Below are 111,038 nucleotides of genomic sequence, written 5' to 3' on the forward strand. Positions count from 1 at the left end.
GAGTCGCGGGTACGGAAGCGCTCGTTCCAGGTGCGCAGGCGCTGCATCTTCTGGCGCTGACGGCTCGACAGCGACTTGCCGTAGGCGTCCTTGTTCTGCCAGCCGATGTTGGTCGACAGGCCCTGGTCGTGCATCATGTTCGTCGTCGGGGCACCGACGCGGGACTTCTGGTCACGTTCGGAGCTGTCGAACGCGCGCCACTCCGGGCCGCGATCGATCTCATCTTCTTCGACGACCAGTCCGCAGTCGGCACAGACGGTCTCGGCGTGCTCTTCGTCGGAGACGAGTTGCCCGCCGCACTCGGGACAGCGTTCTTGCTCCTCGCCCCGCTCGGTCTCTTCCTCCCGCGTCGTTTCGTCCGTGTAGGTTCTGATTCGTGTTTCTGTCATCGTAGATCGGGTGCGTTACTCGGTGCTCCCGGGTGGGAAATCCAGAAGAAACCCGGTCACCCCAGCTAACATATGGTAAGGGTGAAAAGCACTTAAAGGTTTCGCCCATTATATAAGTATCTCGCCGATTCGGTTAAGTAGCTTTCGTATATACGACGATCGATCGTGATGGTCTCGACGGCGTGCTCACTCAGACCGTAAAGAGGTGTCCCTCGGTCGGAACGTCGAAGAGGCCGATCCGCGCGCCGGCATCGAGCCAGGCGTGCCCGTAGGAAAACGCCGCCAGTGCGTTGACCAGATCGTCGTCGTCTCGGAAGTGGCGGCCGTCTTCGAGGTAGGAGTCGGCCATCTCCCGGCACTCGGCCGCGGCAGCTTCCATCGGTGTCCCCGGCGGTGGTGCGATCGTCGCGGCGTCCAGCGCCTCCGCGAGTAGCCCCTCGTAGCGATCGGTCTTCTCCGTGAGGTCAGCGGCCATACGAGAGTACTCGACAGTCTGGGCCGTAAGCCCGTCGGCTCAATCCAGTGGCCCGGTTCTCGGCCGATACTGCCACCGAACGCAAGGCGTTTAGGATCCGTCCCCCTATACGCGGTCATGAGCGAGACCGCCCGAGTCGAGATTTACACGAAGGAGGCGTGTCCCTACTGCGTGAAGGCGATGGATCTCTTCGACGAGAAGGGAGTCGAGTACGAGACGTACAACGTGACCGGCGACGACGAACTGTTCGAGGAGATGGTCAAACGGGCCGACGGCCGACAGACTGCACCCGAAGTGTTCGTCGACGACGAGCTCGTCGGCGGCTGGGACGAGACGAGCGCGCTCGAAGAGACGGGCGAACTCGACGAGAAACTCGGGCTGGTGACCGACGGCGGGAGCGACGACGGCGAGGTGCTCGAACATCGGCCACTCATCATCACCGGGACGGGTATCGCCGGACTCACCGCGGCGATCTACGCCGCCCGATCGAACAACGAGCCACTGGTCATCGAGGGTGACGAACCCGGCGGCCAGCTCACTCTGACGACAGACGTCGCGAACTACCCGGGCTTCCCGGACGGTATCAACGGAACCGAACTGGTGAACAACATGAAAGAACAGGCTCGCCAGTTCGGCGCCGAAACGCGAAACGGGATCGTCGAATCGGTCGACGCGAGCGATCGGCCGTTCCGCGTCGAACTCACGAACGGTGACGTCTACACGGCGGACGCGATCATCGCCGCGTCGGGAGCCAGCGCGCGCACCCTGGGGATTCCCGGCGAGGACGAACTCATGGGTTACGGCCTCTCGACGTGTGCGACCTGCGACGGCGCGTTCTTCCGCGGCGAGGACATGCTCGTCGTCGGCGGCGGCGACGCGGCCATGGAGGAAGCGACCTTCCTCACGAAGTTCGCCGACACGGTCTATCTCGTCCACCGTCGCGAGGGCTTTCGCGCGGAAGACTACTGGATCGATCGTGTTCAGGAGCAGGTCGATGCCGGCGACATCGAGATCATGACGAACACGGAACTGACCGAGATCCACGGCTCGCAGGAAGACGGCGTCGACCACGCCACACTGGTCGAACATCCCGAGGGCCACCCGACAGAAAAACTGGACGACCCGGACACCGAGGAGTTCGACTTCGACGTCGGTGCCGTCTTCTTCGCCATCGGCCACACGCCAAACACCGACTACCTCGCTGACACTGGCGTCGAGACCGACGACGAGGGCTACCTCATCACCGAAGGTGGTGACGGCGCCGGGCAAACCAGAACCGGGGTGCCCGGAATTTTCGGCGCCGGCGACGTCGTCGACTACCATTACCAACAGGCCGTAACGGCTGCCGGAATGGGATCGAAGGCCGCCCTCGACGCCGACGAGTATCTAGAGGAACTGGAGCGCGAGTCCACACCCGAAGCCGAAGCCGCCGCGGCGGACGACTAAGCCGGCCCGACGCTTTCAGTTGTCCACTCGAAACGGATCCCCCAGTTTCTCGGCACCTATCGATATTGAAATCTGCGGCGAAGGGGAACAATTTTTACCTGACGGGTTAGAACTGTTACGTGACGACAATGGTCTTCCGACGAACACTGTTAGTCTGTACAGTCGCTGCCCTCCTGCTCTTTGCGGGTTGTCTGGGGCCGTTCGCCCCGGACGAGGGAAGCGAGACCGAACCAGAATCCGAATCCCTCGATGCGGCCGAACTGGTCGAGCGATCGCAGTCGCGCAACGCGTCGTCCGGCCCACTTCACGCCACCATGACGACGTCGATGAGCGACGGCACGGAGACACAGTCTGTCACCTACGAGGTCTGGCAGCGCTCCGCCGGCGAGATGCGCATGGAAGTCGTCGATGCCGACGAGGGACTGGGCGCGCCGGACGTGATGGTCCTCGACGGGTCGACCACCTGGATGTACGACGAGGACGGGAACCGAGCCGTCCGGATGGATATGGGATTCGATCCCGAGGAGATGATGGAGTTCGGTGAGCAGCTGAACGACGTGGCGTTCGACGGGATGGAGGCCGAACGCGTCGGGACCGACACCGTCGCGGATCGGCCGGTCACGAAGGTCGAACTCACCGGCAACGAGTCCGGCCTGATGCCCAGTGAGATGACCCTGTGGATCGACGACGAGACCTACTACCCGCTGAAACAGGAGATGGAGATGCCGGGCCAATCGGGGGTCACGATGACGATGACCTACGATGAGTTCGACCCGGATGCGGAGCTCTCCGACGATCGGTTCACATTCGATCCGCCCGAAGACGCCGAGGTCCTCGACTTCGACGATCTGCCGACGGAGACCCACGACGACGTGGAGTCGGCCGACGAAGTCGTTCCGTTCGATCTGCCGGAGCCGACCGTGCCCGAGGCGTACACGCTCAACAGTTCGATGACGATGCAGAACCTCCAGGGCTGGTCGGCCTCGCTCCAGTACACGGACGGAGCTGACGACCATCTCTCGGTCTCCGTCGCCCAAGCGTCGGGCAACGCCATGCTTGGGTTCGGCGGCGAGACTATCGAGATCGGAGACGTCGAGGCGACGAAAACGAGCACCGAACTGTTGAACATCTCGTCGACATCGATCAGGTGGACGAACGACGATCTGATCTACACCGTCAGCGGCACCGCCGACGAGGAGACGCTCCGCAGCATCGCCGAATCGATCGTCGAGTAACGCCGCAGATCGTGGTGTCGGCTACCTTTTCTTCGACCCGGAACGCGCAGCCGAACCGTACCGCGAGTCAGAACGGGAACAGCGAGTCGGCCGCCGGATCGCGTTCGAGCAGTTCGATCTCGTGGCCGTCCTGGTCGCGGGTGAACGCGTACAGGTGGTCACAGTCGGCTGGCTCGCGGTAGTCGTCGGCCTCCCGCGTCTGCAACTGGTCCCAGTCGTCCTGGAGGTCGTCGACCCGTACGCAGAGGTGGCCCCAGCCGTCGCCCTGTGTGTAGGATCGGCCGTCGTAGTTGTAAGTGAGTTCGACGGCCATCGCCTCGTCGGCGGCGTTGCGGGGTTCGACGAAGTAGTTCGCGAAGGAGTCGGCCTCCCAGCGGCCGACCTCGTCGTACTCGAACTTGCGGGTCCAGAAGCCGAGCGCGTCGTCGGCGTCCTCGACGCGGATCATGGTGTGGTCGATCGACCACAGCGCCCCCTCGTCGGGAGAGCGCTGGACGATCTCGATCTCGTGGCCGTCGGGATCTTTGACGAAGGCGTAGTGGCCGCCGCAGGACTCGGGGTCGCGGTAGTCCGCGACGCCCTCGTCCATCAGCTGGGCGTAGTAGTCTTCGAGTTCCCCTTCGGGAACCCGCACCGCAATGTGCCCCCACGCGTCACCGATCTCGACCTCGTCCGTCCCGTGGTTGTGCGTGAGTTCGAGCAACGCGCCGTCCTCGTGCATGTCCTCGGGGCCGAGGTAGACGAGGGTAAAGTCCTCACCCTCGTGGCGGTCTTTCTCTTCGTAGTCCAGATGTGTCTGGTACCACTCGAGCGATTCTTCGAGGTCCGAAACGCGAATCATGGTGTGGTCGACGATGCCGTCCATGGGCGTGCGTACGCGGTCGTGGCGAAAAAACGTGTGGAAGGCGGCAGGGAGGCCGAGTCGCGCACGATCATTGAACCGTTTGGTCGAACCGACGTCTACTCGGTCTGGGAGCCGCCGTCGACAGACACGTCAGACTCCGACCCGGGCGTCACCGGATCCCCGGCGTATTCCGATCCGTTAGCGGCGATCGGTTCGACACCTTTTCGACGCGCGTCGAATTCCGAGAGGCCGTAGACCAGGCCGGTCAGGAGCACGACGCCGATCGGGAGCAGGACGAACGGCGTGATGCGGGTGAATCCCCAGACGGTCATCAACAGCGCCGAGACCAGCCCGACCGTCAGCGCGTACGGTATCTGGGTTCGGACGTGGTCGATCAGATCTGCCCCGGTGAACGTCGCCGAGAGCACGGACGTGTCCGAGATCGGCGAACTGTGGTCGCCGAAGATCGCGCCGGAGAAGATCATGCCGACCACGGCCGAGACCATCGTGTGATCGCCCGTCATCGACCAGGCGACGGGGATCGCGATCGGGGTAAGGATGCCCATCGTCCCCCAGGCGGTCCCAGTCGAGAAGGCGATGAAGGCAGCGGCGCCGAGAACGACGACTGGGAGTACTTCGGCGGGGAGCGAATCGCCGATAACGTTGGCGACGAATCCGCCGGTATCGAGTGCGGTGACGGCCGTTCCGATTCCCCAGGCGAGGACGAGGATCGACACGGCCGTGAGCATGAGCCCGAACCCGTCGATCGTCGCGTCCGTCGACTCGCCCGCGTCCATGATACCGTAGACCTTTCCGAGGACGAACCCGGAGGCGACCATGGCGAACGAGCCGTAGACGAGCGCCGAGGCGTAGTTCGCTTTGATGAACGCGGTGTACACCGTGTCCCCCGGCCTGTCGAGGAACGAGGTCAGCGGCTCGGCGGGGAAGCCGGTCCAGAGGGCCGTTCCCAGGGTCACGACGGCAAGGACGACGACGGGAGTGAAGAAACTCGCCAATCGCGGATTCTCCGCGTGCGGATCGCCGAGATCGCCCTCGACATCCTGCATCGGCTGGGCGTCGTCCCGGGTCACCTTCCCGGTCGAGCGCGATCGGTGTTCAGCAGTGAGCATTTCGCCGTAATCACGACCGGTTACGACGATGATGAGCACCATCACGATCGCCAGGATGGCGTACATGTTGTAGGGAATCGACTGGAGGAAGATCTCCATCTCTTCGGGCTCCTCTGCGAGGCCGAGTTCGTCGTATGCATCTCTGATTTCGCCGAGCTGGAAGGCGATCCAGGAGGAGATCGCGAGCGTCGCGACGGGCGCGGCGGTCGAGTCGACGACGTAGGAGAGTTTCTCCCGCGAAACGTGCAACTCGTCGGAGACGTCCTTGATCGTCGAGCCGACGATTGCCGTGTTGGCGTAGTCGTCGAAGAACATCACGAGCCCGAGTAGCCACGCCGCGAACGTCGCACCGCGCTGAGTCTCGATGCGCTCTAATGCCCAGTCGCGGACGGCGTAAGAACCGCCGAGATTCCAGATCATCGAGACGCCGGCACCGAGCAGGAGCGTGAAGATCAAGATCTGGACGTAGAAGCCGTCGTCAGCCATGATTCCGTCGACGATCCAGTCGAACGTCGTAAAGATCCCGAAGCCGTCGGCGGCGACGCCCCGGCCCCATCCGACAGGGTCGTCGAGCGGGCTCGGTCCGCCGGCGTAGAGGACCGCCCCCGACCAGATGCCCAGGAACAGCGATAGCACCGCCTTTCGCGTGATGATCGCCAATCCGATCGCTAGCAATGGTGGAACTAGCGACAGGATGCCAAATTCTGACATGCTCGACAGTAGCAAGATAGGGGATAATAAGTGTATGTGTTGCTGGCAGGGTAGTAAGTCTCGTCGGCTGCGTGAACCGTCGATTACCGCCGCAGAATCAGCTTCAGAACGTCTTCGTCTTCGAGGACGTGGTCGGTGCCGACCTGCTGTTCGTCGTGGGTGGCGCTCGGCCCGGAGACGCGGGCGAAGCGAAAGCGCTCCTCCATCTCGCCGCCGAGTTTCTCGATGGCTTCGCCGATGGTGGTCCCCCGTTCGACGACGAGGGGCTCTTCCCAGTCGACGCCGCGGCCGGGTTTGTCCATGTAGACCCGAATGAGGTCGAGTTTCTCCCAGATCCGGTCTTTGAGGACGTCGAGTCCCTTCTCCGCCTCCGCGCTGATGAACGTGACTTCCTCCGGGTCGAGGTCGCGCTCCCTGAGTTGCTCGTCGACGGTCTCCTTGTAGGTGGGATCGATCAGATCGACCTTGTTCACGCAGGTGATCGAGGGGATGTACTCGCGGTTTTCCATCAGGCCGTCGATGAGCCGGTCGATGGTGAGGGTCTCCTGGAGGTTGAGCACGGCGTTGACGTAGCCCTGATCGCGAAGGACGTCTTTGATCGTCTCCTCGTCGAGTTCCTGATCGGCGCTCGACGTGATCTTGATGCCGTCTTTGATCTTCGGACGGACCGTCACCCGCGGCGGCTCCTCGTCGACGCGGATGTTGATGTCGTACAGCTCCTCCTGGAGGCGGTCGTACTGGTCGATCTCGAACACCGAGAGGACGAAGACGATCAGGTCGGCGTTCCGGACGACGGCGAGCACCTGCTTGCCGTCGCCCTTGCCGGTTGCCGCGCCCTCGATCAGTCCGGGGACGTCGAGCAACTGGATGTTAGCCCCGCGGTGGTTCAACATCCCCGGGTTGACGTCCAGCGTGGTGAACTCGTAGGAGCCGGTCTCGCTCTCGGCGTTGGTCAGCGAGTTCAAGAGTGAGGACTTACCGACGCTTGGGAAGCCGACCAGCGCGACGGTCGCATCGCCATGTTTCTCGACCGAGTAGCCACCGCCGCCACCGGAGCCGGACTGCTGTTTCTCGAACTTCTCCTTTTTCTCCGCGAGCTTCGACTTCAGCCGGCCGATGTGGGCCTCCGTCGACTTGTTGTAGGGCGTGTTGGCGATTTCGTCTTCGATCTCGCGGATCTCCTCCTCGAGCCCCATATACCACAACGGAACCGGTCGGCTCGAAAAACCCTTTCCATGCTGATCGGCTGGCGGCCTTCGGTTCGTATCGGGTCGTCCCGTTCGCGCCGATTGTCGGTCGTTCGTCGTTCGCGTTCGTCGACTGATCGACGGACCGTCATCCCCTTCAACAACTGACCGATCGATCGTCGTCCTTCATCGACGACTGGCCGACCCGTCGACACCGCATTCACGAGCACGCCTGCGCACCGAGAGCCAGATCAGTACACGGACGGCCGCCTGGGGTAGCTTCCACTGGAAACTGCTTTCGGTACGTATAAACGGTCTCTTCGAAAACCCTCACACATGCCCAGCGCGTCGATGCTGCGCGACAGCACGCAAATCGTCATTCGGAGGGCCACCCTCGACGATCTGGACGTGCAGCTCGACGATCGGTTCACGGTCACCGTCGTCGCCGAATCCGACGAGTACTACCGGATCATCGGGAGCCCGGTCGAGATCAAGGACGTGACCGAGTTTCTCTCGACCCGCGGTGTCAACCTTCGGTAGGGCCGCGTCGTCGGGTCGTCGATTGCCACCGCAACTCGACCGTTCCGGGACCTTTTTGCGGCCGCTCGCGAATATCACTGTGTGAACGACGCCGCGATCTCGACGGGGTGTGCGCCGGTCGACGACCTGCTGGGCGGTGGGTTCGAACGCGGAGCCGTCACGCAACTGTACGGTCCACCGGCGGCTGGAAAGACGAACCTCGCCCTCTCCGGCGCCGTCGAGGCCGCTGCCAACGGTGGGACGGCGGTGTACATCGACACTGAGGGGCTCTCGGTCGAGCGGTTCGAACAGTTGCTCACCGCCCGTGTCGACGGCGATGCCGACGATATCGCGAACGCGGAGTCGATCGCCTCACAGATCGTCATCGAGGACGCGCTCGACTTCGCCGAACAGGCAGAAGCCGTCCGCGACGTCGAGGAGTTCGCCGAACGGGCTGACCTGATCGTCCTCGACAGCGCGACCGGCTTCTATCGCCTCGAACGTGCCGGCGATGCCGAAGCCGGTGACGCGCTCCGGCAGGTGACCAGCCAGGTGACACACCTGCTCTCGCTCGCTCGTAAACACGACATCGCCGTCGTGATCACCAACCAGGTCTTCACCGACCCCGACTCGGATCGAACCCGCCCGCTCGGCGGTAACACCTTAGAACACTGGACCGGCGCCATCCTCCGGATCGATCGTTTCCGCGGCGGAAACCGGCGCGCGACGCTCGAGAAACACCGGGCGAAGCCGGCCGGTGAGTCCGTCCAGTTCGCGATTACGGACGAGGGCCTCACAGGGAACGACCAGCAGGTGTGAGGCCGCTCGGCGAGCCGGGGCGATTTTCGCCGTCGATAGCGCTGACCGGCTACCCTGACCGGCCGGTTCGGACCGGCTCCACCCACCGTCGATCCGAACCAGTTCTCCCCCGCAGCCGGTTCGGTTAGGCCGGAACGGTTATTCGAGACCGCTCGAATGGCCTGTGGTATGGACAATGTTACCCGACGGACGCTGATGAGTGCCGTCGCAGCGGGAACCACCGCCGCGGTGGCGGGTTGTACCGGCGATTTGCTCGACGACGATGCGGATTCGAGTGACGAGACGGATGCCGCCTACGAGGAGTGGCTCGCCGCAGATCTTCTCGTCGATATGGATGCTGGAACCGTCATCTACGCTGATCTCGCTCGGATAACCGATACCTGGCCGGACGAGGCGCGTTCGGAACTGAATCTCGACTCGTTGACCGACAGCCTCGGCGTGTCCGCCGACGACGTAGACGGCATGCTCGTCTTCCAGACGAGCGGAACGGGGGTCGTTCTGACCGGCTCGTTCGATCGCGACGCGGTCGTCACGGAACTCGCCGGCGAGGCGGAGACCGAAACTGTCGGCGACTACGAAGTGGTCAACGGGGCGATCGCGATCGGCTCGGACGCGGTCGTTATGAGTTCGGACTACGAGACCCTGATCGACGCTCGGAACGGGGACGTCGATCGCATCTCGGACGTCGACGAGGAGTGGAATGCGGCGCTCTCCGGTGTTGCTGGCGCCGCGATGTCGGGTGTCATGTTCGACGACGCCGAGTCGTTCGAGTTGATGGGGATCACGATGGACGCCGATGGTACCGATATCTCGATGGAAGCGCGAGCCCACTACGCCGACGCGGAGACGGCCGAGGCCGAAAAGGCAGACGCCGAAGCGCAGGCGCAAGCGGAGTTCGTCGAGAACGGGGAGATACAGTCGATTCGCGTGGACGGGAACGTGGTCGTGATCGAGGCGGTACTCTCCGACTTCCAGTTCTGAAATCGCAGGTTGTCAGCTTGCGATCGGTCACTTCGTCGGCTCAGATCTCGTTTAACTTCCGGAGGAGCTGACCGCGGTACTCCTCGTCGCTCGTGATCCCTTTCAGCTCGAGGACGTTCCGTTCGAGTTTGTCCAGAGCGACGCGGAAGGCGCTGTCGGCGCCGTAGCCCTCGCCGGAACCCGCGAGCTGGCCCTTGTTCGTTCGGAGTCGGATCTGACAGCGAATCAGGGGCTGGCCGCGGAGTTTCTCCTTGTGCTCGTGGAAGCGGACGTGGGCGTGCTGGACCTGCATCTTGGCGTACTTGTCGACGACCGACTCGATGCTTTCGACGACGTCGGTCCGACTCATCGAGCCCAGCTGGGAGATGTTCGTGATCTGGACGTCCATCTGTTCTTCTTCGGTGTAGGTGAGCGCGCGGAGGACGTCCGTCTTGGTGATCACGCCGTCGATCTGTCGCTCGTCGTCGGCCGGCGTCACCACGAGCCCCGCGTAGTCGAACTCGAGCATGGTCTCGACGGCCGTCTGCACGGTCGCGGCGGACTCGATCGTCTCGACGGGGCTGTTCATGATGTCGTAGACCGGGACGTCGAGCATGCGCTCGTTGTCGCCGACCCGGTCGCCCTGGGTCATCCGTTCGTTCTCCCGGATGACGAAGTCGGCGATGTCGTGAGTCGTGACCATTCCCGTCAGGTAGCCGTTTTCGTTCCGAACGGGAAGTCTGGAGATGCCGTTCTCGCGAAGCTGGTTGATTACCTTCCCGACGCCGTCGTCCTCGGTCACCGTGATCGGCTCAGCGGTGTAGACGTCCGCGACGGTGATCGCCGACAGGTTCTCGAGGACGGCCTCGAGGACGGCATCGTCGGTGATGACGCCCCAGAGATCGCCGTTTTCGAACACGGGGGCGATCTTCGCGTTGCCCTCGATGAGGATCCGGGCGGTCTCACGAACGTCCTCGTCGCGATCGACCGTCGGGGCCGGCGCCGATCGACTCGGCTTGAGCAACGCAGCGACCTTCGCGTCGTCCTCGACGTGGCTCTGGAGCACCTGGCGTTCGCTGATGACGCCCTCGTACTCCCCGTCGTCGGTGACGATGATCCCTTTGGGGTTGCCGTTCTCGAACTCCGCTCTGACTTTCCCCATGCGCGTCCCGACGTCGATCTCGAGGTGGTCACGGGTCGCAATATCAGCAATATTCATCGGTCCGTTCTGTCCTTTCGGCCCGACGGTAATCAACATATTGACTGTGTGGGTCGATAGCACCTGGCTTCCAGACACGTCCGCTATCGTGGACCGAGAACTGCTCCTCCTGCCATATCGGTCGCCTATTCCGTCCTGGTGTCGCCTGGGACGGCGTCCCTCGCAGGAGCGGGGTGCTACCTGCGAGGGGGTAGCACCCCACTCTCGGAGGCCCGGGCTTTTTCGCCGGCCTCGTCGGGGACACTGTATGGTGTCACCCGTTACCGGCGTCACTCGGTTCGTCAGGGCGGCCGTCGGCGACGAGAGCGAGCGTGTCCGTCCGGATATCGGTGTCTTTGGTCGCTTCACGTACCTCGTCACCGAACTGTTCTGGGGGACGATCGCGTTCGTCGCACTTCGGCGGACCGGCTCCCTGAGACGAGCAGCACGGACCATCGTCGCCCTCTATCCGATCGCGTACGTCTGGGATCGATACACTCTCTCCGTCGGCGTCTTCAGCATCGAGTTACGAACGGGCGTGGACGTCGCCGGCATTCCCGTCGAAGAACACCTGTTCATGGTCGTCGTCCCCGGGCTCGTGTTGGCCATCGACGGGCTCGTTCACGAACGGCGATCGGAATCCGGGTGATCGGACCTGCCACGGCGGCAACTGCGCTCACTGGCCGCGGGCGCTGGGATCGTGTGCGGCCCAGACAGTGAAAACGGCGCGTCGCGTGAGGCCACCGGCTGCGGGCACGATATATCGTGAACTGTCCGGCTCCCTGACCGGAACCACTGCCGTCGGAGTCGGACACTGCCACGTACACATGAACGTGCGTTCTCGACCGTTCACGTAACGCTCGCGTACGCGCTGTAGGGTCGGGCGAAAACCCACAGGTCAATATGGCCGCCGACCCAACGGTCGAGGCGATGGACACGCGGTCTGATCCCGATCGAAACGCCGCCACAGGACCGCAAGGGGACCGGGCACTGCTCGGTCTCGTCCGGTTCGTGTTGACGGTGATCGTCCTCGTTGGCCTCGTCTTCGCAACCGTCACCGTGGCGCCACAGTTCGTCGACGAGGTCATATACCAACAGAGCGCGATCGAAACCGACGCGCCGCCCGCAGCGGGTGATCACAACCCGTCGATCCAGCACGCCGACAACCCGGGGAACACGACCTACGAGGGGGTTGCGACGGTCCGGAGCGAGCACGTCGAGGACTACGTCCACTACCGGATCAACGACATTCGGGCCGAACGCGGCCTCGACCCGCTCGTCTGGGACGGGACGATCGCGTCGGTCGCGCGTGCACACAGCGAAGACATGGCCGACCGTGAGTACTTCGCCCACGATAACCCGGACGGACAGAGCCCGCTGGACCGCTTCGAGACGACTGCGGACTACTGCTACGAGTACGGCGAGAACATCGCCCAGAACTGGGTCGCCAGGTCGGTCGAAACGAGCGACGGCGGCACCGACCGCTACCGGACGGCCGAGGAACTGGCCGACGGCCTCGCAGAACAGTGGATGAACTCACCACCCCATCGGAAGGCGATCCTCACCGAGGGTTGGGATCGCGGCGGGGTCGGCGTCTACATCACGGACGAGGGGAAGGTCTTTGCCACGCACAACTTCTGCACCGGGTGGTGACTGTGTCGGGGCGCCGCCGATGAGTGGTGGCTCAGCCGCGAACCAACACTCTCGGGATGACACCGATCCGAGGGGTAAGCCGTGAACGCGGCCGCGCTCTCCCGGGCGGCACGCGACGTCTATCGCGTCGCGACCGACCGCGAGGTCACGGTACTCGCGGCGGCGTTCGCCTACTACGCGTTCGTCTCGATCGTGCCGACGGTCGTCCTCGCACTCGTCGTGAGTTCGATCGTCGGCGGCGAGGCCATCGCCGCCGCACTCGTCGAAGGGGCTGGCGACGCAATGCCGGCCGTCGGTGTGGCACTCATCGAGGAGGCACTGACCGCGGAGTCGGGGCGGGCACAGGCCACGATAATCGCGCTCGTCGTAGCTGTCTGGGGAGCGCTCAAGGTTTTCCGGGGACTCTCGATGTCGTTCGACCGAATCTACGGAACCGACGCCGAGAAGTCCTTCACCGGCCACTTCGTGGACGGGATCGTCGCGCTGGTCGCCGTGGCCGGCGGGTTCGCGGCGATGATCGGTGTCGGCCTCTTCCTCGGCTTCGCTGCGGCGTACGTCCCCTTCGGGAATCTTCTCGGCCTGGTCGGCCTGCTCGCCAGCCTGACGCTGGTCTTTCTGCCGATCTACTACGTCATGCCGCCGGTCGACGTCTCGATCCGGGAGGTGCTCCCGGGCGTCCTCTTCGCCGCCGTCGGGTGGACTGCCCTCCAGATCGGCTTCCAGTTCTACGCGTCGAGAGCCGGCCAGTACGAGGGGTACGGGGCCGTCGGCGGGATCCTCCTGCTTCTCACGTGGCTCTACCTGGCGGGCATCGTCATCCTGCTCGGTGCCGTCGTCAACGTCGTCTGGGCCGAAGCCGTCGCCGTGACCGAGGAGGGGGCCGTCGAACGGGTGGCCTGAGTGTTACTCTCCACTGAGCGGTGAGCGACGATATCGTCGAAGCGGTCCAGGCCGTCGGAACGAATCCGGCCACCTGTCCCGGTTAGTCGTCTGCGAGGGCGAGTCCACGCTGGATCGCGACGCTCACGCCGACGAGTCCGAGCCCGACCACGAGCAATCCGGCCGATTGCCAGGTGAGCATGCCGAACAACCCCTCGAAGAGCAATCTGACGAATTGGAGCGCCGCCTCCGGCCCGTCGGCGTCGTCGATGGCCGAGCCGACCGCGCCCTCGGTCACCCGGGCGCCAACGAGACTGACGAGACCCACGACGGCAGCCCCGAGCCCGATCGAACGCGCCGCGACCGCGGGTGGGAACCGCAAGGCGACGATCGCCGCTGCGCCGAGCGCGACGAGCGGCAGGACCATCGTGAGCGTTCCGGCCAGTCCCGTCGCCCGCTGGGCCGTCTCCATGGAACTGCGTTCCTGGGAGCCAAAGTCCTCCGTGAGATCGATCGTCGAGGGGACCTCCTCGCGGAGTCGCGTCTCGGCCTCGTCGAGGGCGGCCGCACGCAGGTCGTCCATTCCTGTCTCGACGGCGGTGACGTACGAATCGTAGCCGATCTCGCCGGTCAGCGCGTCGATCCGTGCGGTCATGATCGTCCGGACGGGTGCCTCGAACGACGCCGGAAGCGTGCCGTCTTCGACGGCCGCCGCGAGCTGCTCGTCCTGCGTGGCGATCAGGTCCGCCCTGATATCCTCGCGGCGATTCTCGTACTCGCGGTCGAGCTGTTCGTCGGTCATCGGGAACGGTGTCTCCTCCTGGATGCGCTCTTTGACTCGTTCTTCGAACGCCTGTCTGTGCGCCAGAAACTGGGACTCACTCTCGGTCATCTCCTCGATCGCGGTCCCGTGATCGGCCGCCATCTCGTCGGAGCCGACGTTCGCGAGCGTCTCGTCGAAGTCACTGGGGCGCAGCGTCTCGAGTTCGGGTTCGAGTTCGTCCAGTACGTTCTGGACGACGGGCTCGGTCTCGATCTCGAGCGTGAGCGTCTCTCGGTCGCCGTCGAGATAGGCGTAGAACCGATCCATGTTGGCCTCGACCTGCGTGCGAACGTAGTCGCTGGTGATCGAGTCGGCGAGGATGTCGTCGACGGACCGGTCGATGGGAAGTGCCGCCGTATCGACCGAGTCGTTCGCCTGTATCTGACGCTCGATCTCGCCTTCGAGCGACCCGTGGAGCTTCGCTTCGTCGGCGGTGTCGGCCGCGTAGTCTGCATCCATCACCGTCTGGTCGGCGGCGATGAGGACGTTGGCCGACAGCAGCGCACTGGAGAAGACCATCCCCAGGACGCCGAGCAGGACGATCCGTTGAAGATTCACGACAGAGTGATGCTCCTACTGGATGATAAGCGCTGTTGCCGTTTCGTGGACCCCTGGATACTTCACCTGTCCCACTCGATCGCGTCCGGGAGCTCGGCGAAGTCACCGCCGTCGTAGCGATACGTCCCCCAGCCGGCCGTCTTCGCTCCCTCGATATCGGTCGCGGCGTCGCCACGCGCGTCAACTTATTAGGTTTCCTCAGTGATAGGCCACGTATGACCAGTTCGATGGGTTCGACGCCGGTATCCGACACTGGACTGTCGCCGGCGCGTTTCGAGCGGCTCGCCGAGTGCGTCGGGGGATCGACGGGACGCGCAGACGGGTCGACGGAGCACCAGTCGATCGCTGTCCGGACGCCGATCTCGGACGAGGCGATCGGGACGATTCCGGCGTACGAGTCGGCCGACGTTGCGGCGGCGGTCGAGCGCGCTCGCCGTGCCCAGTCGTCGTGGGCGGCGATGCCGGTCGAGGACCGGGCGGCCGTGATCGAACGCTTCGGGGACCTCGTCGCCGCCAACCGCGACGAGTTGCTCGATATCGTCCAGCTCGAGACGGGCAAAGCACGCCACCACGCGTTAGAGGAGGTCGTCGACGTCCCGCTGACGTGCTCGTACTACGCCTCGGCGGGTCCTGGCGCCATCGCCGACGACCGGCGATCGGCGCCGATCCCGCTCGCGTCCTCGGCGACCGTCACTCGTGACCCCGTCGGCGTCGTCGGCGTTATCTCCCCGTGGAACTACCCGCTGACGCTCTCGATGACCGACGCGATTCCGGCGCTGCTCGCAGGCAACGCCGTCGTCTGCAAACCCGACGCGAAGACGCCATACATCGCCCTCGCCCTCTCGGAACTCCTCGAGGAGGCCGGCTTGCCGGCCGACGTCTTCCAGATCGTCACCGGCGAGGGGGCCACTGTGGGGCCGGCGCTGATCGACGCGGTCGACTACGTGGCGTTCACCGGCAGCACGGAGACTGGACGCATCGTCGCGGAGCAGGCGGGTCGCAACCTGATCGATTGTTCGCTCGAACTCGGCGGGAAGAACCCGATGATCGTGCTGGGCGACGCGGACGTCGGGACGGCGGCCCGTGGCGCCGTGAAGGGCGCGTTCACGAACGCGGGGCAGCTCTGTCTAGCACCCGAGCGGATCTACGTCGACGAGCGCCGATACGAGGCCTTTCTCGACGCATTCGTGGGTGCGACCCGCCGGCTCTCGATGGGGCTCGCGTTCGACTACGGGCCGGACGTCGGCTCGCTCATCGACGAGACTCACCTCGAATCCGTCAGAGGCCACGTCGAGGATGCGGTCGAGGACGGGGCGTCCGTCGTCTCGGGCGGGCGGTCACGGCCGGACGTCGGTCCGTTCTGCTACGAACCGACGATCCTCACGGACGTCGACCCTGACGACCGCGTCGCGTGCGAAGAGACCTTCGGGCCTGTCGTCTCGGTCACGCCCGTCACCGGTGCCGACGAGGCGATCGAGCTGGCCAACGACACGGAGTACGGATTGAACGCGAGCGTGTGGACGGGCGACCGCGCCCGTGGGAGGGACGTCGCCCGAAAGATCGACTGCGGCACCGTCTGTGTGAACGACCCCTACACGATCGGGTGGGGTTCCGTCGACGCGCCGATGGGTGGCTTCGGCGACTCCGGACTCGGCCGGCGACACGGTCCCGAGGGCATCACCCGCTTTACGGAGGCGCGCACGATCGCCACCTCGCGAGTCGGGCCGCTCGACGCCCCGCCGGGCGTCCCGACCTGGCTGTTCGCCCGCGCGTTCACCGGGCTCTCCGCTGTCCAGCGCCGCCTCACGCGGTGGTTGTCGTGAGCGACCTGGCAGTCTTTGTCACCGGCTTCCCGGGCTTTCTGGGCTCGGCGCTGGTCGAACGCCTGCTCGCCCGCGGCGACGGCCCGATCGCCTGTCTGGTCCAGCCCCACCACGCCGAGGCCGCTCGTGATCGTGCGGACGAGATCGTGGCCCAGATCGACGGTGTGGGCGACAACGAGGACACCGCTGGAGATGACGGTGGGGACGGCGACCAGATCCGCCTCTACGAGGGCGACATCACCGACGCCGATCTGGGACTGGGAGACGACCGGGACGAACTGGCCGGCGTCTCCGAGGTCTACCACCTGGCGGCGGTCTACGATCTCGGGGTCGAGGCCGCTCTGGCGGAGGCCGTGAACGTCCGTGGGACCGAGCACGTCCTCTCGTTCGCCGAATCGGTCGACGTCGAGCGCTTTCACTACGTCAGCACCTGTTACGTCAGCGGGCGGTACGACGGCGTGTTCACCGAAGACCACCTCCGGGAGGGCCAGTCGTTCAACAACCACTACGAGGAGACGAAGTATCGCGCCGAGGTCGCCGTCCAGGAGCGCATGGCCGCGGGCCTCCCGGTGACGATCTACCGCCCCGCCATCGTCGTCGGCGACAGCCGGACCGGCGAGACCGAGAAGTTCGACGGCCCCTACAACCTCGTTCGGCTGCTCCTCGCCCAACCGCGCTGGTTCTCGGCGACCTTCTCCCTGCCGAACTCCGGCGACGCCGAACTGAACGTCGTCCCGCGCGACTTCGTCGTCGACGCCATCGCGCATCTCAGCGCCCGCGAGGACGCCGTCGGCGAGGTCTACCAGCTCTGTGACCCCGCGCCCCTGTCCGTCCCGCGATTCGTCGATACCCTGGCGGCGGCGACGGATCACCGGACGGTCCGCCTTCCGACGCCGAAATCGGTCGCGGTGGGCGCGATGGAGGCCGCCGGCCGCCTCGGAATCGACACGGACCCGTACACCCTCGACTACCTCGATCACCCGACGCGCTACGCCTGCCCGAACACCACGTGGGCACTCGCGGACAGCGACATTTCGGTCCCGCCGTTCGAGTCCTACGCGGATCGACTCGTCTCCTTCGTCCGCGAACACCCGGATATCCGGGACGAACCGATGATCTAGCAGCTTCCCACCGTCTCGCCACCACTCTGCGGAGGTAGCCGACATGAGGTACCTGGGGTAGGAAGGAAAGGGGCTTTTGGCCGTAATTGAGTCGTCGCAGTTGTCCTCTCCATCTCCGGCCAATCACTGCACAACTAAGATAGTTTCCAACTAATCGACGATAATTATATTGTGGTTCGAATTGACGTGTTGAACGGAAGCCACGCTCCATTCAGTCGCGGGGGCATGCGCGTAGAAATGTCCCGGGTGTTCAAGGCACCCGAGACGTGGCTTCCGAATTCCCCTGACAGGGTATCCTTCCACCATGAGACGGAATTCACCACCGAGACAAAAAGCTCTCGCACACCAGTGGTACAGTCAGCCGAAGCATTACCTCGAATTCGTCTGGGATTCGAAAGCCGGAGTCGACGATCTGGTTCTGCGACTCGGGAATCTGAAGGTGAACTGAGATGGGGCGCTACGACTTCGACGAGCCGCGGCCGGACGACCCGTGCCCACGCTGTGGGGCAGATCTAGAACAAACCTACTGGGCGATCCTCAGGGCGGTCCACGACGGACCGTTATCCGAGCGGTATCGGGATTCGGAGAAACGGATGTGCGTGGATTGCCTTGCAGCACTCGGGAGGCTGGAGTTCGATACGGGGCGGGTGGCTGGAGGGGGTGGACAGCGGTCAGCGTGAGGGATCAGATAGTGAGTTTGGGTACAAGTTAGAAAAAGCCGCCTCCGAGGAAGCCTTCATCATCCCCGCCGAATTCTTCGGGCTCTTTTCCAAAGTTCTCTTTCCGTTTGTGGACGAATACGACCGTTCGTGTACGTACTCTTCTTCGGGGATCCACGCGTCAACGAGGGTTACATCCTCATCGAATAACTGCCAATCTCCGCTTATCATGGACTGACCCATATAATGGCGATTGGTTGAAGCTTTTTCGCGCACCAACTTCGACATTTCCCACCGCGTGGAAAGGGTCAAAAGTGGTTCCGCTACCCGGGACAATAGTGATGTATGACACTCGTTGTTCCCTTCGATGGCTCGGCGCTCGCTGAGGCGGCACTCGTCCGTGCCACGGAGTTCGGGAACGTCTTCGACGAGGACGTCTTGGCGGTCAGTGTCATCCCGAAGGGGAACGCGGACTACGCGAGAGAACACGGCTGGATCGAACCCGACGAGGCGTTCGACATGACAGCTGTCGTTTCGACGATCCACAGGCAAGTGATCGAGGTGTGTCCAAGTGCCAACTTCCGGCACAAGGTCGTGAGTCGATACGCGCCCGCCGGCACGATCGCCCTTCGACTGCGGAACGTTGCGCGCGAGGAAGACGCGTCCATGGTCTTCATCGGCAGCGAAAACGCCGGCCGTCTCGTTGCTGCAGTGAGTAGCGTCGGGCGAACTGTTGCCACCGACGAATCCTACGACGTCGTCATCGTTCGACACCGACGCCCGGCCAAAATTGCCAAACTCAGGGAGGTCTCGCCGCACAAGAGCCCAAAATCTGACTTTTATCTTCCTGGCTAGCTCACGACTGTGCCGGAGCGGTATTTTCACGAGGTGGAACCGGCTGCTCGTGACCCTCTCAGTTTGGGCTCGATCGGCACGATCGCGTTCGAGTGCGACATCTCCGTGACAGCGTCGAGCGACGCACTCGTCGCGTCGCTCACGGCTTCGCCGTTCGCTTTTTCGTGGCACAAAGCGCCGTGCGACGCTCCTCGCACGTTGTCGCTCGAAAAGTGGGTTGGGGCAGCGTTGAACAACGCCAAGACGTTCCGGCTCGCTCACTACGTTTGTTCACGGCTCCCGTCGGTCGCCGTTCGCTATCCGAGGCGGTCACTTCGTTCCCGCCTCGCGTTCACTCCCGGGCTGCGACTTGTCTCGTTCAACTCTTTTCACCCACGTTTCCGACGCGCAGACTCGTCACTCCATTCCTCGTTGGTGCGTCGGAAAAGTGGGTTGGGGCAGAGTTGAACTGCCGATCTCCTCCATGTCAAGGAGGTGTCATAACCAGACTAGACTACCAACCCATCTGGCCTGCGTTTCCCTGCACTCGATCGTAGCCCGCCCCCGTAATTGAAGGTTTCGAATCGATCGACGGGCGTGGGTCGTTCGCACGGGGAGTTTGATCCCTGCCACTGCCGCTTCGGTGTCTCGATCGAGTCCACGCTCCGGTACGCTTAAGTTGGTGTACTCTTTTGTACATTGTAAGACAAAGACGTTCACCAGTGATTCCCTATGCAGGCCCACGTCGAACGCGTCACGGACGGCATCGATCTCGATCAACGACAGGCGAGAGCGGCTGCGACGTCGCTCTTCGACGAAGCGACCGACGCCCAGATCGGCGCACTGCTGGCCGGATTGCGCGCGAAAGGCGAAACCGAGGCGGAGATCGCCGGATTTGCAGAAGGGATGCGTGAGGCCGCGCGCACGGTCAACCCGGACTGTGAAACACTCGTCGACACCTGCGGGACCGGTGGCGACGACTACGACACGATCAACGTCTCCACGACGAGTGCGATCGTGGCCGCTGGCGCCGGGGTTCCGGTCGCTAAACACGGTAACGCCGCAGTCTCGTCGTCCTCCGGGAGCTCCGATGTCCTCCAGGAACTCGGCGTCGAGCTCCTGTCCGAGCCGGCCGCCGTGGAGGCGGCGATCGAACGCGACGGGATCGGCTACCTCCACGCGCCGGCGTTTCACCCGGCGATGAAGGCTGTCGCTGGCCCGCGGACGGAACTGTCCATGCGAACGATCTTCAACGTCCTCGGCCCGCTGACCAACCCTGCGGGGGCCACCGCCCAGGTGATCGGCGTCTACGACCCGGACCTCGTCCCGGTCCTCGCGAACGCGCTCGCGCGGATGTCCGTCGAGCGTGCCCTCGTCGTCCACGGTGCGGGGACCGACGAGATCGCCATCCACGGCCCGACGCAGGTAGCGGAGGTGACCGGCGAGACCGTCTCGGAGTACTCACTCACGCCAGCCGATCTGGGTCTCGACCGCCACGCGATCACCGACATCGAAGGCGGTTCGCCGGCGGAAAACGCCGCCGCCCTCGAAGGGATCGTCACCGGGGAGGTCACCGACGCGCGTCGCGACGTCGTCCTCGCGAACGCCGGCGGGGCGATCTACGTCGCCGACGAGGCGTCGACACTCGGGGATGGCGTCGACCTGGCCCGCGAAGCGATCGAAACCGGTGGGGCCGCCGCGACACTCGACCGACTTCGCGGCGTACCCGCACGATGACACCTGTCCACGGTGACGACGGCCCTGCGAAATCCACCGACGTCGTTCGGCGACCGCGCGTCAAAATCTGTGGCCTGACTCGCCCGACTGACGTCGACGCGGCGGTCGCGGCGGGCGCCGATGCGGTCGGCTTCGTCTGTGACGTTCCGATCGAGACGCCGCGTGCGATCGACGCGGAGCGTGCAGCCGCGCTGGTCGACCGGACGCCACCGTTCGTCACGACCGTCCTCGTCACGATGGCGACCGATCTCGATCGGCTCGAACAGTTCGCCGCCCACGTCGACCCGGACGCGATGCAGCTCCACGGCGAGCGGACTGACGAAGAACTCGCCTCGCTGGCGTCGTCCGTCCCCGTCGATCTCCTCCTCGCCGTCGACGCGGCAGCTGGCGACGTTCCCGCCCACTACGACGACCGGGCGGACGCCCTCGTGGTCGACTCTGCCACCGACTCCGGGGCGGGTGGCACCGGCGAGACCCACGACTGGCACGTGACCGCCGAGCGAGTGGCGACGCTCTCTTCACCCGTCGTCCTCGCCGGCGGGCTGACACCCGAAAACGTCGCCGATGCGGTTCGGATCGCAAACCCGTTCGCCGTCGACGTCTCGACGGGGGTCGAGGCGACCGGCGGCGTGAAGGACCATGACGCGATCGACGATTTCATCGAGCAGGCCAAGATGGCCGCCGGCCGAACGGGGTGCCCATGACGGAGCCGCAACTCTCGCTCGACCGGGCATCGTTCGTCGACCTCGCCGAAGCCGCTGGGGAACGCCCGGTTATCGTTCGAACCGAGGCCGAACTCGACGTGGAGACGACGCCGATGGCGGCCTACGCAGCACTCTCGGGGCGGAGCGCGACTCCGATGGCGGCGAACGCGTCGGTCAGCGAGCGTGAAGATCGCTACGCCTTCCTGCTCGAGAGCGCGGAGAAGACGGCGTCGAGCGACCCGGACGGGGCGTTTCGGCCGACCGATGCGACGGGGGCGCGCCACGCCCGTTTTTCCTACGTCGGCTACGATCCGGACGCCGTCGTCACCGTCACGCCCGACGGCACGTCGGTCGAGGCGCTCTCGCCGGACGCTCCGGTCGAGCTGGTCGAAACCGACGCGTCGGGTGACGTCGTCGACGCGCTCAGAGCTGCCGTGCCGGACGTCACCCTCGCCAACCCGCCCGCTCGCGACCGCCAGCACCTGGACGGCGGCCTCGTCGGCTTCCTCGCCTACGACGCGGTCTACGACCTTTGGCTGGACGACGTGGGCGTCGACCGACCGGAGTCGCCGGTGCCTGACGCCCAGTTTCTGTTGACGACGAAGACACTCGCTTTCGACGAACGAGATGGAACGCTCTCGCTCGTGTTCACGCCGATCGTCGAGGCCGACGACGACCCGGGTGCGATCTACGACAACCTGCGGCGTGAAGCGACGCGCGTCGCGGACACGCTCGCCGACGCCGAGGGGCCGAAGACGGGTGGGTTCGTCAGCACGGGCGAGCGCGCGGGCGATCGAGCAGACTACGAAGCGGTCGTCCAGCGGGTGAAAGCGCACGTCCTCGACGGCGACATTTACCAGGGCGTCGTCTCGCGTACTCGAGAGCTCGCCGGCGAGATCGATCCGCTCGCGCTGTACGAGTCGTTGCGCGAGTGCAACCCATCGCCGTATATGTACCTGCTCGACCACGGCGACCGCACCGTCGTCGGCGCGAGCCCGGAGACGCTGGTGTCGGTCCACGACGAACGGGTCGAGGCGAACCCGATCGCGGGGACTTGCGACCGCGGGGCGACCCCGGTCGAGGATCGCCGCCTCGCGGGGGAACTACTCGCCGACGACAAGGAACGCGCCGAGCACACGATGCTGGTCGATCTGGCCCGCAACGACGTGCGCCGTGTCTCGGAGCCGGGGTCGGTTCGCGTCGAGGAGTTCATGACCGTCCGCAAGTACAGCCACGTCCAGCACATCGAGTCGACCGTGACGGGCGAACTCGCTTCAGGGGCCGACGCGTTCGACGCGACGCGGGCGACGTTTCCCGCCGGAACCCTCGCCGGGGCACCGAAAATCCGCGCGATGGAACTCATCCACGACCTCGAGGAGCGCCCGCGCGGCCTCTACGGCGGCGGCGTCGGCTACTACTCGTGGACCGGCGACGCCGATTTCGCGATCGCCATCCGGACGGCGACGATCGATCACGATGCGACGGTCCCCTCCGAACTCGATTCGGACCCGGAGCGTCGCCACGTGGACGACGGCGGTTGCGATCGAGTCACCGTTCGAGCCGGTGCCGGCCTCGTCGCCGACAGCGACCCGGCCTCGGAGTTCGAAGAGACCGAACAGAAGATGGGCGGCGTGCTGGAGGCGATCGAGCGGATCACGGCCGACCCGCCCGGCGACGAGTCGATCGCCACCGACTCCCCGGGCCGTTCGCTGGAGGCGAACCGATGAGCGCGGCTGAGTCGTCAGAATCGACCGCGGATTCGTCAGACCCGACGGGGGACTCGTCGAAATCGGTCGACGATCCGTCCATTCTCGTCGTCGACAATTACGATTCGTTCACGTACAACCTCGTCGAGTATCTGAGCGCTCACGCGGAGGTGACGGTCGTCACGAACACGGCCTCGCTCGAAACCATCCGCGATGCCGACCCGGACGGGATCGTCTGCAGTCCGGGGCCCGGCCACCCGGCGAACGACCGGGATGTGGGCGTCACCCGCGCCGTCCTCTCCGAATTGAGTCCGTCCACCCCGACCCTCGGCGTCTGTCTGGGGCTCGAGGCCGCCGTCTACGAGTACGGCGGGTCGGTCGGGCGGGCGCCCGAACCTGTCCACGGAAAGGCCTCGCCCGTCCACCACGACGGCGAGGGCGTGTTCGCCAGCCTCGAGCAGGCGTTTCCGGCGGGACGGTATCACTCGCTGGTCGCGACCACGGTGCCGTCGTGTTTCGCGGTGACGGCGACGACCGACCACGACGGCGAGTCGCTCGTAATGGGCGTTCGCCACCGATCGTATCCACTCGAATGCGTCCAGTTTCACCCCGAGAGCGTCCTCACCGGTGTCGGTCACGCCCTCGTCGAGAACTTTGTGCGTTCCGTATAGCCTGAGCGACGCGTCACGGGCTCCCTCGGCTGCGTATACCGTGGCTGCACCGGGCGGTTGGACGCCTCAACCCAGGTAGCCGATGGCCATGAACGCGCCGAGGAGGATCGCGGCGATCACCGCGAGTCGAATCGCGAGGCTGACGGCGAACTTGACCACGGAGACCGTCGCGACGACGGCGACGATCGCGAGAACCCCGAAGAGTACCGGTGACTCCGTCGCGAGCGTCTGCGCGGGTTCGACGATCGGTGAGACGACCATACCCTACTACTGACCGATATCGTCGTAATCGTTTCGGTCTGCGTGACGATTTCACCTCGGGGGTGCGGTGATTTCTGAGCTGGGGTTATCTGTATGGTCAACGAACGAGATTGGACTGTGTGACGTCGGTCGAAACCGGATTGATTTACGTGGTTCGCGCCGAAGCGGGTGGTATGACCCTGCCGACGGCACTCGAGAACGCGGACGGACCGCGGGCGATCGACACGCACGCCCACCAGCCGACGAGCGAGTTCCTGCACGACGCTGGCGGGCAGATGATGCAAGACGCCGCCGATCGGTTCGGCGCCGATCTGGAGACGGACACCTACGAGAACATGATCGCCGAGTACCGCGAGGCGGGCGTCGGTCGCACAGTTCTGCTCGGCTGGGACGCCGAGACGAACACGGGAAATCCGCCGGTACCCAACGACTACGTCGCCGAAGTGCGCGACGAGCACGACGACTTCTTCATCGGTTTCGGCTCCGTCGATCCGCTGAAGGACGATTGCGTCGAGGAAGCCATCCGGTGCGTGGAAGATCTGGACCTCTCCGGGTTCAAGTTCCAGCAGATCGCGCAGGGCTTCGATCCGTCCGACCCGGAACACGACGAACTCTTCGCCACCATCGAGGACCTCGGCGTACCCGTCGTCTTCCACGGTGGAAACTCGACGTTGGGCGCGTGTTCGGCCGGTGGTCGCGGTCTCAAGATCAAGTACGGAAACCCGATGCTGATTGACGACGTGGCCGCGGAACACCCTGACCTGCAGATCCTTATCGCACACCCGGCGTTCCCGTGGGAGAAAGAACAACTCGCCATCTGCCAGCAGAAGGGCAACGTCTACATGGATCTCTCGGGGTGGATGCCCCGCTACATCGACGAACAGGTCGTCCACTACGCGAAGAGCCTCCTCAAAGACAAGGTCATGTTCGGCACGGACTACCCGATGATCGAACCAGAGCCATGGCTCTCGCAGTTCGCCGAGCTCGATTTCTCCGAGGAGATCCAACGGAAACTCCTCTGGGAGAACGCCGAGGAGTTCTTCGGGTTGTAACGATCACCGGCCAGCCCGTCGCTTGGTCGATCGGCATTGCCGTTAGTCGAAAGAGAAATCCACTTGATGGAACCGAGATAGCCAGTCCGTGGTTCACTTTCACTTCGCTTTGAACACCGTTAAGAGTGATACCGTCCTACTTGAGGTCGAGGCGGAACGTCGATGGGATGCGTTCGTACCCCGAACTGCACAGCGACAGCCTTACCAAACAAATTCACTTTCAGTACCTAAATCCTACTTGTGGAGTGGGTTTTGGACGTTTGTCTCGGTTTGATGCCGACCGCGCCCCCTTTGTGCTTGGAGTGCCTATCACTAGGCGACATGCTACGTGGTTTCGCGGAATATTCTGTGTTACGTGACATTCTTGAAATCGGTACATTAATAGAGTAGCTCATACACCAATTGGGCGTCTTCAACCATGCAAGTGAGTACCCGGTCCGACTGTCGAAATGGCCCCCGGAGCCCCGAACGAGGTGTGCGCGCGTGAGTGAGTCAGACCGCGCAGTGGACGAGATCACACTACCCGTCAAGCGCAACGAGGGAGAGACCCTCGCAGACCGCATGACGGACAACGCCTACGAGAACATTCTCCCTGCCCGGTACCTGCGCAAGGACGCCGACGGCGAACTGATCGAGACGCAGGAGGACCTCTTCGATCGCGTCGGCAAGAACATCGCCCTGGCCGAAGCGGTCTACGAGGCGAACAACCAGGATGTCGAGATCACGGTCTCCCCCGACCAGTTGAAGCCCGACCACCCCCGTCGGGACGAGCTGGCTGCCGAGGTCTTCGGTGCAGGCACCACCGTCGAGGATGATGTCGAAACCACCCTCACCGAACACAACGTCAACAAGTTCGCCTACGACACGATCGTTCCCGAGCTTCCGGCGTCCGTCCGCGAGCACGTCGAGGACGTGACCGAGACGTTCGTCGAGGGCATGTCGAGCCTCTCGTTCATGCCGAACTCCCCCACGCTGATGAACGCCGGTGACGAACTCCAGCAGCTCTCGGCGTGTTTCGTCATGAGTCCCCAGGACGACCTCTCGAACATCCACGAGACGGCCAAAAAGGCCGCAGAGGTCTTCCAGTCCGGCGGCGGCGTCGGCTACGGGTTCTGGCAGCTGCGACCCTACGGCGACTCGGTCGGCTCAACCGGCGGCATCGCGTCGGGCCCGATCACGTTCATGCGGACGTACGACCAACTCTGTGAGACGATCGCCCAGGGTGGCACCCGTCGTGGCGCCCAGATGGGCATCATGCGGGTCTCACACCCTGACGTCATCGAGTTTATCCACGCGAAGAACAAGGACGTCTCGCTGGCCCACTGTCTGCGACTCAACGACCCCGACGACTACACCTACACGACCTTCTCGGAAGCACTGGAGGAAGCCCGCGGCCTCATCGACGAGGACGGTCGCGTCCCCAAGCACCTCCGCAACGCCGTCGAGGGCCACCTCTCGAACTTCAATATCTCCGTCGGTGTCACCGACGACTTCATGGATGCCGTCCAGAACGGTGGGGAGTACACGTTCACCAATCCCCGAACCGAGGAGCCACACATCGCCACGGCAGAGACCAAGGAGATGTACAGTCGGTACGACCTCGGCGAGCACGTCGAGGTCGGCGAACCGCTCTCGATTCCTGCCGAACTCGTCTGGGAACGGATCGTCGAGGGCGCCCACGAGAACGGCGAACCCGGCGTGATCTACTTAGAACGGGTGAACAAGGAACACTCCTTCGACGTCGAGAAACATCCCGACCACCGCATCAAGGCGACGAACCCCTGCGGTGAACAGCCGTTAGAAGAGTTCGAGGCCTGTAACCTCGGCCACATCAACCTGAGCACCCTCGCCAACCTCGACGCGCCCGACTGGCGCGTCTGGGCCGACGAGCACGCAGACGAGTACCCGAGCCAGGACGCTGCCATCGAGGCGTTCCTCGAAGAGGCGATCGACTTCGAGGAGTTCGACGACCGCATCGAGTACGGCACCCGCTTCCTCGAGAACGTCGTCACGATGTCCGATTTCCCGGTCGACGAGATCGAGCAGACGGTCCGCGACATGCGCAAGATCGGGCTCGGTATCATGGGGCTGGCCCAGCTGTACGTCCAGCTCGGTGTGCGCTACGGCAGCGACGCGGGCAACGAGATCGCCCGCCAGCTGATGACGCACATCAACCACGAGGCCAAGTGGACCAGTCACGAACTCGCGCTCGAACGCGACTCGTTCAACGACTGGGACGACTCGAAGTACGCCGATCCCCAGGAGTACCGTGAGTGGTTCGAACAGCAGACGGGCCTCGATGCCGAGAAGTACCCCGACGGCTTCCCGATCCGCAACCACAACGTCACGACGATCGCACCGACGGGCACGACCTCGATGGTCGGCAACACGACCGGCGGCTGCGAGCCCATCTACAACGTCGCCTACTACAAGAACGTCACCGACGACGTCCAGGGCGACGAGATGCTGGTCGAGTTCGACGACTACTTCCTGCGTACCCTGGAGGACAACGACATCGACGTCGATGCCGTCAAAGCCGAAGCCCAGGAACAGATGGCCAACAACGAGTTCGACGGCGTCGAAGGACTGGAGACGGTTCCGGACGCGATCGGCGAACTGTTCGTCATCACGGCAGATATCTCGGCCAAGCAACACGCCGCCGTCCAGTGTGCCTGTCAGGCCGGCGTCGACTCGGCCATCTCGAAGACGGTCAACGCCCCCAACGATTCCTCGATCGAGGACGCCAAGGAGGTCTTCGAGTGGGTCTACGAGAACGGTGGCAAGGGCGTCACCTATTACCGCGACGGCACGCGCTCGAAACAGGTCCTCACCACGCGCGCGGACAACGCCGAGTTCGCCGACGAGGACGAGGCCGCCGAGGTCATCGTCGAGCAGATTCGAGACGTCTTCGGCAGCCTCGAGGCCTTCTTCGAGAGCGAGGACGTCCAGTCGGTCGCCGAGGACGAACTCACTGCGCTGCTGTCCGCCGATGTCGACTACACCGAAAAGCGTGAGCGCCCCGATTCGCTGCAGGGTGTCAGCCAGCGTATCGACACCGGCTACGGCAAGGTCTACGTGACGATCAACGAGGACCCCGAGACCGGCCAGCCGTTCGAGCTCTTCGCCAACATCGGCCACTCCGGTGGCTTCACCAACTCCTTCACGGAGGCGCTCGCGAAGGTCATCTCGACCGCACTCCGGTCGGGCGTCGACCCCGAAGAGATCGTCGACGAACTCTGTGGCACGCGCAGCCCGAAGGTCGCCTGGGACAAGGGCGAACAGATCCAGTCGATTCCGGACGCGATCGGCACCGCGATGCGACGGTACCTCGCCAACGAGATCGACAAACCGTACCCCAAACAGCAGACGCTCGGTGAATCCGCCGACGACGTCACGACTGACGCCGATGCCAGTGCGACGTCGGTCGCACCGGACGAACCCGAACCCGACGGCGGCGCCGCCACCCATCAGTCGGCCGACGCCACGCAGGACCTGATCGACGCCGGCGAGTCGCCAGAGTGTCCCGACTGTGGCTCGCTCTCGCTGTACTTCTCCGAAGGCTGCAAGACCTGCGAGTCTTGCGGCTGGAGCGAGTGCTGAGCGGCCACTGACACTTTTATTGTCCTTCGTCCGACGCTGTTCGGCCCGTCCTGACGGACCCGATAGCTTCATGGGCGACGACGCGAACCCGTGCGTACCGATCGTGGATGGGAGACACGTCAGATACCGACCCACCGTCGAAGCAAGGTCCACCCTGTCCGTTCTGTGAAGCGGGGATGTACAAACGCCATTGTAAGTACGTCTGTCCCAACCACGGTGTCGTCTACGATTGTTCCGACCCGTTCCGGTAGCGCACGTCTGCACACTACACCCCTTCGACGTTCGAATCGAACGCTGAGTCCGACGATAGGGATAGGTGGTCGTCGGTCCGTCGTGCAATCGAACGACTGCATGGAATCTCAACCGACGATTCTCGTCGTCGACGACGAGCGCGAACTCACCGATCTCTACGCCACTTGGGTCGACGGCGAGTACGCCGTCCGGACGGCCTACAATGGAACACAGGCACTCGAGCAGGCCGACGAGGCCGTCGATATCGTGTTGCTCGACCGGCAGATGCCCGACTTCACGGGCGACGAAGTGCTCGAACGAATCCGACAGCGTGGACTGGAGTGCTGGGTCATCATGATCACGGCTGTCGATCCTGGGCTGGATATCGTCGAACTCGATATCGACGACTACATCACGAAACCGGTGAGTCGCTCGACGTTGATCCGTCTCGTCGAGAACCTTCGCGTCCAGTCGCGCTATACCGACACGAATCGTCGCGAGCTGACGTCGATCTCGAACAAGATGGAGACGCTGGAAGATGCGGATTCGGTCGACGACGTCCGCGATTCCGAGGCCTACCGCGAACTCGAGACCGATCTGAAGAAATTGAGCGACTCGCTGGTCGAGGAGTTCGACGGGAACGAGTAAGCGACCGGGTTTCCAGAGCGGTCTGTCGGGGACTCCGTCTCGATTTTCTCGAGGCCTACGCGCCCGGCCCCGATCGATCGCGATCCGCCAGCGTACGATACAGAGGCCTGGCGATGACGAGGCCCGCTGCGAGGAGACAGCCAGCGAAGAGGAGCGGGTCGAACTGCTGACCATCGACGCCGGTCAGCGATGCCGCCGATGCACCGATGGTGACGGCGGCGACCGTCCACGGCAGTTCGCCGATGGCGGTCCCGACGAGCAGTTGCGGGATGGAGACGCCGCGAACCGCCGCACAGGCGGTCGCGACGTCCGACGGGATCGGTGCGAGTCGAGAGACGACGACGCCGCGCGTCGCGCCGACCGCGTCGTAGTATCGGTCGACGTACCGACGTGCTCGATCGAGCGTCGTCTCGAACGCGCCGGTCGCGTTTCGCTCTCTCTCGTCCGGTCGACTCGTCACTCGTCGAATCACGACGAACGGCGGGAGGATCGTCACGAGGATGCCAGCGGTGGCGATCGGGATCCCGGCACTGACGCCGAAGCCGTAGCCGACGACGGCGGCAAGCGGTGTCGTCGGCCAGGCGAGTGCCGGTCGGACGAGATAGAGCACCGCGACGAGGAGTCCGAACGAAAGCGGATCGTTCGCGAGGGACTCGAATCGGGCGAGCGCAACCGATGGGGAGACGAGGAGGCCGGCACCGACGATCCCCAGGACGGCGACCGCGCCGAGAACGACACGCTGGGGTGGCGAGATACCCATCGACTACGATTTGGGGGACGGGATTGAAGGTTTTGTGTCTTCGTCGCGCCGCCGGGGCAGAACCCTTATTCGAGTCGTGTCCGGATGCGTAGCCGATGGACGATCGGGTCGAACGTGGTATCGCGCTGCTCGCCCGACTCGAACACGAGTCACTCTCGCTCGCCGAGACGATCGACCGGCTCGAAGCCGTCACCACCGACCCGACGGCGATCCGGACGATCCTCGACGAGGCAACCGTCCGCGGCATCATCGAGCGCGCGGACGGGACGGTTCGACCCCAGAGCAGCCAGTACCTTCGGTTCGGTCGCGACGTGATCTCGAAGGACGGCGAGTTCTCGTGCAAGCGCTGTGGCTCGTCACTCTCGACGGGCTACTTCATGGATCTGGAGGCCGGTGAGATCGGCCCCTTCGGGTCGACGTGTATCCGAAAGGTCACCGGACGCGAGTGAGGGTGGTGGCGGCTGTCGGAACGCACCGCTCTCGCGTTTGTAGGACGATGTGACGACGAACGGTCGGTTCTACCGGTGTCCGCGCTCAGGTGGGGCGCTCACCGACCGCGTCGGAGTTCTTCGATCAGCTGTTCGATGGTCTCCTGTTGGCGTTCGAGCATGGCGGTCTGTCGCTCGACGGTTTCTTCGAGGGCGTCGAGTCGTTCGAGGACGGCCGCGTCGTCGCCCGCCGTCGCGGGCTCGAATCCGCTCGCCTCGAACGACGCGACCGACTCGTTCCCGCCATCCGTCGGCGAGCCACTGCCGACGGCCGTCTCGGTCTGGGCTGGTGTTGGTTGGTTCGTGTCGACTTCGAACTCCTCAGTTGCCGACGTGTCCGCGGCCGACGCGCTCGACTCGGTGTCAGTCGACTCGTGAGCCGATTGCGACCCACTGGCGTCGATCTCCGCCATCGCCGCGGTGGTGTCGATCTCCGGGTCGGGCTCGGCGTCTTCGTCGCTCGAATCGGTGCTCAGCGGGTCGACGCCTTCACCGAAGTCGACGGTCGAGGTGTCGGCCTCGGCGTCGTCTTCCAGCCCGACTTTCTCGTGGAGTTCGTCGAGCGAGTCGACGTCGTGAACGGCGAAGATGGCCTGCTGGAGGCGCTGGCGCAGCTCCGTCGCTTGTTCGTTCGGTGCCTTGATCCGCTGCTGGCGGCCGTCGACTTCGAGGACGACCTGCGTCGCGACGCTTCCGGACTCGAACGTGAGGCCGGTGACGTCCTCGTAGCGGTACTCTTCGAAGTCTTCGTCCCAGACGGCGCTGCCGATGTGTTTGACGAGGCGCTGGCTGGTGACGATGACCGTGAGCTCGCTGAAGCGGAACGTCTGGATGACGCGCTCGCCGGGGTCGGTGATGCCGTTACCGGCGAGGACGCCGGCCAGAACCGGGTGGACGACGGCGTCGGTCACCGAGCCCGGAATCTTGAACTCCCGCGTCCCTTCGATGGCGTATTCGAGGGTGAGTTTGGTCTTCCGTCGCCCTTCGGAGACGGAGAGGCGCGTCGCTTCGTGGGGGTATTCGTCGACCGATTCGTCGCTCAGGAGTCCGTCGGATCGGTAGATGATGGTACTCTCGGAGGTGACGAAGAGTTCGTCCTCGCCGCCGAGTGAGACCCGCTCGACGACCTCCGCGTCGCCGAGGGCCGACTGGACGATGGCGGGTACGCTCATGGACCGGTGTTTGCATCACCGTATGATAAATCCGTGGGTGGGCGGGCCACGTCGACGTGGAATCGGAAGGGTTTAGAAAACGTCCCGACAACGGACGAACGAGCCCGGGTGGCTTAGCTGGACATAGCGCCGCACTCATAGGGTTCAGAGATTCGGTGCGGCACAGCGAGTCCGTGTCCCACGAGGACCGCCGAGCCTCGAACCTGGGACATGCGGAGATCGAGGGTTCGGAGCCCTCCCCGGGCACTTTTCACTCGTCACGAGCCGAAGGCGAGTGACAACAACGAAACAGTGCCGTGGGAGGCGGAGAACCCGTAGGTCTTCGAGAGTGAACGAAGTGAACGACCGAAGGCTCGCGAGAGCTCGCTCTCGCGGTGGTTCGGAGCCCTCCTGGCATTTCTCAAACACTGCGAGCGATGTCGAGAGATGTATGTTAAAATACTATTAAGGGGTTGACAATCAGTCAGTGTTCGAAAGGGATCTATGTGACCGGTCGAAGGGTGGTGAGCGATGCCGCTACCATGACTCGGACCGCTTCACTGGAGGACGAAAAGTAATCTCGAGGAGTCGTCGACCCTCTGGGCTGTCCGCCCGGACTTTACCCCACGATTGGTAAGTGGTGCGGAGAAATCATGCCGACGATCGATGGGCAGAGAGGTTAGCGAACGGCTGTTAGCCACTGGGGGTGAATGTCGGTTGCTATCCACGTATTCGTTCCCTCGTATCACCCGCATCGATACTATTCGCATAGTCGGTTACAAACCCGATCATCGAGACGAGTATCCCGACAATCACGAGAACGAACAGTTCACTAACGTTTGCTCCTATCACACTCAACTGTAATCCGAATAAAAGAAGCTTCGTGCCACTAGGTGACCTCATCTGATGCTAATTGAATTTCTAAATATATGGTCGTTTTGTGTCGAACCTGTAATCTGTCAACGGATCGCCTCACGGATGGCTCCCCAGTGTGCTCTTCATCGTGACCTTCGAACCTCTTACCGCGTCCGATTCCGCCCCTCCTCGGGAAAGTCGATCCCGCGCGGAATCATCGACGTCTCGCAGTAGGCGTCTCCCTCGGCGTAGTCGACGCCCGGCTGGATATAGGGGTACGGGCCGTCGGCGGGCGTATTTTGGACCTCGCCGCCGTCGTCGGCCGTCTCGACGAGGCCCATCACCTCGTAGTCGACGGGCGAGTGCTCGGCCAGGTAGTCGCCGATCACGTCGGCCGGAATCGTCTCTTCGTCGACGCGGATGTCCTGAAAGGGGAAGCCGCAGCCGCCCAGGTCGCGTTCGGGGTCGCCGGGGCGGGTGAACGTGGCGACGGAGTAGGTTGCCTCGGGGTCGATCGGGTCGCCGTCGATGCGGAGTTCGACGAGCCGGCGCTTTCGCTTCGCGGTCGGATCGATGGTCACCTCGACGTTCGAGGAGTAGTTGCGGACGCGTCCGTCCTCCTGCTGGTAGGGGTACGGCGTGAAGTTGTCGACGAGGAAGTCCTCCATGTGGGCGGTGAGCTGTTGCCCGTAGGCGACGCCGCGGGCGACGGGCGCCGTCTGCGGGAAGAACGTGTAGAGCTGGCCGAGAGTGACCTCGCCCGGCGGGATGGCGGTCCCGTACCGGAAGCCGTGGGCGACGGCCAGGTCGGCGTCGAAGTGTGCCCGGAGCGCGTCGTTGAACAGCGTGTTCCAGGCGCTCTCGAGGAACGATTGGCGATACAGCGGCTGCTCGGTTTCGCCGACGACGGTGTCGAGCGGCCGGTCCAGCGTGCCGGCGCCCCGCTCGAAGTCAGGGTCGTTCGCGACGAACGGTGCTCGCACCGACTCGACGGTCTCCCGGGCCTCGGAATCGGGCTCCGGCGTCTCGTCGTGGCCCTCGACGAGCGGGTAGAGGTGGTGGCGAAACTGCACCTCGCCGTCCACGATGCGAAGGTCGACTCGCCCCAGGGCCTCGCCCATGCCCGACTCGACGACGACCGTCTCGGTGTCCGCGACGACGATCGGCTCCCAGGTGTACTCGTGGGTGTGGGCGCTGAACATCACGTCGACGTTCGGACAGTCCTTCGCGGCCTGGACCATCCAGGGCAGGCCGATCTCGGTCACGGCGACGACGGCCTCGGCACCCGCTTCACGCGCTGCTCGTGCTGACTCTTCGAGGAGGGCGGGATGCTTGCCGAAGCGGTACTTGCCCTCGGCAAACGCGGGGGCCATCCGGTCGACGTAGACGTTGGTCATCCCGACGACGCCGACATCGACGCCGCCGACCTGGATGAGACGAAAGGCGTCGTACAGCAACTCGCCGTCGTCCCAGCTGTACAGGTTGTTCGCCAGGACCGGCGCGTCGAGGGCGTCCATCAGGTCGACGAAGTTGCCATCCTCGGCGGCCTCGTTTCCGAAATCCCAGTTTCCAGGGACGTAGATGTCGGGGCGAAGGTGGCGGTTGATCGGTTCGAGCATCGCCCGGCCGTTCGTGTACGTCGTGACCGCCGAGCCGTGGAAGGTGTCGCCGCTCATGAGCGTGCAGACCTCGTGATCGGTCCGCAACTCGTCAACCTTCGCCGCGATGACCGGAACGCCCCCGCCGCGCTCGATCGTCCGGTCGTCGACGCTGAAATCGAGATCGGGGGCGGACGTCGGATTGTCGTAGTAGACCTGATACCGCGGCGTGAGTTGGCCGTGCAAATCGCTGACGTGGACGAAGACGACGTCTGGGTCGCCGTTCTCGTCGACAGCTGTTCCGTCGAGCGATCGCCACTCTCCGCCGGACGGAGTATCGTGAGTCATGCTCTGGGATATCGACGTACACCTGAGACGCCCTCATAGGTTGGGGTGGTCCTGTATCGTGGCGTCACACCAGCGAACCGTCCAGTCGCGACGACGATCACGCCCGATTATCGTCCAGTCGCGACGATTGTCACGAACGCCACGACAACCGGGATAACGGAGGCCGTGGTCGTCTCCCACGTCAGATGCACGAGAACCGTCTCCGTCGGGGTCGGTCACGATGACGACGAACTGGGTAACGACCGGCCTCACCTCGGTCGTGATACTGGTCGCGTCGATCGTCCACGGCATCGCGGGCTTCGGCTTCGCGCAGGTCTCGATGGGGTTGATGCCGCTGTTTCGATCGCCGGCCAGCGCCTCGATCATCTTCACGGCGACGGCGGTCGTGAGCAACGGCCGGGTCTGGTGGAGCGTTCGCGACGCGTTCGACTGGCGCAAGTGGATCGTTCCGGTCGCCGGCCTCGTCGTGGGGATGCCCCTCGGCATCTACGTCTTCAGTCGGTTCGATGCGGATCAGATGCGCGTCGCCATCGGTGTCGTTCTCGTCCTGGCGGTCATCGTCGTCGGCGCGACCCAGCAACTCGACGTCGTCACCAACTGGATCGAGGAACGGGACTATCGCCCCGGCAAGGCCGTGGGAGCGACCGCTGGCCTGTTCGCGGGTATTCTCGGCGGGTCGGTCGCCGTGCCCGGCCCGCCGATGATCGTCTACGGCGCGTTCATGTCCGCGAGCGGCTTCTGGAGCGACGAGGAGATGAAGGCGGTGTTCACCGCCTTCTTCGGGACACTCATGCTGTACCGACTGGCCAGTCTGACCTACACAGGTGCGGTGACGACGCCGCTGATGATCGAGGCGGCCGTCGCGATTCCGATGGTGTTCGTCGGCGCCTGGGCTGGCGTGTACATCTTCGACAATATCCCGCAGCGGGTGTTCCAGTGGCTCGTCCTCGTACTACTGACCGTGAACGCGTTCGTCCTCCTGTTTACCGCGATCCCTGAACTCTGAGTGACGTCTTGGTGACGAATTCCGGTTGCTCCCACGAATTCCGTCGCGATGCTCTCCGGGATGGTTATCGACGCGAACCCGTTCTCGGGACACTTCCAGTTGTTCGCCGCGTTCCCGTTGCTCGCATTTCTCGCGGTGTATACATACTCGGCCGGGGAATCGAAGCGATCGATTAGACGAGTGGCGAGCGAGTGGTCTTCCATCGGACAGCGAGTGAAAATCGCCGGCGACGAGTGAGTCTCAGTAAATGAGTTCGTCGTCGTTTTCGACCATGTACAGCGTGCGTGCGGCGATGTTGACGGCGTGGTCGCCGACACGCTCTAGGTCGCGAATCGTTAGCAAGAGTCTGGAGACGTCCTGAAGGAGCGATTCGACTTCGGACGCGTCCTCGAGCTCGCGTTCGATGAGGTCTCGGACGACGATCTCGCTGGCTCGTTCGGCGAAGTGGTCGACGTCGTCGTCGCGAGTCGCCAGTTCCCGGCAGGCGTCGATATCTTCACGATCGTACGCTTGCACCGCGTCGTCGACCATGTCGAGGGTGACGACGCCCATCTCCTGAATGTCCACGTCGGGGAAGAGGTCTCGAGTCGCGTCAAGCGTGTACTCGCCCAGATTGACCGCGAGGTCGGCGATGCGTTCCAGATCGGTGATGATCTTGAACGAGGCCGCGATGAATCGGAGATCGCTCGCGACGGGTTGCTGGAGCGCCAACAGGTCGATACACTGCTGTTCGAGTTCGAGGTACATCTGGTTGACCTCGTAGTCGCCCTCGATCACCTCGCGAGCAAGGTCCTCGTCCTTCCGGTCGAGCGCGTCGAGTCCCATCCGGAGGCGTTCCATGACGACTTCGCCCATATAGCAGACGTCCTCGCGAAGTCCCTCGAGTTGTTCCTGATATGAATCTCTGGCCATGTTCGACGTTCCACGACGAACTGCCATGTAGCTTGCGCCTCGTTGCACGTCGCTGCCGATTTCGCCAGGTTGGGTGTCCTGCTGCTTTCATCAGGATGACCGCTCTGCTGCTTTCGCCCAGGATGCCCATCCTGCCGGTTTCGTGCGTGGTCGGAAACCGGTCCGATTCGTGACTCTGGCCGAACCCACCCGGCCAGACCGAGACGGCTGTCCCGGAGTTGCAGGCCGTCACGCGATCGCAAAACCGGTGGGTGTCTCAGCCGTTGCGTGTCTCAGGGTTCGAGCAGGACCTTCGTGACGCCCTCTTCGCGTTCGTCGAACCGCTCGTACATCTCGGGCGCCTCGTCGAGCGATGCCGTGTGTGAGATGACGAACCCGGGTTCGGCCTCGCCGGCGACGATCATGTCGCGGAGTCGGCGGTTGTACCGCTTGACCGGACACTGGCCCATTCCGAATCGGAGTCCCTTCTCGAACGCGGTGCCGAGGTAGACGCGCAAGAGGCCCTGTTCACCGATGTGGTCGGGTTGGTCGGGATCGTCGGAGACGTAGAGGCCGACGATCCCAATCTTCCCCGTCGGCCGGACCGCGTCGATAAGCTGATTGAGGATGATCGAGGGATTTTCCCGTGATTCGTCGTAGATCGACTCGCCATCTCGACCGTCCTCGATAGCCTGGTACCCCACGGCGTCGACGCCCTTGTCGACGCCACCGCCGTGTGCGTCGGTGATCGCCTCGACTGCGTCTCGTTTTTCGAAGTTGATCGTCGTCGCATTGCAGTGTTCGTCGGCCAGTTCGAGCCGACTCTTCACTCGATCGACGACGTAAATCTCGGAGGCACCGCGGAGGTGGGCGCTGTAGGCGGCCATCAGTCCGACCGGTCCGGCGCCGAAGACCGCGACGGATTCGCCCGGTTGCAGGTCCGCGAGTTCGACGCCGTGCCAGCCGGTGGGGAAGACGTCGGCGAGCATGATGAAGTCTTCAGGCGTGCCGTTGGCGGGATCGTCCGGGATCTTCAGCGCGTTGTGATCGGCGTAGGGCACCCGAACGCGCTCGGCTTGCCCGCCCTGGTACGAGCCCATCTTCACGTAGCCGTACGCACCACCTGGCGTCTCCGACTCGACGTTCTCGCAGTAGCCGTAGTGACCGTCCTCGCAATTCCGACAGTAGCCGCAGGCGACGTTGAACGGAAGAACGACCCGATCGCCCGGTGACAATTGCTCGACGCCGTCGCCGACCTCGCTTATCTCGCCCATGATCTCGTGACCGAACGCCATCCCCGGCTCCGCGCCGGCGCGCCCTTCGTACATGTGCAGATCCGAGCCACAGATGGCCGTCTGCGTCACCTCCAGGATCGCATCGTTCGGACTCGTCAGTTCCGGATCGTCGATTTCTTCGATCGAAACGTCGTGTGCGTCGTTGTAGACGACTGCTTTCGTTGTCACAGGAACTCACCCGCGTCGCTCGACATCGAACCGGTGCCAAAAGGTTCCCCACGCAGGTGCAACGGGCGGCGTGGCTGTGCGGACGGAACGGCTTGCGGACGGTTCGAGAGATGGGTTTCACCGCGAACGAGTCCGATAGGACTCGTGAGCGGGCCGACGACTGACCCAAAAGCGCCGCTTCGCGGCGCTGTCGGGGAAGGAGGAGTGCTTTTCATCGACGTTTTCCCGAGGGCCGGCGGAGCCGGCCCGCAGAGGAAAAGGTCGGTTCAGCCGAACTTCCCGGTGATGTAGTCTTCGACGCGCTGGTGGTCGGGGTTCTCGAAGATCTTGTTGGTGTTGTCGAACTCGACGAGTTCCCCGCCGGTGAGGAAGACGGCCGTCTTGTCGGAGATGCGGGCGGCCTGTTGCATGTTGTGGGTGACGATGACGACGGTGTAGTCCTCGGCGAGTTCCTCGATTAGGTCCTCGATCTTCGAGGTGGCGACAGGGTCGAGCGCGCTCGCCGGCTCGTCCATCAGGATGACTTCCGGGTCGGGGGCGATGGCGCGGGCGATGCAGAGGCGCTGTTGTTGCCCGCCGGAGAGTTCGAGGCCACTCTCGTCGAGTTGATGTTCGACCTCGTCCCAGAGGGCGGCGCGTTTGAGGGCGGTTTCGACCTTCTCGTCGACGTTCTCGTCGTCGCCCTGGACTTTGAGTCCGTAGGCGACGTTGTCCCGGATGGACTTGGGGAACGGGTTCGGCGACTGGAAGACCATGCCGATCTTGCGCCGGAGTGCGACGGGGTCGACGTCGTCGTCGTAGACGTTCTTGCCGTCGAACAGGAGGTCACCCTCGATGCGGGCGGTGTCGACGAGGTCGTTCATGCGGTTGATCGAGCGCAGGAACGTCGATTTCCCACAGCCCGACGGGCCGATGACGGCGGTGACCTGTTTTTCTGGGATCTCGATGTCGACGTCGGTGAGCGCCTGTTCGTCGCCGTAGTAGACGTCGAGATTCCGCGCTTCGAGCAGGGTTCGGTCCATCATCGTTCGCTGGTCAGGCCCGTCACCGTCGTCGACGATGTCGGAATCGAGCGTGGTGTCTGGTTGGTCGGCGGCCGATTCGGTCTCCGAGTGGGACATCTGTGGTGGTGTCATGATCAGGTGGAGCGCTCAAAGCGGTTGCGGATGACGATCGCGATCGAGTTGATGGTGAGCAGGATGACGAGCAACGTGACGACGCCCGCGGCGACGACCCCGTACTGGAACGCCTGCTGTGGATACGAGGCCCAGTTGTAGATCTGCAGCGGCATCGCGCTGACCTTGCTCAAGAGGCCGGTCGGGACGCCGAAGACGGTCGTGGGAGCGGCGATCATGATCAGCGGCGCCGTCTCCCCGATTGCGCGACCGAGCGCGAGGATCGTGCCGGTCATGATTCCCGGCATGGCTCGTGGTAAGACGACGTTGCGGATCGTCTGCCACTTCGTCGCGCCCATTCCGTAGGAGGCCTGGCGCTGCGAGTCGGGCACCGCGCGGATCGCCTCCTGGGCGGAGATGATCACGATCGGCAGGATGAGCAGGCCGACGGTGAACGCGGCGGCGATCACCGACCCGTAGCCGATATCGAGCATCCCGACGAACAGGCCGAGGCCGAGCAGGCCGTAGACGATCGACGGGACGCCGGCGAGGTTGGCGATGTTGAGCTGAATGAACGTCGTCAGTGGGCCGTCGCTCGCGTACTCTTCTAAGTAGACGGCGGCGCCGACGCCGAGCGGGAAGGTGATCAACGCGATCAGGAGCATGATGGCGAGCGACCCGACGATCGCCGGGAGGAAGCCGGCCTGGTCCGGGAACGGGTGCGGCGGACTCGTGAGGAAGCCCCAGTCGAGCCAGCCGACGGCGTCGACGGCCACGTTGGTGAGCAAGAGCGCCAACGAGACGATCCCGACGAGGGTGGCGGCGAGTGCGAGCAGTCGGAAGGCGACGTCCTTCCGCCGACTGATATGGCCGAACGCGGAGTCAGTCGTCGCGTCGGTCGATTCGGCAGCCATCAGTGATACACCTCCCGGTAACGCGAGGCAACGAACTCGCTGATCAGATTCATGATGAACGTGATGACGAACAGCGTGAGGCCGACCGCGAAGAGGCTCTGGTACTGTACGCCCTGGCTGACCATGTCGCCGGTCCCGATCTTGACCATCGCGGCCGTCATCGTCTCGATCGAGTCGAGAAACATCCCGGCCGGATTCGCGAGGTCGACCATTCGCGGCGTCTGGCCTGCGGCCATGGCGACGATCATGGTTTCCCCGATCGCCCGGGAGAGGGCGAGGATGAACGAGGAGAAGATGCCCGACAGCGCGGCCGGGACGACGATCGTCGTAGAGACGGTGAACTTCGTCGCGCCGAGGCCGTAGCCGGCCTGGCGGAGCGAGTCCGGGACGGCGCTCATCGCGTCCTCGCTGATCGAAGAGACCATCGGGATGATCATGATTCCGACCATGATCGACGCCGAGAGGGCGTTGAACGTCCCGATGGGGAGGAATCGATTGAGCGCTGGCGTCACGTAGACCAGCGCGAAGTAGCCGTAGACGACCGTCGGAACGCCGGCGAGCACTTCGAGGGCCGGCTTGAGGTAGGCCCGGCGGCGCTCGGAGGCGTACTCGGAGAGGTAGATCGCGGTCAGCAGCCCGATCGGCAGTGCGACCGCCGCGGCGCCGATCGTGACCGTGAGCGTCCCGGAGATAAGTGGCAGCACGCCGAACGAGATGGGTTCGTGACTCGGCGTCCACCTCGTTCCGGTAAGGAAGTCGACGATAGATACCGTCCCGAAGAAGTTGACGGCGTCGACGAGAAGTGTGAGGATGATCCCGAGCGTCGTCGCGATCGAGAGGAGTGCACAGAGCAAGAAGAGGTAGCGAAACGTCGTGCCACGAAGGGTTCGAATGCCGTCGTGTGAGAAGTCTGGCTCGCTCATGCGGTCACCTCGTCGATGTTCGATTCGAGCTTGTCGATGTTCTCCGCCTGTTTTTCCTCGTTCAGCGGTACGTACCCGATCTCGGCGATCAGGTCACTCGTCGTCTGTTCCATGTAGTAGCGGACGAAGTCGCGAACCGTCGGGTCGGCGAGCGATTCCTTCGCGACGTAAATATACAGGTCACGTGTGAGCGGTGTGTACTCGCCTCTCTGTGCCGTTTCGAGCGACGGTTCGACGCAGCCGTCGCCGTTGTCGACGGCGACTGCCTTGACGGAGTCGGGGTTTTCGCTGTAGTAGGCGAACCCGAAGTAGCCCATCGCGCTTTCTGAGCCCTGCACCCCCTGGACGATCGTTCGATCCTGTTCCGTCGCGTAGTAGTCGCCGCGATGGTTCGTCTCTTCGCCCACGATCTCCTCTTTGAAGTAGTCGAACGTTCCCGAGGTGGTCGCGGCCCCGTAGAGCTCGAGCTCTGCGTCGGGGAACGAGTCGTCGATGTCGCTCCAGCGATCGGCGCCGTCGGCGCGCCAGATCTGTCTGAGCTGTTCGACGGTGAGACAGTCGACGAAATCAGCGTCCGGATTGACCACGACGGTGAGCGCGTCGGTGGCAACTGGAAACTCGATCGGTGTGACGTCGTTGTTCCCGCACTGTTCTTCTTCGGCTTCGGCAATCCCCCGACTGGCGTTGTTGATATCGGTTCGGCCCGCACAGAAGAAGTTCCCGAACCCGCCTCCGGTTCCGGTCTTGCTGAGCGCGATGTTGGTCGTGGGATTCTCTTCCGTGTACGCGGAGGCGATCGCTTCGGTCACGGGGAAGACGGTACTGCTCCCCGCGACGTTGATCTGATTGCCTTCCGCGGCGAGAATTCCACTGCACCCCGCCAGTGCACCAGAAACGGAGACGCCAGCCGCGGCGAGAAGTTCTCGCCGGCCGACTCCGGCCGGCCCGGCCGCAGGTGAGTCTCTCGACATCATCGAATAGGAATCACAGCGTAGGTAAGTAGACTTCTATGATGGCTATATAGGGATATGTATTGTCACAGTAGATGGCAGTGTCTGCCTGCAATCGACGGTTGCTATGGCCTGACCAGGACCGTGCCCTCCTCAGTGATCGTCGCGCACTCCGCCTCTAACTGGGACCGTCCATCTGGTCGCTGTATCTCGACGGTTCGGTCGAAACCGCTCGACGCGGCAGTGACGATCGTCCAGGAAGCGGGTCGTGGATTTGCAGGCTGTGTGGGGAGTTCGGGTCAGTTTCGAAACCGATCTCGCGGGTAACCGCAGCTTTCTTCGCCGCTTCTGTATCTCTGGGGTAGAATACATAGATCGTAGTACATTTATATTCTGGTGGGCCAATACTCACGTATGGAGACCCGCAAGGTGCAGGTGACCGGCGGTTCTACGTATACCGTCTCGTTGCCCAAAGAGTGGGCGACGGCGAACGGGGTCGATGCCGGAAGTACCGTCGAATTCTATCCGGAGGATGGGGCCCTTCTGTTGACGCCGCGGCGTGAGAGTAGCCATCAGGAGGGGACGATGGACGTCACGGATATCACCGACGAGCAGCTCACCAGGGCGGTCATGACGATGTACGTGAGCGGGTTCGACCTCATCCGACTGACCGCCGATCGCGTCACGACCGATCAGCGCCGCGCGATTCGGGACGCGACACAGAATCTGGTCGGCGTGGAGGTACTCTCGGAGACGACGGACAGCGTCGTCATCCAGGACCTGCTCGACTCGGCCGAACTCTCGATCGTCAACGCCGTCTCCCGCATGCGACTGATCGCCGAATCCATGCTCGAAGACGCCGTCACCGCGATCGTCGAGAACGACGACGACATCGCCCACGACGTGATCCAGCGCGACGACGACGTCGACCGACTCTTCCTCGTCGTCTCGCGGATCTTCCGGGCGACACTGCGCTCCCCGACGGCCGCCGAATCACTCGGCGTCACGCGCGAGGACTGTTTCGACTACCACTCGAGCGCCCGCCAGTTAGAACGCGTCGCTGACCACGCCGTGAAAATGAGCAAAATCGCGCTGAAACTGGCCGAGATCCCCGGTCCCGTCGCCGATGCACTCCACGCACTCTACGAGGACGCCGACGACGTGATCCGCACGTCGATGGATGCACTCGACGCGGACGACAGCGACCACGCGACCGAATTCGGCCACGAGGCTCGCCAGATGGTTCGCGAGATCGACGAACATACCCGCCAGATCGACGATCGACTTCGCGAACTCGACCCGGTCGAGGCCCAGTCGCTCGGCCTGATCGTCGACTCGCTCTCGCGGTGTGCAGACTACGGGGGCAACATCGCCGAAACAGCGCTTCAGAAGGCGGCGCCGCGGCCCTGACCCGGCGAACCGACGCCCCGTTACGCGGAATCGGTACGTCTACTTGCCATCACTTCCTTTCGGCGACCGATGACCAACGACGCCGTCAGTGTTCGCCCCGCAGTCTGCGCCGATGCCTCCGCGATCCGCGCAGTGTGCGTCGCCGGTTGGCGAACCGCTTACGCCGATCTCCTTCCCGACGGCTACGTCGAGGCGAACGTCGAAACGTTCTACGAGACAGCTCGACTTCGCCGCGAAATCGCCGACCCGGGTGACGCCGGTCGCTGGCTCGTCGCGGTCGCCGAAACGGGATCGGCGGCCGCGTCCGTCGTCGGCGCGGGGCGTGGAACCCCGCCGACGGACGGCGATTGCGAGGTGTTCACCCTCTACGTTCACCCGGACGCCCAGGGTTGCGGCGTCGGCAGCGAACTCCTCCGAACGATGACGGCTTGCCAGCGAGCGGCCGGCGGTCGCGTCCAGTTCGTGGACGTCTTCGCCGACCACGAGGGGGCTATCGGCTTCTACGAGAGCCGCGGCTTCGAGCGGTACGAAACGCGACCCGCGGACGTGGTAGACGGCGTCGATCCGAATCACCGGACGGTACGGCTCTCTCGTCGAATCGGGTGAGGCGGCTGGTTCGAAGTCGTCGCGGATCGAAGCTGCGAGAAATCTGTGATGGAGGCGTCCAACCGACGTTACTCGAGAAGCACGGCGTTGACCTGGGCCGTCTGGCCCGGTCGGGACGTGACGCGCGCGGTCCCTTCGGAGGTCTCGATGACGGCACCTTTCGTGATGATGTTTCGGCGCACGTAGTTGGGGTTGGCGTCGTTTTCGACGACGTTCTCGATCGTCGCAGAAATGGTCTCCTCGCCGTCGTTGACCTGCGCGACGTCGGTCGCGAGTGCGCGCGTCTTCGAGCCGTTGCCGCGCGAATCGACGGTCTGGAATCGCGGTTCGCCGACCTGCGTCTCGGTCGGTTCGCGGCCGAGTTCGTCCTTTCGCGGGTTTCGTGCGTGCTTGAGACGTCCACCGGTACGCTTGCGCGTCGAGCGGCCCTGATCTTGCATGCGTGGATAGACTGTCGGCGGTTACTTATATGGCTCGATACGACCCGTTCGTCCGACCTGGGGCCGCTCGCGGAACCGTCACGGTTAACGGGGCCGTCGCGAAACGAGGCGTCGATGAGTCTTCGGGTCGCCGCAGCCGCACCGTTCGTCCAGCGAGGGACGCAGTCGATGCGCGAGAACGAGTTCGTCGTCTCGCTCTCGATGGATCGGGACTGGTTCTCGCCCGATCAGGCCACGCGCCTCGTCGACGTCGCGACGGAGGCCGGCATCATCGAGCGCGACGGCGAGACGCTCGTGCTGACGACCGACGTCGGCGAGGTACAGGTTCCGGAGGAGTTCGTCCCCGACGAGGACGTTCTCACCGAGCGCTCGCCGTTCGAGCGGATCCTGGACGCGATCGTCGCCGACGGCCAGCCCAAACACGAAGCTGTTGGCGCGATCAACGCCTGTCAGCAGTCGCTCGGCCTCACGATCGAGGCCGCGGCGCTGGTCTACGCGCGTCGCGAGGGCGTCGACGTCGCCGACGTCAGTCCGGACGTGCGTGAGGCGGTGCTCGACGCGGACGCCTGACTGGTCACACTCGCTGGCGCTGGCATCGCCGTGACGGCGTCCGTACGGGCGTCGGTTGCGTTCAGGTTGCCTTTCTCGCGATTGTCATCGCCTCGCCATCGACCGAAGGCGATTAGCGCGCTGACCGACACGATGGCGTATGGTCGAGGAGCGAGTTACGGACGGGGTCAGGATCGCCGAGTTGCTCGCCTCCGAAGTCGAGGGCCGCACGGATGGCCCACTCGGATCGGTTCGCGTGACCGACGCGGACACGGACGTCGAACCGACGGCGAACGGGGCACGTGCGTACACGATTACTAGGGAAGCGGGCGACGGCACCAACGGTAAGGAGGAAGATACTACCCTCGTGACGGTGAACGTTCACGACGATCGTATTCACCTCGCGTTTCGAGTCGTCCCGGACGTCGCGACCGACGTGGCCTCGGGGGCTGGTCTCAGAACGCGCCCGAAGGCGACGACGCCGCCACAGACGCTCGTCTTCGTCGAGTCGGGCGGGGAGGTCAAACGGGCGGTCCAGGTCCTCGCGACGGTTTGTGGTCGAATCGGCGAGTGACCGGACTCGTTCATTCGACGTCCAGTTCGTCGAGGATAGTGGGGAGTGTCGACGCGAGGTCCGGCTGGTCGACGTGTGCGTCCGCTCGCGGATCCGGGGTGGCGTCCGGGAGCAGCACCTGGACCGTCGCCATCCCGGTCTCGGTCGCGCCCTCGATGTCGGTCTCGACGTCGTCACCGACGTAGACGGCCTCGCCCGGGTCGACGTCGAGGGCGTCGAGAATTGCGGCGAACGCACGTTCGTCGGGCTTGCCAGCCGGGAGTTCGCCTGTCACCCGGACGGCGTCGAAGGGCGATTCGAGGCCGAGGGCTTCTAATTTCGTTCGCTGGGCGCGGACGGGCCCGTTCGTGAGGAGCCCGAGGCGGTACCGCTCGCCGAGGCGTTCCAGCATCGGCTCGACGCCGGGCAGGATGGACAGCGAGTTTGTCACCGACTCGCGATACGCCGCGGCGACGCTGGCCGGATCGACGTCAGCGTCCGCGAGCAACTCGTCGAAGATGGGTTCGCGCGTCTCGCGGGTGAGGTGGCGGCGGTGGACCTCGACGTACTCGCTCCGATCGAGCGACGGGGCGCCGGTCGCCTCGGTCGCTTCCGCGAGCAGGGTCGCCCGGTCGCGGTCGGGCACGGCGAGCGTCTCGTCCAGATCGAAGACCACCGCGCGGAGCATCGTCTGGGTGTAGGCGCCCTGTGGGTTCAAGGTTTCCGTCGACCTGCACTGGATCGGAACCGGGTGCGTTCGGTCTCGGTTGCGAGTATCAGTCCGCCTCGTTCACGTTACGACCGCCAGTACGCCTTGGTCAGGAGCACGAGCACCGGGAAGATCTCCAGCCGTCCGATCCACATGTAGAGGATCATGAGGAACTTCGAGGTCGTGGGGAAGGAGCCGTAGCCGCCCATGGGCCCGGTGACCTCGCCGAGGCCGGGGCCGATGTTGCCGAGCGTGGCGATCGATGCGCTGAGAACGTCGAGCAGGCTGACGTCGAGCCCGAGGCGGGCGGCGTCCGCAGCCAGCAGGGCGACGCCGACGAAGAAGAGGACGATGTACAACAGGGTAAAGGCGTAAATTCCGCGGACGGCTTCCTCGTTCAACACACGCCCGTTCATCCGGACCGGTCGAACGGCCTCGGGGTGGACCGTCGTGAACAACTCACGGCGAAGCGTCTTCAGAATCACCAGCCAGCGGAGGATCTTGACCCCTCCGCCGGTCGAGCCAGTCGATCCGCCGACGAACATGGCGAACAGCAGGATGCCCTTCGCCGGGCCGCTCCAGGCGTCGAAGTCCATGTTCGCGTAGCCCGTCGAGTTGGTTATCGAGGTGATCTGGAACACTGCGTACCGGAGTGATCGCTCGATATGGCCGCCAACCATCCCTGTTTCCGGCGTTTCGAGGGCGGAGAAGAACAGCACGAGCGTGGCGACCAGAGACAGGACCGTCACGGCGCCGAGATACAGGCGGAATTCCGCATCGCGAAGGAGTGACCACGGATCTCCCGTCAGGACGTACCACCAGAGGACGAAGTTCACGCCGGCGATGAAGAGGAAGGGGACGAAGAGCCACTGTACGATCGGAGTAAATGCCTCGATACTCCGTGCCTCCGGGGAGAAACCGCCGGTCGGGAGCGTCGTGAAGCCGTGCGCGATGGCGTTGTAGAGCGTCATGTTCTCCGCGAATCCGAGGACCTGGAGCGCATACAGGAGGACGATGAAGAGGACCGTGAAGAACACGTACGCGAGCCAGAGTGCTCGAGCCGTCCGAGCGATGTGCGGAGTCAGCTTGGACACGCCGGGCCCGGGCGTTTCCGCCCGCATCAGCTGGGCGCCACCGACGGCCATCTCCGAAAGGATCGCGACTGCGAGGACGATGATCCCCATGCCCCCGAGCCATTGGGTGAGCTGGCGCCACATGAGGACCGCGTGGGAGTGGTGGTCGAGCGAAATGTTGTCCATGACGGTCGCGCCAGTGGTCGTAAAGCCGCTCATGCTCTCGAAGAAGGCGTTTACGGGCTGGGCGATGGCGCCGTCGCCGGCGAGGACGTAGGGGAGCGCGCCGAAGACCGCAGCGAAAAGCCAGGTGAGTGCCACGACCATGAACGCCTCTCTCGCACCGGGGTCGGGGTGCGGGTCCAGCTGCCGGAGCGAGAGGCCGAACGCGGCGGTCGCGACGAGTGTGGCGACGAACACCCAGAGGTCCTCGCCACCGTGGGTGAGTGCGACGACGATTGGCACGACGTACGCGACCGAAAGCGCCGCAGTGAGCGTTCCAACGAGGCTCAACCCCGCCCGGACGTCGACCCGCAAGTAACCGTACATTTATAAGAGATCGATGACTTCGTCCAGGATCCCTGCGTCGACGAAGACGACGACGTGGTCTCCGGGCTTGACGATCGTCGTCCCGCGCGGCGTGATCAGGTCGCCGCCGCGGGAGATCGCGCCGATGACGACGCCGTCGGGGAGGTCGTTCGTCGCCTCGGCGATCGGCTTGCCGGTGAGCGTGCTACCTGGACCGACCTCGATCTCGATGACCTCCGCGCGGTCGTGTTCGAGCATCGCGACCTTCTCCGTGCGCGCCGCACGCGTAAAGCGGACGATCTCTTCGGCTGTCTCTTCACGCGGGTTGATCACCACGTCGACGCCGACCGTCTCGAACAGTGCGGCGTACTCGACGTTCTCGATGACCGCGACTGTGCGTTCGACGCCGACGCGGTGAGCGAGCAGGGCGGCGAGTAAGTTCTTCTCGTCGCTGTCGAGGGCGGCGACGAGGACGTCGGCCTCGTCGATGTGCTCGCGCTTGAGAAAGTCGGTGTCGGTGGCGTCGCTCTGGAGGACCATCGTGTTCGGCAGGTCCTCAGCCGCCTCTCTGGCTCGCTCGGGATCTCGCTCGATCATACGGAGCCGATGGCCGTGCTCTTCGAACTCACGGGCCGCTTGGATGCCGATCTCGCTCGCACCGACGATGACGACGTCTTTCGAGCCGTTGTCGATCGTCCCTGCGACCTCGTTCGCGAATTGGGTGATGGACTCCGGACTGCCGATGACGACGATGCGGTCGCCGTCCCGAATCATCGTCTTGCCCGTGGCGACGAGCATCTCGTCGTCGCGGAAGACCGCCGCGAAGGTCAGCGAGTCGTACCGGTCGGCTTCCTGGACGGTCTGGCCGGCGACGGCGCTGTCGGGGCTGATCTCGAACTCGGCCATCCGGACGAGGCCGCCGGCGAACATGTCGACGTCACGGGCTGCGGGCAGCCCAGTGATGCGGAAGATGGCCTGGGCCGTCAAGAGATCCGTACAGACCATGAAATCGACGCCGAAGGCGCCCTCGGAGCCCTGCCAGGTTTCTAGCAAGGTCCGTCGCCTGACGCGAGCGATGGTGAACGCGTCGCTTTCGGTCTTCGTTGCCCCGCAGACCACGACGTTCGTTTCGTCGCTGTCAGTACACGCGATGACCATATCCGCCTCGCCGACCTCCGCGTCGCGAAGCGTCCCGAGCTCGGTGCCGTCGCCGGCGATCGAGAGGACGTCGTGTTCGTAGGTCAACTCCTCGACGATGTCCTCGTCCTGGTCGACGACGATCACGTCGTGACCGTCGGCCAGGTTCTCGGCGATCGTTCGGCCGACCGCACCGGCCCCGACGATCACGACGCGCACGATCGGTCACCGTCGTTCATTGGCGGCGATTGCCGAGCCACTATCATATACGTTCCGTCATCCGGATACGGTACTTCGAGTGTTGGAGGGTGTGAAGAACGGTGGATACATTCGAATCGGCGGGCGCTACTGGCTTTAGGTCGCCCCGTTTTCCGGTCGCCCGTTCGAGTCACAACGCGCCAGTTCGAGCGACCCGCTCTCGGAGGAAATCGGATCGGTACCCTATCGACGTTCCGAACCGTTATTTCCCCGCCTGTCCCAGCGGATGGTACACGATGGCCCTTCGGGTAGACTGGCGGTCGAGTGCGAGCCAGACGGGGACGGTACTGAAGTGGCTCTCCGTCCCGCTCGCCGCGCCGCTGCTACTCGCGCTCTTCGACGGCAGGGCCGTCGTCCCGTTCGCCGTCGCGATCGCCGTCACGCTGGCCCTCGGCATCGGGATGGAGCGATTGTCTCCGGTCCGGAACCTCGGCCATCGGGAAGCGTTTCTCGTCGTCGCCTCGGCCTGGTTGGGTGTTGCCCTCGTCGGGGCGATCCCGTTCGTCCTCGTCGGACAGTCGGCCCCGCCCGAGTCGGCATTCGCCGGGGTTCCGATAGCAGTCGGCGGTGGCGTCAGTCTCACGGGTGAGTTCGGTGGCGCCGTCAACGCCCTCTTCGAGAGCATGAGTGGGCTGACGACGACCGGGGCGACGATCATGAGTGGATGGGACTTCGAGCACCAGTCCCGGGCCATCCTCCTCTGGCGTCAGCTCCTCCAGTGGCTCGGCGGACTCGGCATCCTGATCGTCGCCATCGGCCTCTTTTCGAACCTGCGGGTCGGTGGTGCCCAGCTGATGGAGACCGAGACCCAGACACAGAGCGTGAACAAGCTGACTCCGGAGATCGAACAGACGGCGCGAATCATCTGGGGGCTGTACGTCGGATTGACGCTCGTGACGATCGCCGTCCTGTACGGGCTGAACGTCGTCGGCCTCGCGCCGGAGATGACCCTCTTCAATGCGGTCGCCCACGCCCTTACGAGCGTCTCGACGGCCGGCTTCTCGCCGGAGGCCGAGAGCATCGCGGCCTTCGCGCCGATCGTCCAGTGGGTCCTGATCCCCGTCATGCTCCTTGGGGCAACGAACTTCATTCTGCTGTGGTACGTCGTTCAGGGTGACCGCGACCGACTGTTGCGATCGGAGGAGTTTCGGTTCTACCTCGGCGTCGTCGCATTCGCCTCGTCGATCGTGATCGGCGTGCTCGTCGTCGATCCGGGGCACATCCAGTCTGTCGAGGCCTCTATCAGACACGGCCTGTTCAACGTGGTCTCGATGATTACGACCACCGGGTACGCGTCGTTCGACTACACCACGTGGGGTCCCGGCGCCCAACACGTCCTCTTCCTGAGCATGTTCGTCGGCGGGATGGCCGGCTCGACGACGTGTTCGATCAAGACGCTTCGCTGGCTGGTCATCCTGAAGGGGCTGTACCGCAACCTGTTTCTTGCTATCCACCCGACGGCGGTCCGCCCGATCCGGCTCGGCGACTCGGTCGTCGACGAGGAGACGATCGGCGACATCTTTTCGTACGTGATGCTCGCCCTCCTGATCTTCTTTGCGCTCACGGTGCTCATCGTGACCGACGCCTCGCTCGCCGGTCGGGCGGTCTCCGAGTTCGACGCGCTGGGCGCGGCCGCGTCGATCGCGCTCAACATCGGTCCCGCGTTCGGCGAGGCCGGCCCGATGGACAACTACGCGGTGTTCCCCACCTCGACCCGGTTCGTCATGGTCCTCATGATGTGGATCGGCCGGATCGAGTTCGTCCCCGTGCTCATTCTGCTCCTGCCCGCTTTCTGGAAGTCCTGAACCGCGAAGCGGGTACGGACGCTTGGCTGTGTATCTATGCGTGTACAGATCGTCCCTGCAGTATCGCGCCAGCGTCGATCAGTCCCGAACTATTGGTCTCGAAAGGCCGACGAGAGCAGGGCTATCCCCTGCGATGTCGACGCCCTCGCGGGTTTGGATTGTCAGCCACAGTGACCGAACAGGTGTGAGCCACGACGCGGCTGCCCGCCCAGCGGCGCCACGAGATGCTTGCCTCTCGACAGTCGCCATCCACGACGGCGCAACTGCTCGTGAGCATCCCCCCAATGGGGTCGAATCCGAGAATACAACTCGCGACGCGGCGCTATCGGCGGAAAATCGACGGGCTGGCGTGCGAGACGTTTATGTCTCGTGGGCAGATACGCAATCATGGCTTCAGCCTCTTCGGTGGAAGCCACGTCTCGGGTGTTGGCGCACCCGGGGCATTTCGGCGCATCCCCCTGCGGCAGTTTGGAGACGATGACTTCCAGCGAAGGCTACGCTGTGGAATCGCTTATAATTACTGGTGAAATGAAGAAAGTATCGGGGGTGGCCGTCGATCAGGCCGGATGAGCGACGAATCCGTTCGCAACCACCTATCGAGTTGACGATGGCCGCACGTCGCCGCTGCAACCCGGCTCGCGGTACCAATCCTTTTGCCCTCACTCGACCAATCGTCGGCCATCGCATGCACTTTCGACATCTGCTGGTTCCGGTCGCCTCCGAGGCCGACGCGGACGTGACCTGTCACGCGCTCTCGGGCTACCTCGACGACGTCGACAGAGTCACGGCCGTTCACGTCATCGAGAAAGCCGGCGGCGGCATCGACAAGGCTCCGCTCGGCAAACGAGAGGAAGACACGGTGGACATCCTCGAGGACGTCGAGAACACACTGGGCGATCGGGTGCAGGTCGATACGGACCGATACTACGGAACCGACGTGGCGGAGACGATCTTCGAGGCTGCCGCCGACGTCGACGCTGACGCCGTCGCGTTCCGTGCACGCGGGGGCAGTCGGATTGCCCGCCTGCTCGCGGGTGATGTCTCCACTCGGATCGTAACGGACCCGTCAATTCCGGTCGTCTCGCTCCCGAAACCGGCCGAGTAATCCGCGACGGCGAACCAGTTTTCGACAGCCCGACTACGACCGGCCGAACAGTCGTTCGAAGAGAGAGCGTTTCGTCGGCCGTTCGGCCAGCAGGACCGAACACTCGACCTCGTCGACGACGTCGTAGACGAGTGACCGATCGACGAGTCTGGAGAGCAGTCCGCGCTCGGTCGCCCCGATGAGCAGGAGGGTTCGATCGCTCGATTCGCGTCGGATCGCCTCCTCGACGTCGCCCGAAGTGTCGATCGTGCGACCGACGTCGGAAAGCCCGTGTTCTTCGGCCCACGCCGAGAGGAACGCTTCCCCCTCGTCTCGTTCGGACGGATCGTCGGCGACGTAGAGCAGTTCGACGTCCGCGTCGCTCGTCCGCTGTAAGGTGCGGGCGACGTCCGCACTCAGGTCCGAGTCCGGGCCACCCGCGGTCGGCAGCAGGATGCGCGAGGTGTCGAAGTCCCGCTCGTTCAGGACGAGGAAATCACACGGCAGGTTGTGCGTGAGTTCGTCCAGCGGGCGTTCGGCTCGTCCGGCCGCCCACGGTCGATCGTCTCCCCAGCCCATGACGACCGTGTCGGCGTCGTGTCGTTCGGCGGCGTCGAAGATGGCCTCGAACGGGCGGTGCGAGACGACCGTCGTCGTCTCGATCTCGACATCGGACCGGGAGACGCTCTCGCGGGCCTGGTCGAGCAGTCGCTGTGATTCGGCGTCGATGCGATCGGTTACGGCGGCGCCGCGATCGAGCGGCGTCTGATCCGGCACCTTGACGATGTGGACGGCGTGGACGACGCCGTCACGGTCCGCGGCGAGTTCGCTCCCGAGCTCCATCAGCGCCCCTTCGGTTCGCGGATTCGAGAGCGGGACCATCACGCGATCGGGGACCGCCTCGTCCGGAGCCGCGACTTCGGCCGCGGAGACGGCGGCGTCGGGCATCTCCTCCGACCGGTCGAGGATGTGTTCGCTGAGAACGCCCTGGACCGTCGTGTGTCGCCGAGCGTAGAACCAGTACCAGGCGATCGAACCGACGACGAACGCCATGCTCAGCGCGATGACGATGCCGTCCATGAAGTAGACGAGCCCGAACGAGAGCACCGCACCCACGATCGGCGTGATCGGGTAGAACGGCACCCGGAAATCCGGATCGTACTCCGGCACGTCGGCCTCGCGAAACGCGATGAGCGCGACGTTCATCAGGGCGTAGACCACGAGGTGGAGGACGCTCGCGGCTTTCGACAGCACCTGGAGGTCCTGCCCGAGCAGGACGATGAACAGGAGGATGAGGCCGCCGGTCAGGGCGATCGACCGGTATGGCGTCGCGAACCGTGGGTGGATCTCGTTGAGTTCGTCCGAGACGAGTTTGTCACGCCCCATGGCGAAGTTGATCCGAGCCGAAGCGAGGATCGACGCGTTCGCCGAGGAGGCGGTCGCGAGCAGCGCCGCCACCGAGATGGCACCGACCCCGAGGAGCTCGAGGACGGGGACGCCGGCGAAGCTGAGTTCGGCTACCTGTGAAACCGGCGTCTCCGTGTCCAGTTCGTTCCAGGGGACGATTCCGACCATCAGGGTGACGAGAATGGCGTAGAATACCGTGACGATCGCGACGCTGCCGATGACGGCACGAGGGAGGTTCCGTCCCGGATTCTTCAACTCTTCCGCGACGGTCGCGATCTTCGCGTAGCCGAGGAACGAGACGAAGACGAGCGCTGTTCCCGGGAGGATCGCGCCGTACCGCTGGTCCGTCGGTGCGACACCGTCTTCGAGGAGCGTGCTCCACTCGAACTCGAAGAACCCGGCCGCGGCGAACACGGTCAAGATGAGCAGCAACAGCGAGACGATGACGGTCTGAATGCCGCCGGTTTCTTTCGCACCGATGTAGTTGACACCGACGAAGAGAACGCCAGCGAACAGGGCTCCGAGCTGAACGTCGGTGAGGACGAGCAGGCCGAGATCGATCGACGGGAGCGCGAACATCGTCCCGCCGAGCAGTCCGGTGAGGTAGCCACCGAAGCCGATGCAGTAGAACGCCGACGCGAAGGCGAGCCCCATCCAGTCACCCATGCCGGAGATCGAGCCGAACATGGGTCCGAGTCCGCGATTGATGTAGTAGTAGCCACCGCCGGCTTTGGGCATCGCCGTGCCGAGTTCGCTCACGGCGAGTGCGTTCACCATGGCGATGACGCCGCCGATGACGAACGAGACGACGACGATCGGGCCCGCCTCGCGCGCCGCGATCCCCGGGAGGACGAAGATACCGGCTCCCATCATCGTCCCGATCCCGATCATCATCGCCGAGACCAGGCCGAGGTCCTTGGCGAGTTCCTCGTCGCTCATCGGTCAGGAGGCCTCGACCGCAGCTGTGTCGCCACCGATCGGTGGGGGACGTTGCGACTCGCGTTCGATTTCGACAGTCGGGTTCATGCTCAATGGCTACTAGCGACCCACCTTAAGCGTTCTGAGGGCGCTCGATCGACGGTGGACGCTCGGTCCGTTCGACGCGACTCCCTCGGTCGCTCTCAGGTCGATTTCGTCTCGAGACGCGGAACGACGACCCCTTCGATCCGGTCGGCGTAGCCCATGAGCGTCGTACCGAGGACGCTCATCGCGAGGACGTAGCCGACGGCGAGGGCGTAGAGTTCGTCGGCGACGCCGGCGGGGACGACGCCGTTGGCGCCCGCGGTGAGCGCGATGCTCGCGATGATGAGGGAGAATTCGCCGCGGGTCGTCATCCCGAGCGCGACGCGGAGGGAGCGCCGTTCCGAGAGGTCGTAGACCCGGCCGCCCCAGTAGGCCGTGACGAGCTTCGAGGCCGTCGTGACGACGACAGCGATCGCGATCAGCCCGACGACGGGTCCGAACGAGGCTGGATCGGTGAGCAAGCCGATCCAGAGGAAGAACAGGGCGGCGAACGTGTCGCGGACGGGCTCGAGCAAGCGCTCCAGATCGTGGACGTGGTCGGTCGAGGCGAATCCCATCCCGACGAAGAAGGCCGCGACGGCCTCGCTGACGCCCAGGGAGAGCGCCACGCCGGCGATCAACACCGTCAGTCCGAGCGTCCGGATGACGGTGAACTCGTGGGAGGCGCCCGCGAGCAGCCGGTCGAAGATGGGCTCGCCGAGGGTCACCAGCGCGAGGAGGGCGACGATGAACCCCATCCCGACGGCGACCGAGGTGAGCGCCTCCGAGACGCCGCCGGTTCCCGTCGCGATCGCCGTGACGATCGCCAGATAGATCGCGATGAAGAGATCCTCGTAGACCAGGATACCCAGGATCGGGTCGGCCTCGTCGTTGGCGATCCAGCCGAGGTCGATCAGCGACTTCGTGATGATCGCCGACGAGGAGATGTAGACGATCCCGGCGACGAAAACGGCCGCCAGCACGCCGCCGAACAGCACCCAGCCGAGGGCGAAGCCGACGACGAAGTTGGCCAGGTCGATCGTTCCCGCTGTGCCGATCCTGTGTCGGGATTCGAGCAACCGCTCGATGTTGAACTCCAGCCCGAGGAAGAACAACAGGAGGACGATCCCGATCTCGGCCCCGAGCACGACGAAGCCGGTCGTGCCGTCGACGGCGATCGCACTTACGGACCCGACGACATCCATTCCGGCGAGCTCGACCGGTGGGAGGACGTCGGGAAGCCGCCCCAGCACGAAGGGGCCGAGGGCCATTCCCACGAGAATGTAAAGCGGGATCACCGACTGGTCGATCCGGTCGGCCGCGACGCCGGCGACCGCCGCTGCGGCGAACAGCACCCCGACCTGGAAGAGCGTTACCTCGGCCACGGTCGGCCCTCCTGCGGCGCGGCTTCGCTCGACACCACGCGGCTTTCGGGTCGTTCAACGCGGATCTCGGCCGGTAGACGGTGTGGGCTCATCGCATCACCTCAGGCGTCGTCTCCCGAGACCAGCGATTCGAACGCCTGACAGTCTTCTCGCGAACCGACGATGACGACCGTGTCGCCGGCCTGGATGACGTCGGTCGGCTCGGGCGGTGAGAGCACGTCGTCACCGCGCTGGATCGCGACGACCGACACGCCGGTCCGTTCGCGGACGTTCGCGTCGGCGAGCGATTGGCCAACCAGCTCGGCCCCGTCGTCGACGTTGTACCACTCGATGAGCGTCTCGTCCGAGAGCAGCGTCTCGACTTGTTCGGTCTCGACCGGCTGGAAGTACGCGCCCTCGAGGATCGTTCCGACCGTTCTGGCGAGTCGGTCGGAGAGTTCGAAGAGCCGCTCGCCGTCGGCGTCCGGCGACTCTTTCCGGTAGACCTCTCGCTTCCCTGTGTTGTGCGTGATGATGACGAGGCGAGCGTCGTCTTCGAGTTCGACCTCGTGTTTCTTCCCGACGCCCGGCAGGTCGCTCTCGTAGATGTCCATACCCGGATACGGGAACGAACCGCCTTAAATCGGTTGTCGGCGCTCGTCACCGTGATCGGCTCGAACGGCTGCCCATCACGTTCGTCCGATGAGTCGTCGAGCACTTCGACGACTCATCTCTGCGCCCGGTCACTCGTCCGGCTCGACCTCGACCGTCGGTGGGTGTCGTGTCGACTTGATCGTCGTCCAGACGAGTTCGCGGTACTCGGCCGTCGTGTAGCGTCCCGCGTTGTAGGCGCTCGCCCAGTCGGTGTAGACGACCGTGCTTCCGATCGGTTCGTCGGGCGATTCGAGGATCGTCGTCCCGAGCGCGTACGCGTCGTACCCGGCGTCGACCAGTGCCGCGTAGGCGCCGGCGAGTGCGGCGACGTGGTTGCCGATCCCTTCGCTCCGATCGACGTCCGTGACGTACGCGACGGACAGGACGTCTCGATCCTCGCGAACCGATTCGAGGCGCGGAACGCGGACCGTGACGACGTCGGCGAACGTCTCGACGTCGCTGACGTCCGCCCCGGCGGCCGCCTCGACGCTCGCGTCGAATCGGTCGGCTCTGGTCTCGATGGGCAGCGACGGGGTCAGTTCGGCGACCGGCCACTTCGTGTTCGGTGGCAACTCCGACCCGACGTCCTCGGTACAGCCGGCCAGTCCGATGAGTCCCGCAACTGCGCCGGTACGGAGCACGCGCCGGCGAGTCGTCCAACCTGTCGGCGACGTCGAGCGCGCATCGCTCGTCTCGTCGGCCTGCGATCGCTTCTCACCGCCGTCGGTGGTCGCATTCACCGGTTCGGCGCGACGTCCGGTCATAGTCGATGCTGGGGGTCGGCGCCGAACTACGGTGGGCTTGCGTACGTCGGGCGGCGGGATACCCACGAACGATGGCAGCGCCGGCCCGATGCCGCAGTGGAGTGCTTCCCGTGGACAGTGGCAGGTGACCGCTCTCCGTGGACTGTGGTTTTTGTCGGTGCTCGTGGGAGGTGGCCACGTGGCGTTCGAACTGTACGATCTGCTGGTGATCGTCGCCGGTATCCTCCTGTTCGCCGTTGCGATCTTGCCGCGGTTCGTCGCCCAGCGAGCCATCTCGCTTCCGATCCTCTTCGTGGCGTTCGGTGCCGCCGTCTTTTCGCTGCCGATCGGGCTCCCGGCGCTGGATCCGTTAGAACAGCCCGCGGCGACCGAACGACTGGCCGAGTTCGGGGTGATCATCGCGCTGATGGGCGTTGGGCTGAAACTCGACCGGCCACCGGGGTTGCGAGCCTGGGCCTCGACGTGGCGGTTGCTCGCGATCGCGATGCCGCTGTCCATCGCCGGTGCGGCGGTACTCGGCTGGTGGGTGATCGGCTTCGTCGCACCCACGGCCATCCTCCTCGGGGCGGTCGTCGCCCCGACCGATCCCGTCCTCGCCGCCGAGGTGCAGGTCGACGAACCCCAGACGGGAGCCGAGTACGAGGATAGGCCTGTCGGTGACGACGACGTCTCGTTCGCCCTCTCCTCGGAGGCGGGACTCAACGACGGGCTGGCGTTCCCGTTTACCAATCTCGCGATCGCGATCACCCTGATCGGGCTGGCGCCGGGCAACTGGGCCGTCGAGTGGCTCCTCGTCGACGTGGGCTACCGCATCGTCGTCGGCACCGTCCTCGGCGTCGCGTTGGGGTGGCTCGTCTCACGACTCATCTTCCTCACCGTTCCGGACACCAAGATCGCCCAATCGGTCCAGGGACTCGAAGCCGTCGCCGGGACCCTGCTCGTCTACGGACTTACGGAGGCGGTCGGTGGCTACGGCTTCATCGCCGTGTTCGTCGCCGCCGTGACGATCCGCAGTTCCGAGCGCTCCCACGAGTACAACGACTCGCTCCACCAGGTCGCCGAACTCGCCGAACAGCTCGCGATGGGCGTCATCATGATCTTCTTCGGCGGGGCGATCGCGAGTGGCTTGCTCGCCCCGCTAACTGTCGAGGCGGCCGTCGCCGCGGCCGCGATCGTCTTCGTGGTCAGACCGCTCGCCGGCGTCGTCTCACTCCTCGGCTTCGACCGACCGTGGACGGAACGCGCCATGATCGCGTTCTTCGGGATTCGCGGCATCGGCTCGTTCTACTACCTCTCGCACGCGCTGAACGAGGCGGTCTTCGCCGAGCCCGACGTGCTCTGGGCGCTGGTCGGTGCGGTGGTTCTCATCTCCATTGTCGTCCACGGCATCACGGCGACGCCGATCGTCTCCCGGGTCGCCGACTCCTGATTGGCCAGCTCGGTCCACTGGGGACGCTCGCCGGAGTACTAACCGGAGCGACCGCATCAGGTTCACGCCGTCTCGTCGTCGACAGGCGGCCACTCCCAGGCGTCGCCGCGGACGACGCCGAGCGTCGTCCGCCGCCGCTCGCTCCGTTTGGCGAGTGCGTCCGCGAAGGCGTCGTCCGAGACCGTGTCGATGTCTGCCCGTCGCAGTCGATCAAGCGCCGGTAGGGGTGGCGGGTCGTCGGCGGGATCGACGAACGCCGTATCGAGCGTGTGCAGGTACTGATCGACGCTCGCGCGAGCGACGCGCCACGCCGTTCGATTCGGTCCGTCGCCCTCGGGAAGCCCGCACTCGAAGACGGTCAGCGCGTCGTCGAGAATGGCGACGGCGACCGCCGCTGATTCGGTCGGCCGTTCGCTGTGGTAGTAGTGTAAGATGGGGTAGGACTGGTGCTGGTCAGCGAGCTGGCCGAGCTGTTCGCCGACCGACTCGAGCGGCCGTTCGATCCCGTCGAAGCCCTCGGTGTCGGTGTGGCCGGCCCGAACGAACGCTTCCGACCGTTCGCCGAGGCCGGTGACGGCACTCGCGAACGAGCGCTTCTGGGAGACGGCGCTCAGGACGGTGAGGACGTAGGAGACACCGAGGGTCACGAACGCCATTCCCGTGGCGGTAGTGAGTGCGCTCGCCAGTTCCCAGACGTCACCCCGCGGGGAATAGTCGCCGTTTCCATCAGTGAACATGGTGTAGGCGACGTAGTAGATGCGGCCCGGCCAGTCGGCGGGAAGCCCTGTTCTCGTGCTCACGAGCGCCCAGGGCTCGGCGGCGAACACCAGGCTCCATCCGGCCCAGATCCCGGCGATCCACAGGACGAGCGTCCCGGTGAGGATGAGCGGGCCCGCGGTGCTGAGCGTCCGCCGCTCGTCACTCACTCGTCGCAACCCCCGCCAGATCCCGGTCGATAGTCGTCCGGCGAGCGGGCCCGAGCCGCCGTCGACCCACAGCGTCGTCCAGAGGATGTCGATCACGGTCGCGACGAGGATGCTCGCGCCGAGTACCACATACGGCCAGCGCATCGACGCCATGTACACCGACGAAGCACGTCAAAGGCGTCCACCGGGGCCGACGGCTGACTGGCCATGTTTTACCACCCGGTTCGTGGAAGCGAGCCCCGGGCTGTGGCCGGGGCCGCGTCCCGTGCTCCGCCAGCCACGTCAAATCGATCATGACACCGAATCCCCCCACCGACGACGGCACGGAAGACGAATCGTTCGAGGAGGATCCCCCATCGACGGCCACGGGCGACGACACTGCAGAAGCGACGGACGAGACAGTCGAGGAGTCACCCGACGAGACGGCCGCCGACGGCGGCCAGCCAGGAACGAGTGACGGCGAGGTGGTCGACGCGAAGGCGAAACAGCGCCAGCTCGACGAGGTTCGCGAGGACGGGAGCGACGAGTTCCTGACGAGCGATCACGGCGTCAGGATCTCGGAGACGGACAACTCCCTGAAGGCGGGTCAGCGGGGGCCGACGATCATGGAGGACTTCCACTTCCGGGAGAAGATGACGCAGTTCGACCACGAGTCGATCCCGGAGCGGGTGGTCCACGCCCGGGGAACGGGTGCCTACGGCTACTTCCAGCCGTACGAGGATCCCGACCTCGGCGAGTACGACGACATCTCGGAGGTGACGAAGGCTTCCTTCTTACAGGATCCGGCCCAGAAGACGCCGGTGTTCACCCGATTCTCGACGGTCGTCGGCTCGCGCGGATCGGCGGACACCGTGCGGGACGTTCGTGGCTTTGCGATCAAGTTCTACACGGAGGCAGGCAACTGGGATCTCGTCGGGAACAACATGCCCGTCTTCTTCATCCAGGACGCGATGGAGTTCCCCGATCTCGTCCACGCGATCAAGCCCGAACCCGACGACGCGGTCCCGCAGGCGGCCTCGGCTCACGACACGTTCTGGGACTTCGCCTCGCTCAAGCCGGAGATCACGCACATGCTCATGTGGCTCCTCTCCGGGCGGGCGCTGCCCAGAGCCTACTGGATGATGCAGGGCTTCGGCGTCCACACCTTCCGGTTCGTCGACGACGGGGGCGAGTCCGTCTTCGTCAAGTTCCACCTCGACCCGAAACTCGGCACGAACGAACTCGTCTGGGACGAGACCCAGAAGATCGCGGGGAACAACCCCGACTTCAATCGCGAAGGACTCTACGACGTCATCGAGGCGGGACACGAACTCGAGTGGGAGGTCGGCGTCCAACTCGTCGAGGAGGACGAAGCCGATCAGTTCGACTTCGACCTGCTCGATCCGACGAAGATCATCCCGGAGACCGAGGTCCCGGTCAGACCGATCGGGACGCTGGTGCTGAACGAGACGCCGGACAACTTCTTCGCCGAGACCGAACAGGTGGCGTTCCACCCCGGCAACGTCGTCCCCGGCATCGACTTCACGAACGATCCGCTCTTGCAGGGACGGCTCTTCTCATACCAGGATACGCAACTCAACCGCTTCAACAGCGCGAACTGGGACGAGATACCGATCAACCGACCGCTGGCCGAACGGCACAACAACCAGCGCGCAGGATTCATGCGCCAGGAGATAAACACCGGCACGGCGTCGTACAAGCCCAACTCCATCGGTGACGACGATCCGGCGGAGGCGTCCGCCGCTGAGGGCGGCTACGAGCACCACGCCGAGAAGGTCGACGGGCGGAAGATCAGAAACCGAAGCGAGAGCTTCGAGGATCACTTCTCGCAGGCTCGGCTGTTCTGGAACAGCATGACCGATCACGAGAAACAACACATCGTCGACGCGGCGCACTTCGAACTCGGCAAGGTCGACCGGATGCAGATCCGCGAACGCGTCGTCTTCGACCTGTTCAACAACGTCGATCACGAGTTCGCGAAACGGGTCGCCGAGGGCATCGGTGTCGAGCCGCCGGACACACCTGGTGACGAGATCGACGACCACGACCGCGAGGATCCCTCACTGAGCATGGCGAACCGAACGCCGGAGACGATCGAGACGCGCAAGGTAGCCGTCCTGCTCGACGACGGCGTCGACGCGGAGCAGGTCGAGACGATACGCACTGCCCTCGAGGACGAGGGTGCACGCGTCACGATCGTCTCGAAGCTTCTCGGCGACCGAACGGCGGCCAGCGGCGATCCGATCGAAGCCGACGAGGCCCACGCGACGACCAGCTCCGTCCTCTTCGACGCAGCCATCATTCCTGGTGGGCGCGACAGCGTCGATGCGCTCTCCGAGCAGGGGGACGCGACCCACTTCGTCGCGGAGTTGTTCAAACACAAGAAGCCGATCGCCGCGGTCGGCGAGGGTGTCGACTTGCTCGACGGACTCGACCTGCCGGACGTCGACCTCGCGGACGACGGTGATGGGACCGTCTCGGCGCGCGGGGTCGTCACGACTCGCGACGATTCGTCGCTCGATTCCGTTCTCGACGCGTTCGTCGACGCGATCGCTGCCCACCGACACTGGGATCGGGACCCGAAAGACGTGCGGGCCTGATCACCCGCGATCGCCGCGTCGACTCCCGGATCGGCCGCCAGACCTGCGCCAGGTTCTCCGTCCGCACGTTCGTGATCCGCCCGCTGTCGACCCGCCCTCCTGTCAATCCGCTCAGTGACGATCTGTGGCGGCACTCCATGCCCGGCCGTCGCGGTTGCGGGGCGTCTAGATCACGTTCGCGAAAAATGAGACGGACGGCGTCGGTCGGCCGATCGAACGGCCGTGTCGCCGCGTCGTTATTCGTCGCCGAGTCCGGAGTCGTCTCCGGTGCCCATCATGTCCTCGTGAGCGTAGACGTAGATCGTCGCGCGCTCGACGGTCCAGGTCGTATCGGCTTCTGTCTGTTCGTCGGTCGTGTCGTCTTCGGAATCGTCGGTACCGACGCCAGCGTCGGACTCGTTGTCGTCAGCGCCGATGCCGGTGTCCGACTCGTTGTCGTCCATCCCAGCGTCAGTTTCGTTTTCGTCGGTTCCAACGCCAGTGTCCGACTCGTTGTCGTCCATCCCAGCGTCAGTTTCGTTTTCGTCGGTTCCAACGCCAGTGTCCGACTCGTTGTCATCAGTGCCGACGCCAGCGTCAGTTTCGTTGTCGTCGGTGCCAACGCCAGCGTCCGACTCGTTATCGTCGCCGACACCAACGCCGATGTCGGATTCGTTGTCGTCCATACCGACGCCAGCGTCCGTCTCGTTGTCGTCAGCGCCGATGCCGCTATCGGACTCGTTGTCAGCGACGTCGGTTCCGCCGTCGGTTGCGGCCGCGCCCGCATCCTCGGTCAGGTCGGCAAGTGAGCCCGTCGTATAGACGAAGATGGTCGACGTGTTGATGCTCACGTCACCACCGTCGGTCATTCCGGTCTCGGACTCGTTGTCCATACCGGTGTCAGTGTCGTCGGACTCGTTGTCGTCGGTGCCGACGCCGGTGTCGGACTCGTTGTCGTCCATCCCAGCGTCAGTGTCGGATTCGTTGTCGTCAGTGCCGACGCCATTGTCCTCGCCCATCATCGAGTCGTCGGTCTCGTCGCCGACGGCGATGAAGATCGAGGCCGAGTCGAGTTCACTGTCGCTCAGACTCGTTTCTCCGTCCGCACCCGTCCACTCGTCGTCGTCGATGACGACGAAGACGGTGGCTTGTCCGATGGTCAGGTTCTGGCCAGCGTCGGCCATGTCGCTGCCGGTGGCGCCGTTTTCGGTCTCGGACTCGTTGGTCTCGTCACCGGCCATTCCGGTCGAGTCGTCCGTCTCCATGCTGGTGTCGCCGAGATCGACGATGTTCGCCGACGCCACGGTTACCTCCATGTGGACTTCGTCCAGTCGCTCGACGCTCTCGGCGCTGGTCCCGTTCGCCCCGTCGTCCATTCCGGTATCGGATTCGTTGTCGTCGGTTCCGACACCGGTGTCGTCCGACTCGTTATCGTCCATACCGGACTCGTTGCCGTCCGTCGCGTTATCGGCCATGTCGCCCGCTCCGTTCATGGGAACGTTCGACTCGTCGGGGACGACGAAGACGGTCGCGTTCTCGACAGTGACGGTGAGTTCGGTCCCGTCCGTCGAGTCGTCTGTTTGATGCTGGTCGGTCCATGCGCCCGGAGCCGCCAGTCCCACTGCGGCGATGCCCGAAAGGAGCATGGCCACTGTGAGTGTGACGGCTATCAGTTTTTGTCTACTCATGCCTCGCGAACCGAGTGACGGTGGCATCCGGGTTAAAGTAGATGAACGATTTCATCCAGTAAGTGGCTCTTTCGCGGCGAAATTCACGAGTAGGTTGATCTTCCTCAGGTTCTCTGGCGTACTTTCTTCCACTCGTGATATTTTCCTCCGCGTGTCGGACGTGTTCGACTTCGATCGCGAGCAGGCGGGCCAGTAGCGCCCGCTCTGTCTCCCCTCGTTTCTACCTGTCTCCGTCTCCCCGGGCCACGAGGACGGAAACCGGGGAGCGCCGGACGACGGTTTCTGCGACGCTCCCGAGCAGGACGCGCGAGAGGCCCTCCTTCCCGTGGCTGCCAATGACGATCAGATCCATCGACTCCGCTTCCGCGTAGGCGACGATCCGATCGTCCGGTTCGCCGGTCACGTACGTCGTCTCCAGGTCCCGTCCGTATTTCGCCGCGATGTCGCTCGCCGACTGGAGGATGTCTTCGGCGTGTTCTTCGACCCGATCACTGACGGGGAGTTGGAGTTCGGGGCCGATGAGCTGGGCCCAGTGCCCCTGTGGGATCTCGATGACGTACAGCGCCGTCACGTCGCCGTCGGGGAATTCGTCGAAGACCAGTTCGAGCGCCGCTCGCGACTGTGGCGATCCGTCGTAGGGTACGAGAATCCGGTCGGCCATGCGCCCCCTATTCGCTCGGTCGATATAATACTGTCCAGCACGGCGACAAATTACGGATTCGCCGGCGCAGTTGCTGAACGCAGCTCTCTCTCTCTCTCTCTCTCTCTCTCTCTCGAATTTCCTTGCTACTTCGTCAGCGAGTGCCAGCGCGGACGGGTGGAATCGACCACAGTCTCAGGACCGACCGGTTCGATGCCGCTCACGAGGCCGTTCGGGTTTCCTTGGCTGTCTCGGCCATCGTCTTGAGGCGCTCGATACGGCGGGCCGTTTCGGGATGCGTCCGGACGAACCGGCTCCTCGAGCGCTTGGCTGGCGGGAGGATGTCGAGCGTGCTCGTCGACCGCGCGTACTCGCGCTTGTCCTGCGTCGGGGGCCCACGACTGTCGTCGAGCGTCTCGAGCGCGCTTGCCAGTGCGCCGGGTGACCCGGTTAGCTCCGCCGCGGTGCGATCGGCCGCGAACTCGCGCCCGCGTGAGAAGAGTCCGATACCGAGTTCACACAGGCGTTCCTGTCCCGTCGTTACCGCGGTCAGTACTCCCCACGCGAGGAGTCGACCGCCGTGGCTAATCGGGCTCAATCCGTGAACCCGATTCAGGGTCGGTCGCTCGTCGGCCTCGATCCGTTCGGCGACGAGCAGCGGGACGAGCAGTCGGCGCATGAATCGACTGTCGTCGTTGGCCAGGTGTGCCACTTCGTGGGCGAGCACGGCGACCCGCTGTTCGTCGTCGAGTTCGCGAATCAGGCCGCGGGTGAGGACGATCGTCCCGCCGGTTCGGCCGCCGATCGCGTACGATTCGGGGCGTCGTCGGTTGACGATGCGGAGGTCGGGCTCAGGAATCCCCGCCTGAGCGGCCAGTTTCCTGTTCGCCGCGGCGAGTTCGGGGTGACGGTCGTCCGCCGGCGTCCCGGGACCGGCGATCGCCTGTTCGAATGCCCGAATCTCGGCTCGGACCGGCCGCAGGTACACGACGGGGAGCGCGACGAATCCGATTCCGATCGCCGCCGCGACCACCGTCGTCGGGGGAAGGTCCCAGAAATTCACGATCCAGGTCCCCTCCAGAACTGGGGAAAACAGGGCAGACAGCAGTGCCAGTCCCGTTCCGACGACGAGTAAGGCGGTGGCGCCGAGGACGCCCGCCGCGATCACGGCGATCGTGAGCGAAACGCAGGTGACGATCACCAGTGCGCCGAGCCCGCGTCCGAGCAGGGACAGGTGGCGCCGTGTGAGTGACATGGTTGAGCCTCGTTGGTGATTGTTTCCCGCGGTGGCGCATGAATATTGTGGTCGTTGACACGAACGCTGGGCGCCGGTAGCCACTCTGGTGAGATGAGGGTGCCAACGGGAACCTTCGACAATTGTCCAGCCTGCGTTGTCCGGGGCCTGCGTTTTGACGAGTGGAGTGGTCGACCGAACGGGTGTGACCAGTGCTCGGTACGACGACGTGGGCCATCCCGGAAGGCTACATTCCCATGGGAAGCACCGGTCCCGAACCGGAACTGGAGAGCCACGAGACGGTGTGTCTCTTGAACGCGGGCGATGAGATTGCAGCCGTCGAGATCACGATCTACTTCGCCGATCGAGAACCGGCAGGGCCGTACGACGTGACGGTTCCGGCGAGACGGACCCGCCACGTCAGGTTCGACGAACTGGACGAACCGGAGCCGATCCCGCGCGGGACTGACTACGCCAGCGTCATCGAGGCCGACGTTCCGATCGTCTGCCAGCACACGCGGCTGGACTCACGGCAGGCCGAGAACGCGCTCCTCTCGACGATGGCGGCGCCGATCGAGTGAGGGAAATTCGGACGAGGTGGGGACGACTGTACGCGGACCGACGCGGCCGCGTCGATAGCAACGTTTTCGACCCTCGTCGCGAAACGCGGGGTATGAACTTCTTCGATCGGCTGCACGACCGGATCGTCACGGTCGACAGCGTCGTCTCCGTCGGGCTCGACCCCGACCCGTCGCGCATCCCGGATCACTTGCAGGATCACGACCTTCCGCGGTGGGCGTTCAACCGGCGGATCATCGACGCGACGCACGAACACGCGGCCGTCTTCAAACCCAACGCGGCGTTCTACGAGGATGCGGACGGGTTCCGGGCCCTGGAAGAGACGATCGCGTACGCCCACGGCAAGAACGTCCCCGTCTTGCTCGACGCCAAGCGGGCGGACATCGGTAACACGACGCGACAGTACGCCGAACTCGTCGATCCCGACTCGTCAGGGCCGTCGGCGGACGCGATCACCGTCAATCCGTACATGGGTAGGGACTCGTTACAGCCGTTCTTCGCGAACGAGGAGGCCGGTGTCTTCGTCCTCTGTCGAACCTCGAACCCCGGCGGGGCGGATCTCCAGGATCTCGAACTCGAGTCCGGCGAAGCGTTGTACGAACGCGTGGCCGCACTTGCCGACCTCTGGAACGAGAACGACAACGTGGGCCTGGTCGTCGGCGCGACGAAACCCGAGGAACTCGAGGAACTCAGAGAACAGGTGCCGGACCTGCCCTTCCTCGTCCCCGGCGTCGGGGCCCAGGGTGGCGACGCGGAGGCGGCCGTCGAGTACGGCCTTGCGAACGGCGTCGGACTGGTCAACTCCTCGCGCGGGATCATTTTCGCTGGCGAGGACGCGGGCGCAGACTTCGACACGGCGGCAGGGAGGGCCGCGAAACGCCTCAAGAAACGGCTGAATCAGTACCGCGACGAGTAAGTCTCTCTCTTTGTCTACCCTCGCCACGTAGGCGCTCCCTAGAACCGGTGAATATCCGTGTCGTCGGCATCGCCCGGTTGGGCCTGCGCCGCACAATCCGCACAGAGGCCAAGCCCGCCCTCGAAGTGGACGTCACAGACGAGCGCCCCGCAGTTCTCACACCGATGCTCCGCGGGCCGTGACTCGCAGATCTGACAGAGGCCTTCGACGCTCATATTCTTCGCACGACGGCGACGGGCTTGAAAGCACGGCCGAATAGTTGCCAATCCCGTACCGCTCCTTCAATTCCGATCAGTTCGGCGTTATTCTGTCCCGTGAGGTCGATAGCGTGTCTCTCACTTTCCAGTTACCAAACTCTGACGGACGATAGGCAGCGAACTCACGACGACGGCTCCCACACCGACGTAGTACAGGAGATGCACGACGGCGAGGCCGACCCATGGAATCCCGTGTTCGGGCCCGCCCCAGCCACCGAGGAATATCGCTCCGGCGATGCTGTCGCCGAGTGTCCGTGGATCGACGAGCGTCGTCACCGCCAGTTCGTCGACGAGAACCGCGGTGACGATCCCTGGTAGCATCAACGCCAGACCGAGTGTCAGGTCTGATCGGTCAGGAGCGTGCATGTCTTGCCATTCGGTCTGGCCTGTATGTGTTTTGTGTTCAGTGACTGGTCGAGGGAATTCTTGGGGGCCGTCTCTACTCGGGGCGATTCGAGTCCTATCGTCCCTATCGTACGTAACCGGAGCCTGTCAACGGTCGCTGTCTCATCGGAGCAGACCGAAGCGGACGCCGGTCTGAGGTGGAATGCTAGCACGCATCACTGGCGAAGATTTTTCCTGTGTGAGTGGGTACCGAACTGTATGTCCCGTGACCGGGCCCTGTTGCAGCGGGCCCTGAACCGTGGCGAGGAGGACGGTGGCAACGTCGAATTCAAAGAGCGTCTCTCCCGGCACGTCCACCTGGCGGAGGGGCGACGCGAGAGTCTCGCGGCGCAGTTGCGCCATCGGGTCCTCTCTGGCGACGGAAAGGCGACTTACGTCGTTGGAGTCACCGACGATGGCGGGCTCGCCGGCATCTCGCCGGACGCGTTCTCCGAGTCGATGGACGTCCTCTCGTTGCTCGCCGAGGAAGCCGATGCCCACATCGAAGACGTCCAGACGTGGGGCGTCGATCGGTCCAACGTGGGGGCGGATTCGTCCGTCAAGGACGGGAAGACAGCCGCGTCGGAGGGAGCCGGTGAGGCCGACTCCGCGAGTGGCCTCGTCGGCGTCGCGACGGTGTGTGACGGCGCGGTACTCGAGACGGACACCGAACACGTCGTCGTCGGCACCGCCGGCCACGTCGACCACGGCAAGTCCACTCTCGTCGGCTCGCTGGTGACCGGCCGGGCTGACGACGGCGAGGGCAGCACGCGGAGCTTTCTCGACGTCAAGCCCCACGAGGTCGAACGCGGCCTCTCGGCGGACCTCTCCTACGCGGTCTACGGATTCGACGACGATGGCCCGGTTCACGTCCGGAATCCGAACCGCAAGGGCGATCGCGCGGCGGTCGTCGAGCAGGCGGATCGCCTCGTCTCGTTCGTCGACACGGTCGGCCACGAACCCTGGCTGCGGACGACGATCCGCGGCCTCGTCGGGCAGAAGCTCGACTACGGGTTACTCACTGTCGCCGCTGACGACGGGCCCACCCGCGTCACGCGCGAACACCTCGGCGTGCTCCTCGCGACGGATCTGCCGACCATGGTCGCCATCACGAAGACGGACCTCGTCGAAGACGAGCGCGTCGAAGCGGTCGAACGCGAGGTCGAACGCCTGCTTCGAGACGTCGAGAAGTCGCCGCTGTCGATCGAGCGCCACGGCGTCGACGCGGCCGTCGAGGAGATCGGCGAGACGGTCGTTCCGATCGTGCGCACGAGCGCGGTCACGACTGCGGGCCTCGACACGCTCGACGAACTCTTCGATCGACTTCCCAAGACCGCCGGCGAGGACGGCGCGTTCCGGATGTACGTCGATCGCTCCTACTCGGTGACCGGCGTCGGCGCGGTCGCTTCGGGGACGATCAAGTCGGGCGAAGTCGAAGCGGGCGACGAACTGCTCGTCGGGCCGATGGCCGACGGCGGCTTTCGCGAGGTCGAGGTCCGCTCGATCGAGATGCACTATCACCGCGTCGACCGGGCCCGGTCGGGCCGAATCGTCGGCATCGCCCTGAAGGGAATCGCCGAGTCGGCCTTAGAGCGCGGGATGGTCCTCTTGCCGGCCGACGCCGATCCCGACCCAGTCCGCGAGTTCGAGGCCGAAGTGATGGTGTTAAACCACCCGACTCGCATCGGCGACGGCTACGAACCGGTGGTTCACTTAGAGACCATCGGCGAGGCAGCCGCGTTCCATCCAGACGACGGACGCCTCCTCCCCGGGGACTCCGGGACGACCCGCGTTCGATTCAAGTTCCGCCCATACCTCGTCGAGGAGGGCCAGAAGTTCGTCTTCCGCGAGGGGCGCAGCAAGGGCGTCGGGACGGTGACCGACGTGACGCCGGTCGAGTAACCGTGATGCCGGTGGGTACTGGACACCGGGCGGATAGCTACGATACCGGTCAGGTACCCGGGACACCGGTCGGCCGGTCCTGACTTCGGCCGTCTGGTACTCGTTCAGGCTCGATAGCCGTCGCCGACGCGTTCGACCAGGTCGAACGCGACCGCCCAGCCGAGAATTCGGCGAATCCGGTCGGTCCAGTGCGCCTCGAGCTGGTCGCCGTGTCGGCGCCTAGCCGACCGCGGGATCGCGTCTGCGTCGTCGAGCCGAGCGAAGAGCGTGTTCGGTGTGAGCGGATCGTCGGCCGCTTCGAGCGTGTCGATCACCTCGTCGGCCCCGAGGACGCGATCTCGGAACGTCGGCCCGAAGCTGGGTCGATCGAGGGTGGCGGATCGTCCGGTACGTCGGTAGCCATCGGGTTCCGCTGCAGCGAGTTCGAGCGCGCGACAGAACGTCAGCCAGTCGCCGGCCTCGTCGCGCGTCTCGACGGCCGTTTCCGCCATCACGCTGGCACAACAGTCCAGATTCGGCTCCGGTGTGCTCGGCAGCGCCGATCGTACCCGCTCGAGCGTGTCGAGCGGGTCGTCGGTCGGCGGGTCGGGAAGCGGTTTGAATTGCACGGACCGGTCCTCCAGGGATGGATTACAGGTCGAAGGATTCGACGAGTACGTCTTCGTGCGTCTGGCCGAACGTGTGCGTCTCGCCGCCGATCACGTCGACGGTTACGGTCGCGGGGCCAAATAGTTCGGCCGGTGCGTCGTCGAAGTGCCAGTCCATTCCCTCGAAGATCTCGACGAACGGCACGCCGTGGTCGGCCGCGGCGGTCGACGTGATCGCGTCGAAATCGTCGAACGGTTCGCGGACGACCAGGTGAGCGCGCCCGCCGTAGGCCAGCGCGTCGGTCGTTCGGGCGATGGCCGTGCCCTCGTCGTCGGCCACGGGGGCAACCGGTGCGCGCCCGCTCGCCGAGACGATGTCGCGCGGGTCGTAGCCCAGTTCGGCCAGCCGGTAGGTCGCAAGCTCCGCGGCTCTGGCGGCGTTCGTCACGCTGCCGACGAGACTCGCGCTCGGGTACGCCAGCAGGAAGACGCCGCTGGGCTGGACGTCGGCGAACGCGGCGACCTGATCCGCGGCGGCTTCGGTCGGGGACTGGTCGGTTTCGACGGCGAGTGCGGTCAGATCGAACGTCTCCGAGTAGCCGATCCGATGGAAGACGTCCTCCTCGCCGACGAGTGCGCGGGCTGGACCGCTTCCGAGTCCCTCGAAGTCCTCTGTTGTGAGTTCCCAGCCGGCTTTCTGCGCACAGAGCAGTGACAGGGCGGGTTGGTCGGTCGAGAGTTCGACGTACGGCACCGTCGCGTTGCCGACAGTCCCGAGCTCGCGACGGAGCGTCGCGAGGCCGGCCGTCTGAATCTCTGCGAGCAACAGCCCGCCCTCCATTCCGCCGGGGTGATCGATACCGAAGTCGAGGACGGTCGACTCGGAGTCCAGCTTGGTGACGCCGACGTTCAACTCCTCGGCGTACTCGAGCGCTTCGTCGACCAGCTCGATCGCCATCCGATTCAGTTGGTCCATGCGGGCCCTACTGGCCCCCCGGTAAAACAGTTTGTCAGATAGATCGAGTCACGAGGGCCGTCTGGAGCGGGGGAGAGCGCTCGTCGAGCCGTTCGAACGGGCGACGCCGAGACTTGCTGGCGCGTGCCTGAAGAAAAAGGCTTGTATACTGGAGGTGGCCTAGGCTCGAACGAATGACCCGTACGGTGGAGAAAGTGAACTCGCTCCTTCGCGAGGACGCGGAGATGGAGTCCGCCCTCGAATCGATCAGGGAGCACGCGGACGAAAACGGGGGCGAGGTCGCGTGGGGCGACGTCAGCGACGACCTCACGAGCGGCCAGTGGGGCCGAATCATCGAACAGGGCGTGCTGGTCGATGGAAATGGGGGCTTCGAGATCGCCGATCGCGAGGCGTTCGACGAAGCCCTGGACGGTGATGGAGACGACCAACCGCTCGGCGGCGTCGAGATCGATCCCGAGGCGTCGAAGTGGTCTCAGTGGGACAAACTCGCCGGGCTGACGGCACTCTTGCTGATGATCGGCTACATGTCTGGGACCGTCCGCAACGCCGTCGGTAACACGATGAACGTGTTTCTCGGCCCGCTCGACGCGAACCTTCCGTTCTACGCCGTCATCCTCTCGATCTCCCTGCTGACCGGGCTGGCCTCGGCCCTCGTCCAGTCGAACGTCATGGACCCCGAACGGATGGGGAAGTACCAGAAGCGCATGCAGGCCGTCAGCGAGCGGACGAAGGAGGCCCAGAAGGCGCTCAAGGAAGCGAAGGAACGCGACGCCAACGAGGCCGAGATCGAACGCCTCCAGAACGAGGTCGACCGCGTCCAGAAAGAGCAGATGGAGTCGATGGGCGAGAACCTCGGTATGTTCAAAGAGCAGGGCCGGATGATGGTCTGGTCGATGCTCTTTATCATCCCGCTGTTCCTCTGGATGTACTGGAAGCTTCGCGCCTCCGGGTCGCAGGCGGTCGGTGGCATGGAAGCCCAGATGATCCTCCCGATGATCGGCGAGACGTCGTTACGTGACGGCGCGCTCGGTCCGATGCCAGCCTGGATCGTCTGGTACTTCCTGTGTTCGATGGGTTTCTCGCAGGTCATCCGCAAGGCCCTCGACATCAACATGAGCCCAACCACGGACTGAAGTTCGCCGGTCCGACTCCCCTCTTTCGCTGGTCTGCACCGAACCTGGTTCATCTGTCCGTTGTCACCGACGCTCGGTTCACGCTCCGGTGATCGAGCGTCGGTCCGTTGTCTCGCCCAACGGCCGTGATCCACGGTCGTGTGTGCTACTGTGTCGGGGCGAGTAGTGCTCAGCGGATATCCCTCCGTACGCGGGACGAACGGCGATTCAAAACCCCTTTCAGGTCCCCCCGCGCACATCGGGTATGTTACTGACCGTCTCCGGCCCACCCGGGAGCGGAAAGAGTACGACGGCGGCCTTGCTCGCCGAACACTTCGACCTCGAACACGTAAGCGGCGGAGACATATTCCGAGAACTCGCCGACGAACGAGACTACACGCCACTCGAGTTCAACAAACTCGCCGAAGAGAACGACTCGATCGATCGTGACCTCGACCGGCGTCTCCGCGAGGTCGCCGTCGAACGCGACGATCTCGTCCTCGAATCCCGGCTCGCCGGCTGGCTCGCCGGTGAGCACGCTGACTTCAAGTTCTGGCTCGATGCACCAGCCCCGGTCCGGGGTGAGCGCATCGCCGAGCGCGAAGAGAAGGATCCGGCCGCTGCGACCGAAGAGACGCGAGCTCGCGAGGCCAGCGAGGCCCAGCGCTACGAGGAGTACTACGGGATCGACATCGAGGATCTGAAGATCTACGACCTCTCGGTCAACACGGCCCGCTGGACCCCCGAGGCGGTGCTCGATATGCTCACGACCGCCGTCGAGGAGTACGACGCCGACGGTGACGAGGGCCTGGCTCCCGTCGACCTCGACGTCGACTTCTGACCCCTCACTTATGACGCTCCGTGACCCACCCGACGACCGGTCGATCGCGTCCCTGTTGAGCTTCGGCGTCGTGAACCTCGATAAGCCGTCTGGTCCCTCGTCGCACCAGGTGAGCGCCTGGATCAGAGACGCCGTCGACGACCGCCTCGCCGAAGCCGGTCACGACCCGATCGGACGAGCGGCCCACGCGGGGACGCTGGATCCCAAGGTAACCGGCTGTCTGCCCGTAATGCTGGGTGACGCGACCAGGCTCGCACAGGTGTTTCTCGAAGGGGCCAAGGAGTATATCGCTGTCCTCGAGTGCCACGGACCGGTTCCAACCGACGTCGAATCGACGCTCGCCGAATTCGAGGGGCCGATCTACCAGAAACCGCCGCGAAAGAGCGCGGTGTCGCGCCGCCTTCGCGTCCGGGAGATCTACGACATAGACGCGCTGGAGATAGAGGACCGTCGGGTCCTCCTGCGAATTCGCTGTGAGAGCGGGACCTATGTCAGGAAACTCTGTCACGACCTGGGCCTCGCACTCGGAACCGGCGCACACATGGGCGATCTGCGGCGGACGGCGACTGACCCGTTCGACGACCGCGATCTCGTCAACGCGACCGATCTGATCGATGCGCTCGCCTTCTGGATCGAGGACGACGATACGGACCCGCTCCGGTCAATGGTGGACCCCGCCGAGCGCATTCTGTCGGACCTGCCGGCGGTGACGATCGCGGAGAACGCGGCGGCGGAAGTCGCCAACGGGGCACCGGTCTACGCACCGGGAGTTCTCGACGTAGACGGCGTGGATTCCGGGCGCGATGGGGCCGACGGCGATGGGCCAGCTGACACGCCGTTGGTCGCCTGCTACACGCCGAACGGCTCGGCAGTCTGCCTCGGCAAACTGGTCGGTGATCCCGATGCGGATTCGGGAACGGTCGTCGACCTCGAACGTGTGCTAGTGTAAAGTCGAGGCGCCCGGGCCGGGATAGCAGAGTCGATCGCGCTCAAACGACACGCTTAAACGGCAACCGGCCGTCGATCCGGGTACGGGACCGTGGGGTAGTGGTATCCTCTGCGGATGGGGTCCGTAGGACCCGAGTTCGACTCTCGGCGGTCCCATCAGTAATTTTACTGGATGTAGATTACGAAGCGTAGCAGTCTCGCCATCCCAACTTCCTCAGCAATGCGTCGTTACTTCAACTACCCTTTTTAAGTGGGGTGGTGCGGCATGAGCGCCGGCGTCGAGATGACGAGCGAGCCGGTGCTCGTCTGTGAGTTCTGCGGCTTCGAGATCGAGGAGCCCGGACAGCCATGCGCCGCACTCGACGACGGGAGGTGTAGCCCATGATCGACCTGGCGGCACCCGCCGACGGGTCGACCTGCCGGAACTGCGGCAATGACGTCACGAAGCAGTTCGCCCGCGTGTTCGGCGACAACGACGATGTTGTCCACCGCTGCCCCGAGTGCGATAACTACCGACGGATGAGCCGCGCGAGCGGCGCCGGAAAGTCCCTCGAGGGACATCCGGATCCGGAGACCACGGCCGGGCATCACGGGAACGATGCGCGAGCCGACGGCGGTCGTCGACGCGATCGCGGCCAGACCTCCGTTGGGTGGCTCGTCTTCACGATCGTCATGCTCGGGCTCTCTGTCGTCCCGCTCCTGGTGGTGATGACGGCATGAGCCAGATCGACTGGCCGCTCGAACTCGATCGCCACGCGGAGGGTGAGCGTCGCGAAACGACGAAGTTCGAGGTCGAACTCTCGCAGGCGGTCGACGACCTCGAGACGGAGATGGATCGTCTCGACGTAGACGACTGGCGGCTCGAGACGGCGATGGATCACCAGTCTCAGAATCCCAACTATCCCTACGCGAACCAGCCCCAGCCCGACGATCCGGGTGCAGTGGTCAGCTGGACGATGGACGGTGAGGATTACGCGGTCGGATGTGACCGATGGACCCGCGTTCGCGACAACGTTCGCGAAATCTGTCTCTACGTGGGGGAGAAGCGGAAGATGGAGGATCGGCCCGTTTCGACGGGTCAATCCGAATTCGCCACGGCCCGCCTTCCGAGCGGAGACGGTGACGCTGTCGCGGCCGGCCCGCCGGCCCACGTCACCCTCGGTGTCCGCCCGGACGCCGATCGCGACGAGATCCGAGAGGCCTACCGCGAACGCGTCAAGGAGGTCCACCCCGACCAGAACGGCGGCGGGGATAGTGAGGCGTTCCAGCGCGTGAAGCGTGCGAGAGACGCGCTGCTCAACGGTGGTGAGTCCGCATGACGGGCGGATCCTACCGGCGCGAGTGCTGGGCGTGCGAGGCCTCGATCACGATGGCCGCGCGTTACTGCCCGCACTGCGGTGAAGTCCAGTCACACGAGGGCGACGACGTCGAACTCGCAACCGTCGAGCGTGCGGTCCTCGAGGAGTTGGTCGAGAACGCGAAGGGGAAGCTCGAAGGTGACGTGAGTCGCTTCGGACCGGACGCGACCGGCTACGATACCGACGAGTTCGCCGCGACGATCGAGGCCGCGGAGGACGCACTCGACAGCGTTCCCAGCGCCGAACTTCGCGCCGACGGCGGTACCACCGTGAGTGGGCTCGAGAGTCGCGTTGCTAAACTCGAGTCGATCATCAATCGAGAGCTCGGTTACAATCTCGGAAACCTCCCGATGGAACCACAGACGGTCGATTGCGTCTGTGGAGAGGCCTTCGAGGTAAACGTCATCAACGGCCTGGTCTGCCCCGAGTGTGGGCGTGGCTCTGACGACCGAGATCGAGCGGCAGACACAGTCACCGGTGACCCAAACGGAGGCGATCGCCCATGACGGGCTGTTCGTACTGCGGCCGGCCCGGCTGCGGCTACGACGAGTGTCCCGAGCGCCTCGAGGACAAACTCGGCGTGCCCAGCGACTACGATCCCGATTGCGAAGGCGAGCTCAAGACCGACGGCGGTACCTCCACCGACGGTGTTGACCGGCCGACGGTCGGCGTTGACACCCTGGAGTACGACGGGGCGGAGACGCACACGGACTCGGACGGAGAAGTGGTTACTCGGCACTACTACGAGTGTCCGAATTGCGGCTTTCCGATATCGACCTGGATGGATTGCCCCGAGTGTCTCTGGTACGACTCAGATACCTGGGTTAACACGCTCGCGGAGGAGGATCGGGATGTCTGAGGGCGGTATGTACCGAACCACGACCGCCGAGAAGGTCAACGTGGTCGGTTTCGTTGTCCTGTTAATCGGTATCTATTCCGGGTACTCGAAACTCTCGATGGCTGGATTCGCTGTTTCTGGCGCCTCCACCGTGTATCTTCTCACTCGTTCACTACAGGCGGCCACGGAACACGCGGAGGGATCCGACCGATGAGCCGCCCGTTAGACGTCTGGGTCGGCATCTCTCTCGGCGCGACGTCCACCTGGGCGCTGACGACGTACACGTCCTTTCCCCTGGTTGAGGCCGCGTTCGCCACTGCGATCTGCGCGATGATCGGCACGCTACTCACTCTGACCACGGGTGATGTGCGATGAGCCGCACCGAAGGCCTCGGTCGCTACGGCGTCCGCCCGCCGACGATCGTCCGCGAGCCGGCTACCGACTCGCAGGGCATCCCGATCTGCCCCGAGTGCGGCCATCCCGTCCCGCAGACCAAGCAGAGCCATCAGGTCCACCAGCCCGACGTCGTCGATCGCGACCTTCGCGAGCGCCTCGAGGGTGCGCTCGTCGTCTTCGGCTGGCGGTGTGACCAGCACGCCTACGAGATCGTGATCCCCGCGCGGTGTGACGCCGACGCCACTCACATGGTTGAGGGCTGGACTGGCGTCGGACTCGAGTTTGCCGACGGGCACGCGCGATACGTTGCTGTCCCGAAGAAGACGCTGCTCGACGTCGCCGCGGAGACGGGGGTGGGGCCATGACGGTCGCGAGTCGACCGAAGGGCCGGCCACGGTTCCCATCTGATGAGACCGAGCCAGACAGGTGTGAACTCTGTAAGAAGGCTCTCACAGACTTCTACTACGCCAACGGCGTGTCTGTGTGCGCGATCTGTTACGGGTTCAAAATGGGGTACTACGGAGTGCGCCCAGCAGATCACCCCCGGATCGGCCCCGATGTCGAAGCTGTCGAGCAGCACCTTCGTACGAACGGAGGTGAGTCGCCGTGAAATTCGATTGCTGTGCGTTCTGCGAGTACCGACACAGCCCGCAAAACACGTACAGGCGGGACGGATGGGACTACCCTCACGGCGACGAGGAAGACGTCGCTGAACCCGTTACGGAACGGATGGCGGTCCTACCTGACGGGATCTGTCTTCGCCTCACTCCTCCGTGTCAGCCGACCGTCGACGAGATACTCGAACCAGGGGCGCTGATCACGACCAGCTACAGCCCTGACCGCATTCAGAAGGTCTTCCACGTGCGTGAGCGGCCGGTATACGGAGTTCCGACTTACTCGATCGCGATCGGCGATCCCGATACGCCAGCTGGTCGCGACGGCTACCCGAAGCGCTACAGAGGCCGCAACATCAAGGAACTCGTCTATCAGGACGGTGCGATTCGGAAGCTGTTCTGGAACAACGACGACGAGATCAAGGTCGTCGGCTACGATGGAATCGAGGCCGACTACCAGGCGACGATCTCCGCGGGGTGGTCTGCGTGACGGGACTCGGTAGTCCGGACGCCAGCACGCTGACGCGCCGGCGTCGGGAGAAGCGGACGGACTTCGTGATCGAACTCTCGTTCGGCGAGCCGCTGGTAAGCTATTCGTGCCCGGGTTGCGGGACCGAAGCCCTGGCGACGCTGCTCGTCCCGACGGATGAGCCCACGTTCGGCAACTGCTCGAACTGGGACTGCGATGCGTTCCTGAAGTTTATCCACGACGGTGGCGACTCGAACGGATCGGCCGGGCACAACCGCCCGCTCGGTGCGTTCGCTACTGACGGAGGTCGATCGGCGTGAGTCGAATCGACCGCGACATGGCAGAGAAGGAGCGCGGGCTCCTCGAGCAGGACTACGCGACCCCGTGTCCGAACTGTGGCGGAGTTGTCTTCGAGTGGTCTGACTCCGATACCTGCTCTGACTGCGAAGACGCCAACGGCGAGACCACGGAACAGGCTACGCTCACGGCCGACGGGGTGAGTTCGCGTGACTGACTCGACACCGGTCTGGCTCGGTAAAGCGTTCGCTCACGCCACCTTCGCGGTCATTCCGATGTACACGGCCCTGGTGATGGTTGCTGTTGTCGATCCAGCGCCAGTCTACTGGTTCCTCGTGGGAGCCGTCGCGGTCCAGGCCATCGACGCAGCCGACGACATAGCTCACGAGGTGATTTGGTGAGCCGCGTGATCGAACCCGCCGAGTGCGAGCGTTGTGGCGCTCGCGTCGACGGGCTTCGACAGGTCTGCACTGACTGCGTGCAAGAGGTGCGCCGGGCTCGAGGTGGTCCGCTGTGAGTTCGGAGGCCTCAGCACCCGGTAACGTCGACGACGTCACCGGGACCGAGCGCGATCAATTCCCAGAGCCTCGTGCCCACGGCGCCGCCGTCATGAACCACTTTTCGGACCTGGAGGGAAAGCTCTCCGATCCGTCTCACGAGCGCGGAACGCTCTACGACCAGGCGCTCGCGTACTGGCGTGAGCATATCGGCGATCCCGAGAACCAGCCGTACCTCGCGGTCGAAGACTTCGACGCTGGGTGGCTGGGATCTGACCGCCAGCACGCGATCGTCGCGAAAAGCTCCGGCTGGAAAGCCGGCTACGGCCACGGTGACGACTATACGCAGTACTACGAGCAGCATCTCATGCTCCGCGAGGTCCGCGAGGACGAGAACGGCGAGCTGGAGTTGACCGAACCGGCGCTCTCGGCGAACGTCAACATCCAGCCGCAGTTCCGGGACATGGTCTATAAGAGCGGTGACGCCCTCGAGTGTCCCTACGGTGACGGCACGCGCGTCGTCTGCCAGACCACCTGGGCGGAGGATCCCTACGAGATCGAGCGCCGGATGTACGACATCCTTCGGGCTGTCTACGGTCCTGATGTGATCGATCTCGACGATCGCGTTCACGACGCGCGGCGAGCTGCGAAAGCCGAGGCGCACATCCGGTTCCGGATCGGGAAGAAGGCCGCCGCGATCGAGACGATCGAGCAGTCCAAGCAACTCGTCGCCTGGGGCGGCGAGGCCGAGATCGACGCCTACCAGAAGCGGATCCAGGAGGGCTGGCTCGAAGCCCGCGTCAGTAACGATCGCTGGCACCTGCTCGGTTTCGATCACCAGCCGTTCGATACCGAGGTGAAACTGTATCAGGCCGCCGCCTGGTTCAAGAAGCCGAAGACCAGCCCGTACCACCATCCGAAGCTCGAGGCCAGCTTCGACGGCGTCAACGAGGGGAAGCTCCCGCACATCGAGCAGTGGGACGAGATCATGGACTACCTGCGGAACATCGTCGCGACGCACGCACGATGGGCCGGGATTGAGCGCTCCGATCTCGTCGCCGACGACTTCTTCGACGGGCCACACTGCGCGCCCTACGAGTTCGAGAAGCCGACCGGTCGACGTCGGATGCTCCGGCGACGGTACGAGGACCTGGCGACCGACATCTACCGCGAGGCGCTGAAAGAGTCGACGACGTCCGTCTACGACATCCTGCGCGTGATCGCCGAGCACGACGGTGCGACGTACGACGAGCTCGAAGAACGCACGGGACTGGCGCGATCGACGATCCGCTACCACGTCGCCCGGCTCGCCGAGAGCGGTGTCGTGAAGCGGCTGTCGAACCCCGTGCTCGTCGTCTTCGTCTCCCAGGTCGTCCTCGAGCGGGCTCGCGAGATTCTTCGCGAGGTCCGGCCCGAAGACATGGCCGACGACATGGACGCGCGGGCCGAAGAACGCCGTGAGCGGCGCGAGGAGCGTTCGGAGACAGACAGCGACCAAGAGGACTCAGTCGACGAAACGGCGAGCGACGCGGCCAGCGATCCGGACGAGATCGGCTTCCGCTACCTGAGCGAACTTGCCGCCTCGATCCACGACGTCGCCCACCGCGTCGATCGCGACGAGCTTGACGATCGCGACGTTCGGGTTCGCGCTGACGAACTCCCACCGCCACTCCGGTAAACTCGCGGTACGTGTTCGCCCGGTCGATAGCGGTAGCTGTGTGCGGTTTGACTTTTTTGCATTGTGACCCTACAACGGTTCTACCTATTCAACTCGATAGGTCTGGGTTCTGATGGTAGTTTCACTTTCACCAGCCTGTTAACGGGTGCGTACCAGCCAGTTTGGGGCCAGTTTCTCGAGATCGACGTCAGTAGAGAACGCCTACGAGCGGATTTCTTCCCGTCGATTTCGGCCGCCTCAGCGGTTTCGGTGGCCACCGCGGTTGTCAGGTCCCCCTACGGTAGGTGCCCCTAAGGGGGCGGGGTAATCTTGCGGCGCGCAGAACGCGCGCCGCGCTGGTGGTTGGCCGGGAAGGCTGTAGACAGGCGGCTCACCAGGGTGAGGGTAGCAGAACGACAGGGTGGTACCTTGATAACCGAGATTGTCGGATGGCCTTAGGAGGGGTTCAGAAACTCTTCAGCATACTTAAAGCAGACTCAATAAAACCGCAAGGGCTGCCCAGCCCGCATCTGCAGATGATAAAGTCGAAACCACCTCTACGGCGGTACCTTTTCGTATATGTAGTCCCGTTTGGATTTCATTATGGCAGATAATGGTGACCAAATTTTCGATCATCAGGTTCAGAAGGAGCAGGAGGAATTGAACGAATTATTCGGTGAAGGGACCCTCCTACAGTTGCGGAAAGACTGTTGCGACATCTACGAGCGATTTATGGACAACTCGGACGCTACGCCAGAGGACAAGCTACAGTGGACAATCGTCGGTAAGTACGGTCTCGACGAGACCCGTAATCGATATCTCTCGATTGACCGCAGCCTGAACATGATTAATTTCATCAACCTCTTCGCATCTGCTGTTCTCGTAGGAATTCTTGTGCAGGTCTTCCAATGGATCGGCGTCCCAGCAATGTCAGAATATGTGATTTCGGTGATTGTTGGTTTGTTATTCTATTCACTTGACGCTGGTCTACTGATAGCCAAAGCCCTCGTCACCGAGGTCGCATATCCGAAAGATGATTTTTCTCCTCGATTACCGCCTGAGAAGCTGTATTTTATGGCTGCATGGAACAAGGCAGTAATTCAATCGACTACGACCTTACTGGGCCTCGTCATCTATGGCCTTATTTCATCACCTGGCTCGAAGAGCTACGAGATCGGACTGGACCTTGTTGAATGGTGGGTCAAACGTCGGTATGGGCCCTGAGTGGGCGCAGGTTTTTACGCGATGACGCGGCCAGAGACCCCGATGCACAGACATCCACAGGACGACCTAATCATCGCTGAGGCGCTTACCTGGATGGCTCGCCAGTACTCCGAAGGCTCGGAAATGTGGCATCACTGCTGGGCGATGGTTGACGAGATCGCCCACGAACATGGGCTGACGCTCGTCGAGGCGATCGAGCAGCGCGAGCCGCTGGAAGACCCGCAGTATCGGAAACTCGGAAACGGCCCTGAAACAGATACATCGGTGCCGTCCTCAGGTGTCCCCATGAATGACCGACAACTGAAACAGCAACGGAAGCGGCGGGTCATTCGCTTCGAGGTTGGCAAGCGATTGCTCGAGCTCCGCGGCGGCGACGTCGAAGCGATGGCCGATGCGATCGCGACTCGGACCTTCGATGGTCGCGTCGTCGCGCTCCGAAAACAGGGCCGCGAGGCGATTGTGGAGGGCGTGTTTGCGCCGATCGAGAAGGAGTACAAGTTGACCCGGGAGACCATCAAGCGTAGCGGTCGATTTGACTTTCACGAGGCCATTTGGCACGGGACTGATCCGCTGGAGTGGATCGAGGAGCATCGAGACGAACTCGACTGGGTCCGGCACGATCTCCGTCGGGAACTGTCCGGGGAAGATTAACGAGGGGGCGGGTTGCGGCCCGAATCATGAGCGCAACACTCGGGCTCGCCATCGAGACCGTGATCTCGTGGTTCGTCGGCCTCGGTATCGTGAAACAACTGATCGCCCTCGGGACGTTCCTCGTCGGCGGGTACTACTACGGCCTGATGCTCGTGACGGGGTTCATCGGCTGGATCGTCGGGACGATCGAGGACATCGCCGTCCGTCACCTCCTGCTCGCCGCGATCGCCGTGCTGTTCGGCTACGAGTGGGTGGTCGGCGGAGTTACGAACTTCGTGTGAGGACAGAGCGGGCTTTTTTTCCAGAGTATCGACGTCGGAGCTTCGGCCCCTTCGAACCGGCATTCGGGACAGCGGTAGACGTCGACCAGGCGGCCATCCGTGGCGTAGAGCGTTTCCGAGCAGCCCCACGCGGGACAGGTGCGATCGGTCGGTTCGAGGTCCTCCTCCGGCGGGTTCTCCCCTGGATAGGCCAGCCAGGACGTCACGCCGAGCAGCGCGATCGCCGCGATCGGGACGAGCACACCGCCGGGCCCGACGTCTTGGACGGCGAACCAGCCTATCGCGACTGCTGCGACGAGCCCCAGCGACCAGAGACCATCGTTGACGACCTTCCGGATCATGCGCCACCTCCGAGTGCCGTCCGCTCGTCGAACCAGAGCCACTCGTCCGGTGACCGGCCTCGAGCGGCAGCTGGTAGCTGGGAGATCTCGACGTCGACGGTCCAGCCGACGACGCCGGTCGAGATCGCGACGATCGCCCACAGTACGATCGAGATCGGGCCGATCATGAGTTAGTCGCACCCCGTGGTTCGGTCAATTCGGGTCGCGCTCGCGCGAGCGCCCGCGCATAATGCGCGCCCGCCGGCGTGGCGCGTAGGCGGGCCCCCTGTGACCGTTGACCGGTGCGCTGTCTGTCCGCCGTCCCTCGATTTCCCTGTTGAAGACGTTCATCAGTCATCTGCGGTCCCCGCTGGCTTGACGACGCCGCTGTCCGGACTGCCTTGATTCTCCGGATCCAGGCCCAGAGACTCCCGATCCCAGCGGTCAACCGCATTCGACACGGTTCCCTTTGAACAGCCGACGCGATCGGCGACCTTCTGGTAACTGAGATCGGTCGTGTAGTAGACTCTCGCGATGATCCGGTATTTGAGCGCGGTCAGGTCCTCCTTCGGGACGTAGCCAGCCGGGACGTCGGCTTCTTCGTCGCCCCAGGACCATTCGGCCATGTCCTCGGTATCGTAGCCCCAGGTTGCGTCTGGGATCCCTCGCAGCGAGAGTTTCGGATCGACCGGTTCGCGGTCTTTGATGCCGCCGTAGACCGTCGCCCGTTTCTGCGAGTCTTTGGCGACGAAGTCAGCCATCGACCTGATCAGCAGATGGACGTCGCCGCGATCGTGGCCGATGAACCCGAGGTTGACACCGTTCTTCCGGGCCTTCTTGACCAGGCTCCCCATCTTGCGGACGACCTTCTGCGCGAGCGCGCCATCCTGAGCGGTGAGCTCGCTCGAGGCCTCGTCGAACCAGTACCAGCGCACCTCGTCACTCGAACCCCGGTCGCACCAGTCGACGAGATCGGGATGGTTGTTGATCATCCGCCAGTTGACGTCACCCGTCGGTTGGATGCTGAAGTTGGTCGCGAACTCGGGTTCGGGGATGTCGTTCGGTTCGAGACCGTCGGTCTCCTCCGCAATCGTCCGGGCTCGCCGGTAGTGCCGATCGACGGCTTGCATGCAGCGGACCGCCCACGATGTCTTCCCCATCCCCATGTGTCCGGCCACGTAGACGAGTTTGCACGCTTCGTCGTGACAGAGCCAGTCCTCGAGGGCGTCCTCGCCGTCGACGCCGCTGATGTCCCGGGAGTAGCTTGGGATGCCGGTGAGGAACGCGGCCGTCGATTTGTCGCCGTCGCGGATGGCTCGGGCGGCCGTCTCCGTCCCCTGCGTCTGCAGGATGCGACGCGCCCAGTTCGTATCCCAGAACTCGTTTGGTAGATCTGGGTGGGCGGTGTTGTCGTAGACCTGCGAGGCGAACAGGACGAGTTCGCGGATGTCGGGATCCTCGATCAGGCCGGCGACGCGAGCCACGTCGTGGTGGTCGACGTCCAGGCGACCGAGCGTGTATTCGCGCAGTTCTCTCATCGGCCCGTGAGAGTTCTCTCCCTCGATTTCGTTTGGTTTCGTCATGAGTGATCGCCTCGAGTTCGAACCTCTCCTTCGTAGAGCCAGATCGTCCGGTCCTCGGTTCCTCGCCGGGACGTCGTCTCCTCAACGACGGCTTCCTCCAGCTCAAGCGAGATCCACTCGCCGATGTCGACGGCGCCGTGCTCGATGGCGACCTTGTAGGTCCCCTGGTCCCAGAGGTCGGCCCATTTCGGTCCGATTACGGGAATCGCCAGCACGAACATGCCAACCACTCGAAGCGGGATGTTGACGATCGGGAGGCCGAGAATCCTCCGTACGCGTTCCGGGAACGGGTCAGTTTGAACGAGAACGAGATCCTCGTCAGGTTCGACGCCGTCGTAGGTCTCCGATGGGATCGCGTACCGATCGAGATCGTCGAACTCGACCGCATCCGTGACGAGTGCTTCAATCGTTCGGGTCACTCGTCGTCACCTCCGTTCGCGCCAGTGCCGTCGATCGAGATCTCGACCGATTCGGGTGTCGCCGGTTCGTCGGCTTCCTCGTCGATGTCTTCGGCGAGAGCTTTCTCGATATCGTCCATGCCTCGGTCTTCGAGGAGTTTGTCGACCGACTCCTCGGCCTCCTGGCGGAGGTCTTCGAGTTCATCGGCCATCGAGTGCTCGCCGGGTGCCTCGACGCCCTCCGCGGCCTGGATGATCGCGTTTACCGTGACCGAGGCCGCGCGACGTCGGGCCTCGGGGGCGTCGACGATCTCCTCGAGCGACTGGTCGGCTTCTTTCGAGAGTTCCGACGTGATCTTCCGGTAGGCTCTGCGGTAGCGGCGGAGGTCGGCGTTCGACGCACCGGCCAGCCAGCTCGCGATCGCGACATTCCTCTCAGGGAAGTAGCGGTCAACTTCGTAGGCCTGCTGCCATTCAGCCTGGCCGCTCTCGTTGACGTCGACGAGCCTGGAGACCTCGGTCAGGTAGGACTTGTCGCGGATCTTCCCGTCGTGATCGACGACCGTGAGCTCGGCCCATCGGTCTCGGGATATCTTCCGCGTCGCGCGGTCGCCCGAGACGGGTTTCAACTCCTCGAGTAGTTCGAAGTCGTCACTGACGAGCTCGCCGATGACTCGTTTCGCGGGCATGATCGCAGCCGCGATGCCGACCGCGCCCGAGAGTGCGACCAGCCAGGCCCACGCGGGCGGGCTCGGCTGCACGTAGAACCCCACGAACGCGATCGCGACCGCGAGTGCGACCTTCTGCCAGGTCTCGAGCGCCTGGATGCGCTCGCGCTGCTCGCGGACGAGCTCGCGCGGGCCAGTGCGACGCCAGTCGATGCCGAGTAGTGACTCGATCATGGTTTCACCAGTTCGTCGGTGTCGTGTCGATCAGCGACCGCGCTCCAGCCGATGATGGCGAAACCGACCACGCCGCCGCCCGCAGCGCTGGCGACGCCGAGGCGGATCAGGCCCCACGTCGCGGGTACGCCCTCGAACGGGTCGAAATTGGAATCGCCGCTGTTGACGAGCAGCGCGGCGCCGTTCGATGTCGCGAGCGAAAGCTGTGGGTTCGACGGATCGGCCAGCGTGATCTCGACCGTCACGCGCTCTTCGCCTCGCAGCGTGACGCGTTCCTGGTCGATCTGGTGAGCGCCCGCGGAGTTGATCGGGCTGATGTCGGAGATCGTCACGCGCGTCGTGCTCGGCGTCGTCGACTCGAGCGTGACCTCGACGGTGTCGCCCCACTCGACGTCGGTGACGCGCACGTCCTCGTCGATCTCGAGGACGATCTCCGAGGTCTCGGATTCGTTCTGTGCCGCGACGGCGCCGGTCGCGATCGGCAGGAGCAGCGCTACCGAGAGCGCGAGAACGATAAGCCGGCGCATGAGTCAGTCCCCTTTGACGCGGTTGTACGCTCCGAGTCCGAGGAGTCCGGCGCCCGGAATCCAGAGCGGGATACCGAACAGTTTGATTCCCATGAGCCAGTTGAGGAGGCCGCCGTCGCCGTCCCACGGAAAGGTGATGCCGGTCTCGTTGCCGCCCTCGAGCTGTCTCTTATACACATCNAGAGATGTGTATAAGAGACAGGCTTCCTGCTCAACATCGGAGACGTCGTTCAAGGCCGCGATCAAGTCGTCGTAGTTGGTCTCAGAGCCGGTGAAACCACTCTGTCCCCACGTGAGTTCGTCGGTTTCGACTTTCTCCCCATTCTCATTGAACGTCCAGACGGTGATGATCTCGAACGGCTCATCCACCTGCTGAATTCCATAAGACTGCTCTCCGGCCTTGTCGACCGAGTGAGCAGCCATATAGATGTTCGTCGTCAAGTTCGCCGGATCGTAGAGTTGGCCCTCCTGGAAGCCACTCGCCGGCATGGGGTTAGCGAACAACTGCCCGGTCTCAACGAGCACGTCGCCGTTCTCGTCCGTCGAGTTCGGAAATTTGACCTCGACCGTCTCGGCAGATGTGGGAACGCCCATTGAGGCCAGTGCACCGGTTGCGTACGGGAACGTGTTCTCTTCGCTCGCGGTCAACGCCAACATCGTCGGCGTCATGAACTGGGACGGGTCCGTATCGTCCGCCTGGAGATCGGACCAGATGTTCGAAAGGAAGGTCTCGAACTCAGACTCGGCGTTCGAGATCGCAGTGTATACGTTCGAGAGTGCGTTGCCATACACCTCGTAGACGACCGGGACACTCGCCGTCGGCTCCTTCGGCGGGTCGATGTTCTCTTTCGACTGCTCATCGAGAGACTCGTACTCGTCCTGTGGCCACGGAGCCGTGTTGAGTGACCCGTGCTGCGAGATCGGGTTAACGTCGCGACCACCGTACGTCGCTGTCGAGTGGTCGACTCCGTCGAGAGTGAAGGCCCCAGATGTCCCCTTCTCGTTGGCAACACTCTGGGGCATCCAGTGGACAGCAAGCCCGTTCGTGTTCATCGGCCACTTGTACAAGATCACTTCAAGATCCTTCGCCCAGACCTCGCCGTTCACAAGCTCTATCTCATACTTCCGCTGTTCGCGGGAAACTTCGTCGAGGGCATCACCGTTCGATGCGAGGATCACGTCGGCCGGGGAAAGGCCAGAGACAACGGCCGCGTCGTCGAAGAAGTTCTTGACCTCTGTCGCCTGGAGTGCAGTCTCGTTGAGCAAATTCTTCTCCATCGTGGCACCCTGCTCGCGGATCACAGACTTGCCAGCAGCAAGCGCCTCACTCTGGGTCGCTCCGTTGTCGTGTTGCTGGTTCATCGCTTCGAGCGACGCCTCGGCCATCAACCGATTGACCGAGAACTCCGATAGGTCAGCGGCCGTAACGTCGAGCGTTTCGTTCGTCGCCTGGTTCGAGGCAAACGTCCGAAAGCCGTCGGCCCAGAGCGCCAGCCGTGCCAGCGTGTCGTACTCTTCGGTGCCGCGTTCAGGGGCGTTAGTCATCCCCGCCATGAACGCGGCCCCGATCGTCGCACCGACAGCCGCGCCAGCGAGAAACGGAACGATTGCCCTTGCGCGGCCGATCGGGGAGAAGCGTGGTGCCTGCGTCGAGCCGACCGCGACGGTGGCCGCGCCGCCCGCACCCGCTGCGATCCGCTTGAGGGTCCGGCGTTTCTCCGGATCAGGGACGGGTGATTCGTCCGCGCTCACAGCCATCCCTCCCGGCGGGCGTAGACCCCGCCGCCGAGCAGCATGGCCGCCGCGCCGAACGACACCAGCGGATCAGCGTCGCCCGTCACGTCGTCGATGATCGTTCCGCCATCGTCGTCCGAGCTGAAGACGTCGACGTGCGTGGCGTTGATGTCCGAGCTCGTCCCGTCGACGGTGACCGTGTAGTTGCCAGCCACGAGATCATCCGGGACGACCCACGTCGAGATGGTCTCGTTGCCCGGATCCGCGTCGACGGTCACATTGTCGACGGTTACTGTTTCGTTCGCGATCTCGATCGTCGACGTGTTCGCCGCGTCCGCCGTGTCGGTCCACTCGATCGCGACCTCGAGATCGTCGCCGTCCTCGAGCGTAACCGATTCGTTCGCGACCTCCGCGGCCGATGCGCCGCTAGTGATGAGTGCCGCCGTCAGGAAGACGGCGAACAGCAGTGCGATACCTCCAATCGTCTTGAGCGTGGTGTTGTGCGTCATTGTTAGTTCAGGTAGCTAACGAGCGTGAAGCCCGTGGTCTGGACACCGAACGCCGCAAACGCGGCCGGCGCTTCGGCGAGCGTTCCCTGGAGTGCCGGGAACAGCGGCGGTGCGAGGATCAGCCCGATCGTTGCGTAGACGATCCAGAGGTCTACCCCGGATGTGTCCGCGAAGCCGACGTCTCGATTGACGAAGACGGCCAGCAGACACGCCACGGCGATCCCGCGAGCAAGCGAGAACTCGATGTTCCCGAACTCGAACAGGATTTGACCGAGATCGATGAACGGGACCAGGTCCGTCGAGAGCATCCCCAGCGAGACGGCAACGGCCATCGAGAATGGGATGATGAGCCACACCTCTCGCTGGAAACTCATGTCTGGGTTGCCTGCCATTGTTCAGTCCAGGAAGGTGACCGCGGTGTTGTAGAGTTCGAGCAGCCCGGCGCCGCCGACGATCGCGCTCATGGCCTGGTACTCTGTCGTCCCCTCGGAGAACGCGAGGAGATCGCGGACCAGGTCGTAGTCGGCGAACTCGATCAGGCCGAAGTTGAGCGCCGCGACGGCGATGATAAGCGATGCGAGCAGTCGGATGGGCGGTGAGCCCACAGTATCATACGACATTGCAGTTCGGCGCTCAACCCACCCTATCTAAAACCTCAGCCAAATGGGTAGTCAATAAGTATAATAGGTATCGGGATGCCGGGCGGTACATGGCAATCCGCAAAATCCAGCGTATCGGCGGGTCGATCGGGGTCACGATTCCGAAAGACGAGGCCAAACGCGAGGGGCTCGTCGACGAAGATGGCGAGCTCGCCGGCGAATATCACGCCCAGATCAAACAGGAGGATGACCTTGAGTGGTCCGTCGACGTCTTCGACGAACTGGAAGGCTGATCTGAAACCCCGTGGAACCCGGTTTGTCCACGAGTCCCGCCACTTGCAGCGCGACAAAACGCGATCTCCGAAATTGCACATCGTTCTGAATCGGCCATGTGCAAAATCTACCGTTTTCTCAGTCGGCCGGTCACGCCGATCGGCACGATCGAGTCGGTCGTACTGGCCTCTTTATATACTCCGCCGATTTGAGTGAGGCGAAAACACTACGGAAATCGGGTGGATGTGCAATTTGGAATGCGAATCCAGAAAACGGACCGACGAGCGCGGAACTGGGAGAATTTGAAGAAAGCGACCGGTGAAAGCACCGTTTCGGGGGCACTCGATGCCGCGACGGTCTACTTTCTCCGGATGGCCGGGAGCGAAGGACATCCGACTGGTTCCATCGAGAAGCTGATGCTCGAGGCGGAGGAGCGAGGCTCGCTCACCGGCGAGGAGATCGCCGAGATTCTGGACCAGCCCCAGCTCGCCATCGAGTTCGAGACAGACTGGTCAGTCAGTGTCGAGTGAGTCTCAAAAAAAACGGCCCGGTAGTCAGCGTGTTTTCGGACGGTTATTGAAGCGTGAATTCTCCAACAACGGAATTCTCTTGGGCCTGAGTGTCGATACCGCTACCACTGGAGACGGATCCTTTGTACGCTTGGACCGTGAAGCTGTCCCCAGAACTATAAGACCCAGAAGTGGAATACGAGGTCGAGGCGCCAGTAGAAGTCAAGGTTTCAATTACGCTACCACTGCTGTCAACGATAGCAACCCCATCTGAGTTACCCAGGTCAGAGACTGAAACAGTGACAGTGTCCGTCCCATCGCCACTCACTGATACTCCCGCATTAACACCCGGTCCGTCAACGTTCTCACCGAAGTCCATCACGAGCGTCGCGATGACGGCTGCCAGAATGACCGTGATGGCAACCATGAGAATTACTCCTATGACAGGAGAGACCGCGCGTTCGTTGTCCGATCCGACCAATTTGTTGCGTAGTGTTTTACCGTCCAACATTGTAATCTCCTCCAGTCTCGGCAGGTTCCCATCGGCACCCGCACCGTGGGGCGCCTTCGGGTGATTCCTCCTGAACTGGATTCGATCATGACGGGGAACGGATAGCCTATAAATCTAATTGCTGGCGTGAGTTTCAAGCACGCCTACCTGTTTGACTCGTCGTTCCAAGCCAGTCTTGAAGCCGCTGAAACCTTCGAATTCGTCCGATCTGTGGCCCAGCGTGAACGCCCATAACCGTTTTGGGCGACTCGGCCCGTGAGTCCAAACGATGACCGACGACGCGATCGTGACGCCTGCCGATCTCGCGCGCACCTACGACGGCGGCTACTACGACGACCCCTGGCCGATCGTCGAGCAGTACTGGGACGTGATGGACTACAAGAGCCGCCACCCGAACAAGGGCTCGAGCGCGGTGGCGAGTGCCCTCGATCTCCCGCGAAGCCGGATACGGACGTGGCTCGACGGCGGGGCGCCCGACGCGGCGCGAGCAATCGACGTCGCGCGTCGGCACAACTGGATCGAGATCAGTTACGGGCACGCGACTTTCGACGCGCTGAACGCGCTGGTCGCGAACGTGTTTTCGAGTGGATCGATCGCGTCGGAGACCTACGTCCCAGCGTTCGCCCTGGATCCGAACCGGCGCCAACTGCACATCGTCGACGGGCTCGAGGCGGTCGGCATCGGCTACGAAGTCGTCGACGATCGCGAGGGGCGGACCGACGAGGCTCGCCCTACCGAGCACGGGTCGATTCTGGGGCGCGTGCTGGCCGCTCTCGGGGCGCCGGTCGGATCGAAGGGAGATCAACGCGTCACGCTCCCGGTGTATCTCGACGGCGCTCCGACTGCCGTGCGGGAGACGTTCGTGTTGTGCTATCTCGAGAATCGAGCGAACGAGCACAACGACATCCTGCGATTTCGCGAGGAGCGCGGCGATGGCTACCTCCGCGAACTGGCCGCACTGATCGAGAACGTTTCCGGTGGATCGGTTTCGGTTTCCGAAAAGAACGTGATTCTCTCTCGCGACGCGACGGACGCGATCGGCGTCTGACTACTCGAGATCGTCGGCGTCGAGATCGCCCGCGAGGTAGGCTCGGCCCTTCTCGGTGATCTTGTACGGAGATCCCTTCCCTTCCTCGGCTTTTTCGAGATATCCGTTCTCCGCCAGACGGGCCATTTTCCGGGAGAACGTACTCAGGCTCTTATCCACCATTTCGAACTCTTCCACGAGGTTGTAGTGAACGGCCCCAGGCTTCAGTGCAATTGGCTGGTTGTCGACGTCGGCCCCATCGAGAAATTCGAGGATAGCGTCGTCAACTTCGTTCATCCACGGTACCCTGGGGCGCATACCCCCGCTTTGCTATGACGCTTTCTTAGACTCTCCGATATTCTGATTGAATGCATGTTATTTGTCCCTGGTGCGAGTTCTGTTGCATAGATTTAAGTTCTTGTGATTCTCACGAGTTCGTAGAGGACACTCGGGACTCGGCGCGAGTCGAGACAGGAAGGAAGGTGATCGGATCCGCGTTGGCGCGCGGGTCTCGGGTGGTCCTCTGTTCCAAGAACCATGCGACGACGCAACCCGCGGGGTCTTGAAACCTCCGCACGACGAACCGCTTTCGGAAATTCCGGAAAGCGGACTCCGACACTTATCGGACGACAGTACCGACCACAGGATAGCCGACGGACGCCCCGCCGGGCGCACTACCCTGGACAGGATCAGCGCCCGGCCGCGTGTCCGCGGTCCCACAACAATGAGACCATGTTTCCAAATCAGCGCAAACGGTTTGAACGTACCGCTATCGACCAATTCGCGAACAATTTCGAGGTGACCCGATGAACGATTTCGAACCCCAACAGTGCGAACTGGGCGGCTGTACGAACCCGGCGACGCAGATCTCGCCCGAGGGCCACGTCTGTTCGAGCTGCGCGGCGTCGATCGGTGTCGACTATCGCAGAGCCGAGCGCCGCGAACGGAGGGCGCTGCGATGAGGTTCACGTACGATCCCGGCCAGGATGGTCCGGAGATGGCGAGCGCTGAAGCCCAACAGCAGATCGCGCTCCAACTCGAGCGGATCGCGGACGCGCTCGAGGATGACGATGATCGCCTCGTCACTGACGGCGGGACCGACGAGGCCAGCCAACACGACGTCGACACCGCGGTCGAGGACGCCGAGACCGTCCCCTGGTGTCCGTCCTGCGAGGCGTTCGCCGTCCCGGTCGCCGACGGGACCTGTGGCGAGTGCGGATCGACTGTCGAGTTCAAGGAGGCCGACCCATGACGGTGATCGGTCAGTGTGCCGACTGTGAGACTCCGGCGCACCTGCGATTCAAGCCCGATCGCCCGGTCGACGAGCAGAGCCAGCCATCGATCTGTGACGACTGTCGCTGCGATCGCGAGCAGCAACTGGCGGACATCCGAACGGAGGAGATCGTCCGATGAGCGAGGCCTGGAGTCCGGACGCCGGTTGTCAGACCTGCCACGGTCTCGGCTACGTCGGTCGCCCGCCGTCGATCGATCGCTGCCCCGACTGCGGAACCACCACGGAGGCCCGATCATGAGCGTCCAGCAGCCAGCGCAGCCGTGTTGCCAGAACTGCGGGACTACACGCGGGCGCGTTCGACAGGTTCGCGTTCGCAACCCGAACGGCACGGTCACGACGTGCGAGGACTGCGAGGACGAGCTCGCCGCGGAAATCGTCGAGGAGGTCGAACGGTGAGTTCGGACGATCGCCTTGACGAGCTCGCCGACGAGATCGTCGCGCGCCTCGACGACGAAGACCTCGAGCCGACGGCGCCGACGAAGGCGTTCGAACTCTGGACCGAGCAACTCGATCGGGCTGACTCGACGATCGAGTCCTACCGGTATCGAGTGAAGCCGTTCCTCGAGTTCTGCGCCAACGAGGGCATCACGTCACTCGATCAGCTGACGACGCGCAAAATCAAGGAGTTCGAAGGAAGTCGTCGCGGCGCCGACCTCAAACGCCAGACGATCAACAACCAGTTCGGCACGCTGAAACAGTTCCTGCGCTACTGCATCGACCTCAACGCCGTCAGTGAGGAGGTCGTTGCCTCGCTCGACGTTCCGGATCTCTCGAAAGAGGATCGGGTGAACACCGAGAAGCTGATCGCGAAGCGTGCGCACACGATTCTCGATAACCTCGAGAGATACCGCTACGCGTCACGGGATCACGTCCTGTTCCTGTTGCTCTGGCGGACTGGCGCCCGAATCGGGACGATCTACTCGCTCGATGTTGAGGACGTCTACCGGGACGACGACGATCGCGAGCGGCTACGGACCTACCTCGAGGAAGATTACTCGCCGAGCGTCGTCGAACAGATCCTCGAGGACGCGAGCCTCCCGTTCATCTTCCCGCGACATCGTCCCGAGACCGATACGCGCCTGAAGAACGAGATCGAGGGCGAGCGCGTCATCAACGTCGCCGACTGGGTCGCCGATGTCGTTCAGGACTACATCGACGTCAACCGAGCGGACCAGCGCGATGAACACGGCCGCGAGCCCCTACTGTCGTCTCGGAAGGGCAACGGACGGCTATCGAAGTCGGCCATGCGGAACTGGATCTACGTGATCACGCAACCCTGCGAGTTCGGCGGTCCGTGTCCCCACGATCGGGATCCGGAGACTTGCGAAGCTCGCGAGCACGGTCACGGATCGAAGTGTCCCAGCTCGCGGAGTCCCCACAAGATGCGGACCGGCTCGATCACCTGGCACCGAGATCGGGGCTGGCCCGTCTCCGACCTCTCGGACAAGGCCAACTCCGGAGAGGACCTGATTCAGGGCGTCTACGACCAGCCGGAGAAGCTGGTCCGTGGCGCCTCACGACGACAGCACCTGAACAAACTCGACGAGGACAATCAATGACGACGACCATCACCCAGACGACGATCGCACAGCCTTCGACTATCACTCCAGAGATCGGTCCGCGTCGGACCGGTCTCGCTGACCTCGGCGGTCCCACTCGAACTTCTGAAAGCAGTCATCGCTACTCTCTAAGCGTCCGCTACAGGCCGAAAATCCACTTCTCGGACCCAGGGTAAGCAGTTGCTACTGCAGACTGAAATCGGGTGGAGATGCGGCGAAATTCTCAATCGGGCCAGTAAGCCTAACACGTGGTCGTACACACTGAAAGACGGCGAGGGAACGGAGCTGTCGGTGCCGATAGGGGGCTCGACAACCGCTGTCCGGCCCTCGCCTGCGGACTACCGTGGCTCGTGTTTCAGACACCGCTGCCGTGAGCCGAAATTGGTGCCTGTGAGGTGGGGAAATGGGACATTACCACTAACTCAGCCAGTAAATCGTAGAAACGGTTTTGTAACCAACCGAGGTGTTCTCGCGTGTCACAATGCGACGGCTCAGTCAACTCTCCGAATCGTGTCGGACACACCTCGAACTGGCGCTGGCGACCGACGACCCGGCCGAAAAGGACTACCACATTCGATCGGTCATGCAAGCCGGCTGCGTCGAAGAGATTCCCGACGAGTTCCCTAGCGACTGACTGCGGATATTGTCGTGACTGTCACGCGTAGGGACCGGTGTCCTGTTCCATTTTCACCTCGCACCGCGTACCGGTGCGTGTGACCGAACTCGAAATTCCGCCCGATACCGACGGGCAGACCGCGGCGTCCCTCGTTCGCGACTTCGTCGACGAAGGTGTGCTCGTCGAGGTGCACACGGCCGACACGATGGGCCATAGCGTCTCCGAATCGCCCACAGTCGAAGGCGAGGTCACTGGCTTCGAACCCGGCTATCTGGAACTCGACGGCGAGGGACCGGCTGGCAAAGGGGTCAGGTGGGACGAGGTGTCGTTACTCACTCGAATCCAATCTTGAGTCCGTCTCTTCGAATCCATTCTTGAGCCATTATCGTGTTGAACGTACCGGTGTCGATCGAATCGTCCGGCTGCGTTCTCAGATCGAATCGTAACGCTGTCCGGGTATCGGTCAGCGCTCGGGATGCGTGGGCGCGTCGAAGCCGCCACGGACCAGCGGCTTCGCGATGTGACGGCGTGCCCGTGGCGGCACCTCGTACCAGCCCAGTTCGAGGTCCCGGTCGATCGATACTCGATCGCGAGTGGGCGTCGACGTCCCGCAGTCGCGACAGCGGTATCCCTGATCGCGTCCGGCGCTCTTCATTGTTCGCTCGCACGACGGGCAGGTTGGCGTGACCGTCTGCTCCCGACGGAGTTCCCGGACGGCGAACTTCTCGAGTTTGAGCGTTCCGCGCGCGACTTCGCCGCAGACGGTCACGCGGTCGCCCGGCCGAAGTGCCCGGACGTGGTCGCGGAATCGCTTCGTCGGTTCGAACGCGACGCAGGTTCGTTCGTACTCGGGAGGATCGTGCTCGTCCGGGTCTGTTGTGTGTTCGCCGGTGGTATCCCCCGGCGATGGGTCGTCCCAGCCGGCGGCGATGGTGACGAAGACGTGCCCGCCACGTCGTGTTTCGGGCTCACTCGTCACGATTCCATCGACGGTGTAGGCGTGCCCATTTTCCAGCGATCCGAGGCGGCCGGCCTGGAGGTGGGCATCGGTTCCTTGATTGGTCAGGAATCGCTCGCTGCTCGCGATCGGTTCGCCCTCGAGACTCGCGACGACGTCGTCGACGGCGGCTGCCTCGTCGCCTCGGATGCCGGCCAGTACCGGCCCCGGCGTCCGTGGTACGCAGACGAGTTCGCCGGTCCCCCGGTCGATCGTGTCCCAGACGGCCGGGTACGCCCGTTCTGCAGCGGTTCGAAGCGATTCCGGGTGCACATCCCGTGGTGTTCCCCATCGCGTCGGCTCCCGGTAGGTGATGTGTTCGACGGTCCACTCGTCGAACGCGCGCCAGGCACCGACGGCCGCGAGTGCACCGATGCGGCCACGGCCGTTCCCCCAGCCCCGGTGTCGGTAGCTCGTCTCGCCGAGGACCGTCCTGGCGTCGTCGATCGAGAGCTGTTCGTGAATTGCCCGTCGTGAAAACGTCGCCACCGTGTCGCTCACACCCTCGTGGGTATCCGAGGCCGTCGATTCGGTGACGACGAGCCCGGGATTCGTTCGGTCGTCGGCGGTGATCGCCAACTCGTCGAGCCGGTCTTCGGCGATTTGAAGCGCCGCCTCGGGATCGACGTCGGTGTGAATCGCGATCGCTGCGTTGCCCCGCGTTTTGTACTCGACGGCGGGATTGAGTCGGATCAGCAGGAGTCGATCGACGGTGCCGTGCTTGCGCAATTGCGACGCGATCCGACTGGCGACGTAGGTGGTACACATCCCTCGTTCGCGGGAGTCGGTGTCGTCCAGCCCGACGATCGTCATATACACCCCCTTGGTGTGGGCAGTGGTACGCGTTTCGGACTGTGGGAATGGGGGCATCCAGATACCGTTCCGAACATCGGCGAACGGCCGTCTCTCCCTGGGGGTCACTTTCTATAAATATAGTCGGTAATATCTTTGAATAGTAAAACCGATCCCGCTGTCTCGATCAGAAAACGCAAGCCGGGGCGGTGACATACGGGAAAAGCATATATACGGTGAATAGCTAGATCACACCATGTCTCGGTCTGCACTGGTTGGAAACGTCACCGCGATGCTCTCGGACGCCGGGTTCGTGGTGAGTGACCGGTGTGCGATCCGACCGAAGAGTTTCGACGTCGCAGCACGCCGTGGAAACGACCTCATCCTCGTCAAGATCCTCGGGAACATCGACGCGTTCAACGAGGCAACCGGACTCGAGATGCGCCGTCTCGGTGCCCACCTCGGCGCGACGCCGTTCGTCATCGGGCTTCGCAGCCGCGACGAGGATCTGAAACCTGACGTCGTCTACTTCCGTCACGGCGTTCCGGTCTTCAGCCCGGACACGGCCTACAACCTCTTCATCGAAGGGGTTCCGCCGCTGATCTACGCGGCGCCCGGCGGCCTGTACGTCAATATCGACGGCGACCTACTCGCGGACGAGCGCAAGCAACGCGACTGGAGTCTCGGCCGGCTCGCGTCGGAACTCGGCGTCTCGCGCCGGACTGTCTCGAAGTACGAAGACGGGATGAACGCCTCGGTCGAGGTCGCGATGGCGCTCGAAGAACTCTTCGAAGGCGATCTGACCCACCCGGTCGACGTCCTCGACGACGAAGACGACGTTCACGACGACGAACCGACACCCGACGATCCGGAAGCCGATCCGAACGATGCCGATCTAGTCGCGACGCTCGTTCGAACCGGGTTCACCGTTCACCCGACGACCCGCTCCCCGTTCAAGGCCGTCAGTACCGAGGAAGATCGGAACGAAGAACCCGTGCTAACGGGCCACTCGACCTTTACGAAGGCCGCGAAGAAACGGGCCAAGATCATGTCCTCGATCGGTCACGTCGCCCGGACGCGCTCGGTCTACGTCGTCGACGACGCCTCCCGGGAGTCCGTCGATGGGACCGCACTTGTCGAGCGCGACGAACTCGAAGCGATGGACGACGCCGACGAGCTTCGGGCCGTGATCCGCGAGCGCGCGGAACCGGAAGAAGCGCTCTAGCCACTGAGGAAGCCGACCGGCCTGCACCGATTTTCGTCGGTTCCCATCCGAAACTAGGTGAGACGGCCGTCTATCGCATCTCTGCGTCCGCTCCGGTTCAGTCATGGCTGGGGCGCTCGTTCCGAGGGGGTTGTCCAGCGGACTGGGATTCGACCGGCGCCCTTTAGGGGTCGCCACCCTCGGTTCTGACGAGCACGGACGTCGGGGTCACGGATTCGATCGGCTCCCGGTCTGCGGGGGCTGATTCGGATCGGATCGACATCGATGGACCCAACCCGACCGAGTGCGAGGTATCGCCTACTGACCACCGACTGGTGACGGCCCACATGACTGAAACACCCACCGGCTGGGACCGCTGGTCCCCGTTCGCATCACGCCAGGGAGACCCCGCTCGATCGATGACCGGCGGATCAGACGAGACCGATCGGACGCCATCGCTCGAGGCCGTCCTCACGACGATCGAGGACGCGGACTGCCGCGCTCTCCTCGCGTGTCTTCACCGGCCGAAGTCAGCAGCCGAGTTGTGTGAGGAGAGCGGACTGCCCCGGTCGACGCTCTATCGCAAACTGGAGCAACTCAGTGAGGCCGCGCTGGTGACCGAGTGCACCGAGATCAGATGTGACGGCCCGAACGCCACGCTGTACGAGCGAGACGTCACGGCGATCTCGATCGAGATCGACGACGATGACGAGTTCGCCCTGGCAATCGAGCGACCGCCCGCGGATCCGACCGATCGCATGGCGGCGTTCTGGGCCGGGATGAAATCGTCGTCCGACGGCGACGATGATGCTGTTGGTGACGAAGCGAGCGATGATGGTGCCGACGGCGGTCCCACCGACGATGCTGCCAGCACCGACACCTCTGGGGTAGATTCTCAATGACGATGCTCCAGTCACTCCTCGTCGTCGTAAAGGTCGGCCTGCTCGTCCTCGGCAGTACGGTCGCGCTGCTCGCCTACCGAGCGTACCGCCAGACGGGAATGGACGGCCTCCAGTACTTTGCGGTCGGGCTCCTCGTCATCACGGTGGGAACGACGCTGGTCGGCTTCTTACACCACATCGTCGGTATCGGCCTCACCGCTGGATTGCTCGTCGAGAGCCTCCTGATCGGCGCCGGGTTTCTCGTCATGATCTACGCGCTGTACGGTCGGTGAGGTTCCCTCCTGATTGAACAGGAATACGTTCCCCAACTGAATCCACTCAAGTTTCCCTTTCCTGCCCTCGTTGTTCTCCTCAGAGAACTGCTGCTCGTTCGTTGGCAGTAGCACCGCCAATACACGCCCCTCGCGTCGCTCTCACGCGTCGCCGTAGGTTTTCTCCAAGTACGCGACGATGTCGCTGCTCTCGGGCATGCCGACGACATCGTGGGCCTCGTCGGTGATCACTGGCACGCCGGTCTGGCCGCTGACCTCCTGCACGCGTGTGCGCTCGTGATGCGCGGCGGGCACTTCGATCGTCTCGTAGTCCAGTCCGAGCTCGTCAAGCTTGGTACGGACTTTCGCGCAGAACGGACAGCCGGGGAGTTCGTAGTACGTGATGTCGGCCATACGTGACCCAGGACCGCGACGGGAAAGAGCGCGTCGGTTATCCATCCGAAATAATTCGAAAACGTCATCGTAGAGCGTTGCTTCGCCTACAGCGTGAAGGTAACGTCGCCGGCTTGCACCGCGAAATAGACACCGTAGTAGGCGACGACTGCAACCGCGAGTATCCACTGTCCGATCGAGACGTCACGGGCCTCACCTTTTGCAGATTTCACGAGCGGGTAGCTGATAATCCCGGCGGCGAGTCCGTTGGCGATCGACGTCGTCAGTGGCATGACGGTGATCGTGAGGCCGGCGGGGATTGCCCAAGCTGAGTCCTGCCAGTCGATGTCGGCGACGCCCTGGAGCATGATGATCCCGACGACGACGAGAGCGATGTACGTGGCGAACGTAGGAATTGCCGTGACGACTGGGACTAGAACCAACGAGAGTGCGAATAGTGCGCCGACAACGAGTGCGGTGAAGCCGGTCCGGCCGCCTTCCTCGACTCCCGCCGAGGATTCGATGTATGTTGTCACGGTCGAGGTTCCCATAGCGGCGCCGGCAGTCGTTCCCACGGCGTCCGCCATCAGCGGTTTGTCGATGTCCGGAAGATCTCCCTCCTCGTCGAGGAAGCCACCGATCTGCGAGACGCCGATAAGCGTCCCGGCGGTGTCAAAGAAGTCGACGAAGAAGAAGGTGAAAACGACGAGTGCGAAGACGAGCGGGTCCTCGGAAATCATCCCGAGGCCGTCGACGAACTCGTAGACGAGCGGCGTGAAGTCGTACTGCACGCTCGTCACGACCTCCTCCTCGGTCGGCGTGATGGTCCCGCGCTCGACGAGGCCGGCGAAGGTCGCGAGCCAGGCGCCCACGGTAGTTAGCAGGATGCCGATAACGATCGACCCGGTGATCCCGCGAGCGTACAGCAATAGTGTCAGAACGAGGCCAGCGAGACCTGCCGCGGCAACTGGCGACTGGAGCACGTTCCCGAGCGTGACGAGTGTCTCGGGATCACCGGTGACGACCTGTATCTCCTGGAATCCGAGAAAGAGGAGGAAAACCCCGATCCCGGCACCGACTGCGAATTTCACTGGTTCCGGGAACAGTTCGATAATGTACCGACGGGCGCCGACGGCAGTGAGGACGATGAAGACGATCCCTTCGACGAACACCGCAGCCAGCGCAACTTGCCACGGAACGCCCAGCAAGAGTACGACAGTAAACGTAAAGAAGGCGTTCAGCCCCATCCCCGGCGCAAGGCCGAACGGCCGGTTGGCGTACAACGCCATTACGAGTATCGCGATCACCGACGCGAGGATAGTCACGACAGTGAGCATCTGCACCACCTCGCCGTAGGCGAAGGTCTCTCCGTTGATAGTCGTCGTCATCCCGGGCTCGATTGCATCGGGATACTCGCCCATTATTGCCGGCGCGATGATCGACGGATTAACGACGATTATGTAGGCCATCGCGAGGAACGTCGTCAACCCGGCGATGGTCTCGGTCCGCAAGTCAGTTCCGTACTCGTCGAAGTCGAAGTACGCGGCGATTCCACCCGTGTCGCCCTGCCCATCTGTCGACCCTGATGACATCGTGGTCAGGCGCGGCTACTCAGAGAGGAGAGTAAAGGTTTCCCATCTGATTTGCCCAGTTTTGAAAATATTGCGATCGAACGGCGTGACGTGTAGTGTTTTGTTCCAGTACCTCTCGACAAATTCATCGTTTCTAACAGCAGGTGGCCACTTTCTCCGATGGCAGCGCGCGTCGGCTCGTCTGGACGGAGCGACACATAAGTAGCTCCACGATGAGTATCGACCCAGCAGCCGTGACTTCGCTCAGAGACGTTGGTGTGACGCGCTTGCTCCGCGAGTCGGCCCCCGAGTGGCTCGTGCCGCTCGCCGACGCGGTGACGCTGCTCGGCGACCTCGCGGTCATCGTCGGTGGGCTCGCCGTCGCGGTGCTCGTCGACATCCGGCGGGGACGACGCGATTCACGCGAGCGCCTCGTCTCCGATCGGACGGCGTTCCTCGTCGGCGTCGTTCTCGGTGGCCTCGCGTTCACCCTGATCCTGAAGACCGTCGTGGCTGCCGATCGTCCTCCCACCGAGTTGCAGGCGATCGGTCGGCACGGGCACGGCTTCCCGAGCGGACACACGATGGCTGCGGCGCTGCTGTGGGGGGCGCTGGCGATCTGGGGTCGAACCGGGTCGCGCCGGATGCGCCTCCTCGTCGCGTCGACGATCGTCGGGCTGGTCGCCGTCTCCCGACTCGTCCTCGGCGTGCACTATCTGGCCGACGTGGTCGCGTCGGTCGCCATCGCGGTCGGATTCCTCGTCGTCGCCGGCGTCACCTTAGCGGGTGAACCGCGACGGGCGCTCGGAACGGCTGCCGTCCTCGGGGTCGCCGCACTGATCGTAACGGGCGGAAACGTCGACGGCGTGGTCGCGTTCGGCGGCTGTCTGGGCGCCGCGGCTGGCTGGTGGCTGTCCCGAATCGGGACGGACCGACTCGTCCGACGAGTGTATAGACAGGCTGCGGATCGGTAGGTCACCGGGCCCTTCGACGTCACTCGCTATCCGGCCGGAGTGAGTGTGCTTATTTTTGTTGCAGCCATCCGACGAAATACCCGTGTGTTTGACCGATAGCGATCGGAGTGTGCCCCGGTATCGTGCGGTCGGTCGATACGAGTGTAGCGGGACGTACTCGAACGCCCGTACGACGTTCTCGATCGTCGATGCCCGGCTACACCGTGGGCAGCTTTCACGATACTCGGTGGCTTGCACGATGGTGTCCTCGGCGACTGCCCTACTCGATCTCGACCGCGTGGACGTGTTTCGATCCGTTCGAATCCAATACTGCGAGGCAATCCGATGACTGACGCCGGTCGCATCGACCGCGAGTTTTTCGAGGCCACGATCGCCTCGTCGCTCGGCGCCGACCGTCAGTCCACCAGCATCGGTCCTGCGTATGGGATGGATTTCGGCCTGATCGACGGTGACCGAGGGCAGCTCGTCGTCGCCAGTGACCCCCTCTCGGTCCTGCCGGCGCTGGGATTCGAACGTGCTGGTCGACTCGGGATCCACGGCGCACTCTCGGACGTGGCAGTCAGCGGTCTCGCTCCGTCCCACTTGGTCGTGACGCTCACGCTCCCGCCGTCGATGACCGAGACCGAGTTTGTCCGCTTCTGGACGGGTATCAGCGACGAGTGTGAACGCCTCAACGTCGATATCGTCTCGGGACACACCCACCGCGATGGCGGAAGCTATCCCCTGATCGGCGGCGCCACGGCGCTGGGACTGGGTTCGGCGGCGGACGTCGTTCGACCCGATGGTGCCCAGCCCGGCGATCGGATCCTCCTGACGAAGGGGCTGGCTCGTGAGGTGACGGGATTGTTCGCGACCCTGTTTCCGGACGCGCTGGACGTTTCATCGGACGGACTTCGGCGGGCCCAGTCGCACCTGGATCGGACGACCCTCGTCCGGGACGCGCTGGCTGCGAGTGAGGCGGCCGCCGTCTCTGCGATGCACGACGCGACCGAATGCGGCGTTCAGGGCGCCCTGGTCGAGATGGCGACGACGGCTGATGTCGGGATGACGATCTCGACCGACCGGTTCGTCGTGGACGCGGCCGTCGAGGCGGTCTGTGACGTCGTCGATCTCGATCCCTGGCAGGTCTCCTCACGCGGGACGCTCCTTCTTTCCGTTCCGTCTGCGAGCGTCGACTCCGTGCGCTCGGCACTGACGTCGCGAAACACACCCGTGACCGATATCGGTGTCGTGACAGGCGATAGCGTCGTCACGATCGACGGGACGCCGGTCTCGCACCCAGGAACGGACCCGGCGTGGGGCGTTCTACAGGAGCTATCGGACGCGAACTGACGATCGTTGGGGAACCGTGTGTTCGATCGTTACGAGCCGCTGGCAACCGTTTTTGTCGGACCGACGGTGGCGACGGCCGGAATCGTTGCACCGGTCGTCGCGAGTAAATCGATATCCGCTATCGACTCACGTTTCGGTTCGCACGTGACGGCGGGAGGTAGCCGTTCGTCGTCGACTCGACGGGATCCGGGCGAACGCAGCGAAGCGGTTCGCGGTTGACGTGGCGGTACTGGTCGGGGGCGTTGGCGAGCGGGTGGGCCGGGTTGTCGTCGCTATCGATGCGAGCGGCTCTGACGTCGCCGAACCCGGTGAGTCTGGCCCGAATGCCGCGCCAGTGATTCCGGCTCGCGGCTGGAACGGAGAACGGTCGCGGTGCGCGTCCGTCCGGGTGCCGCGCGGCGAGGATGGCGCTGTTGACGTTGCTCGCGAGTTCGTCGTGGTCGACGAGGATACCGACGCTCGCGTTCGGTGGCGCTCTGGCGGCGAGTACGTCCAGGCCGAGGTGAAGCGCCCGGAACTCGGCGACGTTGTTGTCCGGCGGGGAGTCCGGTCGCGAGACCCGGGCCACGCGGGCACCGTCTCGCGTCTCGATCACCGCGCCGAGCCCGCCGCGGTCGCTCCGGAACGATCCGTCGGAGGCGACGTAGAAGTCCCGGTGGTGGGTCCGGGGATGGTGGGCGATGTGCGGTGTCGGCGACTCGTCGAAGAGATCCCGTAGGGCGGGACGGCCGTGAGCGGCCATATTGCTGGATCAGGCCCGGATTGCCTTAACTGTACGGGCGTGTTGCACGGCGAGAAGGTGTTCGAAACGGACTGATCCGGCGTCGCGTCGCGGCCCTGCACGCGGGCCTTATCCGACACCGAGGGCGATCGAGGTAAGCGCCGCGGTGAGCACCCACCCTGCGCCCGTCCACGAGAGGACGAAAAACGCCTCCCGAGCGCCGCGTTCGGTCCAGCCCGAGTCGCCGCCGAGGTGCCGTCGGACGCCGTTGATCGTCTCGCCGAGACCGACCGCCATCGACCAGGCCATGACGCCGAATCCGAGGAGGAGCGCGCCGAGGGCGAACGACGTATCGGTCGCCCCTTTCGGCGTCGTGACGAGCAGGAGACCGACCGAGCTCACGGCACCGATACCTGCGCCGACGGCGATCCAGCGCGTGGCGGCTTTTGTGAGATACCGCAGATGCGCGGGATCGAAGATGCCCGGGTCGGCGGTGTCGGTCGGGGTTGAACGATCTTCGGCCATTCGTCGTCTCAGACCGTCTCTCGCATACGGGGGTCGAGCGCGTCACGCATGCCGTCGCCGAGCAGGTTGAAGCCGAGGACCGTCAGCGCCAGGAACAGGCCGGGGAAAAACGACCACCACCAGGCGCTGGGATCGAGATAGAGGCCATCTTTCACCCCTTCGTTCAGCATCATCCCCCACGACGGATCGCCGGGGCTCGCACCGAAGCCGAGGAACGAGAGCGCGGCGATGTCGATGATCGCCAGTCCGAAGTTGAGCGTCGACTGGACCGTGATGGGTGCGAGACAGTTCGGGATAACGTGACGCACGAGCACGCGGGCGTCGTTCGCGCCGAGGGCCTCCGTCGCATCGATGTACTCGTCTTCGAGGACCTTCAGCGCGGCGCCGCGGACGACCCGTGCGAACCGGGGCGTGTAGACCAGCGTGAGCGCCGCGACCGCCCGCCAGAGACCCCACGACTCCGGGAAGATGGTGATCAGGGCGAGCGCCAGCAGCAACGCCGGGAACGAGAGCAGGATGTCCATCGTTCGCATGATGACGTTGTCCGTGATGTCGCTGTAGTATGCGGCGACCGTTCCGGCGGCGATACCGAGGACGGTGGACGCGAGCACGGCGACCGTCCCGTACTTCAGGGCGAACCAGGCTCCGTAGAGGACGCGCGGGAAGATGTCCCGGCCAAGCTTGTCGGTCCCGAACCAGAACTCCGCGGTCGGCGATTCTAATGTCGGGTTCGTACTCAGTTGCGTCCGGGTGAGCGCATCGAGGTCGTACGTCAATCGGGCAAAGATCGCGATGAGGACCATTCCGACGATCAGCGAGAGCCCGAAGACGGCGAGCCGGTTCGCGAACAGCTCGGTGAGGAACTTGCTGGCTCGTAATCGGTCGATAAAACTCCGCTCTGCGGCCGACGATTGGGTGGTTGTTGTCGTGCTCATTGGTTGATTCGTGGGTCGAGCATCGAGTACGTGATGTCGACGACGAGGTTGACGATGGTGTACATCGCGGCGAAGACGAGTACCGTCGCCTGGACGACGGGGTAATCACTCTTGTTGATCGCCTCGACGAGGAGCGTTCCGATTCCGTTGATGCTGAAGACGGTCTCCGTGAGGACGGAGCCACCGAGCATGGACCCGAACTGGATACCGATGATGGTGATGACGGGGATGAAGGCGTTCCGGAGGCCGTGTTTCAGGATCGTGATCTTCGAGCCTTGCCCCTTGGCGCGGGCAGTTCGCATGTAGTCCTGTCGGATGACTTCGAGCATCGACGAGCGCATCATGCGGGAGATAAACGCCATCGAGTAGATGCCGAGCACCACGACCGGCAGGAACAGGTGCTTCACGGCCGAGAGGAACGCGTCGAACCGACCGACGAGGAGCGTATCGATCAGGATCATGCCCGTTCGCGCTTGGATATCGAAATCCCCGATCCGGCCGCTTATCGGGAAGATACCCAGATAGATCGAGAAGAACATGATGAGCAGCGGGCCACTCCAGTAAATCGGCACGCTGATGCCGCCGAGCGCCCCGATCCGCGAGAGGTGATCGGTCCAGGTGTCCTGTTTGACGGCGCTCAGGATGCCGATGGGGAGGCCGAACAGGAGTCCGGAGAACAGTCCGAGGAACGCCAGTTCGATGGTGATCGGCAGTCGGTCTGCCAGAATATCCGTCACAGGCGTCCCTGGCTGGATTTTGAACGATTCGCCGAAGTCCAGATTGACCGTATCCCAGAGGAACTGCACGTACTGTTCCCAGAGCGGTTCGTTCAGGCCGAGTCGGTGTCTGATCTCGATGATGTCCGCTCGATCGGCCCGTTCTCCGGCGATGGTGACCGCCGGATCGCCGGGTGAGAGTTGCAAAATCGCGAAGACGAGCGTTGCCACGCCGAACAGCACCGGCACGAGCAACAGGAGTCGCTTCGCGACGAAGCGCTTCGATATCATTACACATACGGCAGAGTTGGAAACGCTAAAATGTTCCTATCCCGGAACCGTACGACGCGCCCCGAAAAAGCAGTCGTCGATCGAGACTTACTCGACCGAGACCAGGTGGAGGTGCGGGCCGCCGATGGCCGACACGGTGTAGCCGCTTACCCGCGTACTGACGCCGCGGATCTCCTGTGCGTAGTCGATGTACATCCACGGCGCCTCGTCGTGAGCGATCTGTGCGGCCTCGTGATAGAGGCTCTGGCGCTCCGACTCCTCGCTGGTCTGCTGGCCTTCTTCGACGAGGTCCATGAAGTCCTGGTTGGCCCAGGCGCTCCGGTTCGAGGTGTTGAATCCTTCGGTGCCCCAGTCGACCCAATCCTGCCCGTCCGGCGACTCCACCTGCGGGTGGAGGAGGGCGTAGTAGAAGTTGTCCGGGTCGGCGTTGTCGGTGTACCAGCCGGCGAGCGAGGCGTCGTGTTTGCCTTCGCTGGTGTAGGTAAGGTAGTCGTCGAACGGTCGATCGTCGATCTCCACCTCGACACCGATGTCGCTGAGGTTCGTTCGAATCGTCTGGGCCGTCCCAGACGGATCGGGGTTGTACCCGCGGGAGTTCTGGAACGTCGTCAGTTCGAACGAGAGTCCGTCGCCGTAGCCGGCGTCCTCGAGCAGCGATTGGGCCTCGTCGGGGTCGTGGGCGTACGGATCGATGCCGTCGTCGTGTCCGAAGAGGGCCGGCGGGCACGGCTGGCTGGCCTGGTCGGCGATCCCGGAGTAGACTTCCTCGACGATGGACTGCGTGTCGACGGCGAGGCTGATGGCCCGGCGGACGCGCCGGTCGCGGAACGCCTCGACCCGGGACATGTTGAACGACATGTACCCGATGTTGATCCCGGTCTCGGTGACGACGTCGGCCGCGTCCGAGCCCTCGACGATATCGATGCTGCTCGGATTGAGCGTGTCGATGATCTCCAGTTCGTCCTGGGTCAGTGACTGTGCACGCTGTGCGTTCTCACCGATCGTCTGGAACTGCAGTTCGTCGACCTTGGGTGCGTCTCCCCAGTAGTTGTCGTTCGGCGTAAGATGGACGACTTTGGCAGCGTCGTCGAGATTGTCGAGCTGGAACGGACCGGTTCCGTTCGCGTCCTTGTTGAAGTCGAACCCGCTCTCGATGTCGTCCTTCGAGAGGACGGCGACGCAGAACATCGCGAGGTTCCGGAAGAACGGTGCGTACGGCTGTGTGAGCGTAATGTTCAGCCCGTAGTCGCCGTCGGCTTCGATCGAGTCGATCCAGCTCCCCAGCGTGATGCCGGCGTACACCGAGGCGTTCTCGAAGTAGTATTCGTAGTCTTCATCGACGAACCGACGGTACGTCGCGACGAAGTCATCCGCGGTGAAGTCCGTTCCGTCGTCGAACTTGGCGTTCTCGCGGAGGGTGAGCGTCACGCTTTCCCCGTCCATCGACCAGTCCGTCGCGAGCGACTTTTGCAACGTCGCCTCGCCCGGCGCGAAGTTGAGCAACCCGTCGTAAATTTGGTTCGTGACCTTCGCGACTTCCCCGCTCGTGGTGTTCTGCGGATCGAGCGTCCCGGAGTGGGCACTTCGACCGTAGCGAAGCGTGCCATCGCCGCTACCGTCTCCATCGGAGTTGTTGCTGAGACAGCCAGCGAGTGATCCCATCGACGTTGCCGCAACAGTTGCAGCCCCGGTCGCCTTCAGGAAACTGCGCCTGGAAGCATCGTGGTTGTTAGCACCTTCCATATTCAGCCCAGATTAGTGCGACATAGATAAGGCTACCGATGCGTGGGATTGTGTCCCACTCCGGTAAGGCTGTCTGTGGCTGCTGTCTTCGTTGAATTTCGCCGGCACTTGATGCGGACTTTTCACGATGGACTCGATTTCCGGCGAGCCCGAGACTGCTGGTGTGCAGAGTGCAACAGTGTGGAGGCGATTGGGAGGCGCCCGGAGCCTCGTCCTACTGCGGCCCGACGAGATGGCACGCGACCGGGTGCGCTTCCTCGCCCGTCTTCGGCTTCTCGCGTTCACAGACGCTCTCGAAGGTCTCGCGAAGGACTGATTCGGCGTCGACCCACTCGTCGTTCTCGAGGTGGTCGAACGACGCTTCGACCGCGGTCTTGGCACGGCCCGAGAGCGGTCCGGAGAAGAACTCGGTGGCGAGCGCATCGTGGAATTCGTTGCCGCCGTCGGCGACGGCAGTCGCTTCCGCCGACTTCCGCGGCCCTTCCATCCGAATCGCCTCCAAATCGATGTCGCGTTCCTCGACGCGTTGGCGATAGAACATCACCTCGCGATATCGCTCCTGCTCGATGTCCAGGTCGTCCGGTGGGATCACGGCCGGACAGCGCGTCCGGAAGTGACAGCCAGAGGGTGGATCGATCGGCGACGGCACGTCACCCTCGAGAATCGTCCGGTCGCTCGTGTCGGCGAGCGGATCCGGCTCTGGGATCGCCGAGAGCAAGGCGTTAGTGTAGGGGTGTTGGGGATCGGCGAACAGTTCCTTCGTCTCGGCGACCTCGACGATCTCGCCGAGGTACATCACGGCTACCCGGTCGGAGATGTGGCGGACGACGGAGAGGTCGTGAGCGATGAAGAGGTACGTGAGGCCGAACTCCTCTTGCAGGTCCTCCATGAGGTTGATGATCTGGGCCTGCACGGAGACGTCGAGTGCCGACACCGGTTCGTCGGCTACGATGAAATCGGGATCGACCGCGAGCGCGCGGGCGATGCCGACGCGCTGGCGCTGGCCACCGGAGAGTTCGTGTGGGTACCGGTCGTACTGACTCGGATCGAGACCGACTTCTTCGAGCAATTGGACGACGCGGTTCCGTCGACGTCGGCGTTTCGAACTGCCAGCCGTTACCGCGACGTGAACACTCGTAATCTCCGTCCCCTCGCGGGTGACGTCCGTCGAGACGTCGAGTTTACCGGCGGCGTTGACGTGAACCTCGTCGTTCTCGATCGTAACGGCCACGGGAACGACGCAGTGGCCGCCGTCGCTCCCGAGCAGCCCGTCGACGTTATCGGCGACTTCGACGGTGACTGCGTCGGGCGACAGGCCGGAGACCGTCAGGTCGGCACTGGTCTCGACGTCCGGATCGCTTTCGGGAAGACCGTGGATCTTCAGCGGTTCCATGACGGTCTGTCCGACGGTCATCCGCGGGTCCAGACTCGACATCGGGTCCTGGAAGACCATCTGCATGTCCTTGCGGGTCTCCCGGAGTTCAGATTTCGAGAGGCTGCCGAGGTCCTCACCAGCGAAGACGACGGTCCCGTCGGTCGGCGGATCGAGATGCAACAGCGCGCGCCCGGCGGTCGACTTTCCACACCCCGACTCGCCGACGAGCCCGAGTGTTTCTCCCTCGCGAACGTCGAAACTCACGCCGTCGACGGCTTTGACACTCGGTTGTTCCCCGGGGAAGAACCGATCGAGGAGGCCGTCTTCCTGCTCGTAATACTTGCGCATGTCGTCGATCTCGACGAGAGGCTCGCCGATATCGGTCGTCGAGTCCGCAGTCGTCCCCGCGGTTCCGTACTCGCTCTCGTCGAAGTCTTCGAGAATACACTTCGACCGGTGGTCGACGTCTGCGGGACCGTGGTCCATGAACGGGATTTCGCCCTCGCGACACTCGGGCTGGGCCCAAGGACAGCGATCGGCGAAGTGACACCCCTCGGGCATGTCGATGAGGTCGGGGACGTTCCCCTCGATCGGGGTCAATCGATCTTTCTCCTCGGTCGGGATAGACTCGAGTAACGTGTAGGTGTATGGATGACTCGGGTTGTGGAAGATCTCTTCGACCGGGCCCTCCTCGACGATCTCGCCTGCGTACATGACCGCGACGCGATCACAGGTTTCGGCGACGACGCCCAGGTCGTGGGTGATCATCAGGACCGACGTGCCCAACTCGGCCTGCAAGTCGTCGATCAGATCGAGGATCTGCGCCTGGATCGTCACGTCGAGTGCGGTCGTTGGTTCGTCGGCGATGAGGAGGCTCGGCCGGCACGCGAGCGCGATCGCGATGAGGACGCGCTGGCGCATGCCGCCGGAGAATTCGTGGGGGTACTCTTCGAGTCTCGTCGTCGCCTCCGGAATACCGACCTCGGTCAGGATCTCG

At 63.9% G+C, this 111,038-nt stretch carries 119 protein-coding genes and 3 tRNA genes (2 of these 122 running past the window's edge); 68 read left to right on the forward strand and 54 right to left on the reverse strand.

The genetic code is table 11. The features are described 5' to 3' along the window. Both C479_RS13655 and C479_RS13660 read right to left on the reverse strand, forming a co-directional pair. A protein-coding gene (locus C479_RS13655; RefSeq protein ID WP_007703700.1) for a transcription initiation factor IIB crosses the window boundary here: on the reverse strand, window positions 1–389 show its beginning. Its footprint begins 583 nt before the window's first position; only the first 389 of its 972 coding nucleotides appear in the window; the start codon lies at window positions 387–389; the stop codon falls past the left edge of the window. Window positions 390–579: 190 nt separating this feature from the next. Further along, on the reverse strand, window positions 580–864 hold the full coding sequence (locus C479_RS13660) for a DUF357 domain-containing protein (RefSeq protein ID WP_007703713.1): 285 nt from the start codon (window positions 862–864) through the stop codon (window positions 580–582). A 117-nt stretch (window positions 865–981) separates the two neighbouring features. Between C479_RS13660 and C479_RS13665 the strand changes: the two genes are divergently transcribed. Beyond that, a complete protein-coding gene (locus C479_RS13665) occupies window positions 982–2,310 on the forward strand; it encodes an FAD-dependent oxidoreductase (RefSeq protein ID WP_007703714.1) in 1,329 nt (442 codons plus the stop codon). Between the two features lie 128 nt (window positions 2,311–2,438). Continuing rightward, on the forward strand, window positions 2,439–3,545 hold the full coding sequence (locus C479_RS13670) for a DUF4367 domain-containing protein (protein ID WP_007703715.1): 1,107 nt from the start codon (window positions 2,439–2,441) through the stop codon (window positions 3,543–3,545). Window positions 3,546–3,612: 67 nt separating this feature from the next. Here the strand turns inward: C479_RS13670 and C479_RS13675 are convergent, their stop codons facing one another. From C479_RS13675 to C479_RS13685, 3 genes are all read right to left on the reverse strand, one after another. Next, the gene (locus tag C479_RS13675) at window positions 3,613–4,410 is read right to left on the reverse strand and encodes a VOC family protein (protein ID WP_007703717.1); all 798 of its coding nucleotides are present in this window, start codon (window positions 4,408–4,410) and stop codon (window positions 3,613–3,615) included. A gap of 95 nt (window positions 4,411–4,505) precedes the next feature. Next, window positions 4,506–6,230, reverse strand: coding sequence for a Na+/H+ antiporter NhaC family protein (locus C479_RS13680; RefSeq protein ID WP_049907330.1), 1,725 nt, complete (start codon window positions 6,228–6,230; stop codon window positions 4,506–4,508). Between the two features lie 83 nt (window positions 6,231–6,313). Next, complete coding sequence (locus tag C479_RS13685; protein ID WP_007703723.1) at window positions 6,314–7,426, reverse strand: OBG GTPase family GTP-binding protein; 1,113 nt, start codon at window positions 7,424–7,426, stop codon at window positions 6,314–6,316. A 327-nt stretch (window positions 7,427–7,753) separates the two neighbouring features. Between C479_RS13685 and C479_RS13690 the strand changes: the two genes are divergently transcribed. The 3 genes from C479_RS13690 to C479_RS13700 all read left to right on the forward strand — a co-directional run bounded on the left by C479_RS13690 (window position 7,754) and on the right by C479_RS13700 (window position 9,736). Continuing rightward, a complete protein-coding gene (locus C479_RS13690; protein ID WP_007703726.1) occupies window positions 7,754–7,957 on the forward strand; it encodes a VNG_1110C family protein in 204 nt (67 codons plus the stop codon). An 81-nt stretch (window positions 7,958–8,038) separates the two neighbouring features. Then, window positions 8,039–8,755 carry a DNA repair and recombination protein RadB gene (gene radB, locus C479_RS13695; RefSeq protein WP_007703728.1) on the forward strand — a complete coding sequence of 239 codons (717 nt, stop codon included), beginning with the start codon at window positions 8,039–8,041 and terminating at the stop codon, window positions 8,753–8,755. Window positions 8,756–8,923: 168 nt separating this feature from the next. Beyond that, entirely contained in the window at window positions 8,924–9,736 is an 813-nt protein-coding gene (locus tag C479_RS13700; protein ID WP_007703730.1) for a hypothetical protein, read from the forward strand. A gap of 40 nt (window positions 9,737–9,776) precedes the next feature. Here the strand turns inward: C479_RS13700 and C479_RS13705 are convergent, their stop codons facing one another. Next, the gene (locus C479_RS13705; RefSeq protein WP_007703732.1) at window positions 9,777–10,934 is read right to left on the reverse strand and encodes a CBS domain-containing protein; all 1,158 of its coding nucleotides are present in this window, start codon (window positions 10,932–10,934) and stop codon (window positions 9,777–9,779) included. 247 nt (window positions 10,935–11,181) lie between these two features. Between C479_RS13705 and C479_RS13710 the strand changes: the two genes are divergently transcribed. The 3 genes from C479_RS13710 to C479_RS13720 all read left to right on the forward strand — a co-directional run bounded on the left by C479_RS13710 (window position 11,182) and on the right by C479_RS13720 (window position 13,466). Further along, a complete protein-coding gene (locus tag C479_RS13710) occupies window positions 11,182–11,562 on the forward strand; it encodes a lycopene cyclase domain-containing protein (protein WP_007703734.1) in 381 nt (126 codons plus the stop codon). Between the two features lie 254 nt (window positions 11,563–11,816). Beyond that, window positions 11,817–12,566: a CAP domain-containing protein gene (locus C479_RS13715; RefSeq protein WP_007703737.1), complete on the forward strand. Its 750-nt coding sequence runs from the start codon at window positions 11,817–11,819 to the stop codon at window positions 12,564–12,566. An 81-nt stretch (window positions 12,567–12,647) separates the two neighbouring features. Further along, window positions 12,648–13,466 (forward strand): YihY/virulence factor BrkB family protein, encoded by an 819-nt coding sequence (locus C479_RS13720; RefSeq protein ID WP_007703740.1) that lies wholly within the window; start codon window positions 12,648–12,650, stop codon window positions 13,464–13,466. Between the two features lie 82 nt (window positions 13,467–13,548). Here the strand turns inward: C479_RS13720 and C479_RS13725 are convergent, their stop codons facing one another. Next, window positions 13,549–14,826, reverse strand: coding sequence for a hypothetical protein (locus C479_RS13725; protein ID WP_007703744.1), 1,278 nt, complete (start codon window positions 14,824–14,826; stop codon window positions 13,549–13,551). Window positions 14,827–15,041: 215 nt separating this feature from the next. Here C479_RS13725 and C479_RS13730 point away from each other — a divergent pair, with 215 nt between their 5' ends. The 4 genes from C479_RS13730 to C479_RS13745 all read left to right on the forward strand — a co-directional run bounded on the left by C479_RS13730 (window position 15,042) and on the right by C479_RS13745 (window position 19,284). Further along, window positions 15,042–16,649 (forward strand): succinic semialdehyde dehydrogenase, encoded by a 1,608-nt coding sequence (locus C479_RS13730; protein WP_007703746.1) that lies wholly within the window; start codon window positions 15,042–15,044, stop codon window positions 16,647–16,649. Then, complete coding sequence (locus C479_RS13735; protein ID WP_007703749.1) at window positions 16,637–17,770, forward strand: SDR family oxidoreductase; 1,134 nt, start codon at window positions 16,637–16,639, stop codon at window positions 17,768–17,770. The genes C479_RS13730 and C479_RS13735 overlap by 13 nt, the downstream gene beginning before the upstream one ends. A 449-nt stretch (window positions 17,771–18,219) precedes the next feature. After that, on the forward strand, window positions 18,220–18,450 hold the full coding sequence (locus C479_RS16845; RefSeq protein WP_083893869.1) for a hypothetical protein: 231 nt from the start codon (window positions 18,220–18,222) through the stop codon (window positions 18,448–18,450). A gap of 324 nt (window positions 18,451–18,774) precedes the next feature. After that, window positions 18,775–19,284, forward strand: coding sequence for a universal stress protein (locus C479_RS13745; protein WP_007703750.1), 510 nt, complete (start codon window positions 18,775–18,777; stop codon window positions 19,282–19,284). Between the two features lie 428 nt (window positions 19,285–19,712). Here the strand turns inward: C479_RS13745 and C479_RS13750 are convergent. Further along, window positions 19,713–19,787: transfer RNA gene (locus C479_RS13750), tRNA-Val, on the reverse strand. Between the two features lie 208 nt (window positions 19,788–19,995). On the opposite strand from C479_RS13750, the gene trpD reads away from it, so the two are divergent. From trpD to trpG, 4 genes are read left to right on the forward strand one after another with little or no spacing between them, the layout of a single operon-like run. After that, on the forward strand, window positions 19,996–21,000 hold the full coding sequence (trpD, locus tag C479_RS13755) for an anthranilate phosphoribosyltransferase (protein ID WP_007703753.1): 1,005 nt from the start codon (window positions 19,996–19,998) through the stop codon (window positions 20,998–21,000). Then, window positions 20,997–21,704 (forward strand): phosphoribosylanthranilate isomerase, encoded by a 708-nt coding sequence (locus C479_RS13760; protein ID WP_007703755.1) that lies wholly within the window; start codon window positions 20,997–20,999, stop codon window positions 21,702–21,704. Before trpD ends, C479_RS13760 begins: the two co-directional genes overlap by 4 nt. Beyond that, window positions 21,701–23,431, forward strand: a complete 1,731-nt coding sequence (trpE, locus tag C479_RS13765) for an anthranilate synthase component I (protein WP_007703757.1) — start codon at window positions 21,701–21,703, stop codon at window positions 23,429–23,431. The genes C479_RS13760 and trpE overlap by 4 nt, the downstream gene beginning before the upstream one ends. After that, the gene (gene trpG, locus C479_RS13770; RefSeq protein WP_007703760.1) at window positions 23,428–24,081 is read left to right on the forward strand and encodes an anthranilate synthase component II; all 654 of its coding nucleotides are present in this window, start codon (window positions 23,428–23,430) and stop codon (window positions 24,079–24,081) included. The genes trpE and trpG overlap by 4 nt, the downstream gene beginning before the upstream one ends. 66 nt (window positions 24,082–24,147) lie before the next feature. Here the strand turns inward: trpG and C479_RS13775 are convergent, their stop codons facing one another. Beyond that, window positions 24,148–24,342, reverse strand: a complete 195-nt coding sequence (locus tag C479_RS13775; protein WP_007703763.1) for a hypothetical protein — start codon at window positions 24,340–24,342, stop codon at window positions 24,148–24,150. A 173-nt stretch (window positions 24,343–24,515) separates the two neighbouring features. Here C479_RS13775 and C479_RS13780 point away from each other — a divergent pair, with 173 nt between their 5' ends. From C479_RS13780 to C479_RS13790, 4 genes are all read left to right on the forward strand, one after another. Beyond that, complete coding sequence (locus C479_RS13780; protein ID WP_049907413.1) at window positions 24,516–25,394, forward strand: amidohydrolase family protein; 879 nt, start codon at window positions 24,516–24,518, stop codon at window positions 25,392–25,394. Window positions 25,395–25,955: 561 nt separating this feature from the next. Next, window positions 25,956–28,994 carry an adenosylcobalamin-dependent ribonucleoside-diphosphate reductase gene (locus C479_RS13785; protein ID WP_394295150.1) on the forward strand — a complete coding sequence of 1,013 codons (3,039 nt, stop codon included), beginning with the start codon at window positions 25,956–25,958 and terminating at the stop codon, window positions 28,992–28,994. 107 nt (window positions 28,995–29,101) lie between these two features. Next, complete coding sequence (locus tag C479_RS16990) at window positions 29,102–29,245, forward strand: HVO_2523 family zinc finger protein (RefSeq protein WP_338034111.1); 144 nt, start codon at window positions 29,102–29,104, stop codon at window positions 29,243–29,245. An 82-nt stretch (window positions 29,246–29,327) separates the two neighbouring features. Next, complete coding sequence (locus tag C479_RS13790) at window positions 29,328–29,873, forward strand: response regulator transcription factor (RefSeq protein ID WP_241430195.1); 546 nt, start codon at window positions 29,328–29,330, stop codon at window positions 29,871–29,873. A 55-nt stretch (window positions 29,874–29,928) separates the two neighbouring features. Here C479_RS13790 and C479_RS13795 read toward each other — a convergent pair whose 3' ends face one another. Next, complete coding sequence (locus C479_RS13795; protein ID WP_007703775.1) at window positions 29,929–30,633, reverse strand: TVP38/TMEM64 family protein; 705 nt, start codon at window positions 30,631–30,633, stop codon at window positions 29,929–29,931. Window positions 30,634–30,728: 95 nt separating this feature from the next. Between C479_RS13795 and C479_RS13800 the strand changes: the two genes are divergently transcribed. Beyond that, window positions 30,729–31,082: a DUF5830 family protein gene (locus C479_RS13800; RefSeq protein WP_007703777.1), complete on the forward strand. Its 354-nt coding sequence runs from the start codon at window positions 30,729–30,731 to the stop codon at window positions 31,080–31,082. 98 nt (window positions 31,083–31,180) lie between these two features. Here C479_RS13800 and C479_RS13805 read toward each other — a convergent pair whose 3' ends face one another. Continuing rightward, on the reverse strand, window positions 31,181–32,293 hold the full coding sequence (locus C479_RS13805; protein ID WP_007703779.1) for a DUF7115 domain-containing protein: 1,113 nt from the start codon (window positions 32,291–32,293) through the stop codon (window positions 31,181–31,183). 102 nt (window positions 32,294–32,395) lie between these two features. On the opposite strand from C479_RS13805, the gene C479_RS16165 reads away from it, so the two are divergent. Then, window positions 32,396–32,539: transfer RNA gene (locus tag C479_RS16165), tRNA-Met, on the forward strand. 752 nt (window positions 32,540–33,291) lie between these two features. Here the strand turns inward: C479_RS16165 and C479_RS13810 are convergent. Further along, the gene (locus C479_RS13810) at window positions 33,292–35,073 is read right to left on the reverse strand and encodes a bifunctional metallophosphatase/5'-nucleotidase (RefSeq protein ID WP_007703780.1); all 1,782 of its coding nucleotides are present in this window, start codon (window positions 35,071–35,073) and stop codon (window positions 33,292–33,294) included. Window positions 35,074–35,293: 220 nt separating this feature from the next. On the opposite strand from C479_RS13810, the gene C479_RS13815 reads away from it, so the two are divergent. Further along, window positions 35,294–36,079 carry a sulfite exporter TauE/SafE family protein gene (locus C479_RS13815; protein ID WP_049907338.1) on the forward strand — a complete coding sequence of 262 codons (786 nt, stop codon included), beginning with the start codon at window positions 35,294–35,296 and terminating at the stop codon, window positions 36,077–36,079. 240 nt (window positions 36,080–36,319) lie between these two features. Here the strand turns inward: C479_RS13815 and phoU are convergent, their stop codons facing one another. From phoU to C479_RS13850, 6 genes are all read right to left on the reverse strand, one after another. After that, window positions 36,320–36,991, reverse strand: a complete 672-nt coding sequence (gene phoU, locus C479_RS13825; RefSeq protein ID WP_007703784.1) for a phosphate signaling complex protein PhoU — start codon at window positions 36,989–36,991, stop codon at window positions 36,320–36,322. A gap of 272 nt (window positions 36,992–37,263) precedes the next feature. After that, window positions 37,264–38,433, reverse strand: coding sequence for a glutathione-independent formaldehyde dehydrogenase (locus C479_RS13830; protein WP_007703785.1), 1,170 nt, complete (start codon window positions 38,431–38,433; stop codon window positions 37,264–37,266). Window positions 38,434–38,699: 266 nt separating this feature from the next. Then, entirely contained in the window at window positions 38,700–39,569 is an 870-nt protein-coding gene (pstB, locus tag C479_RS13835) for a phosphate ABC transporter ATP-binding protein PstB (protein WP_049907340.1), read from the reverse strand. Window positions 39,570–39,571: 2 nt separating this feature from the next. Then, on the reverse strand, window positions 39,572–40,462 hold the full coding sequence (gene pstA / locus C479_RS13840) for a phosphate ABC transporter permease PstA (RefSeq protein ID WP_007703789.1): 891 nt from the start codon (window positions 40,460–40,462) through the stop codon (window positions 39,572–39,574). Then, window positions 40,462–41,385, reverse strand: a complete 924-nt coding sequence (gene pstC, locus C479_RS13845) for a phosphate ABC transporter permease subunit PstC (RefSeq protein ID WP_007703792.1) — start codon at window positions 41,383–41,385, stop codon at window positions 40,462–40,464. Before pstC ends, pstA begins: the two co-directional genes overlap by 1 nt. Beyond that, complete coding sequence (locus C479_RS13850; protein WP_007703796.1) at window positions 41,382–42,356, reverse strand: PstS family phosphate ABC transporter substrate-binding protein; 975 nt, start codon at window positions 42,354–42,356, stop codon at window positions 41,382–41,384. The genes pstC and C479_RS13850 overlap by 4 nt, the downstream gene beginning before the upstream one ends. A gap of 393 nt (window positions 42,357–42,749) precedes the next feature. Here C479_RS13850 and C479_RS13855 point away from each other — a divergent pair, with 393 nt between their 5' ends. Then, window positions 42,750–43,745 carry a phosphate uptake regulator PhoU gene (locus tag C479_RS13855; protein ID WP_007703798.1) on the forward strand — a complete coding sequence of 332 codons (996 nt, stop codon included), beginning with the start codon at window positions 42,750–42,752 and terminating at the stop codon, window positions 43,743–43,745. 69 nt (window positions 43,746–43,814) lie between these two features. Further along, entirely contained in the window at window positions 43,815–44,351 is a 537-nt protein-coding gene (locus tag C479_RS13860; RefSeq protein ID WP_007703805.1) for a GNAT family N-acetyltransferase, read from the forward strand. Window positions 44,352–44,419: 68 nt separating this feature from the next. Here the strand turns inward: C479_RS13860 and C479_RS13865 are convergent, their stop codons facing one another. Next, the gene (locus C479_RS13865; protein ID WP_007703808.1) at window positions 44,420–44,791 is read right to left on the reverse strand and encodes a 30S ribosomal protein S8e; all 372 of its coding nucleotides are present in this window, start codon (window positions 44,789–44,791) and stop codon (window positions 44,420–44,422) included. A 114-nt stretch (window positions 44,792–44,905) separates the two neighbouring features. Here C479_RS13865 and C479_RS13870 point away from each other — a divergent pair, with 114 nt between their 5' ends. Both C479_RS13870 and C479_RS13875 read left to right on the forward strand, forming a co-directional pair. Then, entirely contained in the window at window positions 44,906–45,361 is a 456-nt protein-coding gene (locus tag C479_RS13870; protein WP_007703811.1) for a DUF2240 family protein, read from the forward strand. Between the two features lie 139 nt (window positions 45,362–45,500). Further along, the gene (locus tag C479_RS13875; protein WP_007703813.1) at window positions 45,501–45,914 is read left to right on the forward strand and encodes a hypothetical protein; all 414 of its coding nucleotides are present in this window, start codon (window positions 45,501–45,503) and stop codon (window positions 45,912–45,914) included. A gap of 10 nt (window positions 45,915–45,924) precedes the next feature. Here C479_RS13875 and C479_RS13880 read toward each other — a convergent pair whose 3' ends face one another. The 3 genes from C479_RS13880 to trkA all read right to left on the reverse strand — a co-directional run bounded on the left by C479_RS13880 (window position 45,925) and on the right by trkA (window position 49,559). After that, window positions 45,925–46,581, reverse strand: coding sequence for an HAD family hydrolase (locus C479_RS13880; protein ID WP_049907343.1), 657 nt, complete (start codon window positions 46,579–46,581; stop codon window positions 45,925–45,927). Between the two features lie 107 nt (window positions 46,582–46,688). Further along, window positions 46,689–48,224 carry a TrkH family potassium uptake protein gene (locus C479_RS13885; protein WP_007703819.1) on the reverse strand — a complete coding sequence of 512 codons (1,536 nt, stop codon included), beginning with the start codon at window positions 48,222–48,224 and terminating at the stop codon, window positions 46,689–46,691. After that, window positions 48,225–49,559: a Trk system potassium transporter TrkA gene (gene trkA, locus C479_RS13890; RefSeq protein WP_007703822.1), complete on the reverse strand. Its 1,335-nt coding sequence runs from the start codon at window positions 49,557–49,559 to the stop codon at window positions 48,225–48,227. Window positions 49,560–49,834: 275 nt separating this feature from the next. On the opposite strand from trkA, the gene C479_RS13895 reads away from it, so the two are divergent. Together C479_RS13895 and C479_RS13900 are read left to right on the forward strand one after the other, a co-directional pair. Beyond that, complete coding sequence (locus C479_RS13895) at window positions 49,835–51,403, forward strand: TrkH family potassium uptake protein (RefSeq protein ID WP_007703825.1); 1,569 nt, start codon at window positions 49,835–49,837, stop codon at window positions 51,401–51,403. A gap of 685 nt (window positions 51,404–52,088) precedes the next feature. Then, a complete protein-coding gene (locus C479_RS13900) occupies window positions 52,089–52,508 on the forward strand; it encodes a universal stress protein (RefSeq protein WP_007703829.1) in 420 nt (139 codons plus the stop codon). A gap of 33 nt (window positions 52,509–52,541) precedes the next feature. Here the strand turns inward: C479_RS13900 and C479_RS13905 are convergent, their stop codons facing one another. The 4 genes from C479_RS13905 to C479_RS13920 form a co-directional block, all read right to left on the reverse strand. Further along, complete coding sequence (locus C479_RS13905; protein ID WP_007703831.1) at window positions 52,542–54,833, reverse strand: amino acid permease; 2,292 nt, start codon at window positions 54,831–54,833, stop codon at window positions 52,542–52,544. A gap of 182 nt (window positions 54,834–55,015) precedes the next feature. Further along, a complete protein-coding gene (locus C479_RS13910; RefSeq protein ID WP_007703833.1) occupies window positions 55,016–56,281 on the reverse strand; it encodes a cation:proton antiporter in 1,266 nt (421 codons plus the stop codon). A gap of 101 nt (window positions 56,282–56,382) precedes the next feature. After that, on the reverse strand, window positions 56,383–56,874 hold the full coding sequence (locus C479_RS13915) for a cation:proton antiporter regulatory subunit (protein ID WP_007703837.1): 492 nt from the start codon (window positions 56,872–56,874) through the stop codon (window positions 56,383–56,385). A 129-nt stretch (window positions 56,875–57,003) separates the two neighbouring features. After that, window positions 57,004–57,678 (reverse strand): hypothetical protein, encoded by a 675-nt coding sequence (locus C479_RS13920; RefSeq protein ID WP_007703840.1) that lies wholly within the window; start codon window positions 57,676–57,678, stop codon window positions 57,004–57,006. A 178-nt stretch (window positions 57,679–57,856) separates the two neighbouring features. Here C479_RS13920 and C479_RS13925 point away from each other — a divergent pair, with 178 nt between their 5' ends. Then, window positions 57,857–59,107 carry a cation:proton antiporter gene (locus tag C479_RS13925; RefSeq protein ID WP_007703843.1) on the forward strand — a complete coding sequence of 417 codons (1,251 nt, stop codon included), beginning with the start codon at window positions 57,857–57,859 and terminating at the stop codon, window positions 59,105–59,107. A 62-nt stretch (window positions 59,108–59,169) separates the two neighbouring features. On the opposite strand, the gene C479_RS13930 is transcribed toward C479_RS13925, so the two are convergent. Further along, entirely contained in the window at window positions 59,170–60,177 is a 1,008-nt protein-coding gene (locus tag C479_RS13930; RefSeq protein ID WP_049907414.1) for a potassium channel family protein, read from the reverse strand. 149 nt (window positions 60,178–60,326) lie between these two features. Between C479_RS13930 and C479_RS13935 the strand changes: the two genes are divergently transcribed. After that, the gene (locus tag C479_RS13935) at window positions 60,327–62,633 is read left to right on the forward strand and encodes a catalase (RefSeq protein ID WP_007703848.1); all 2,307 of its coding nucleotides are present in this window, start codon (window positions 60,327–60,329) and stop codon (window positions 62,631–62,633) included. Window positions 62,634–62,869: 236 nt separating this feature from the next. Here C479_RS13935 and C479_RS13940 read toward each other — a convergent pair whose 3' ends face one another. The 3 genes from C479_RS13940 to C479_RS13955 all read right to left on the reverse strand — a co-directional run bounded on the left by C479_RS13940 (window position 62,870) and on the right by C479_RS13955 (window position 66,195). Continuing rightward, a complete protein-coding gene (locus tag C479_RS13940; RefSeq protein ID WP_152415911.1) occupies window positions 62,870–64,300 on the reverse strand; it encodes a hypothetical protein in 1,431 nt (476 codons plus the stop codon). Between the two features lie 220 nt (window positions 64,301–64,520). After that, window positions 64,521–64,961 carry a universal stress protein gene (locus C479_RS13950; RefSeq protein ID WP_007703853.1) on the reverse strand — a complete coding sequence of 147 codons (441 nt, stop codon included), beginning with the start codon at window positions 64,959–64,961 and terminating at the stop codon, window positions 64,521–64,523. Window positions 64,962–65,160: 199 nt separating this feature from the next. Beyond that, window positions 65,161–66,195, reverse strand: a complete 1,035-nt coding sequence (locus C479_RS13955; RefSeq protein WP_007703854.1) for a M48 family metallopeptidase — start codon at window positions 66,193–66,195, stop codon at window positions 65,161–65,163. 191 nt (window positions 66,196–66,386) lie between these two features. On the opposite strand from C479_RS13955, the gene C479_RS13960 reads away from it, so the two are divergent. Both C479_RS13960 and pyrF read left to right on the forward strand, forming a co-directional pair. Beyond that, on the forward strand, window positions 66,387–66,755 hold the full coding sequence (locus tag C479_RS13960) for a sensory rhodopsin transducer (RefSeq protein WP_007703856.1): 369 nt from the start codon (window positions 66,387–66,389) through the stop codon (window positions 66,753–66,755). A gap of 92 nt (window positions 66,756–66,847) precedes the next feature. Then, window positions 66,848–67,669, forward strand: a complete 822-nt coding sequence (gene pyrF / locus C479_RS13965; protein ID WP_007703858.1) for an orotidine-5'-phosphate decarboxylase — start codon at window positions 66,848–66,850, stop codon at window positions 67,667–67,669. Window positions 67,670–67,707: 38 nt separating this feature from the next. Here the strand turns inward: pyrF and C479_RS16595 are convergent, their stop codons facing one another. Both C479_RS16595 and C479_RS13970 read right to left on the reverse strand, forming a co-directional pair. Then, window positions 67,708–67,884 (reverse strand): hypothetical protein, encoded by a 177-nt coding sequence (locus C479_RS16595; RefSeq protein WP_007703860.1) that lies wholly within the window; start codon window positions 67,882–67,884, stop codon window positions 67,708–67,710. Window positions 67,885–68,004: 120 nt separating this feature from the next. Then, window positions 68,005–68,292: a hypothetical protein gene (locus tag C479_RS13970; protein ID WP_007703862.1), complete on the reverse strand. Its 288-nt coding sequence runs from the start codon at window positions 68,290–68,292 to the stop codon at window positions 68,005–68,007. A gap of 237 nt (window positions 68,293–68,529) precedes the next feature. On the opposite strand from C479_RS13970, the gene C479_RS13975 reads away from it, so the two are divergent. Then, a complete protein-coding gene (locus C479_RS13975; protein WP_007703864.1) occupies window positions 68,530–70,212 on the forward strand; it encodes a GTPBP1 family GTP-binding protein in 1,683 nt (560 codons plus the stop codon). A gap of 104 nt (window positions 70,213–70,316) precedes the next feature. On the opposite strand, the gene C479_RS13980 is transcribed toward C479_RS13975, so the two are convergent. Continuing rightward, entirely contained in the window at window positions 70,317–70,820 is a 504-nt protein-coding gene (locus C479_RS13980; RefSeq protein ID WP_007703866.1) for a hypothetical protein, read from the reverse strand. A gap of 22 nt (window positions 70,821–70,842) precedes the next feature. Further along, the gene (gene mch / locus C479_RS13985) at window positions 70,843–71,775 is read right to left on the reverse strand and encodes a methenyltetrahydromethanopterin cyclohydrolase (RefSeq protein WP_007703868.1); all 933 of its coding nucleotides are present in this window, start codon (window positions 71,773–71,775) and stop codon (window positions 70,843–70,845) included. A gap of 173 nt (window positions 71,776–71,948) precedes the next feature. Between mch and C479_RS13990 the strand changes: the two genes are divergently transcribed. The 18 genes from C479_RS13990 to C479_RS14075 all read left to right on the forward strand — a co-directional run bounded on the left by C479_RS13990 (window position 71,949) and on the right by C479_RS14075 (window position 82,958). Next, entirely contained in the window at window positions 71,949–72,908 is a 960-nt protein-coding gene (locus C479_RS13990; RefSeq protein WP_007703870.1) for a DUF106 domain-containing protein, read from the forward strand. Window positions 72,909–73,152: 244 nt separating this feature from the next. Continuing rightward, window positions 73,153–73,728: a (d)CMP kinase gene (gene cmk, locus C479_RS13995; protein WP_007703872.1), complete on the forward strand. Its 576-nt coding sequence runs from the start codon at window positions 73,153–73,155 to the stop codon at window positions 73,726–73,728. A 10-nt stretch (window positions 73,729–73,738) separates the two neighbouring features. Beyond that, a complete protein-coding gene (locus tag C479_RS14000; RefSeq protein ID WP_007703873.1) occupies window positions 73,739–74,677 on the forward strand; it encodes an RNA-guided pseudouridylation complex pseudouridine synthase subunit Cbf5 in 939 nt (312 codons plus the stop codon). 84 nt (window positions 74,678–74,761) lie between these two features. Next, window positions 74,762–74,832: transfer RNA gene (locus C479_RS14005), tRNA-Pro, on the forward strand. Window positions 74,833–75,057: 225 nt separating this feature from the next. Continuing rightward, complete coding sequence (locus C479_RS14010) at window positions 75,058–75,396, forward strand: DUF7563 family protein (RefSeq protein ID WP_007703874.1); 339 nt, start codon at window positions 75,058–75,060, stop codon at window positions 75,394–75,396. Continuing rightward, window positions 75,393–75,995, forward strand: coding sequence for a J domain-containing protein (locus tag C479_RS14015; protein WP_007703876.1), 603 nt, complete (start codon window positions 75,393–75,395; stop codon window positions 75,993–75,995). The genes C479_RS14010 and C479_RS14015 overlap by 4 nt, the downstream gene beginning before the upstream one ends. Next, entirely contained in the window at window positions 75,992–76,540 is a 549-nt protein-coding gene (locus C479_RS14020) for a hypothetical protein (protein WP_007703879.1), read from the forward strand. The genes C479_RS14015 and C479_RS14020 overlap by 4 nt, the downstream gene beginning before the upstream one ends. Continuing rightward, window positions 76,537–76,893 carry a hypothetical protein gene (locus C479_RS14025; RefSeq protein WP_007703882.1) on the forward strand — a complete coding sequence of 119 codons (357 nt, stop codon included), beginning with the start codon at window positions 76,537–76,539 and terminating at the stop codon, window positions 76,891–76,893. Before C479_RS14020 ends, C479_RS14025 begins: the two co-directional genes overlap by 4 nt. A 189-nt stretch (window positions 76,894–77,082) precedes the next feature. Next, window positions 77,083–77,247 (forward strand): hypothetical protein, encoded by a 165-nt coding sequence (locus C479_RS16305; RefSeq protein WP_161607177.1) that lies wholly within the window; start codon window positions 77,083–77,085, stop codon window positions 77,245–77,247. Next, the gene (locus C479_RS14035) at window positions 77,244–77,633 is read left to right on the forward strand and encodes a hypothetical protein (protein WP_007703892.1); all 390 of its coding nucleotides are present in this window, start codon (window positions 77,244–77,246) and stop codon (window positions 77,631–77,633) included. The genes C479_RS16305 and C479_RS14035 overlap by 4 nt, the downstream gene beginning before the upstream one ends. Before the next feature lie 241 nt (window positions 77,634–77,874). Next, entirely contained in the window at window positions 77,875–78,372 is a 498-nt protein-coding gene (locus C479_RS14040) for a hypothetical protein (protein WP_007703896.1), read from the forward strand. Continuing rightward, entirely contained in the window at window positions 78,369–78,671 is a 303-nt protein-coding gene (locus tag C479_RS14045; protein ID WP_152415912.1) for a hypothetical protein, read from the forward strand. Before C479_RS14040 ends, C479_RS14045 begins: the two co-directional genes overlap by 4 nt. 17 nt (window positions 78,672–78,688) lie before the next feature. Next, window positions 78,689–78,865, forward strand: coding sequence for a hypothetical protein (locus C479_RS16310; protein ID WP_161607178.1), 177 nt, complete (start codon window positions 78,689–78,691; stop codon window positions 78,863–78,865). Further along, complete coding sequence (locus C479_RS14055) at window positions 78,858–79,049, forward strand: hypothetical protein (protein WP_007703911.1); 192 nt, start codon at window positions 78,858–78,860, stop codon at window positions 79,047–79,049. Before C479_RS16310 ends, C479_RS14055 begins: the two co-directional genes overlap by 8 nt. 112 nt (window positions 79,050–79,161) lie before the next feature. Further along, window positions 79,162–80,823, forward strand: a complete 1,662-nt coding sequence (locus C479_RS14060; RefSeq protein WP_007703914.1) for a winged helix-turn-helix domain-containing protein — start codon at window positions 79,162–79,164, stop codon at window positions 80,821–80,823. Between the two features lie 582 nt (window positions 80,824–81,405). Then, entirely contained in the window at window positions 81,406–82,026 is a 621-nt protein-coding gene (locus C479_RS14065; RefSeq protein ID WP_007703917.1) for a hypothetical protein, read from the forward strand. 42 nt (window positions 82,027–82,068) lie between these two features. After that, window positions 82,069–82,677 (forward strand): hypothetical protein, encoded by a 609-nt coding sequence (locus C479_RS14070; RefSeq protein WP_152415913.1) that lies wholly within the window; start codon window positions 82,069–82,071, stop codon window positions 82,675–82,677. 26 nt (window positions 82,678–82,703) lie between these two features. Beyond that, the gene (locus C479_RS14075; protein ID WP_007703921.1) at window positions 82,704–82,958 is read left to right on the forward strand and encodes a hypothetical protein; all 255 of its coding nucleotides are present in this window, start codon (window positions 82,704–82,706) and stop codon (window positions 82,956–82,958) included. Here the strand turns inward: C479_RS14075 and C479_RS14080 are convergent. The 9 genes from C479_RS14080 to C479_RS14120 all read right to left on the reverse strand — a co-directional run bounded on the left by C479_RS14080 (window position 82,919) and on the right by C479_RS14120 (window position 89,551). Beyond that, window positions 82,919–83,299 carry a hypothetical protein gene (locus tag C479_RS14080; protein ID WP_007703923.1) on the reverse strand — a complete coding sequence of 127 codons (381 nt, stop codon included), beginning with the start codon at window positions 83,297–83,299 and terminating at the stop codon, window positions 82,919–82,921. The genes C479_RS14075 and C479_RS14080 overlap by 40 nt on opposite strands. Beyond that, window positions 83,296–83,466: a hypothetical protein gene (locus tag C479_RS16315; RefSeq protein WP_161607179.1), complete on the reverse strand. Its 171-nt coding sequence runs from the start codon at window positions 83,464–83,466 to the stop codon at window positions 83,296–83,298. Before C479_RS16315 ends, C479_RS14080 begins: the two co-directional genes overlap by 4 nt. Window positions 83,467–83,628: 162 nt before the next feature. Beyond that, window positions 83,629–84,816, reverse strand: a complete 1,188-nt coding sequence (locus C479_RS14085; RefSeq protein WP_152415914.1) for a hypothetical protein — start codon at window positions 84,814–84,816, stop codon at window positions 83,629–83,631. Window positions 84,817–84,857: 41 nt separating this feature from the next. Further along, on the reverse strand, window positions 84,858–85,280 hold the full coding sequence (locus C479_RS14090) for a hypothetical protein (RefSeq protein ID WP_007703927.1): 423 nt from the start codon (window positions 85,278–85,280) through the stop codon (window positions 84,858–84,860). Further along, on the reverse strand, window positions 85,277–86,161 hold the full coding sequence (locus C479_RS14095) for a hypothetical protein (protein WP_007703929.1): 885 nt from the start codon (window positions 86,159–86,161) through the stop codon (window positions 85,277–85,279). Before C479_RS14095 ends, C479_RS14090 begins: the two co-directional genes overlap by 4 nt. After that, window positions 86,158–86,688 (reverse strand): hypothetical protein, encoded by a 531-nt coding sequence (locus C479_RS14100; RefSeq protein ID WP_007703931.1) that lies wholly within the window; start codon window positions 86,686–86,688, stop codon window positions 86,158–86,160. Before C479_RS14100 ends, C479_RS14095 begins: the two co-directional genes overlap by 4 nt. Window positions 86,689–88,436: 1,748 nt before the next feature. After that, window positions 88,437–88,931, reverse strand: a complete 495-nt coding sequence (locus C479_RS14110) for a hypothetical protein (protein WP_007703935.1) — start codon at window positions 88,929–88,931, stop codon at window positions 88,437–88,439. A gap of 2 nt (window positions 88,932–88,933) precedes the next feature. Beyond that, on the reverse strand, window positions 88,934–89,323 hold the full coding sequence (locus C479_RS14115; protein ID WP_152415916.1) for a hypothetical protein: 390 nt from the start codon (window positions 89,321–89,323) through the stop codon (window positions 88,934–88,936). Between the two features lie 3 nt (window positions 89,324–89,326). Next, window positions 89,327–89,551 carry a hypothetical protein gene (locus tag C479_RS14120; RefSeq protein WP_152415917.1) on the reverse strand — a complete coding sequence of 75 codons (225 nt, stop codon included), beginning with the start codon at window positions 89,549–89,551 and terminating at the stop codon, window positions 89,327–89,329. 89 nt (window positions 89,552–89,640) lie between these two features. On the opposite strand from C479_RS14120, the gene C479_RS14125 reads away from it, so the two are divergent. Beyond that, window positions 89,641–89,823, forward strand: coding sequence for a hypothetical protein (locus C479_RS14125; RefSeq protein ID WP_007703944.1), 183 nt, complete (start codon window positions 89,641–89,643; stop codon window positions 89,821–89,823). A 237-nt stretch (window positions 89,824–90,060) separates the two neighbouring features. After that, entirely contained in the window at window positions 90,061–90,333 is a 273-nt protein-coding gene (locus C479_RS14130; protein ID WP_007703947.1) for a hypothetical protein, read from the forward strand. A 43-nt stretch (window positions 90,334–90,376) separates the two neighbouring features. Here the strand turns inward: C479_RS14130 and C479_RS14135 are convergent, their stop codons facing one another. Continuing rightward, window positions 90,377–90,823 carry an archaellin/type IV pilin N-terminal domain-containing protein gene (locus tag C479_RS14135; RefSeq protein ID WP_007703950.1) on the reverse strand — a complete coding sequence of 149 codons (447 nt, stop codon included), beginning with the start codon at window positions 90,821–90,823 and terminating at the stop codon, window positions 90,377–90,379. A 268-nt stretch (window positions 90,824–91,091) separates the two neighbouring features. On the opposite strand from C479_RS14135, the gene C479_RS14140 reads away from it, so the two are divergent. Next, window positions 91,092–91,871: a hypothetical protein gene (locus C479_RS14140; RefSeq protein ID WP_007703951.1), complete on the forward strand. Its 780-nt coding sequence runs from the start codon at window positions 91,092–91,094 to the stop codon at window positions 91,869–91,871. On the opposite strand, the gene C479_RS14145 is transcribed toward C479_RS14140, so the two are convergent. Then, a complete protein-coding gene (locus C479_RS14145; protein ID WP_193788377.1) occupies window positions 91,872–92,168 on the reverse strand; it encodes a transcriptional regulator in 297 nt (98 codons plus the stop codon). A gap of 488 nt (window positions 92,169–92,656) precedes the next feature. On the opposite strand from C479_RS14145, the gene C479_RS16320 reads away from it, so the two are divergent. From C479_RS16320 to C479_RS14160, 8 genes are all read left to right on the forward strand, one after another. Next, window positions 92,657–92,812, forward strand: a complete 156-nt coding sequence (locus C479_RS16320) for a hypothetical protein (RefSeq protein WP_161607180.1) — start codon at window positions 92,657–92,659, stop codon at window positions 92,810–92,812. After that, entirely contained in the window at window positions 92,809–93,102 is a 294-nt protein-coding gene (locus C479_RS14150; protein ID WP_007703955.1) for a hypothetical protein, read from the forward strand. The genes C479_RS16320 and C479_RS14150 overlap by 4 nt, the downstream gene beginning before the upstream one ends. Beyond that, on the forward strand, window positions 93,099–93,263 hold the full coding sequence (locus tag C479_RS16325) for a hypothetical protein (RefSeq protein WP_161607181.1): 165 nt from the start codon (window positions 93,099–93,101) through the stop codon (window positions 93,261–93,263). The genes C479_RS14150 and C479_RS16325 overlap by 4 nt, the downstream gene beginning before the upstream one ends. After that, a complete protein-coding gene (locus C479_RS16950; RefSeq protein WP_275039668.1) occupies window positions 93,260–93,382 on the forward strand; it encodes a hypothetical protein in 123 nt (40 codons plus the stop codon). Before C479_RS16325 ends, C479_RS16950 begins: the two co-directional genes overlap by 4 nt. Further along, window positions 93,379–93,540: a hypothetical protein gene (locus C479_RS16330; protein ID WP_161607182.1), complete on the forward strand. Its 162-nt coding sequence runs from the start codon at window positions 93,379–93,381 to the stop codon at window positions 93,538–93,540. The genes C479_RS16950 and C479_RS16330 overlap by 4 nt, the downstream gene beginning before the upstream one ends. Further along, window positions 93,537–94,703, forward strand: a complete 1,167-nt coding sequence (locus C479_RS14155) for a tyrosine-type recombinase/integrase (RefSeq protein WP_007703956.1) — start codon at window positions 93,537–93,539, stop codon at window positions 94,701–94,703. The genes C479_RS16330 and C479_RS14155 overlap by 4 nt, the downstream gene beginning before the upstream one ends. Window positions 94,704–95,184: 481 nt before the next feature. Continuing rightward, the gene (locus C479_RS16600; protein ID WP_007703959.1) at window positions 95,185–95,337 is read left to right on the forward strand and encodes a hypothetical protein; all 153 of its coding nucleotides are present in this window, start codon (window positions 95,185–95,187) and stop codon (window positions 95,335–95,337) included. 79 nt (window positions 95,338–95,416) lie between these two features. Beyond that, on the forward strand, window positions 95,417–95,671 hold the full coding sequence (locus C479_RS14160; RefSeq protein WP_007703961.1) for a hypothetical protein: 255 nt from the start codon (window positions 95,417–95,419) through the stop codon (window positions 95,669–95,671). A 111-nt stretch (window positions 95,672–95,782) separates the two neighbouring features. On the opposite strand, the gene C479_RS14165 is transcribed toward C479_RS14160, so the two are convergent. Continuing rightward, on the reverse strand, window positions 95,783–97,129 hold the full coding sequence (locus C479_RS14165; protein ID WP_007703966.1) for a tRNA(Ile)(2)-agmatinylcytidine synthase: 1,347 nt from the start codon (window positions 97,127–97,129) through the stop codon (window positions 95,783–95,785). Window positions 97,130–97,364: 235 nt separating this feature from the next. Here C479_RS14165 and C479_RS14170 point away from each other — a divergent pair, with 235 nt between their 5' ends. The 3 genes from C479_RS14170 to C479_RS14180 all read left to right on the forward strand — a co-directional run bounded on the left by C479_RS14170 (window position 97,365) and on the right by C479_RS14180 (window position 99,486). After that, on the forward strand, window positions 97,365–98,333 hold the full coding sequence (locus C479_RS14170; protein ID WP_007703969.1) for a transcriptional regulator: 969 nt from the start codon (window positions 97,365–97,367) through the stop codon (window positions 98,331–98,333). Between the two features lie 326 nt (window positions 98,334–98,659). After that, window positions 98,660–99,214, forward strand: coding sequence for a winged helix-turn-helix domain-containing protein (locus C479_RS14175; RefSeq protein WP_241430196.1), 555 nt, complete (start codon window positions 98,660–98,662; stop codon window positions 99,212–99,214). After that, on the forward strand, window positions 99,211–99,486 hold the full coding sequence (locus tag C479_RS14180) for a DUF7521 family protein (RefSeq protein ID WP_007703974.1): 276 nt from the start codon (window positions 99,211–99,213) through the stop codon (window positions 99,484–99,486). Before C479_RS14175 ends, C479_RS14180 begins: the two co-directional genes overlap by 4 nt. A gap of 141 nt (window positions 99,487–99,627) precedes the next feature. Here C479_RS14180 and C479_RS14185 read toward each other — a convergent pair whose 3' ends face one another. After that, window positions 99,628–99,879: a glutaredoxin family protein gene (locus tag C479_RS14185; RefSeq protein WP_007703975.1), complete on the reverse strand. Its 252-nt coding sequence runs from the start codon at window positions 99,877–99,879 to the stop codon at window positions 99,628–99,630. A gap of 86 nt (window positions 99,880–99,965) precedes the next feature. Next, window positions 99,966–101,450, reverse strand: coding sequence for an NCS2 family permease (locus C479_RS14190; protein ID WP_007703976.1), 1,485 nt, complete (start codon window positions 101,448–101,450; stop codon window positions 99,966–99,968). Between the two features lie 212 nt (window positions 101,451–101,662). Between C479_RS14190 and C479_RS14195 the strand changes: the two genes are divergently transcribed. Together C479_RS14195 and C479_RS14205 are read left to right on the forward strand one after the other, a co-directional pair. Further along, window positions 101,663–102,403: a phosphatase PAP2 family protein gene (locus C479_RS14195; protein ID WP_049907352.1), complete on the forward strand. Its 741-nt coding sequence runs from the start codon at window positions 101,663–101,665 to the stop codon at window positions 102,401–102,403. Between the two features lie 324 nt (window positions 102,404–102,727). Beyond that, entirely contained in the window at window positions 102,728–103,735 is a 1,008-nt protein-coding gene (locus tag C479_RS14205; RefSeq protein ID WP_007703982.1) for an AIR synthase-related protein, read from the forward strand. 118 nt (window positions 103,736–103,853) lie between these two features. Here the strand turns inward: C479_RS14205 and C479_RS14210 are convergent, their stop codons facing one another. From C479_RS14210 to C479_RS16955, 6 genes are all read right to left on the reverse strand, one after another. After that, entirely contained in the window at window positions 103,854–104,477 is a 624-nt protein-coding gene (locus C479_RS14210) for a hypothetical protein (protein WP_007703988.1), read from the reverse strand. A gap of 108 nt (window positions 104,478–104,585) precedes the next feature. Next, window positions 104,586–104,981, reverse strand: a complete 396-nt coding sequence (locus C479_RS14215) for a DUF7268 family protein (protein WP_007703989.1) — start codon at window positions 104,979–104,981, stop codon at window positions 104,586–104,588. A gap of 8 nt (window positions 104,982–104,989) precedes the next feature. After that, complete coding sequence (locus C479_RS14220) at window positions 104,990–105,916, reverse strand: ABC transporter permease (protein WP_007703991.1); 927 nt, start codon at window positions 105,914–105,916, stop codon at window positions 104,990–104,992. Beyond that, the gene (locus C479_RS14225; RefSeq protein ID WP_007703994.1) at window positions 105,913–106,923 is read right to left on the reverse strand and encodes an ABC transporter permease; all 1,011 of its coding nucleotides are present in this window, start codon (window positions 106,921–106,923) and stop codon (window positions 105,913–105,915) included. The genes C479_RS14220 and C479_RS14225 overlap by 4 nt, the downstream gene beginning before the upstream one ends. 87 nt (window positions 106,924–107,010) lie before the next feature. Continuing rightward, entirely contained in the window at window positions 107,011–108,666 is a 1,656-nt protein-coding gene (locus tag C479_RS14230) for an ABC transporter substrate-binding protein (protein WP_049907354.1), read from the reverse strand. 214 nt (window positions 108,667–108,880) lie between these two features. Continuing rightward, on the reverse strand, window positions 108,881–111,038 hold the 3' portion of the coding sequence (locus C479_RS16955; protein ID WP_049907356.1) for a dipeptide ABC transporter ATP-binding protein. Its footprint extends 914 nt past the window's final position; only the last 2,158 of its 3,072 coding nucleotides appear in the window; the start codon falls outside the window, past its right edge; its stop codon occupies window positions 108,881–108,883.

Source organism: Halovivax asiaticus JCM 14624 (assembly GCF_000337515.1).
Taxonomy (GTDB): Archaea; Halobacteriota; Halobacteria; order Halobacteriales; family Natrialbaceae; genus Halovivax; species Halovivax asiaticus.

What these genes read in the sequence shown, in the direction of transcription:
- C479_RS13810 (WP_007703780.1), bottom strand. Translation starts at nt 35,073, where the DNA reads ATGACTCACGATACTCCGTCCGGCGGAGAGTGGCGATCGCTCGACGGA.
- C479_RS14120 (WP_152415917.1), bottom strand. Translation starts at nt 89,551, where the DNA reads ATGTCGTATGATACTGTGGGCTCACCGCCCATCCGACTGCTCGCATCG.
- C479_RS14140 (WP_007703951.1), top strand. Translation starts at nt 91,092, where the DNA reads ATGACCGACGACGCGATCGTGACGCCTGCCGATCTCGCGCGCACCTAC.
- cmk (WP_007703872.1), top strand. Translation starts at nt 73,153, where the DNA reads ATGTTACTGACCGTCTCCGGCCCACCCGGGAGCGGAAAGAGTACGACG.
- C479_RS13705 (WP_007703732.1), bottom strand. Translation starts at nt 10,934, where the DNA reads ATGAATATTGCTGATATTGCGACCCGTGACCACCTCGAGATCGACGTC.
- C479_RS13915 (WP_007703837.1), bottom strand. Translation starts at nt 56,874, where the DNA reads ATGGACATCTACGAGAGCGACCTGCCGGGCGTCGGGAAGAAACACGAG.
- C479_RS16310 (WP_161607178.1), top strand. Translation starts at nt 78,689, where the DNA reads ATGGCAGAGAAGGAGCGCGGGCTCCTCGAGCAGGACTACGCGACCCCG.
- C479_RS14100 (WP_007703931.1), bottom strand. Translation starts at nt 86,688, where the DNA reads ATGCGCCGGCTTATCGTTCTCGCGCTCTCGGTAGCGCTGCTCCTGCCG.
- C479_RS13900 (WP_007703829.1), top strand. Translation starts at nt 52,089, where the DNA reads ATGCACTTTCGACATCTGCTGGTTCCGGTCGCCTCCGAGGCCGACGCG.
- C479_RS13885 (WP_007703819.1), bottom strand. Translation starts at nt 48,224, where the DNA reads ATGTACGGTTACTTGCGGGTCGACGTCCGGGCGGGGTTGAGCCTCGTT.
- C479_RS13690 (WP_007703726.1), top strand. Translation starts at nt 7,754, where the DNA reads ATGCCCAGCGCGTCGATGCTGCGCGACAGCACGCAAATCGTCATTCGG.
- C479_RS13805 (WP_007703779.1), bottom strand. Translation starts at nt 32,293, where the DNA reads ATGAGCGTACCCGCCATCGTCCAGTCGGCCCTCGGCGACGCGGAGGTC.
- C479_RS14150 (WP_007703955.1), top strand. Translation starts at nt 92,809, where the DNA reads ATGAGGTTCACGTACGATCCCGGCCAGGATGGTCCGGAGATGGCGAGC.
- C479_RS14035 (WP_007703892.1), top strand. Translation starts at nt 77,244, where the DNA reads ATGAGCCGCACCGAAGGCCTCGGTCGCTACGGCGTCCGCCCGCCGACG.
- phoU (WP_007703784.1), bottom strand. Translation starts at nt 36,991, where the DNA reads ATGGCCAGAGATTCATATCAGGAACAACTCGAGGGACTTCGCGAGGAC.
- pstA (WP_007703789.1), bottom strand. Translation starts at nt 40,462, where the DNA reads ATGGCTGCCGAATCGACCGACGCGACGACTGACTCCGCGTTCGGCCAT.
- C479_RS16845 (WP_083893869.1), top strand. Translation starts at nt 18,220, where the DNA reads ATGGGGCGCTACGACTTCGACGAGCCGCGGCCGGACGACCCGTGCCCA.
- C479_RS13935 (WP_007703848.1), top strand. Translation starts at nt 60,327, where the DNA reads ATGACACCGAATCCCCCCACCGACGACGGCACGGAAGACGAATCGTTC.
- C479_RS14205 (WP_007703982.1), top strand. Translation starts at nt 102,728, where the DNA reads ATGACTGACGCCGGTCGCATCGACCGCGAGTTTTTCGAGGCCACGATC.
- C479_RS13875 (WP_007703813.1), top strand. Translation starts at nt 45,501, where the DNA reads ATGGTCGAGGAGCGAGTTACGGACGGGGTCAGGATCGCCGAGTTGCTC.
- C479_RS13715 (WP_007703737.1), top strand. Translation starts at nt 11,817, where the DNA reads ATGGCCGCCGACCCAACGGTCGAGGCGATGGACACGCGGTCTGATCCC.
- C479_RS14175 (WP_241430196.1), top strand. Translation starts at nt 98,660, where the DNA reads ATGACTGAAACACCCACCGGCTGGGACCGCTGGTCCCCGTTCGCATCA.
- C479_RS14165 (WP_007703966.1), bottom strand. Translation starts at nt 97,129, where the DNA reads ATGACGATCGTCGGGCTGGACGACACCGACTCCCGCGAACGAGGGATG.
- C479_RS14020 (WP_007703879.1), top strand. Translation starts at nt 75,992, where the DNA reads ATGACGGGCGGATCCTACCGGCGCGAGTGCTGGGCGTGCGAGGCCTCG.
- C479_RS14010 (WP_007703874.1), top strand. Translation starts at nt 75,058, where the DNA reads ATGATCGACCTGGCGGCACCCGCCGACGGGTCGACCTGCCGGAACTGC.
- C479_RS16325 (WP_161607181.1), top strand. Translation starts at nt 93,099, where the DNA reads ATGACGGTGATCGGTCAGTGTGCCGACTGTGAGACTCCGGCGCACCTG.
- C479_RS13895 (WP_007703825.1), top strand. Translation starts at nt 49,835, where the DNA reads ATGGCCCTTCGGGTAGACTGGCGGTCGAGTGCGAGCCAGACGGGGACG.
- C479_RS13870 (WP_007703811.1), top strand. Translation starts at nt 44,906, where the DNA reads ATGAGTCTTCGGGTCGCCGCAGCCGCACCGTTCGTCCAGCGAGGGACG.
- C479_RS16315 (WP_161607179.1), bottom strand. Translation starts at nt 83,466, where the DNA reads ATGATCGGCCCGATCTCGATCGTACTGTGGGCGATCGTCGCGATCTCG.
- C479_RS13800 (WP_007703777.1), top strand. Translation starts at nt 30,729, where the DNA reads ATGGACGATCGGGTCGAACGTGGTATCGCGCTGCTCGCCCGACTCGAA.
- C479_RS13880 (WP_049907343.1), bottom strand. Translation starts at nt 46,581, where the DNA reads ATGCTCCGCGCGGTGGTCTTCGATCTGGACGAGACGCTCGCCGTGCCC.
- C479_RS16950 (WP_275039668.1), top strand. Translation starts at nt 93,260, where the DNA reads ATGAGCGAGGCCTGGAGTCCGGACGCCGGTTGTCAGACCTGCCACGGT.
- C479_RS14080 (WP_007703923.1), bottom strand. Translation starts at nt 83,299, where the DNA reads ATGATCCGGAAGGTCGTCAACGATGGTCTCTGGTCGCTGGGGCTCGTC.
- C479_RS16600 (WP_007703959.1), top strand. Translation starts at nt 95,185, where the DNA reads ATGCGACGGCTCAGTCAACTCTCCGAATCGTGTCGGACACACCTCGAA.
- C479_RS14000 (WP_007703873.1), top strand. Translation starts at nt 73,739, where the DNA reads ATGACGCTCCGTGACCCACCCGACGACCGGTCGATCGCGTCCCTGTTG.
- C479_RS16330 (WP_161607182.1), top strand. Translation starts at nt 93,379, where the DNA reads ATGAGCGTCCAGCAGCCAGCGCAGCCGTGTTGCCAGAACTGCGGGACT.
- C479_RS13780 (WP_049907413.1), top strand. Translation starts at nt 24,516, where the DNA reads ATGACCCTGCCGACGGCACTCGAGAACGCGGACGGACCGCGGGCGATC.
- C479_RS14065 (WP_007703917.1), top strand. Translation starts at nt 81,406, where the DNA reads ATGGCAGATAATGGTGACCAAATTTTCGATCATCAGGTTCAGAAGGAG.
- C479_RS14115 (WP_152415916.1), bottom strand. Translation starts at nt 89,323, where the DNA reads ATGGCAGGCAACCCAGACATGAGTTTCCAGCGAGAGGTGTGGCTCATC.
- C479_RS13700 (WP_007703730.1), top strand. Translation starts at nt 8,924, where the DNA reads ATGGACAATGTTACCCGACGGACGCTGATGAGTGCCGTCGCAGCGGGA.
- C479_RS13905 (WP_007703831.1), bottom strand. Translation starts at nt 54,833, where the DNA reads ATGAGCGACGAGGAACTCGCCAAGGACCTCGGCCTGGTCTCGGCGATG.
- C479_RS14230 (WP_049907354.1), bottom strand. Translation starts at nt 108,666, where the DNA reads ATGGAAGGTGCTAACAACCACGATGCTTCCAGGCGCAGTTTCCTGAAG.
- C479_RS13745 (WP_007703750.1), top strand. Translation starts at nt 18,775, where the DNA reads ATGACACTCGTTGTTCCCTTCGATGGCTCGGCGCTCGCTGAGGCGGCA.
- C479_RS13670 (WP_007703715.1), top strand. Translation starts at nt 2,439, where the DNA reads ATGGTCTTCCGACGAACACTGTTAGTCTGTACAGTCGCTGCCCTCCTG.
- C479_RS14225 (WP_007703994.1), bottom strand. Translation starts at nt 106,923, where the DNA reads ATGATATCGAAGCGCTTCGTCGCGAAGCGACTCCTGTTGCTCGTGCCG.
- C479_RS13785 (WP_394295150.1), top strand. Translation starts at nt 25,956, where the DNA reads ATGACGGACAACGCCTACGAGAACATTCTCCCTGCCCGGTACCTGCGC.
- C479_RS13730 (WP_007703746.1), top strand. Translation starts at nt 15,042, where the DNA reads ATGACCAGTTCGATGGGTTCGACGCCGGTATCCGACACTGGACTGTCG.
- C479_RS13660 (WP_007703713.1), bottom strand. Translation starts at nt 864, where the DNA reads ATGGCCGCTGACCTCACGGAGAAGACCGATCGCTACGAGGGGCTACTC.
- C479_RS13855 (WP_007703798.1), top strand. Translation starts at nt 42,750, where the DNA reads ATGGAGACCCGCAAGGTGCAGGTGACCGGCGGTTCTACGTATACCGTC.
- C479_RS13680 (WP_049907330.1), bottom strand. Translation starts at nt 6,230, where the DNA reads ATGTCAGAATTTGGCATCCTGTCGCTAGTTCCACCATTGCTAGCGATC.
- C479_RS14085 (WP_152415914.1), bottom strand. Translation starts at nt 84,816, where the DNA reads ATGAGAGAACTGCGCGAATACACGCTCGGTCGCCTGGACGTCGACCAC.
- C479_RS14185 (WP_007703975.1), bottom strand. Translation starts at nt 99,879, where the DNA reads ATGGCCGACATCACGTACTACGAACTCCCCGGCTGTCCGTTCTGCGCG.
- pyrF (WP_007703858.1), top strand. Translation starts at nt 66,848, where the DNA reads ATGAACTTCTTCGATCGGCTGCACGACCGGATCGTCACGGTCGACAGC.
- C479_RS14070 (WP_152415913.1), top strand. Translation starts at nt 82,069, where the DNA reads ATGCACAGACATCCACAGGACGACCTAATCATCGCTGAGGCGCTTACC.
- C479_RS13865 (WP_007703808.1), bottom strand. Translation starts at nt 44,791, where the DNA reads ATGCAAGATCAGGGCCGCTCGACGCGCAAGCGTACCGGTGGACGTCTC.
- C479_RS13990 (WP_007703870.1), top strand. Translation starts at nt 71,949, where the DNA reads ATGACCCGTACGGTGGAGAAAGTGAACTCGCTCCTTCGCGAGGACGCG.
- C479_RS14130 (WP_007703947.1), top strand. Translation starts at nt 90,061, where the DNA reads ATGCGAATCCAGAAAACGGACCGACGAGCGCGGAACTGGGAGAATTTG.
- C479_RS14135 (WP_007703950.1), bottom strand. Translation starts at nt 90,823, where the DNA reads ATGTTGGACGGTAAAACACTACGCAACAAATTGGTCGGATCGGACAAC.
- C479_RS13920 (WP_007703840.1), bottom strand. Translation starts at nt 57,678, where the DNA reads ATGACCGGACGTCGCGCCGAACCGGTGAATGCGACCACCGACGGCGGT.
- C479_RS13710 (WP_007703734.1), top strand. Translation starts at nt 11,182, where the DNA reads ATGGTGTCACCCGTTACCGGCGTCACTCGGTTCGTCAGGGCGGCCGTC.
- mch (WP_007703868.1), bottom strand. Translation starts at nt 71,775, where the DNA reads ATGGACCAACTGAATCGGATGGCGATCGAGCTGGTCGACGAAGCGCTC.
- C479_RS13760 (WP_007703755.1), top strand. Translation starts at nt 20,997, where the DNA reads ATGACACCTGTCCACGGTGACGACGGCCCTGCGAAATCCACCGACGTC.
- C479_RS14125 (WP_007703944.1), top strand. Translation starts at nt 89,641, where the DNA reads ATGGCAATCCGCAAAATCCAGCGTATCGGCGGGTCGATCGGGGTCACG.
- C479_RS16320 (WP_161607180.1), top strand. Translation starts at nt 92,657, where the DNA reads ATGAACGATTTCGAACCCCAACAGTGCGAACTGGGCGGCTGTACGAAC.
- C479_RS14095 (WP_007703929.1), bottom strand. Translation starts at nt 86,161, where the DNA reads ATGATCGAGTCACTACTCGGCATCGACTGGCGTCGCACTGGCCCGCGC.
- C479_RS14025 (WP_007703882.1), top strand. Translation starts at nt 76,537, where the DNA reads ATGACGGGCTGTTCGTACTGCGGCCGGCCCGGCTGCGGCTACGACGAG.
- C479_RS16305 (WP_161607177.1), top strand. Translation starts at nt 77,083, where the DNA reads ATGAGCCGCCCGTTAGACGTCTGGGTCGGCATCTCTCTCGGCGCGACG.
- C479_RS14145 (WP_193788377.1), bottom strand. Translation starts at nt 92,168, where the DNA reads ATGCGCCCCAGGGTACCGTGGATGAACGAAGTTGACGACGCTATCCTC.
- pstB (WP_049907340.1), bottom strand. Translation starts at nt 39,569, where the DNA reads ATGACACCACCACAGATGTCCCACTCGGAGACCGAATCGGCCGCCGAC.
- C479_RS14195 (WP_049907352.1), top strand. Translation starts at nt 101,663, where the DNA reads ATGAGTATCGACCCAGCAGCCGTGACTTCGCTCAGAGACGTTGGTGTG.
- C479_RS13775 (WP_007703763.1), bottom strand. Translation starts at nt 24,342, where the DNA reads ATGGTCGTCTCACCGATCGTCGAACCCGCGCAGACGCTCGCGACGGAG.
- C479_RS13795 (WP_007703775.1), bottom strand. Translation starts at nt 30,633, where the DNA reads ATGGGTATCTCGCCACCCCAGCGTGTCGTTCTCGGCGCGGTCGCCGTC.
- C479_RS14220 (WP_007703991.1), bottom strand. Translation starts at nt 105,916, where the DNA reads ATGAGCACGACAACAACCACCCAATCGTCGGCCGCAGAGCGGAGTTTT.
- C479_RS13815 (WP_049907338.1), top strand. Translation starts at nt 35,294, where the DNA reads ATGACGACGAACTGGGTAACGACCGGCCTCACCTCGGTCGTGATACTG.
- C479_RS14075 (WP_007703921.1), top strand. Translation starts at nt 82,704, where the DNA reads ATGAGCGCAACACTCGGGCTCGCCATCGAGACCGTGATCTCGTGGTTC.
- C479_RS14190 (WP_007703976.1), bottom strand. Translation starts at nt 101,450, where the DNA reads ATGTCATCAGGGTCGACAGATGGGCAGGGCGACACGGGTGGAATCGCC.
- C479_RS13940 (WP_152415911.1), bottom strand. Translation starts at nt 64,300, where the DNA reads ATGAGTAGACAAAAACTGATAGCCGTCACACTCACAGTGGCCATGCTC.
- C479_RS13955 (WP_007703854.1), bottom strand. Translation starts at nt 66,195, where the DNA reads ATGTCACTCACACGGCGCCACCTGTCCCTGCTCGGACGCGGGCTCGGC.
- C479_RS13665 (WP_007703714.1), top strand. Translation starts at nt 982, where the DNA reads ATGAGCGAGACCGCCCGAGTCGAGATTTACACGAAGGAGGCGTGTCCC.
- C479_RS14110 (WP_007703935.1), bottom strand. Translation starts at nt 88,931, where the DNA reads ATGACGCACAACACCACGCTCAAGACGATTGGAGGTATCGCACTGCTG.
- C479_RS14210 (WP_007703988.1), bottom strand. Translation starts at nt 104,477, where the DNA reads ATGGCCGCTCACGGCCGTCCCGCCCTACGGGATCTCTTCGACGAGTCG.
- C479_RS13970 (WP_007703862.1), bottom strand. Translation starts at nt 68,292, where the DNA reads ATGCACGCTCCTGACCGATCAGACCTGACACTCGGTCTGGCGTTGATG.
- pstC (WP_007703792.1), bottom strand. Translation starts at nt 41,385, where the DNA reads ATGAGCGAGCCAGACTTCTCACACGACGGCATTCGAACCCTTCGTGGC.
- C479_RS16595 (WP_007703860.1), bottom strand. Translation starts at nt 67,884, where the DNA reads ATGAGCGTCGAAGGCCTCTGTCAGATCTGCGAGTCACGGCCCGCGGAG.
- trpD (WP_007703753.1), top strand. Translation starts at nt 19,996, where the DNA reads ATGCAGGCCCACGTCGAACGCGTCACGGACGGCATCGATCTCGATCAA.
- C479_RS13685 (WP_007703723.1), bottom strand. Translation starts at nt 7,426, where the DNA reads ATGGGGCTCGAGGAGGAGATCCGCGAGATCGAAGACGAAATCGCCAAC.
- trpG (WP_007703760.1), top strand. Translation starts at nt 23,428, where the DNA reads ATGAGCGCGGCTGAGTCGTCAGAATCGACCGCGGATTCGTCAGACCCG.
- C479_RS13930 (WP_049907414.1), bottom strand. Translation starts at nt 60,177, where the DNA reads ATGCGCTGGCCGTATGTGGTACTCGGCGCGAGCATCCTCGTCGCGACC.
- trpE (WP_007703757.1), top strand. Translation starts at nt 21,701, where the DNA reads ATGACGGAGCCGCAACTCTCGCTCGACCGGGCATCGTTCGTCGACCTC.
- C479_RS14180 (WP_007703974.1), top strand. Translation starts at nt 99,211, where the DNA reads ATGACGATGCTCCAGTCACTCCTCGTCGTCGTAAAGGTCGGCCTGCTC.
- C479_RS14015 (WP_007703876.1), top strand. Translation starts at nt 75,393, where the DNA reads ATGAGCCAGATCGACTGGCCGCTCGAACTCGATCGCCACGCGGAGGGT.
- C479_RS13860 (WP_007703805.1), top strand. Translation starts at nt 43,815, where the DNA reads ATGACCAACGACGCCGTCAGTGTTCGCCCCGCAGTCTGCGCCGATGCC.
- C479_RS13975 (WP_007703864.1), top strand. Translation starts at nt 68,530, where the DNA reads ATGTCCCGTGACCGGGCCCTGTTGCAGCGGGCCCTGAACCGTGGCGAG.
- C479_RS14170 (WP_007703969.1), top strand. Translation starts at nt 97,365, where the DNA reads ATGTCTCGGTCTGCACTGGTTGGAAACGTCACCGCGATGCTCTCGGAC.
- C479_RS16990 (WP_338034111.1), top strand. Translation starts at nt 29,102, where the DNA reads ATGGGAGACACGTCAGATACCGACCCACCGTCGAAGCAAGGTCCACCC.
- C479_RS14215 (WP_007703989.1), bottom strand. Translation starts at nt 104,981, where the DNA reads ATGGCCGAAGATCGTTCAACCCCGACCGACACCGCCGACCCGGGCATC.
- C479_RS13675 (WP_007703717.1), bottom strand. Translation starts at nt 4,410, where the DNA reads ATGGACGGCATCGTCGACCACACCATGATTCGCGTTTCGGACCTCGAA.
- C479_RS13950 (WP_007703853.1), bottom strand. Translation starts at nt 64,961, where the DNA reads ATGGCCGACCGGATTCTCGTACCCTACGACGGATCGCCACAGTCGCGA.
- C479_RS13850 (WP_007703796.1), bottom strand. Translation starts at nt 42,356, where the DNA reads ATGTCGAGAGACTCACCTGCGGCCGGGCCGGCCGGAGTCGGCCGGCGA.